The following is a 115,343-nucleotide window of genomic DNA, read 5'->3' on the forward strand; positions in this document are numbered from 1 at the left end:
GTCGTGGAGACGGTCGGCCTGTCCGGGCGCCTCAAGCACCGCCCCAGCCAGCTCTCCGGCGGCCAGCAGCAGCGCGTCGCGGTGGCCCGCGCGCTGGCCTCCCAGCCGGAGATCATCTTCGCCGACGAACCGACCGGCAACCTCGACTCCCGCTCCGGCGCCGAGGTGCTCGGCTTCCTGCGCGAGTCCGTACGGGCGATGCAGCAGACCGTCGTCATGGTCACCCACGACCCGGTCGCCGCCGCCTACGCGGACCGGGTGATCTTCCTCGCCGACGGCCGCATCGTCGAGGAGCTGTACGAGCCGACCGCCGACGCCGTCCTGGACCGGATGCGGCTGTTCGACGCCAAGAACCGTACGAGCTGACGTCCGCCGCCGACACCTCACCCCAGGACTGACACCACCACCATGTTCCGAACCGCCCTGCGCAACGTACTCGCGCACAAAGCCCGCCTGATGATGACCGCGCTCGCGGTCCTCCTCGGCGTCGCCTTCGTCTCCGGCACCCTGGTCTTCAGCGACACGGTCGGCGAGGCCGTCAAGAAGGCCTCCGCCAAGAGCTTCAAGGACGTGGCCGTCTCCGTACAGGCCACCTACGAGGGGCCGTCCGAGGACGAGAGCGGACGCCGCAGCACCCGGCTGAACGACCGGCTGGCGGACCAGGTCCGCTCGCTGCCGGGCGTGGCCGCCGTCCACACCAACGTCACCGGCCGGGCCACCGTCGCCGACAAGGACAACCAGCCGATCGGCAACGACTGGCAGAACGTGGCCACCAACTACCAGGCGGGCGACGGCGGCAAGGACAGCCGCTACCCGCTCGTCCGGGGCCGCGGCCCGGCCACGGCCGGTGAGATGGCGCTCGACGAGGCCACCGCCGAGAAGGGCGGCCTGAAGGTCGGCGACACCGTACGTTTCGCCACCGACGGGCCGGCCCTGTACAAGAAGCTCGTCGGCATCGTCCACTCCGAGGACCCGCAGGTCACCGCGGGCGGCAGCCTCGCGCTGTTCGACACCGCCACCGCGCAGAAGCTGTTCGTGCACCCCGGCCAGTACGACGAGCTGGTGGTGGCCGCGAAGCCCGGCACCGACGAGAAGGCGCTGACCGCCGCGGTCGAGAAGCTGCTGCCGAAGGGCCACGCGACGGCGACCAGCGGCACCGCGCTCGCCGCCGACCAGGCCAAGATGGTCGAGCAGAGCAACCAGGCGATGAGCAAGACGCTGCTGGTGTTCGCCGGTATCGCCCTGTTCGTCGGCATCTTCATCATCGCCAACACCTTCACCATGCTCATCTCCCAGCGCAGCCGCGAGATCGCGCTGATGCGGGCGATCGGCGCCTCCCGCCGCCAGGTGGTGCGCTCGGTGCTGGCCGAGGCGGGCCTGCTCGGCCTGGTCTCCTCCGTCGTCGGGTTCGCGCTCGGCACCGGTATCGCGATCGGCATGCGGACCGTGCTGGACGCCAACGGCGCGGGCTTCCCCGACGGCCCCCTGGTGATCAGCCCGAACGCCGTGCTGTCCGCGCTGGGCGTCGGCGTGCTGGTGACCGTACTGGCCGCCTGGCTGCCGTCCCGGAAGGCCGCGAAGATCGCCCCGGTCGAGGCGCTGAGCACCGTGGACGCGCCGCCCGCGCTGCGCGGCATGGTCCTGCGCAACGTCATCGGCGCGATCGTCACCGCCGCCGGTGTCGCGGTGATGCTCTACGTCTCCACGCTGAAGAACGCCGACGACATCACCCCCGCCATGCTGGGCTCGGCGCTCACCCTGATCGGCGTCATCATCCTCGCGCCGCTGCTGTCCCGGCCGCTGGTCGCGCTGGCCGGCCGGATCACCACCCGGCTCTTCGGGGTCAGCGGCAAGCTGGCCAAGGAGAACGCGCTGCGCAACCCGCGCCGTACCGCCGCCACCGCCTCCGCCCTGATGATCGGCCTCACCCTGATCACCGGCATGACGGTCGCCGGCGTCTCGGGGCAGCGGGCCTCGGACGAGATGTCCGCGCAGGGTCTGACCGCCGACTACCAGGTCACCACGTCCAACTTCCGCGGTCTCGACCCGAAGCTGACGAAGAAGGCCGCCGGCCTGCCCGGGGTGGAGGCCGCGGTGCCCATCCGCTCGGCCGCCTTCGAGACGGACGGCGGCTACGGCTCGCTCACCGGCACCGACCTCGCACGGATCGACAAGGTCGCCGGCCTCACGTTCCGCAGCGGGTCGCTGGAGGCCGTGCGCGCCGGCGGGGTCGCCGTCGCCCGCTCGAAGGCGGAGAAGATGGGCTGGAAGGTGGGCGACTCCCACGAGGTCGGTTTCTTCACCGGCACGGACAAGAAGGAGAAGGCCACCCTCAAGGTCGCCGGCATCTACGAGGACAACGCCGTCGTCGGCGACCTGTTCGGTGCCACCGCGCTGGTCGACCCGCACGTCAAGCCCCTCAAGGACGAGAAGGTCCTGGTCAAGACCGCGAACGGGTCCGACGCCGGGCTGGTGAAGGAGATCCGCAAGGCGCTCGGCGACAGCCCGCTGCTCAAGGTCCAGGACAAGGACGACCTGCGCAAGGAGAACGCCGGGCAGATCGACACCGTCCTGAACATGGTCTACGGGCTGCTCGGCATGGCCGTGATCATCGCGGTGGTCGGCGTGGTCAACACCCTGGCCATGTCGGTCTTCGAACGCACCCGGGAGATCGGGATGCTGCGCGCGATCGGCCTCGCCCGCAACGGCATCAAGCAGATGGTCCGCCTGGAATCCGTCGTCATCTCCCTGTTCGGCGCGATCCTCGGCATCGGCGTGGGCGTCTTCCTCGCCTGGGCCGGCGGCAAGATGGCGGCCGCCTCGATGCCGACCTACGAGATGATCCTGCCCTGGGACCGGCTCGGCATCTTCCTGGCGATCGCCCTGGTCGTCGGCGTCCTCGCCGCCGCCTGGCCGGCCCGCCGCGCCGCCCGCCTCAACATGCTGGAGTCCATCGGCTCCCAGTGACCGCCCAGGAGGCGGCCCCCGCCCGTCCGCCCCGCCCCTTCCCCCGGGGGCGGGGCGGACGTCTTTCCGGCGCGGGGCGGGCGACGGGGTTGGCTCGCCCCGAAAGGGCAACTCGCTGCGGCATGGCAGCCGAATCCTCCTCAGAGAAACCCACCGCGCTGACCGCCCACTCGTGGTGGTCCGTACTGCGGCGTACTGCCAAGGAGTTCGTGGACGACGAACTCCACGACCGCGCCGCGGCCCTCACCTACTACGGAGTGCTCTCCCTCTTCCCGGCGCTGCTGGTGCTCGTCGCGATGCTCGGGGTGATCGGGAAGTCGGCAACCGACACCGTGCTCGGCACCCTTGAGCAGATCACGCCGGCCGCCGCGCAGCAGATCCTGGGCGGCGCGGTGCGCCAGCTCCAGAACGGGCCCGGCACGGGCAGTGTGCTGGCCGTCCTGAGCCTGCTGGCCGCGCTGTGGTCGGCCTCCGGCTACATCGCGGCCTTCATCCGGACCGCCAACGCCGTCTACGACCTGCCGGAGGGGCGGCCGGCGTGGAAGACCCTGCCGCTGCGGCTCGGCGTCACGGTCGTGCTGATGGTGCTGCTGGCCGTCAGCGCGGTGATCGTGGTCTTCACCGGCTCGCTGGCCCGGCAGGCGGGCCGCGGCCTGGGCATCGGTGACACCGGCCTCGCGGTCTGGTCGATCGCCAAGTGGCCGGTCCTGGTCCTGCTCGTGGTGCTGATGATCACCATCCTGTACCGGGCCACGCCCAACGTGCGGGACCAGGGTCTGCGGTGGCTGACTCCGGGCAGCTTCCTGGCCGTCGCGCTGTGGCTGGCCGCCTCGGCGGGCTTCGCGCTGTACGTGGCGAACTTCGGCTCGTACAACAAGACGTACGGCACCCTGGCGGGCGTCATCGTCTTCCTGGTCTGGCTGTGGCTGTCGAACCTGGCGGTCCTGCTGGGCCTGGAGTTCGACGCCGAACTGGCCCGGCAGCGGGCCATCGCCGAGGGGCACCCGCCGCGGGAGGAGCCGTACGTCGAGCCGCGGGACACCCGTAAGTGGCCGGACCGCCTGCGGTGGCCGCGCAGGCGCCGCCGGACGGGGCCGCAGCCGTCGCCCGACCACTGAGCACGGGCGGGCACTGCCCCAAAAAGGTGAGCGCCTGCACTACCGCCGCCCCAGCGGGTACCCCTGTCCTTCCGGAGCCCCACCCACGGCGCGGACCCGAGCGCCTTCGAGTGCTGAAGGAAACCGAGAGCAGTGACAGACGTAGCAAGCCAGGGACCGGCACCCGGCGACGACCGCCCGGTGCTCACCAACCGGCAGGGCCATCAGGTCTACGACAACCAGAACCAGCGGACGGTCGGCGCGCGCGGACCGGCCACGCTGGAGAACTACCAGTTCCTCGAAAAGATCAGCCACTTCGACCGGGAGCGCATCCCCGAGCGGGTCGTGCACGCCCGCGGCGTGACCGCCTACGGCTACTTCGAGAGCTACGGGAAGTGGGGCGACGAGCCCGTCGGCCGCTACACCCGGGCCAAGCTGTTCCAGGAGGCCGGCAAGCGCACCGACGTCGCCGTACGGTTCTCCACCGTGATCGGCGGCCGGGACTCCTCCGAGGCGGCCCGCGACCCGCGCGGCTTCGCGGTGAAGTTCTACACCGAGGACGGCAACTGGGACCTGGTCGGCAACAACCTGGGGGTCTTCTTCATCCGGGACGCCATCAAGTTCCCCGACGTCATCCACTCCCTCAAGCCCGACCCGGTCTCGCACGAACAGAAGCCGGCCCGCATCTTCGACTTCATGTCGCAGACGCCGGAGTCGATGCACATGCTGGTCAACCTCTTCAGCCCGCGCGGCATCCCGGCCGACTACCGGCACATGCAGGGCTTCGGCGTCAACACCTACAAATGGGTGAACGAAGCGGGTGACACCGTCCTGGTCAAGTACCACTGGCTGCCCAAGCAGGGCGTGCGCAGCATGACCGCGGAGGACGCCGCCGCCGTCCAGGCCGGGGAGCTGGGCCACGCCACCAAGGACCTGTACGAGGCGGTCCGGCGCGGCGACCACCCCGAGTGGGAGCTGGTCGTCCAGATGATGGACGACCACGACCACCCCGAGCTGGACTTCGACCCGCTGGACGACACCAAGACCTGGCCGGAGCAGGACTTCCCGCCCCGGCCGGTGGGCCGGATGGTGCTCAACCGGATGCCGGACAACTACTTCGCCGAGAACGAGCAGATCTCCTTCGGCACCGGCGTCCTCGTCGACGGCCTGGACTTCTCCGACGACAAGATGCTCATCGGGCGGACCTTCTCCTACAGCGACACCCAGCGCTACCGCGTCGGCCCGAACTACCTCCAGCTCCCGGTCAACCACGCCAAGAACGCCACCGTGCACACCAACCAGCGCGACGGCCTGATGGCGTACCAGCAGGACCAGCACGGACAGAACCCGGAGGTCAACTACGAGCCGTCGATCACCGGGGGCCTGCGGGAGGGCACCTATCCGACCCACGACGAGCAGGGGCCGGAGATCCGGGGCCGGCTCACCCGCAAGCGCATCCCGCGCGCCAACGACTACCTCCAGGCCGGCCAGCGCTTCCGCCTCATGGAGGACTGGGAGCGCGACGACCTCGTCACCAACCTCACCGCCATGATCTCCCAGGCCGACCGGCCGGTGCAGGAGCGGATGGTGTGGCACTTCCTGCTGGTCGAGAACGAGCTGGGGCTGCGGGTCGGCGAGGGGCTGGGCATCGGCCCGAAGGACGTCGCCCACCTGGAGCCGCTGACGGGTCAGGACCTGACGGACGAGGACCGCAAGCGGCTGGCGCGCCTCGGTGACAACCCGCCGCGGGACGTCACCGGGCTGACCATGACCCACTGCGTACCCGACGAGCGGCACACCGTCGCCTCCTGAGGGGCACGGTGACCGCACGGACGACGACGCCATGAGGCGGCACGGCCCCGCCGGCGATCCGACGGGGACGTGCCGCGGGCGCACCAGGGTGGCCCTCCCCGCCTGCCGCGCGAGGGGCGCCACGGGAGGAGGAACGATCGGGCATGGCAGCGGCGAAGCGGTACGCGGTCGCGGCGTCGGGCCGGTGGGTGGACGACGAGGATGGGCGGCGGCTGCCCGCCGGTGAGGTGCACGCCTGGGAGCAGGGACTCAACCAGACCGTGTGCGGTCTCTCGCTCAGCCGCTCCCGGCTCGCCCGTTTTCCGCACATCGCCTGGCCCGACATCCTCCCCGAGTCCGGTGGGGCCGCGGACCGCGTCCAGCGGGTGTGCCCCCGCTGCGCGTCCGTCGCCGGACGCCGGGGCGGTGACGCCCGGCCCCGCTGGCACCGGGTGAACCCCAGGCCGTGACGGCCCGGCGCCACGGCGGACGCGCGACAGCCGCGTACCCGCCGGAACCCGGCGCGCCGACGCCGCCGTGCGGACGTACGGCACGGCGGCGCCGGGCGCCCGGGGGTGGTCAGCCGGGCCAGGTGCCGGTGGCCTTGCGGACGGCCACCGCGCCGCTGCGGTCCACGGCCGCCTTGACCACCGCGAGCGTCGCGCCCTGGAGCGCGGCGGCGGGCAGCACCTCACGCCAGCGGCGTTCCTCGTCCGTGGCCTTCGGCGCGTCCTCCGCGCCGCCGACCAGTTTCCACAGGCGCTTGAAGAGCACCCCGGCCAGCACCCCGCCGAGGGCGCCGAACACCATTCCCAGGGGCTTGTAGAGAAGTTTGATCATCAGCGGTGTCCTTTGTTCCGGCAGGCCCGCCGGGCCTTGGCCGCCGCCTTGGCGAGCGGGCGCCCGGTCTTCTTCGTACGCAGCACGTACGGACGTACGCGCGCCTTGGTGCGGCGGCGGCGCAGCACCAGCACACCGGCCAGCAGCGCGCCGCCCGCGACGGCGGCCGTCCGGACCGCGGCGGAACCGGCCATCCGGTCGGTGGCCGCCGTGGTCCGGTGCAGCGTCCGGTCCTTGATCCGGGCCGCCTTCTCCTGCGCGCGGCTCTTCACGTCGGCCTTGTCGGCCAGCGCCGCGACGGTGTCGCCCAGCTCCTGCCGAGTCTGTTCGATGCGGGCGCGCAGTTCGGCCGGGCTCGCGCCGGAACCGCCGCCGTTCCTGGAGTCGCCGCTCATCGCCGGGCCGCCTCCTTGATCTCCTCGATGTCCTTGCGCACGCTGCGCACGGCCTCCTCGGGCACCGGCGGGGTGGCGCGGCGGATCCGCTGCCGCCCCAGCAGCCCGAGCACCGCCGCCAGCACCAGCAGCGCGCCCACGACCACCAGGCCCGCGGCCCACAGCGGCAGCACCAGCCCGAGCGCGATGATCGCGGTCGCCACCAGCGCCTGGGCGGCCAGGAACGCCACCGTGCCGGCGCCGCCGAGCAGCCCGCCTCCCGCACCGAAGCGCTTGCCCTTGCGGGCCAGTTCCGCCTGCGCCAGCCGCATCTCGTCGCGCACCAGGCGGGAAAGCTGTTCCGACGCCTGGGTGACCAGTTCGTTGACCGGCCTGCTGTCCGGCCGGGCCGTCCGGTGATCCACGAAGTCGCTCATCCCGGTCACGCCTCCTTCCTCGTGCGCGCCGGGTACCTCCTCAGAGGCCGGTTAACCGGAACGTTGACCCGTACGGGTGCCGGGGGTGTCCCCGGGGGCGCGCTCCGGCCGGGTGCCGGGCAACGCGAACGGCGCGCGCTCCCCGGCAGGGGAACGCGCGCCGCGGGCCGCGGGGGCGGTGGATCAGAAGACCGACTCGGCCTCGTCCATGCGGCTCACCGGCACGGTCTTCAGTTCGGTGACCGCGTCGGCCAGCGGGCTCATCACGATGTCCGTACCGCGCAGGGCGGTCATCTGGCCGAAGTCGCCGCGGTGCGCGGCCTCGACGGCGTGCCAGCCGAAGCGGGTGGCGAGCACCCGGTCGTACGCGGTGGGCGTGCCGCCGCGCTGCACGTGGCCGAGGATGACCGGGCGGGCCTCCTTGCCGAGGCGGTGCTCCAGCTCGCGGGCGAGGGCGGTGCCGATGCCCTGGAAGCGCTCGTGGCCGTACTGGTCGATCTCGCCGTGGCCGTAGTCCATCGTGCCCTCGGCGGGGTGGGCGCCCTCGGCGACGCAGACCACGGCGAACTTCTTGCCCCGGTCGAAGCGCTCCTCGACCATCGCGCCCAGGTCGTTCACGTCGAAGGGGCGCTCCGGCAGGCAGATGCCGTGGGCGCCGCCGGCCATCCCGGACTCCAGCGCGATCCAGCCCGCGTGCCGGCCCATGACCTCGACGACCATGACCCGCTGGTGCGACTCGGCGGTCGTCTTGAGGCGGTCGATGGCCTCGGTGGCGACGCCGACGGCGGTGTCGAAGCCGAAGGTGCGGTCGGTGGCCGAGATGTCGTTGTCGATGGTCTTGGGCACACCGACGATCGGCAGGCCGGCGTCGGCGAGCATCTTCGACGCGGTGAGCGTGCCCTCGCCGCCGATGGGAATGAGCACGTCAATGCCGTACTCCCGGGCCAGGTCCTTGCCGTTCTCGCACGCCTCGCGCAGCCGGGCGCGCTCCAGGCGGGCGGAGCCGAGGATGGTGCCGCCGCGGGCCAGGATGCCGCTGACGGCGTCCAGGTCGAGCTTGCGGAACCGCCCGTCGAGCAGGCCCTTGAATCCGTCCTCGAAGCCGATGACCTCGTCGTCGTGGCCCGTGAGGGCACGGTGCACCACCGAACGGATCACAGCGTTGAGACCGGGGCAGTCGCCGCCCGCGGTGAGGACTCCGATACGCATGGTGCTGTGTCTCCTGTGCTCGCTGTTGGTTCTTGTGAGCCGGTCCGATTGTTTCACGGGCCGACAGGCGGTGCCCTCACGGCGTCGGGCACCACTGCGACCGCCCGCTGACACATGCGTAAAACTGGAGGGGCGGCCTATCCACAGCCGCAGGTATTGTCAAGAGGGGCAAGCTCACCATAACGGGAAATTTGACCTTCGAAGCGACGGAATGGATCGGAGAGCACGCGTGACGCGCAGCGTGTACGTGACCGGGATCGACCGCGGCGACGGCCGCCAGGTCGTCGAGCTGGGAGTCATGGAACTCCTGACCCGCCATGTGGACCGGGTGGGCGTCTTCCGCCCGCTGGTGCACGACGGCCCCGACCGGCTGTTCGAGCTGCTGCGGGCCCGCTACCGGCTCTCCCAGCCCGCCGAGACCGTCTTCGGCCTCGGCTACGAGGAGGCCGCCCGCCTCCAGGCCGAGCAGGGCACCGACGAGCTGGTCTCCCAGCTCGTCGAGCGTTTCCACCGGGTGGCCAGGGACCACGAGTACGTCCTGGTGCTCGGCTCCGACTACGCGGCCACCAGCCTGCCGGCCGAGCTGAACCTCAACGCCCGGCTGGCGAACGAGTTCGGCGCCGCGGTGCTGCCCGTCGTCGGCGGCCAGGGCCAGGAGGCCGAGTCGGTGCGCTCCGAGGCCCGCAACGCCTACCGCGCCTACCACTCGCTGGGCTGCGACGTCGTCGCGCTGATCGTCAACCGGGTGGCGCCCGAGCAGCGCGCGGCGGTCGCCGGGCAGCTCTCCGCCCACCTGCCCGTGCCCTGCTACGCGCTCCCCGAGGACGGCTCCCTCTCCGCGCCCACCGTCGGCCAGATCGTGCACGCGCTCGGTGCCGAGGTGCTGCTCGGCGACGACTCGGGGCTGGCCCGGGACGCCCGCGACTTCGTCTTCGGCGGCGCCATGCTGCCCACCTTCCTCAAGGCGCTGACCCCGGGCTGCCTGGTCGTGACCCCCGGCGACCGCGCCGACCTGGTCATCGGCTCGCTCGCCGCGCACAGCGCCGGCGCCCCGCCGATAGCGGGCGTGCTGCTGACCCTCGACGAGCGCCCGGGCGCCGACATCATGGCGCTGGCCAACCGGCTCGCCCCCGGCACCCCGGTGATCTCGGTCTCCGGCGGCTCCTTCCCGACCGCGGCGGAGCTGTTCGCCGTCGAGGGCAAGCTGAACGCGGCGGCGCCGCGCAAGGCGGAGACCGCGCTCGGCCTGTTCGAGCGGCATGTGGACACCGCCGAGCTGACGAACCGTATCTCCGTCGCCCGCTCCGGCCGCGTCACGCCGATGATGTTCGAGCACGAGCTGATCGAGCGCTCCCGCTCGGGCCGCCGCCGCGTCGTCCTGCCCGAGGGCACCGAGGAGCGCGTGCTGCGCGCCGCCGACGTCCTGCTGCGCCGCGACGTGTGCGACCTGACGCTGCTCGGCGAGGAGGAGGCGATCCGCAAGCGCGCCGCCGACCTCGCCATCGACCTGGCCGACGCGCAGATCACCGACCCGCAGACCTCGCCGCTGCGCGAACGCTTCGCCGAGCTGTACGCCAAGCTGCGCGCCCACAAGGGCGTCACCTACGAGCTGGCGTACGACGTGGTCGCGGACGTGTCGTACTTCGGCACCCTGATGGTCCAGGAGGGCCTGGCCGACGGCATGGTCTCCGGCGCGGTGCACTCCACCGCGGCCACCATCCGGCCCGCCTTCGAGATCATCAAGACCAGGCCGGGCGCGCAGATCGTCTCCTCGGTGTTCTTCATGTGTCTGGCCGACCGCGTCCTGGTCTACGGCGACTGCGCGGTCAACCCCGACCCGAACGCCGAGCAGCTCGCGGACATCGCCATCCAGTCGGCGGCCACCGCCGCCCAGTTCGGCGTCGAACCGCGGATCGCGATGTTGTCCTACTCGACCGGCACCTCCGGCTCCGGCGCGGACGTCGACAAGGTGCGCAAGGCCACCGAGCTGGTCCGGGAGCGCCGTCCCGACCTGCTGGTCGAGGGCCCGATCCAGTACGACGCGGCCGTGGACGCCGCGGTGGCCAAGACCAAGCTGCCGGACTCCGAGGTGGCCGGCCGGGCCACCGTGCTGGTCTTCCCCGACCTGAACACCGGCAACAACACCTACAAGGCCGTGCAGCGCTCGGCGGGCGCGGTCGCCGTCGGCCCGGTGCTCCAGGGCCTGCGCAAGCCGGTCAACGACCTCTCGCGCGGCGCGCTCGTCCAGGACATCGTCAACACCGTGGCCATCACGGCCATCCAGGCGCAGGGCGCGGCACCGGGCGGCTCGCCCGCCGCCGACGCCTGACACTCCCCCCACCACCCGCCCCCACAACCAACCGAAAGCTGCTTCATGACTGCCAACGCCACCCGTGTCCTCGTCCTCAACTCCGGTTCCTCGTCGGTGAAGTACCAGCTTCTCGACATGAACGACGGCTCCCGGCTCGCGGTGGGCCTCGTCGAGCGCATCGGTGAGCAGACCTCTCGCCTGGCCCACACCCCGCTGACCGGCGGTGGTGACAAGAGGGAGCGCGAGGCCCGGATAGCCGACCACGAGGAGGCGCTGAACGCGGTCGCCGAGGAGCTGGCCGCGGACGGGCTCGGCCTGGACTCGCCCGAGCTGGCGGCGATCGGGCACCGGGTGGTGCACGGCGGTCTGAAGTTCACCGAGCCGACCGTGATCGACGACGAGGTGCTCAAGGAGATCGAGCGGCTGGTGCCGGTGGCGCCGCTGCACAACCCGGCGAACATCACCGGCATCCGGACCGCCCAGGGGCTCCGCCCCGACCTGCCGCAGGTCGCGGTCTTCGACACCGCCTTCCACACCACGATGCCGGAGCACGCGGCGCGCTACGCCATCGACGTGGAGACGGCCGACGCGCACCGCATCCGCCGGTACGGCTTCCACGGCACCTCGCACGCGTACGTCTCGCGCCAGACCGCCGAGCTGCTCGGCAAGGCGCCCGAGGACGTCAATGTCATCGTGCTGCACCTGGGCAACGGCGCCTCCGCCTCGGCGGTGGCCGGCGGCCGCTGCGTGGACACCTCCATGGGCCTGACGCCGCTGGAGGGCCTGGTCATGGGCACCCGGTCCGGTGACATCGACCCGGCCGTGGTCTTCCACCTCAAGCGGGTGGCGGGCATGGACGCGGACGAGATCGACGAGCTGCTCAACAAGAAGAGCGGGCTGGTCGGGCTGTGCGGCGACAACGACATGCGCGAGATCCGCCGCCGTATCGACGAGGGCGACGAGCGGGCCGCGCTCGCCTTCGACATCTACATCCACCGGCTGAAGAAGTACATCGGCGCCTACAGCGCGGTGCTGGGCCGGGTGGACGCGGTGGCGTTCACCGCGGGCGTCGGCGAGAACGCCGCCCCGGTGCGCGAGGCCGCGGTCAAGGGCCTGGAGGAGCTGGGGCTGGCGGTGGACGCCGATCTGAACGCGGTGCGGTCCGACGCGGCGCGGCTGATATCGCCGGAGTACGCGCGGGTCGCGGTCGCCGTCGTCCCCACGGACGAGGAGCTGGAGATCGCCAACCAGACATACGCCCTGGTCAGCAACTGACCGGTGGCAACTGCGGCCGGGCGCCGACGGCACCGTACGGCGACCGGCCCGCACCCTGCTTCCCGGGCACCCGAGCCCCAATTATTCCGCTCCGAAACAAACGATAGGATCGCTCCATGCGCCGTTCCAAAATCGTCTGCACCCTGGGCCCCGCCGTCGACTCCTACGACCAGCTAAAGACGCTGATCGAGGCCGGCATGAACGTGGCCCGATTCAACATGAGCCACGGCACCCACGCGGAGCACGAGGAGCGCTACCACCGCGTCCGCAAGGCCGCCGAGGAGACCGGCCGCGCCATCGGCGTGCTGGCCGACCTCCAGGGTCCCAAGATCCGCCTGGAGACCTTCGCCGACGGCCCCGTTGAGCTGGTGCGCGGTGACGAGTTCGTCATCACCACCGAGGACGTGCCCGGCGACAAGACCATCTGCGGCACGACCTACAAGGGCCTGCCCGGTGACGTCTCCAAGGGCGACCCGGTCCTGATCAACGACGGCAATGTCGCGCTCCAGGTCGTCGAGGTCGACGGCCCGCGGGTGCGCTGCATCGTCATCGAGGGCGGCGTCATCTCCGACCACAAGGGCATCAACCTGCCCGGCGCGGCGGTCAACGTCCCGGCGCTGTCCGAGAAGGACGTCGAGGACCTGAAGTTCGCCCTGAACATGGGCTGCGACCTGGTCGCCCTGTCCTTCGTGCGGGACGCCAAGGACGTCAACGACGTGCACCGCGTCATGGACGAGGTCGGCCGGCGCGTCCCGGTGATCGCCAAGGTGGAGAAGCCGCAGGCGGTCGCCAACATGGAGGACGTCGTCGCGGCCTTCGACGGCGTCATGGTGGCCCGTGGCGACCTCGCCGTGGAGTACCCGCTGGAGAAGGTCCCGATGGTGCAGAAGCGCCTGGTGGAGATGTGCCGGCGCAACGCCAAGCCGGTGATCGTGGCGACCCAGATGATGGAGTCGATGATCACCAACTCGCGGCCGACCCGCGCCGAGGCGTCCGACGTCGCCAACGCCATCCTGGACGGCGCCGACGCGGTCATGCTCTCCGCGGAGTCCTCGGTCGGCCAGTACCCGATCGAGACCGTCAAGACGATGTCGAAGATCGTCGAGGCTGCCGAGGAGGAGCTGCTGGCCAAGGGCCTGCAGCCGCTGGTCCCGGGCAAGAAGCCGCGCACCCAGGGCGGCGCGGTGGCCCGCGCGGCCGCCGAGATGGCCGACTTCCTCAACGGCAAGGCGCTGGTCGCCTTCACCAAGTCCGGTGACACCGCCCGCCGTCTGTCCCGCTACCGCGCGGCCCAGCCGATCCTGGCCTTCACCACGGACGCCGCCACCCGCAACCAGCTCGCGCTGAGCTGGGGCGTGGAGACCTTCGTCGTCCCGCACGTGGAGCACACCGACGAGATGGTCGACCTGGTCGACGCCGAGCTGCTGAAGCTCCAGCGCTACAACGACGGCGACACCATGATCATCACCGCCGGCTCGCCCCCCGGCGTGCCCGGCACCACCAACATGGTCCGCGTCCACCACCTGGGCGGCGACCGCGGCTGACCCCGCCAGGACCTGAACACGGCTGTGGGCCGCATCCCTCACGGGGTGCGGCCCGCAGCCGTACACGGGTGGCGGGTTCAGCTCGTGATCGACTGATGCAGCCCCGGAACGGTCAGGTTGCCGCCGAACTGGCCCGCCTGGGTGATCTTCACCTTGGTGAAGTACGCGAAGGGCACGTTGATCGGCGGGGGGTGCTCCGGGTCGAAGACGATCGGGATCAGGCCGAAGAGGTTGCCCTGGAGGCGCTCGGTGTACATCGTGACCTTGCCGCCGCGGATCGTCGAGGTCGAGCCCTTGGCCGCCTGGACGTGGTACTTCTTCCCGGCCGGGCCGTCCACGATCTGGTGGAGGTCGCCGATGTCGATGCTGTCGGCGGTGAACTTCAGGGCCTGCTTGGTCCGTCCGTCGGCCATCGTGAGGTTGACGACGCCCTCGTAGTCCAGGCCGCGCAGGGTCAGGCCGCTCGACTCCAGGTACCAGGGCTGGTTCGGGACGGTGGCCGGGCTCTGCTCGTCCTGGCCGGCCGCCTTCTTCTCCTCGACGCAGGGGAACGGCTTCTTGCCGTCGGCGTCGGGGGCGTCCGGGGTGGCGCTCCCGCTGGGGGACGGGGACGGCGACGGGAGGGCGTCTCCCGCCTTGCCCTTGGCGTCGTCCAGCGCCTTGCCGGCCTTGCCGGTGGTGTCGTCGGCCGCCTTGTCCGGCTTGTCGGCGGTGTTCCCGAGGGGTCCGGTGGCCTGGCCGTCGGTTGTGCCGTCGGACGTGCCGGACGTACCGCCGGAGCCCTTGCCCGCGGGTGCGGAGGAGGACGGCGGCAGCGACGGCGACGGCGACGCACCCGGGGTGCCCGCCTCGTCCTCACCGGGATGGAAGACGTCGTGCAGCTTCTTGCCCACGCCCAGCGGGTCGTACCAGGGGTTCCGCTCCGAAGGCGTGGCCGAGGGGGAGGGAGTCGTGGACGTGCCGGCGGACGGGGACGGGGCGGGCTCGGGGGCCGTCCTGCCCTTGTCCGGGGCCGTGGCGGACGAGCCGGAGGAGGGCGGGGTGCCCGTAGGCGTACCGGAGGTGCCGGCGCCGGAGTCCTTGTCGGCGGCCTTGCCCTTCTCCGACGTGTCCTGGCCGGTCTTGTCCTGGCCGGTCCTGCCCTCTGCCGCCTTGTCCTTCTCGGCCTTCTCCTTGGCGGCCTTCTCCTTCTCCGCCTTCTCCTTGGCGGCCTTCTCCTGCTCGGCCTTCTCCTTCGCCTGCTGTTCCGCCGTGTCGGGGGCGCTGACGCACGGGCCCTTCCGGAACGGGCTCTCGGGCTGCGGCTTGGCCATCGCGAGTTGCGGTGTCAGGCCCATGCCCATCAGGACGGCCGAGGGCATCGCGGCGATGGCTATCGCCTTGCCGGCGGGTACGTGCAGCCGGGTCAGCAGCGGCTTGCGCGGGGCCGCGTGGCGCGGCCCGGTTCTCGCCCCGGGGGCGGCCGTCCTCGTCTCGTGCAGCTCGTCACCCGGCACTGTGCCTCCCGTTCGTCCCGTTGACCGGGGTCGCTCCTGCCAGGTCGTCCGGTGCGCCGCCCGCGGTACGGGCCGGTCCGCCGTCCTTGGGGGTGACGGGCCTGCCCGGCGCCCAGGAGACCCCCAGCGCGCCGCCGACCAGGCCCAGCACGAAGCCGATCAGGAAGGCGCCGAAGTTGGAGACCACCAGGGAGACCAGGGACAGCAGGATCGCCGCCACGCCCGCGAAGACGCGGGAGGCGGGCTGGAACCACATGGTCAGGCCGAGTACGACCAGGAGTACGCCGATGATCAGCGAGCCGGCGCCCGCGGTCGTCGCCATACGGACGGTCAGGGAGCCGATCGTGAGGTTCGCGTAGGGGATGTACATGATCGGGAATCCGGCCAGCAGCGTCAGCACCCCGCCCCAGAACGGGCGCTGACCTCGCCACTCCCTAAACGAAATGCGCTTGCGGCCGATGCTTTCGTTCAGCCGTGGTCGCGTGTCGGCGCTCATGTCGTACAGCTCCTCGGGACTGGCTAATCGGTGGTACGTGCGCTGGAGTGCCTGCCGCGCCGGTCACCGGCGTACGGGTACGGGGCGGGCGGCACGGCGGACGGTGCCGCCGTGCGGCATGCGCCCCGCACCCGTGCGCTCAGTGCGTCAGTAGCACTCGTTCTTGCCGCGGCTGACGTTCATGTGCAGACCGCTGAGCCTGAACGTGCCGGCCGTGGTGGCCCAGGCGCGCTGCTTGACCTTCTCGAAGTGCACGCTGTCGGCCTGCTGGGCGAAGGAGTTGGGGAGGTACTGTCCCCGACCGCTCTCGCCGGGCTTCGCCGGCCCCGGGCCCTTGGTGGTGTGGTCCACCGAGACACCGATGTCGACGTTGGTGAACGTCGCGTTGGTCTGCAGGTCGTCGGCGTCGATGTAGAGCTTCTTCGCGAAGACCCGCGGGCCGCCCTTGGCACCCGCCTTGAGCTGCATCGTCACATCGCCGAAAATCGGCACCGGGACGACGACCGACTGGCACAGATTGGTGATCTCCGCCGTTTCCATGCCCACCACGGCGACCGGGTGCTGCTGCCCCTTGTCGCCGCCGTCAAGGGCTCCGTACTGGACGAAGCCCGTGCCGTCCAGTTCGGACGCGGTGACCTTGAACTGCTGACCGGAGACGCTGAACGACGCCGCCAGCGCACCCTGCGCGATGGCGACTCCGATGGCCGCCGTCGCCGCGACGCTCGGCACCATGACAACGGCGAACCGCTTCCATCTGGTCCCGCCACGAGCCAGGGACTCCATGACTTTCCTCCTTCTCGGACGTACATCTCCGGTTGCGGTCCGGGTCTTGGGAAGACGGCGGCCGTACCTGGGATGGGAGAAGTGCTACGTCCTCGGGAAGGAGAGCGCCCGTATCGAAATGGCGTACAGGCGTACGGCGTTCCGAAGCACCGGCGATCACCCCCGAGCGACAACCACTGGCCACGCTCGCGCGTGGCCCTTGCCGGACAGGCCCTGCCGGGTGGGCAGGAACCCCCCTGTCCTGGACCGGTGGCGCTGCCGCCGGCCACTCGGTGGGGACCATGGACCCCGCGGCGCCGACCGGTTGCCGGGCGGCGGGAATGGACCGAGCGTGGCCGATCGTGGTGCATCGGCGGCTGTCGCACAAGAGGTTCGTTACTTGCGAGTAACGGAGAGATGACCACGCCGCGACGGCGCGAAATCGGGCGGGCACCCAGGGTTGCCGCCTCTGGGGCGAGGTCATGCGGTAAGCGGGGACAAACGCCAATAAACCCCCACTCACCTCTTACTCCAAGTAACAGCGGCCACGATTACCAAGGTTTGGTAAAACGTGGCCGCTGCCGAGTAGCGGGGCCCGCGCGTCTCAGGAGGCGCGGGCGACCGGATGCCGAGGGATCAGAACAGGACCCGCGCCAGGGCCGTACGGGCCGAGATCACCCGCGGGTCGTCACCGCCGATGACCTCGAACAGCTCCAGCAGCCGTACGCGCGCGGCCTCCCGGTCGTCGCCCGCGGTGCGCCGGACGGTGTCCACCAGCCGCCCGAACGCGTCCTCGACATGGCCGCCGACCAGGTCCAGGTCGGCCGCCTTGATCTGCGCCTGCACGTCGGCCGGACCCTCGGCCGCCGCCTTGCGCACCTCCTGCGGGTCCAGGTCCCGCACCCGGCGCAGCAGTTCGGCCTGCGCCAGGCCGAGCTTGGCCTCCGGGTTCGCCGGGTCGTCGGAGAGCACGTTCTTGTACGCCTGGACGGCACCGTCGAGGTCACCGGCGTCCAGCGCCTGGTTCGCGGCCTCCAGCAGCGCGTCGTACGGGCCGGCCGGCTCGGGGGCGGCCTCCTGGGGCGCGGCGTCGGCCGGCTCGACGGGCGCGCCGACGATCCCGAACTGCTGCTCGGCGGCCTGGACGAGCTGGTCCAGCACCTGACGGATCTGCGCCTCCGGGGCCGCGCCCTGGAACAGCGGGATGGGCTGACCCGCGACGACCGCGAAGACCGCCGGGATGCCCTGCACGCCGAACTGCTGGAACAGCATCTGGTTGGCGTCGACGTCGATCTTGGCCAGCACGAACTTGCCGGCGTACTCCCCCGCCAGCCGCTCCAGCAGCGGGCCGAGCTGCTTGCACGGCTCGCACCACTCGGCCCAGAAGTCGATGACGACCGGTACCTCGGTGGAGCGCTGGAGGACGTCCTGCTGGAACCCCGCCTCGTCGACGTCGTACACCAGACGGGCGCCACCGGTGGGCTGCCCCGTACGGGCGGCTTCGGCGCGCGCCTGCTCCGCCTTCTCCTTGGCTTCCCCGGCCGCCTTCACCGCGGCGAGGTCGACGACTCCACTCATGGACATGTTGCGTGGCTGCATGGGCCTATCCTCCCCCCTTCCGCGGACCGTTGCGAAAAGCGGTGCCGAAAATTCACGGTGCGCGAAAAACGCGCGGCGCCCGGCCCGCCCGTGCGGCCCGCCGGTGTGCCGGCGCAGGGCGGAGGTGCCGCGTCGCCACCGGCCCGGGGGCCGGTCGGTGTCACGGTGGCCCCGGGTCCCCACCCGCGGCCTGTGGTTGTCGCGTCCGGGGCGGGCCGTGCGGCCGCACCCTTTCGCTACGACCCGTAGCGTAACTGTCCGGCGCCCCGGCCCGGCAACCCCTCCCGCGAACCGCGTGAGTGATCTGCCTCACGAGGCGGGGCCCACCGGCACCTACTGGCCGGTATGGTCGCCCCCATGCACCGCTGCCCCCTGACCGGCACCAGCTCCCCCGCGGGCCGTGCGGGCTCCCGGAGCCGTACGGGCCGGCCGCGCAGCGCCGAGGCGGACCGCGCGATCCTCGACGCCACCCGTGCCGCGCTGGTCGAGCTGGGCTGGGGCAAGCTGACGATGGGCGACGTCGCCGCCCGCGCCGGGGTGGCCAAGACGACGCTCTACCGCCGCTGGGCCAACAAGAACGAACTGGTCCTGGACGCCGTGGCGGTGCTCTTCGACGAACTCGAACTCCCCGACCGGGGCTGCCTGCGGGCCGACATCGAGGGCGTCGTCCTGCAGTTCGCGTCGCTGCTGGCCCGCCCGGAGACCAAGACGGCGCTGATGGCCGTGGTCGCCGAGTCCACCACCGACGAGGCGCTGCGGGTCCGGATCCGCTCCGCCGTGGTGGAGCGGCAGAAGCGGCTGGTGGTCCTCGGGCGCGAGCGGGCCCAGGCGCGCGGGGAACTGCCGCCCGACCCGGCCGGCGAGGAGGGCGCGGCGGCCGCCGGGCGGGCGGTGGGGCTGATCTTCGACGTGATCGCGGGCGCCGTCGTGCACCGGGCACTGGTCAGCGCGGAGCCGGTGGACGACCTGTGGGCGCGGCAGTTCAGCGTGCTGCTGCTGTCGGGGCTGGGCGGGCTCGCGGATCCGGGAACGGGCCCGCCCGGAGCGTAGTGCGCCGGACGGGCCCGCCCCTTCGGCAGGTCAGACCTGGTACCGGTCCGCCGCGAACAGGTGCACGTTCTCCGCGACCCACTCCGACGTCCGCTTCAGCCCCTCCTCCAGGGACACCTGCGGCGTCCACGACGCCCACTCGCGGGCCCGCGAATTGTCCGAAAGCAGTCGCTGGACCTCACTGCCGGCGGGCCGCAGCCGCGCCCCGTCCACGACCACCTCGGCGTCCCGCCCGGACGCGGCTATCAGGGCCCGCGCCAGGTCGCCGATGGAGATCTCGCGCCCCGTACCGAGGTTGACGACCTCGCCCAGCGCCCGGTCGCAGTCGGCCATCGCCAGGAACCCGGCGGCGGTGTCGGTGACGTAGGTGAAGTCGCGGGTCGGGGCGAGCGAGCCCAGCCGGATCTCGCGGGAGCCGGCGTGCAGTTGCGCCAGGATGGTGGGGATGACGGCGCGCGCGGACTGGCGCGGGCCGTAGGTGTTGAACGGGCGGACGACCGTGACCGGCAGCTCGAAGGCGTGCCAGTGGGAGAGCGCCATCATGTCCGCGCCGATCTTCGAGGCGGAGTACGGGGACTGCGGCTGCAGCGGGTGATCCTCGCTGATCGGCGCGGTCAGGGCGGTGCCGTACACCTCGCTGGTCGAGGTGTGCACCAGGCGGCGCACGGCGTGCCGGCGGCATGCCTCGGCGATGTTCTCGGTGCCCACGACGTTGGTCTGCACATAGGCGCCGGGTGAGTCGTAGCTGTACGGGATGCCGATCAGGGCGGCGAGGTGGAAGACCGTGTCGCAGCCGGCCACCGCGTCCGCCACCCGGCCGGCGTCCCGCACATCGCCCGCGAGCATCTCCACCGGGCTGTCCGGGCCCAGGTAGCGGGCCAGGTGCCCCTTGTCGGCGTACGGCTTGTAGTGCACGAAGGCGCGCACCTTCGCGCCGTACCCGACGAGCTGGTCCACCAGCGTCGAGCCGATGAAGCCCTCGGCGCCGGTGACCAGGACGGTGCGGTCCTTCCAGCGGGCTTCCATGGTGGCGTGGTCGATGCTCATGCGGTCTCCCTCAGGTAAGTGGTGGTGGAGCGGGGATCGGGGTGGCCGGCCAGCTTCAGGACCTTGGCGGCCAGCAGGTCGGCGGCCCGGGCGTGGGTGCCGGGATCGGCGGCCTGACCCATGGCGGCCAGCCGGGCGGGGTCGTCGAGCAGCGGGGTGACCAGCGCGTCCAGGCGGTCCGCGGTGGTCTCGGCGTCCGGCAGCAGGACGGCGGCGCCCGCGTCGGACAGCACCCGCGCGTTGTGCGTCTGGTGGTCGCCGGGCGCGTGCGGGTACGGGACGAGGACGGCGGGCATCCCGATCGTCGCCAGCTCGGCGACGGTCGCCGAGCCGGCCCGGCACACCACGAGGTCGGCGGCGGCGTACGCCAGGTCCATCCGGTCCAGGTACGGGACGGCCTCGGCGACCGCCGCGCCACCGGCCGCCGCCAGCCGCTCCCGGGTCTCGTCCAGGGCGGCGGGCCCGGTCTTGATCAGCAGCCGCAGGTCCGTACGGGAGCGGTAGCGGGCCGCGAGACCGACCGCGGCCTCGGTGAGGCGGGCCGCGCCCAGGCTGCCGCCGTTGACGAGCAGCAGCCGGGCGCCCGCCGGCACGCCCAGTTCGCGGCGCGCCCGCTCCCGCAGTGCCCTGCGGTCCAGGCTCGCCAGCGGCCCGACCAGCGGCATCCCGACCGTCTCGGCGCGCTCGCCGCCCGCCAGGTGCGCGCGGCTGCGGTCGAAGGCCAGCGCGATGTGCGGGGTGAGCCGGGCGGCGAACTTGTTGGCCCGGCCGGGCACCGCGTTGGACTCGTGGACCAGGCTGGGCAGCCCGGCCATCCGCGCCCCGACGATGACCGGCGCGCTCGGGTAGCCGCCCATGCCGACCGCGGCCTGGGCTCCTTGCTGCCGCAGGATCGAGCGGCACTGGGCGCCCGATTTCAGCAGCGCGGCGGGCAGCAGGTAGCGCTTGGCGCCGAGCGACGGGTCGAAGGGGATCATGTCCACGGTGTGCAGGCGGTAGCCGGCCTGCGGAATGAGCCGCGTCTCCAGCCCGCGCTCCGTACCGACGAAGGAGACCACCGCGTCGGGCACGGCCCGGCGCAGGGCGTCCGCGAGGGCGAGTCCGGGGTAGATGTGACCGCCGGTGCCGCCCGCACCGATGACGACTGAGAGTGGTGTGCGCATGGCCGCCACGCTCGTCAAGCGCCCTAAGAAGGTTCTAAGACGGAGGTTTGGCAGCCTGTGTGCATGCCGTCCTCGCCTGCACCGCACCCCGCGCACCGGAGCGCCGCCCAGCAGCCCGCCGCCGCGTCCCCGCCGAAGATCCTCGTCGTCGACGACGAACCGGAGGTGCGGGCCGCCGTCGAGGACGGCCTCAGCGTGGAGGGGTACGCGGTGCGCGGCGCCGCCGACGGGCTGGCCGCGCTCTCCGAGGTCGCCTCCTGGCAGCCGGACGCGATCGTCCTGGACGTGATGATGCCGGTCCTGGACGGCCTGGCGGTCTGCCGGCGGCTGCGCGCGCTGGACGACCGTACGCCGATCCTGGTGCTGACCGCGCTGGACTCGGTCAGCGAGCGGGTGGACGGGCTGGACGCGGGCGCCGACGACTACCTGGTCAAACCGTTCGCGCTCGACGAGCTGGTGGCGCGCGTGCGGGCGCTGCTGCGCCGCGCGTCGGCCACCGCCGCCGACGACACCTCGCTGTCCTTCGCCGACCTGGTCGTCGACCCGGTGACCCGCACCGGCCACCGGGGCGGCCGGCCGCTGGAGTTCAGCCGTACGGAGTGGGCCCTGCTGGAACTGCTCCTGCTGCACCCCGGGCAGGTGATGCCGCGCGAGATGATCCTGGAGCGGGTCTGGGGCCGCGACTTCGGCCCGGACTCCAACTCCCTGGCCGTGTACGTCGGTTACCTGCGCCGCAAGCTGGAGGCGGGCGGCGAGTCGCGGCTGGTGCACACCGTGCACGGCGTCGGCTACCGCCTGGACCAGGCGGACCACTCCGGCGGCGGGGCCACGGCGGGGCGGGACGGCACGGGCCGCGGCGGCAAGGCGGGACGGGCGTGAGCGGCCGGCGCGGCCTGGGCGCCCGCTGGCGGCGACGCCGCCCGCTCCGGACGCGGCTGGCGGTCGCCGCGTCCGCCGCCGTGGCACTGGTGGCGGTCGGCATCTGTGTGGCGGCGTTCTTCATCACCCGCGACCAGATGACCCGCCAGCTCGAATTCCACCTGACCCAGACGGCCAACCAGTACGCGCAGCAGTACCGCGAAACGGGCCCGTCGGCCGGGGACACGGGCTGCCGCTACCTGGCCGTCCCCTGCGTCCAGGCGGTCCCTGCCGCGCCGTCCAGGGACCCGCGGGAGCCGTACGCCCTCCGGGTCGACGACACCGTCCGCGCGGTCGCCGCCGGGCGCCACGCGCCGTACTACGACCAGCAGACCGTGGCCGGCCGGCCGGTGCGGGTGTACGTCACCAAGCTGCGCGACCGGGACCTGGCGCTCCAGGTGGCGCTGCGCTCGGACACCGTACGCAGCGGCGTCCAGAAGGCCGCGAAGGCGCTGGCGGTGGTGGGCGGCGCGGGCGTCCTGCTGGCGGCCGGGCTCGGCTACTGGGTCTCGCGCACCGGCCTGGCCCCGGTCGCCCGGCTCACCGCCACCGCCGAACGCATCGCCGCCACCCGCGACGCCCGGCACCGTATCGAACTGCCCGCCGGGCCGCCCGGCCGCGAGGACGAGGTCACCCGGCTGGCCGCCAGCTTCAACACCATGCTCGGCGAGCTGGAGCAGTCGGTCGCCGCACAGCGCCGGCTGGTCGCGGACGCCTCCCACGAGCTGCGCACCCCGCTGACCGCGCTGCGCACCAACGCCGAACTGCTGGCCCGCGCCGACCGGCTGACCGCGGCCCAGCGCGACCGCGCGTCCGGCGCCCTGGGCCGCCAGTTGCGCGAGGTCACCACGCTCGTCAACGACCTGATCGAACTGGCCCGGGACGAGGAGCCGCAGCCGCTGGTGGAGCAGGTGCGCCCGGCGGCGCTGCTGGAGCACGCGGTGGAGGCGGCCCGCGGCCACTGGCCGGAGATCACGTTCACCGCCCGGACCGACGGGGCGGCGACGCGGGTGACCGTGCCCGGCGTACCGGCGCGGCTGTCCCGGCTGCTGTCCAACCTCCTGGACAACGCGGCGAAGTTCTCCCCGCCCGGCGGCCCGGTCGAGACGGAACTGACCGCCACCGGGGACGGCCTGGAGCTGACCGTCCGCGACCACGGCCCCGGCATCGCGGCCGCGGACCTGCCGCACGTCTTCGACCGCTTCTACCGCGCCGAGACGGCCCGCGCGCTGCCCGGCTCCGGCCTCGGCCTGGCCATGGCCCGTCAGATCGCCCGCGCCCACCGGGCCGAACTGACGGCCGCACAGGCGCCGGGCGGCGGGGCGCTCTTCCGGCTCCGCTTCCCGGCGGGGTAGGACGGGGAGCCGGGACGCACGGGCGCCCCGGCAGGAACGGCGTACTACCCTGGGCCGCAATCACGGCCGGACACGGGGCCGAGCGGGCGGACCGGGAGGGCGGGCGGTGAGCAGACGGGCACGCCGTACGCTGCCGGGCTTCCTGCCCCGCGCGCTGGCCGGACTGTGGACGGTCCTGCTGGTCCTGGCGGGCCCGTCCGGAACGGCGGGCGCCGCGCCCGGCCCCCCGGGCCCCGCCCCCTGGGCGACCGCGACATCCGGCCCCTTCGGCGTCGTGTCCCGGCCATCATCCGCCGCCACGCCGCAGACGCTCACGGCGCACCCCGCACCCGGCCGGCCCCGGGCCGACGCCCGCACCGCCCCGGACCGGCCGGTGGCCCGCCAGAGCGCCACCGCCCACGTCCACGCCGTCCTCCCGCACCCGCGCTCCCCCGGCCTGCCGGGCGCGCTGCCGTCCGCGGGCCCGGCCCCGCACCACAGCCCCTTCGGGTACGGCGAGACCGTCGGCCCGCGCCGGGAACGGGCGCCGCCGTGGGCCCGGTACTCCCCGCGCAGCCCGCGCGGGCCCCCCTTCGTACGGAGCCGCTGACGCCCCCGGCGTACGGCCGCCCGCAGCACCCGCACGCCCGGTGACGCCTTCGCGCGCCGCCGCGGCCCGGTGCGCGTGGCCGCCCGCGCCCCGCCTCCGTATCCCTGAAGGGGAGACCCATGCCGTCCCGCGCTCCGTCGCGGCGGCCCTGGCGTGCGCTGCTCGCGCTCGCCGTCGTCGCCGTGTCGCTGTTCTTTGCCCTGACCACCCCCGCCCGCCTCGGACTCGACCTCCGGGGCGGCACCCAGATCGTCCTGGAGACCCAGGACTCGCCCACCGCCCGCGCCGACTCCGCCGCCACCGACCGCGCTCTGGAGGTGCTGCGGCAGCGGGTCGACGCGCTCGGGGTCGCCGAACCGTCGCTGTCCCGCTCCGGCGAACGGCGCATCGTCGCCGAACTGCCCGGCGTCCAGGACCCGAAGGAGGCCGTCGAGGTCATCGGCCGTACCGCACAGCTCACCTTCCACCCCGTGCTCGGCACGACACCGGACCCGAAGGGCACACCGGAAGCGAAGGCCACGGGCGACCGCACCCGCACCCTGCCCGACCCCGACGCCCCCGGGCAGGCCCTGCGGCTCGGCGCGCCCGCGCTGACCGGCGAGGGCGTCAAGGACGCGGAGGCCGTCTTCGACGCGCAGGGCGGGCGCGGCTGGACCGTCGACCTGGCCTTCCGCGGCGCCGCCGCCGACGCCTGGGCCCGGGTCACCGGCCAGGCGGCGTGCGCCGCGGAAGGCGATCCGGCGCGGCGGGTGGCGATCGTGCTGGACGACCGGGTCATCTCCGCTCCCGGCATGCAGCGGAGCGTGCCGTGCACGACCGGCATCGCCGGCGGCGACGCCCAGATCACCGGCGGGTTCAGCGACGCCGAGGCGCGCGACCTGGCGGCCCTCGTCAAGGGCGGCGCCCTGCCGGTGCCCGTCGAGGTCGTCGAACAGCGCACCGTCGGCCCGACGCTGGGCGCCGACGCGATCAGGGCCAGCGCCACCGCGGCCGTCATCGGGCTGCTGTGCACCGGCGTGTTCGTCATCGTCGTCTACCGGCTGCTGGGCGCGCTGGCCACGGTCGCGCTCGCCGCGTACGGCCTGATCTCGTACGCCGTGCTCGTCGCCCTGGGTGCCACCCTCACCCTGCCGGGCCTCGCCGGGTTCGTGCTCGCGATCGGCATGGCGGTGGACGCCAACGTGCTGGTGTTCGAACGGGCCAGGGAGGAGTACGCGCGCCGCGCGGCCCGCTCCGGCGGTGATCTGCGGCGCCCGCTGCGCGAGGGCTTCGGCAAGGCGTGGAGCGCGATCGTCGATTCGAACGTCACCACGCTGCTCGCCGCGGGCCTGCTGTTCTTCTTCGCCACCGGCCCGGTCAAGGGCTTCGGCGTCACCCTGTCCATCGGTGTCCTGGCCTCGATGGTGTCCGCGCTGGTCATCACCCGGGTGCTGGCGGGGTGGGCGGTGCGCCGGGGCTGCGTACGGCGGCGGCCCGCGATCACCGGCATGGCGTCCGAGGGCCGGGTACGGCGGTGGCTGGCGCGCCGCGAACCGCGGCTGATGCGGCGGCGTCGCACCTGGCTGGGCGTCGGCGGCGGTCTCCTGCTGCTCGCCGTCACCGGGATCGGCGTCCGCGGCCTGGAGTTCGGCGTGGAGTTCACCGGCGGCCGGCTCGTCGAGTACAGCACAAGCCGTACGGTGGACACGGAGACGGCGCGCGAGGCGGTCTCGGAGGCGGGCTTCCCGCGCGCGGTCGTCCAGGAGTCGGGCGACGGCGGCATCGCCGTACGGACCGAGCGGCTGACCGACGCCGAGCAGCAACGCATCCGTGCCTCCCTTCAGCAGCCCGGCGGCACGGTCGAGGTCGAGCGGGACGAGCTGATCGGCCCGAGCATGGGCAGCGAGCTGCGCGGCAAGGCGCTGATCGCGCTGGGCATCGCGGTCGCCGCCCAGTTGGTCTATCTCAGCATCCGGTTCCGCTGGACGTTCGCGACGGCCGCGGTCCTGGCCATGATCCAGGACGTGGTGCTGGTGGTGGGCCTGTTCGCCTGGCTGGGCAAGCCGGTGGACAGCGTCTTCCTCGCGGCGCTGCTGACCGTCGTCGGCTACTCCGTCAACGACACGGTCGTGCTGTTCGACCGCGTACGGGAACTGCGGCGCGGCGCCAGGGGCGACCGGGCCGCGCGCGGGGCGGAGGGACTCGCCCGGATCGCCGACCGGGCGATCGTGCAGACCGTGCCCCGCACGGTGAACACCGGCATGGGTGCCCTGTTCGTCCTCGCCGCCCTCGCGGCGCTGGGCGGCGACTCGCTGGCCGACTTCTCGGTGGCGCTGCTGGCGGGCGTCCTGTTCGGCATCGCCTCGACGGTCTTCACGGCCACTCCGGCCGCCGTCGTCCTGGAGAGCCGCCACCCGGGCCCGGAGGCACCTGCCGCGCGGCCGCGCGGCAGGGCCGGGGCCGGGAGCGGGGCGGTGGTCTGACACGCCACCGGGGGCGGGGCCGCGCAGGCCCCGCCCCCGGTGCGTACTGCCGTCAGAACCCGGCCGGTTCCGTGTAGACGCCCCACTCGTCGCGCAGCGCGTCGCAGATCTCGCCGAGCGTCGCCTCGGCCCGTACGGCCGCCAGCATCGGCTCGATCATGTTGCCGCCGCCGCGCGCGGCGTCCAGCATGGCCGTCAGCGACGCGCGCACCCGCGCGTCGTCCCGGGCCGCCCTGCGGTCCGCGAGGACACGTACCTGCTCGCGCTCGACCTCGTGGCTGACCCGCAGGATCTCCAGGTCACCGGTGACCGAGCCGTGGTGGCAGTTGACGCCGACGACCCTCTTCTCGCCCTTCTCCAGCGCCTGCTGGTACCGGAAGGCGGACTCGGCGATCTCCCCGGTGAACCAGCCGTCCTCGATGCCGCGCAGGATGCCGGAGGTCATCGGGCCGATCGGGTGTTTCCCGTCCGGGACGGCGCGCGTGCCGCGCTCCTTGATCCGCTCGAAGATCTTCTCGGCGTCCGCCTCGATGCGGTCGGTCAGCGACTCGATGAACCACGAGCCGCCCAGCGGGTCCGCGACGTTGGCGACGCCGGTCTCCTCCATCAGCACCTGCTGCGTGCGCAGCGCGATCTCCGCGGCCTGCTCGCTGGGCAGGGCCAGCGTCTCGTCCAGCGCGTTGGTGTGCAGGGAGTTCGTCCCGCCGAGGACCGCGGCCAGCGCCTCCACGGCCGTGCGGACGACGTTGTTGTACGGCTGCTGGGCGGTCAGTGAGACACCGGCGGTCTGCGTGTGGAAGCGCAGCCACTGGGCCTTCTCGCTGGTCGCGCCGTACACGTCGCGCATCCAGCGGGCCCAGATCCGGCGGGCGGCCCGGAACTTCGCGATCTCCTCGAAGAAGTCCAGGTGGGCGTCGAAGAAGAAGGACAGCCCGGGTGCGAAGGTGTTGACGTCCAGGCCGCGGGAGAGGCCCAGCTCCACGTACCCGAAGCCGTCGGCGAGGGTGTACGCCAGCTCCTGCGCGGCCGTCGCGCCCGCCTCGCGGATGTGGTAGCCGGAGACCGAGAGCGGCTTGTACGCGGGGATGCCGCGCGCGCAGTGCTCCATCAGGTCGCCGATCAGACGCAGGTGGGGCTCGGGCGGGAAGAGCCACTCCTTCTGCGCGATGTACTCCTTGAAGATGTCCGTCTGTAGCGTGCCGTTCAGGACGGCCGGGTCCACGCCCTGGCGCTCGGCGGCGACCAGGTACATGCAGAAGACCGGGACGGCCGGGCCGGAGATCGTCATCGAGGTCGTGACGTCGCCGAGCGGGATGTCCTTGAACAGGACCTCCATGTCGGCGGCCGAGTCGATGGCGACACCGCAGTGGCCGACCTCGCCGAGCGAGCGTGGATCGTCGGAGTCCCGCCCCATCAGCGTCGGCATGTCGAACGCGACGGAGAGTCCGCCGCCCCCCGCCTTCAGGATCATCTTGTAGCGCTCGTTGGTCTGCTCGGCGTTGCCGAAGCCCGCGAACTGGCGGATGGTCCACGTACGGCCGCGGTAGCCGGTCGGATACAGGCCGCGGGTGAACGGATACTCGCCCGGCCAGCCGATGCGCTCGAAGCCGTCGACCGTGTCGCCCGGGCGGGGGCCGTACGCCGGCTCCACGGGGTCGCCGGAGAGCGTGGTGAAGTCCGCGTCCCGCTTGCGGGCCGAGTCGTACCGGGCCTGCCAGCGACGGCGGCCCTCTTCGATCGCGTCAGCGTCCATACCTCGAATTTACTAGGACGTCCTAGTAATTGTCGATGGCAGCAGGCCGCGAACCGCCGGACGGCACCCCTGAGGCGGTACGGGCGGGCCGCCGGGCCGGGCCCGGCGGCCGTGCGGCCTCAGACCTTGGCGGGCTGCGGCGTACCGTCCGCGACCAGCGGCCCGACCTCGCGGACGACCTTGCGCTCGACGAAGAAGGCGGCGGTCGGAATGGTGCCGGAAAGCAGCACCCACAGCAGCTTGCCGAACTTCCACTTCGCCTTGGACCCCAGGTCGAAGGCGAAGACGAGGTAGATGATGTAGAGCACGCCGTGGATCTGGGAGACCACGAGGGTGAGGTCCTTGCCCGTGCCGAAGCCGTACTTGGCCACCATGCAGGCGCACAGGACGAGGAGCATGACGGCGGTGACATAGGCCATCACCCGGTAGCGGGTCAGCACGCTTCGTTTCATGGTCCGAGCGTAACCGCCCGTTCCGGGGCGATCTTCGCCGCCCCTACCACGGATCAGCCGTCCTTGAAATCCCCGGCCGCCACGCGCAGCGGACGCAGCATCGCGAAGATCTCCGCGCACTCCTCGGCGTCGTAGGCACCCAGCCCGAAGTCCATCGCCATCAGATCGCGGGTGGCCGCGTCGCACACCTCGCGCCCCTGCTCCGTGATGGAGGCCAGCGTGCCGCGCCCGTCGTTCGGGTTCGGCCGCTTGTCCACCAGCCGGGCCTTGACCAGCCGGTCGACGGTGTTGGTCACCGAGGTCGGGTGCACCATCAGCCGCTCGCCGATCTTCGACATGGGCAGCTCGCCCGCCTTGGAGAAGGTGAGCAGCACCAGCGCCTCGTACCGCGCGAACGTCAGTCCGTACGGCTTGAGGACCGCATCCACCTCGGACAGCAGGATCTGATGGGCCCGCATGACCGAAGTGATCGCGGCCATGGACGGCACGGCTCCCCAGCGCCGCTGCCACAGTTCGTCGGCGCGGGCGATGGGATCGAAGGCAAGGCTGAGCGGCTTCGGCACGTCTTCGACCCTACCGTTCGGCCATATCGTGGTCAGCCCTGTCTCAGGTTTCGGTACCCACTCGGGAGCGGGCCCCTCGGCCGGGCCGCTGGGCAGCGCGCTCGGCGCGGGCGGCGCGCCACCCGCGCCGAACGCGTCCGCCCGGCCCTCAGTCTTCGGAGCCCGCCGCGAGGTGGCGCTCGACGGTCTCGACCTTGGAGGTCAGGCCGTCGGTGACGCCGGGCCGGATGTCGGCCTTCAGGACGAGCGAGACCCGCCCGGCGCGCGCCTCGACGGCGGCCACGGCGCGCCTGACGACGTCCATGACCTCGTCCCACTCGCCCTCGACCGAGGTGAACATCGCGTCCGTACGGTTGGGCAGCCCGGACTCGCGGACCACCCGTACGGCGTCGGCGACGTACTCCCCGACGTCCTCGCCCACGCCCAGCGGGCTCACCGAGAATGCGACGATCATGCGTTGACCACGCCTTCCCGACGGGCGCGGGCGGCGATGACGGTGGCCTCGGCCTCGCGCTTGAGCTTGCGCTCGGCGAAGAAGCCGCCGGTGGGCAGGACGGAGAGCACGAAGTAGAGCGCGGCGGTCTTCAACTGCCACCTGGTGCGGCTCCAGGCGTCCAGCCAGAACACCACGTACAGGATGAACAGGATGCCGTGCACCATGCCCATCACCATCACGCCGTCGAAGCTGGTGGTCCGCTTGAGGACCGAGCAGGCGAGCAGCAGCAGGAAGGAAACCGCCTCGGGGGCGGAGACCAGGCGGAGCCGGCGCAGGGCGGAAGCGGTCTTGATGTCCACGGGAACCTCGTTCGGGTGGCAGGTGGCGGCACGATGCGCTTGTGCGACATTTCACAAGGGCGTCCCCATTGTTGCAGGCCCGCAAAGGATCACTGTTCAGGGGTCGGTGCTCCGGATACCTTCGATTCCGTGGCTCAGTTTCGGCTCCAGGGGAGCAAAGTACTCGCCGTCGACATGACCGGCGATGCCGTGAAGGCGAAGAACGGCGCGATGGTCGCCTACGACGGCCAAATGACGTTCAAGAAGATGACCGGCGGCGGTGACGGGCTGCGCGGCATGGTCACCCGCCGGCTGACCGGCGAACAGATGGAAGTGATGGAGGTGAAAGGCCACGGCACCTGCTACTTCGCCGATCGCGCGAGCGAGATCAACCTCGTGCAGTTGCACGGCGAGAAGCTCTACGTGGAAGCCACCAATCTGCTGTGCACGGACGCGTCGCTGCGCACCGGCACCACTTTCACCGGCCTGCGCGGCGCCTCCCAGGGCAACGGCCTGTTCACCACCACCGTCGAGGGCAGCGGTCAGGCCGCGATCGTCTCCGACGGGCCCGCCGTGGTGCTGCGCGTCACCAAGCAGTATCCGCTCCAGGTCGACCCGGGCGCGTACGTCGCGCACACCGGCGACCTCAAGCAGCACTTCCAGTCCGGGGTGAACTTCCGCACCTTCATGGGGGAGGGCTCCGGCGAGTCCTTCCAGATCCGCTTCGAGGGCGAGGGCCTGGTGTACGTACAGCCCAGCGAGCGCAACACCGTCGGCGGGGAGGTCTGATGCCGTTCACCCTCGTCAACTCCCGCATGGTGCGCGCGCAGATCGGTCCGGGACAGCGGATGTACAGCCAGCGCGGCGCGATGCTCGCCTACCAGGGCGACGTCAGCTTCACCCCCAACATCCAGGGCGGCCAGGGCGGCGTCGGCTCGATGATCGGGCGGCGGATCGCGAACGAGGCGACGCCGCTGATGACCGTGGAGGTCGCCCAAGGTCTTGAGGGCCAGGGAGGTGTCCCCACCGGCACCGTCTTCTTCGGGCACGGCGGCCACCACATCCACGTCGTCGACCTGACCGGCGACACCCTGTACGTCGAGGCGGACCGGCTGCTCGCCTTCGACGGGACGCTCCAGCAGGGCACGATGTTCATGGGCTCGCAGGGCGGCGTCATGGGCATGGTGCGCGGCCAGGTCACCGGCCAGGGCCTGTTCACCACGACCCTCAAGGGCCACGGCGCGGTGGCCGTGATGGCGCACGGCGGCGTCATCGAGCTACCCATCACCCCGCAGGGGCCCGTCCACGTCGACCCGCAGGCGTACGTGGCGCACCGCGGCGACGTCCGCAACAAGCTCTCCACCGCCCTCGGCTGGCGCGACATGGTCGGCCGCGGCTCGGGAGAGGCGTTCCAGTTGGAGCTGTCCGGCCAGGGCACCGTCTACGTACAGGCGTCGGAGGAGAAACTGTGACCGGTCCCGTCGTTCTCGACCCCCACACGCTGCCCTCGGACGACAACGTCAACGAGTACACCTTCAGCGTCGACCTGAACGGCCGGTGGTTCCTCCAGAAGGGGAAGATGATCGCCTACTACGGGCGGATCGACTTCCAGGGCATCGGGCACGGCGCGCTGGACCGCCTGGTCGCCCACAGTTTCCATTCGCCTTTGCACGCGGCGGACTGGGTCGTCGCCGAGGGCCAGGGCAAGATGCTCCTCGCCGACCGGGCGTTCGATGTGAATTCCTATGATCTCGAAGACGGCAACCTGACCATTCGCTCGGGCAACCTGCTCGCCTTTCAGCCATCTCTGTCGCTGAAGCAGTCGATCATTCCGGGCTTCCTCACGCTGATCGGCACGGGCAAGTTCGTGGCCGCCTCCAATGGGCCGGTGGTCTTCATGGAGCCGCCGATCCGGGTGGACCCGCAGGCCCTGGTGGGCTGGGCCGACTGCCCCTCGCCCTGCCACCACTACGACCACCAGTACCTGCGCGGATTCCTGGGCGGCGTACGGGCGCACACGGGGCTGGGCGGGGTCTCCGGGGAGGAGCACCAGTTCGAGTTCGTCGGGGCGGGCACGGTGCTGCTCCAGTCCACCGAACAGCTCATGCCGGAGCTGGCCACGGGTGAGGTCGCGGCCGAGGCGGGGGTGCCGGGCGGGGGCGGGGCAACTCGCCAAAGTGGCTCACAACTGCCGCAGCTACCCGGTGGGCTCGGGGGCCTCCAGCGCCGCTTCGGGCTGTGAGCGGTAGTCTGCGGACGGTGACCTCGAACGCCTGAGCAAGCGCCCGACCGAGCGCCTGAGCCATGTCACAGCCATGACTAATTCGATATTCAACTTTCACGGGTAGAATTCATTCATGACGACCGACAGCGACACTCCCTGGCTGACCGAGCAGGAGCAGCGAGCCTGGCGTACCCACCTGGACGTCAGCCGGCTGCTGATGCACCAGCTTGAGCGCGACCTGCAGCCGTTCGGACTGACCAACAACGACTACGAGATCCTGGTCAACCTCTCCGAGGCCGAGGACCGGCGGCTGCGCATGAGCGACCTGGCGGCCGCCACCCTGCAGTCCAAGAGCCGCCTGTCCCACCAGATCACCCGCATGGAGAACGCCGGTCTGGTGCGCCGTGAGAGCTGCGAGTCCGACCGCCGCGGCCTGTACGCGGTGCTCACGGACGAGGGCTGGGACACCATGCGCCGGGTCGCGCCGCACCACGTCTCGTCCGTACGCCGGCACTTCATCGACCTGTTCACCTCCGAGGACCTGGAGTCGCTGCGGACCTCCCTGACCCCGGTGGCCGAACACCTCAGGGGCCGTCGCGGCAAGGTCTGACGGCCGCCCCGCCGGGCGCCCCGGGCCGGGCCGCCGCACCCGGGCAGCCGCGGCCCGGCCGCTACGCCGCCGGCAGCCGCAGCTCGAACACCGAGCCCTCCCGCACGGCCAGCGTGCCGCCGTGCCGCTCGGCGACGTCGCGGGCGATGGCGAGGCCGAGACCGGCCCCGCCGTCGTCGCGGCTGCGGGCGTCGTCGAGCCGTACGAACCGCTCGAAGATCCGCTCCCGCTCCTGCGGCGGCACCCCGGGTCCGTCGTCCTCGACCCGCAGCACGGCCCACTCCCCCTCGCGCACCACACTCGTCCGGACGCTGTCGCACGCGTGCCGCTGCGCGTTGTCCAGCAGGTTCCCCAGCACGCGCCCGAGCTGGCTCCGCGACCCGGCGACCTCCACGCCCGCCAGGTCCCCCACCCGCACGGCGACCCGGTCCCCCACCCGCTGTGAGACGTCCTCCCGGACCAGCGCCGCCAGATCGACCCGCGTGTCCGCGGGGCGCTCCCCCGCGTCCAGCCGCGCCAGCAGCAGCAGGTCGGCCGCCAGGTTCTGCAGCCGTACGGCATCCGCCACCGCGCCCTCGGCGTCCAGCAGCTCCGGATGGGCGATGCCCACCTCCAACTGCGTCCGCAGGCTCGCGATCGGGCTGCGCAGCTCGTGCGAGGCGTCCGCGACGAACCGCCGCTGCCGCTCCACCGACGCCTGCAGGGCGCCGAGCGTCTCGTTGGTCGTACGGGCCAGCCGGTCGATCTCGTCCCGCGAACCCGGCTCCGGCACCCGCCGCGACAGATCCGTACTCGCCGTGATCGCCGCCATCTCGCCGCGGATGCCCTCCACCGGCCGCAGCGCCCGCCGCGTCACCAGCCAGGTCACCCCCGCCACGACCAGCAGCAGACACGGCAGCCCGATGAGCATCGCGGTCCGCACCGAGCCCACCGCCTCGCGCTCCGCCGACAGCGGCGATCCCGCCCGCACCACGGCCTTGTCGCCCTGCGTGTCCTTGGCCTCCACCGTGGCGAAGCGGTAGTCCGCGGTCCGGTCCCCGACCGTCGCCGTACCGCCGCTGTGCCGGGCCCGGTCCTCGACCTCGCCCGGCTTGATCTCCCGGTCGTCGTCGTCATCGTCGTCCGAGCCGCCCGGCTGCCGCGCGGCCGGCGGATGCCGGTCCGTCACGGCCTTCCCGTCCACCGCCCGGACGTCCTCGCCCGCCGCCAGCACCCGCCCGTCCTCGGCCAGCACCACCACCGGACGGTCCGCGCCGTCGGGCAGGTCCAGCTTCTCGTACGGCTTGCCCGTGGCGATCTGGGTCGCGACCTCCCGGGCGGCGTTCTCCGCCTGGAGATCCGCCTGGCCCACGAGATTGTTCTTCAGCACCAGCAGCAGCGCCGTGCCCGCCGCGACCAGCGCCACCGCCACCACGAGCGAGGCGCCCACCGCGGCCCGGACCCGTACCTTCCCGAAGACCCTACGCACCGGACACCAGCCGGTACCCGGCGCCGCGCACCGTCCGGATCGCCGCTGCGCCCAGCTTCCGGCGCAGCGCGCTCACATACACCTCGACGATGTTGTCGTCGCCCTCGTACGCGAAGTCCCACACGTGCTCCAGGATCTCCGCCTTCGACACCACGTCCCCCGCGCGGAGCGCCAGTTGCTCCAGCACCGCGAACTCCTTGGCCGTCAGGACCACTTCCACGCCGTCCCGCTCCACCCGGTGGGCGCCCTGGTCGATGCTCAGCTCCCCCACCCGCAGCACGGGCAGCGCCGTCCGCCCACGGCGGCGCAGCAGCGCCTTCACGCGGGCCACCAGCACCACGTACGAGAACGGCTTGGTCAGGTAGTCGTCCGCACCGGTGTCCAGCCCCTCGGCCTCGTCGTACTCCCCGTCCTTGGCCGTCAGCATGAGGATCGGTACGTCGTTCCCCGCGGCGCGCAGGGTGCCGCACACGCGGTAGCCGTTCATTCCCGGCAGCATGATGTCCAGCACGACCAGGTCGTACGCGCCCTCACCCGCCCGGTGCAGGCCCTCCAGGCCGTCGTGCACCACGTCGACCGCGTACCCCTCGGCCCGCAGGCCCTTGGCCAGCGACAGGGCCAGCCGCTTCTCGTCCTCCACGATCAACAGACGCATACGCACACGATGCCATCGCCCACCTGAAGAACCCTTCAGGTGACTTCAGCCTGGCTTCAGCTCGCCCCGGCCACTGTGGAACACGTCATCGAGCAACACCTCACCAACCGGGGAGAACGAACCGAGATGAAGCGCAACATCGTCATCGCCACCGTGGCTGCGGCCGCCATCGTCGGCGGCGGCACCGCGACCGCCGTCGCCTTCAGCGGCGACTCGGCGGCGCCGTCCGCGCCGTCCGCATCCGCCGCGTCGTCCGCGTCGTCCGCGCCGCGCTCCAGCGTCAGCGTGCCCGACGACGACGTGAACGAGGACGCACGGGAGGCCAAGGCGGCGTCCGTCTCCGCCCCGCAGGCCGCGGCCGCCGCCCTCAAGGCCACCCCGGGCACCGTCACCGGCGTCGACCTCGACGAGGACCGCCCCGGCCTGGTCTGGGAGGTCGACGTCCTCGGCAAGGACAACAAGTGGCACGAGGTCACCCTCGACGCCGGCACCGCGAAGGTCCTGAACCAGCGCGTCGAGCACGAGGATGACGACGACCACGGCGTCGCCCACGCCCGCGCCGAACTCAAGGGCATCACCGTCGACGCCACCCGGGCGGCGGAGCGGGCCTCCGCGTCCCACGGCACCGTCACCTCCGTCGACCTGGACGACGACCACCGCTCCAGCGCCACCTGGGAGGTCGAAACCGTCACCAAGGACGGCAAGGAGCACAAGCTCCACGTCGACCCGAACTCGGCCAAGGTGACGGTCGCTCCGCGGGACGCGGATGACGACGACAATGGTGGGCGCGACGACTGAGTCGCTCTCTCCCCCCCCCCGCGGCTGGGCGCTTTTCGCGCTTCGCGCGGGGGGGGGTGTGTGCACTGACGCGCGGCTCGCATTGATTGCGTTGTGGGGACGGGGGCGGGAAGGAACGATCACCCTGGTGTGCGCCCACCTGGTGGAGAGGCTCACTGGAGGGGCGCGGAAAGTGCCGGTGGTGCGGAATGCGCGCCTCGAAGGGGCTTTCAGTCCTCCGTGTCCTCCCCCGTGACCCCCGCCACCAGCTCGTCCGCCGCCGCGTACGGGTCCAGTTCCCCGGCGACGATGCGCTCGGCGAGCACGGAGAGGCGGCGGTCGCCGCGCAGGTCGCCGATCCGTTCGCGCAGGCGGGTGACGGCGATCGTCTCGACCTCGCGGGCCGCTCGGGTGCGGCGGCGTTCCGTCAGGGTGCCGTGCTCTTCCGACCAGGCGCGGTGCTTCTCCAGGGCCTCGACGACCTCGTCGGTGCCCTCGCCCCGGGCGGCGACCGTCTTGACGATGGGCGGGCGCCAGTCGCCGGGGGCGCGGGCCTCGCCGAGGCCGAGCATGTGGTTGAGCTCGCGGGCCGTCGCGTCGGCGCCGTCGCGGTCGGCCTTGTTGACGACGTAGACGTCGCCGATCTCCAGGATTCCGGCCTTGGCCGCCTGGATGCCGTCGCCCATGCCGGGGGCCAGCAGGACCATCGTGGTGTCGGCCTGGCCGGCGATGTCGACCTCGGACTGGCCGACGCCCACCGTCTCGACGAGGATCACGTCGCAGCCGGCCGCGTCCAGTACCCGGATGGCCTGCGGCGCGGCCCAGGCGAGGCCGCCCAGGTGGCCGCGGGTGGCCATGGAGCGGATGTAGACGCCGGGGTCGGACGCGTGGTCCGACATCCGGACGCGGTCGCCGAGGAGGGCACCGCCGGAGAACGGGGAGGACGGGTCGACGGCGAGCACGCCGACCCGTTTTCCGGCCCGGCGGTACGCGCTGACCAGGGCGGACGTGGATGTCGACTTGCCGACACCGGGCGAACCGGTCAGCCCGACCACGTACGCCTGCCCGGCCAGCGGAGCCAGCGCCGCCATCACCTCGCGCAGTTGCGGGGAGGCCCCCTCGACCAGCGAGATCAGCCGGGCCACGGCCCGCGGCCGGCCCTGCCGCGCCTGTTCCACCAGCTCGGGGACGTCCACCATCGGCCAGTTCCTCCCACTTCGGTTCCTACGGACGCGTACGCGGCTGACGCTCCCGGCTCACTTGCCCGGTACGCGGATGATCAGCGCGTCGCCCTGGCCACCGCCGCCGCACAGCGCCGCCGCCCCCACACCGCCGCCGCGCCGCCGCAGCTCCAGCGCCAGGTGGAGCACGATGCGGGCGCCGGACATGCCGATCGGGTGGCCGAGCGCGATCGCCCCGCCGTTGACGTTCACCTTTTCCGGCGACACCCCGAGGTCCTTCATTGACTGCACGGCCACCGCGGCGAACGCCTCGTTGATCTCGATCAGGTCAAGATCCTCGACGCCGAGGCCCGCCTTGCCCAGTGCGTGCCGGATCGCGTTGCTCGGCTGGGACTGGAGGGAATTGTCCGGGCCCGCCACGTTGCCGTGCGCGCCGATCTCGGCGATCCACTCCAGACCGAGTTCCTCGGCCTTGGCCTTGCTCATGACGACCACCGCGGCAGCGCCGTCGGAGATCTGGGAGGAGGTGCCGGCGGTGATGGTGCCGTCCTTGGCGAAGGCGGGACGGAGTTTGGCGAGGGTTTCGGTGGTGGTCTCCCCGCGGATGCCCTCGTCCTTGCTGAAGACGACCGGCTCGCCCTTGCGCTGCGGGATCTCCACGGGGGTGATCTCGGCCTCGAAGAGGCCGTTCTTCTGGGCGGCGGCGGCCCGCTGGTGGGAGCGGGCGGCGATCTCGTCCTGCTCGGCGCGGCCGATGCCCAGGCGGGTGTTGTGCTTCTCGGTCGACTCGCCCATCGCGACGTTCTCGTACGCGTCGGTGAGGCCGTCGTGGGCCATCGAGTCGAGCATCCCGACGGCGCCGTACTTGAAGCCCTCGCGGGACTTGGGCAGCAGGTGCGGCGCGTTGGTCATGGACTCCTGGCCGCCGGCGACGACCACGTCGAACTCGCCGACGCGGATCAACTGGTCGGCGAGGGCGATGGCGTCCAGGCCGGAGAGACAGACCTTGTTGACGGTCAGCGCCGGCACGCTCATGGGGATGCCGGCCTTGACGGCGGCCTGGCGGGCGGGGATCTGGCCGGCGCCGGCCTGGAGGACCTGGCCCATGATCACGTACTGCACCTGGTCACCGCCGATGCCCGCCCGGTCCAGCGCCGCCTTGATGGCCGCGCCCCCCAGGTCGGCGCCGGAGAAGCTGCGCAGGGACCCCAGCAGGCGGCCCATGGGGGTACGGGCGCCCGCGACGATCACGGAGGTGGTGCTGGACGTACCGTTCGCTGTCGACATCAGCGCGGCCCTTCCTGTACAGGGAGGTTAACGAGGGTTCCCGTCAATGTACTGAGCGGTAGACGCCGGGTCACCGGGCTGCGGGTGTGATCGCGCGCACGTTGCGTAACCACGCGTGCGAGCGGTGCACTGGAGCCATGCTGACGCGAATCGACCACATCGGGATCGCTTGCGAGAACCTCGACACGACCGTCGAGTTCTACCGCGCCACGTACGGCTTCGAGGTGTTCCACACCGAGGTCAACGAGGAGCAGGGCGTCCGCGAGGCCATGCTGAAGATCAACGATACGTCGGACGGCGGCGCCTCGTACCTCCAGCTCCTGGAACCCACCCGGGCGGACTCCGCGGTGGGCAAATGGCTCGCCAAGAACGGCGAGGGAGTCCACCACGTCGCCTTCGGTACGGCGGATGTGGACGGGGCGGCCGGGGCCATCCGGGACAAGGGTGTGCGGGTGCTCTACGACGAGCCGCGCATCGGTTCCATGGGGTCGCGGATCACCTTTCTGCACCCCAAGGACTGCCACGGCGTACTGACCGAACTGGTCACCGCGGCCCCCCACGAGGGAACCGCCGCCCCCGCTTCCTCGTCCACCTCCACGACAGAGCACTGACCTTTCCCTTCCCCGGCCGGTAGAGTGCACCTTCGGCCGGGGGCCGGGTCGGGGCCCGGTCCACACTCCGCCGATGATCTGACACCATTTCTTCGGAAGGGTCAGCTCCAGCACGCGCCCGGCACGAGGCATTTCGGGCTGCGGACGAGCAGATGGGAGCCGGCCGCCACCATGACCAGGGGACGGATGGGACCGCGCAGTGCGGGGCAACGACCGCTACGAGGCTGACGACCACCTCTCGCAGTTCGAGGCCGAGATGGAGCGGCTGAAGACGGAGCGGGACAAGGCGGTCCAGCACGCCGACGACCTCGGTTACCAGGTCGAGGTGTTGCGAGCCAAGCTCCACGAGGCGCGGCGCACGATCGCGGCCCGCCCCGCCTACGACAACGTCAGCCACCAGGCCGAGCAGCTACTGCGCAACGCCCAGATCCAGGCCGACCAGTTGCGCACGGACGCCGAGCGCGAGGTGCGCGAGGCCCGCGCCCAGACGCAGCGGCTGCTCCAGGAGCAGGCCGAGCGCCAGGCGCGCATGGAGGCCGACCTGCACGCCGAGGCGGTCGAGCGGCGCCGTCGGCTGGACGAGGAGCTCAACGAGCGCCGCCAGACCGTCGAGTCGCACGTCAACGAGAACGTGGCGTGGGCGGAGCAGTTGCGCTCCCGTACGGAGGCGCAGGCGCGCCGTCTCATGGACGAGTCGCGGGCCGAGGCCGAGCAGGCGCTGACCGCCGCCCGCGCCGAGGCGCAGCGGCTGGCCGAGCAGACCCGCGCCCGGCTGGGCAGCGAGGCCGAGCAGGCGCGCGCCGAGGCCGAGGCGCTCCTGCGCCGCGCCCGTACGGACGCCGAGCGGCTGCTGAACGCCGCCTCCAGTCAGGCCCAGGAGGCCACGGACCAGGCCGAGCAGCTCCGTACCAGCGTCGGCACGGAGTCCGAGGAGGCACGGCGGCAGGCCGCGGAGCTGACGCGGACCGCCGAGGCCCGGATGCAGGAGGCCGACCGCGCGCTGCGCGAGGCCCGCGCCGAGGCCGAGAAGCTGGTCACCGAGGCGCAGGAGAGCGCCGCCAAGCGGCTGTCGGCCGCCGAGTCGGACCAGGAGCAGCGCCTGCGGACGGCCAAGGCGGAGATCGCCCGGCTGGTCGGCGAGGCCACGAAGGAGGCCGACGCCCTCAAGGCGGAGGCCGAGCAGTTGCGCGCGGACGCCCGTACGGAGGCGGAGCGGCTGGTCGCCGAGGCGCAGGAGGCCGCCCGCTCCAAGGCGGCGGAGGACTCCGCGGCGCAGCTCGCCAAGGCCGCGCGGTCCGCCGAGGAGGTGCTGACCAAGGCGTCCGAGGACGCCAAGGCCATCACGAAGGCCGCCGCCGAGGAGGCCGAGCGGGTCCGCCGGGAGGCCGAGGCCGAGGCGGACCGGCTGCGCGGCGAGGCGCACGACACCGCCGAGCAGCTCAAGGGCGCCGCCAAGGACGACACGAAGGAGTACCGCGCCAAGACCGTCGAGCTCCAGGAGGAGGCACGGCGGCTGCGCGGCGAGGCCGAGCAGCTCCGGGCCGAGGCGGTCGACGAGGGCGACCGGATCCGGGCCGAGGCGCGCCGCGAGGCGGTCCAGCAGATCGAGGAGGCGGCCGCCACCGCCGAGGAGCTGCTGGCCAAGGCGAAGTCGGACGCCGAGGAGACGCGTTCGGGCGCGAGCGCGGAGAGCGAGCGGGTACGGACCGAGGCCATCGAGCGGGCCACGGCCCTGCGCAAGCAGGCCGAGGAAGCGCTCGAACGCGCCCGCGAGGAGGCCGAGGAGCTGCGCGGCGAGGGCGAGGAGGCCGCCGCCGCGCTGCGGTCGGAGGCCGAGGAGGCCGCACGGCACCTGCGTACGGAGGCCGAGGAGGCCGCCGCCGGGCGCCGCACCGAGGTACAGGAGGAACTGGACCGGCTCCGGGCGGAGGCGGCCGAGAAGGTCGCCACGGCCGAGGAGGCGCTGCACGCCGCCCGTGGCGAGGCCGAGCAACTGCGCCGGGAGGCGCAGGAGGAGGCCGCCAGGCTCAAGGCGGAGTCGGCGGAGCGGCTGCGGGTGCTCCAGCAGCAGGCCGAGGACGAGGCCGAGCGGCTGCGTTCGGAGGCGGCGACCGACGCGTCCGCCGCCCGTGCCGAGGGCGAGTCCGTCGCCGTACGCCTGCGCAGCGACGCCGCCGCCGAGGCGGAGCGCCTGAAGACCGAGGCCCAGGAGACCGCGGACCGGCTGCGCGCGGAGGCCGCGGCCGCCGCGGAGCGCACGGGCACGGAGGCCGCCGAGGCGCTGGCCGCCGCCCAGGAGGAGGCGGCCCGCCGCCGCCGGGAGGCCGAGGAACTGCTCGGCGAGGCCCGCGAGGAGGCCCACCAGGAGCGCACGGCCGCGCGCGAGCAGAGCGAGGAGCTGCTCGCCTCGGCCCGCAAGCGGGTCGCCGAGGCGCAGGAGGAGGCGGAGCGGCTGGTCGAGGAGGCGGACCGGCGCGCCGCCGAGCTGGTCGCCGCGGCCGAGCAGACCGCCCAGCAGGTGCGGGACGCGGTCGCCGGGCTGCACGAGCAGGCCGAGGAGGAGGTCGCCGGGCTGCGTTCGGCGGCCGAGCACGCCGCGGAGCGTACGCGTACCGAGGCGCAGGAGGAGGCCGACCGGGTACGGGCCGACGCCTACGCGGAGCGCGAGCGCGCCGCCGAGGACGCGGGCCGCACCCGGCGCGAGGCCCAGGACGAGGCCGAGGCCGCCAAGGCGCTGGCGGAGCGCACGGTCGCGGAGGCCATCGCGGAGGCCGACCGGCTGCGCGCGGAGGCCGACAGCACGCTCGACGAGGCGCGCGAGGCGGCCGGCAAGGCCCGTACGGACGCCGCCGAGCAGGCCGACAGCCTCATCTCGGAGGCCACCGCGCAGGCCGAGAAGATGGTGGCGGACGCCTCCGCCAAGGCGCAGCACCTGCGTACGGAGGCGTCCGACGCGCTCGCCTCGGCCGAGCAGGACGCCAACCGCGCCCGCGCGGAGGCCCGCAACGACGCCAACCGGATGCGTTCGGACGCCGCCGAACAGGTGGACCGGCTCCTCACCGAGGCCCGCGCCGAGGCAGAACGGATCGTCACCGAGGCGACCGAGCTGACCTCTTCGGCGCAGGACGACGCGGACCGCACGGTCCGCGAGGCCCAGGAGGCCGCCGAGCGGCTGCGGGCCGAGGGCGAGCAGCGGGCGGCGGAACTGGTCGCGGAGGCGACCGGCGAGGCGGACCGGCTGCGGGCCGAGGCCGCCGAGGCGCTGGAGACCGCGCGCCGGGAGGCGGAGCGCATCGGCGACGAGGCGCGCGAGGCGGCGAACAAGACCCGTTCGGACGCCGCCGAGCAGGCCGACGAGCTGATGACCGAGGCCGGCAGCGAGGCGGAGAAGCTGCGCGCGGACGCGGCGGAGACCGTCGCGGGCGCCGAGCGGGACGCGGACCGCACCCGGGCGGACGCCCGCGAGCAGGCGGACCGGATGATCGCCGAGGCCACCGCGGAGGCGGACCGGCTGCGCGCGGAGGCGGCGGACACCGTCACCTCGGCGCAGGAGCACGCCACCCGTACGCGTGCCGAGTCCGAGCGGGTCAAGGAAGCGGCGGAGGCCGAGGCCGACCGGCTGCGCACCGAGGCGCTGGAGGAGTCGGAGCAGACCGTCGACGCGGCGCGCAAGGACGCGGCGCAGCGCCGCGCGGACGCCGCCGAGCAGGCCGACCAGCTCGTGGCCAAGGCCCAGGAGGAGGCGCTGAAGTCGGCGACCGCCGCCGAGGAGCAGGCCGACCGGATGGTGGGCGCGGCCCGCAAGGAGGCCGACCGGATCGTCAAGGAGGCCACCGCCGAGGGCAACGCGATGGTCGAGAAGTCCCGCCGGGACGCGGACACGCTGCTGAGCGAGGCCCGCGGGGACGCCACCGCGATAAGGGAGCGCGCCGAGGAGCTGCGCACCCGCATCGAGAGCGAGGTCGAGGAGCTGCACGAGCGGGCCCGTCGCGAGTCCTCGGAGACGATGAAGAACGCCGGGGAGCGGGTCGACAAGCTGATCGCGCAGGCCACGCAGCAGCAGGCGGAGGCCGAGGAGAAGGCCAAGCGGATGGTGTCGGACGCCGGCAGCGAGGCCAGCAAGGTCCGCATCGCGGCGGTGAAGAAGGCGGAGGGGCTGCTCAAGGAGGCCGAGCAGAAGAAGGCCGAGGCCGTACGGGAGTCGGAGCGGCTGCGCACCGAGGCCCGCGCGGAGGCGGAGCGGATCGTGGAGGAGGGCAAGCGCGAGCTGGAGGTGCTGGTGCGGCGCCGCAAGGACATCAACGCGGAGATCTCCCGTGTCCAGGACGTGCTGGAAGCGTTGGAGTCTTTCGAGGCCCCGGCCAATGGTGGTGGCAAGGACGGGGCGAAGGCCGCGGCGGGGGCGGGCGCAACTCGTTCGAGTGGCAAGCAGTCTGAGGGGTAGCCACCCGAATGAGGGGCCATTCTCCACTTCAAACGCGCAATGACTCGATGACACGCCGTTGCGGCCCCTAGGATTCCCTTTATCACCTCACCGGTCTCTTTCGACAGGAACCCCATGAGCGACACTTCCTCCCCCTACGGCTTCGAGCTCGTGCGGCGTGGGTACGACCGCGGTCAGGTGGACGACCGCATCTCGAAGCTGGTCGCCGACCGCGACAGCGCCCTGGCCCGTATCACCTCGCTGGAGAAGCGGATCGAGGAGCTGCACCTCGAAACGCAGAACGCCCAGGCCCAGGTCAATGACGCCGAACCGTCCTACGCGGGCCTCGGCGCGCGCGTGGAGAAGATCCTCCGGCTCGCGGAGGAAGAGGCGAAGGACCTGCGCGAGGAGGCCCGGCGGGCCGCCGAGCAGCACCGTGAGCTGGCCGAGTCGGCCGCCCAGCAGGTCCGTAACGACGCCGAGCAGTTCGCGTCGGAGCGCAAGGCCAAGGCCGAGGACGAGGGCGCCCGCATCGTCGCGAAGGCGCAGGGTGAGGCGACCGCGCTGCGCGCCGAGGCGCAGAAGGACGCGCAGTCCAAGCGGGAGGAGGCGGACTCCCTCTTCGAGGAGACCCGCGCCAAGGCCGCGCAGGCCGCCGCGGACTTCGAGACCAATCTCGCCAAGCGCCGCGAGCAGTCCGAGCGGGACCTGGCCTCCCGTCAGGCCAAGGCTGAGAAGCGGCTGGCGGAGATCGAGCACCGGGCCGAGCAGCTTCGGCTGGAGGCGGAGAAGCTGCGCACGGACGCGGAGCGCCGGGCCCGCCAGACGGTGGAGACGGCGCAGCGCCAGGCCGAGGACATCGTGGCCGACGCGAACGCCAAGGCGGACCGGATCCGCAGCGAGTCCGAGCGGGAGCTGGCGGCCCTGACCAACCGCCGCGACTCGATCAACGCCCAGCTCACGAACGTCCGCGAGATGCTCGCCACGCTGACCGGAGCGGCGGTCGCCGCGGCCGGCACCCCGGTGGACGAGGAGCCGATCTCCCGCGGCGTCCCGGCGCAGCAGTCGCGCTGAGGCGCCGTTCGTCGTTGTGACGCCGGTGCGGCCGGTGGGTCCCCCCGGCCCGTCTCCGTGACGGCCGGTACCGCGCGGCACAGCACACGTGTTCTCCGCCCGCCCCGCCTCTTTCCGGAGGCCGGGCGGGCGGAATGCTTTCAGCAGACAGTACGAGTGGCCGCGGGGCCCGGCGGCCCCGCCCGCGATGTCCGGTACGCCCGAGATGCGGGGCCTCCGGCCCCCGCTTAGCGTGCTGTACATGATCGAGATCGAGGGGCTGACCAAGCATTACGGTGCCAAGCTCGCCGTGGACGGGCTGACCTTCACCGTGCGGCCCGGGCTCGTCACCGGCTTCCTCGGCCCCAACGGCGCCGGCAAGTCCACGACCATGCGGATGATGCTCGACCTGGACCACCCGACGTCGGGAGAGGTCCGTATCGACGGACGGCACTACCGGCAGTTGTCCGACCCCTTGAAGCACATCGGCGCCCTGCTGGACGCCAAGGCCGTGCACGGCGGCCGAAGCGCCTTCAACCACCTGCTGTGCCTGGCGCAGAGCAACGGCATCCCGCGCGCCCGGGTGCACGAGGTACTGGACACCGTCGGGCTGACCGCAGTGGCCGGGAAGCGCTCGAAGGGCTTCTCCCTGGGCATGGGCCAGCGCCTGGGCATCGCGGGCGCGCTGCTCGGCGACCCCGAGATCCTGATGTTCGACGAGCCGGTCAACGGCCTCGACCCCGAGGGCATCCACTGGATCCGCAATCTGATGCAGGGTCTGGCGGCGCAGGGCCGTACGGTCTTCGTCTCCTCGCACCTGATGAGCGAGATGGCCCTCACCGCCGAACACCTCATCGTCATCGGCCAGGGGCGGCTGCTGGCGGACACCTCGATGGCGGAGTTCATCCGGGGGAACTCGCGCGCGTACGTACGGATGCGGTCACCGGAGCGCGAGCGGCTGCTCGATGTCCTCGGGGACGCCGGGTACGAGGCGGTGGCGTCCGGCCCGGCGGTGGAGATCGACGGGGCGAGCGCGGCCGACCTCGGGGAGCTGGCCGCGCGGCACCGGATCGTCCTGCACGAACTCAGCCCGCAGCAGGCGTCCCTGGAGGAGGCGTTCATGCGACTGACCGCCGGGTCGGTGGAGTACCACGCGCATACGGAGGAGCCGCGGCCCGCGGCGCCGGACGAGGGCCTGCCGGGCACGCCCCCTCCCCCGGCCGTTCCGGGCGCGCCGCCCCCGGGCCCACCGCCCGGCGGCGGCTGGGGCGCCGACTGGCGGAACAAGAAGCGGAGGTCATGACGATGGCGGCGGTCTCCCAGGTGCTGAGGTCGGAGTGGACCAAGATCCGGTCGGTGCGGTCCACGGTGTGGACGCTGGGCATCGCGCTGGTCGTCACGGTCGCGCTGGGCGCGCTGATCTGCCTGCTGGCCTCGAACGACTTCGGCACCATGTCCCCCCGCGACCGGCTCACCTTCGACCCCACGAACATCAGCTTCGCCGGGATGGGGCTCGGCCAGCTCGCGATGATCGTGTTCGGGGTGCTGGTGGTCTCCAACGAGTACAGCACCGGCATGATCCGTACCTCGCTCGCCGCCGTACCGCAGCGCGGCACCTTCCTCTTCAGCAAGGTCCTCGTCGCCGCCCTGCTCGCCCTCGTCGTCTCCTTCGTGACGGCTTTCCTCTCGTTCTTCATCGGGCAGGCGCTGCTCGGCGCGCACGCCGCGTCCCTCGGCGACCCGGGCGTCCTGCGGGCCGTGGTGGGCGGCGGGCTGTACATGACGGTGATCGCGGTGTTCGCGATGGGTGTGGCGACGATGCTGCGCAGTCCGATGCTGGCGCTGGGCATCCTGATGCCGTTCTTCTTCCTGATCTCCAGCATCCTGGGGAACGTCTCGGCCACCAGGAAGATCGGCTGGTATCTGCCCGACCAGGCCGGCGCGAAGATCATGCAGGTGGTGCCGCCGGCCGGCCGGGAGGTGCCGTACGGGCCGTGGGGCGGGTTCGCCATCATGCTGGCGTGGACGGCGGCCGTACTGCTGTGCGGGTACGCCCTGTTGAAACGGCGCGACGCGTGAAGTAGTGCTCCGGCGGCCCGGCGTGGGGACTCCCGAGGCCCTCCGCGTCCCGCCGGCCCGCGTTTTGACGGGAACCGTCAACGTGCGGATAACCTCCTAACCCTCACGGGGGTACGAGAGCACCTCTGCCCCGAACCATTTCTGAGGGGCGGAGAATGATCGAGGCAGTCGGCCTGACGAAGCGCTACGGCGCCAAGACGGCCGTGCACAACCTGTCGTTCCAGGTGCGGCCGGGCACCGTCACCGGCTTCCTGGGGCCCAACGGCTCCGGCAAGTCCACGACGATGCGCATGATCCTGGGGCTGGACACCCCGACGACCGGGCACGTCACGATCGGCGGCATCCCGTTCCGCAAGGTGCCCAACGCCCCGCGGCACGTCGGCGCCCTGCTCGACGCCAAGGCGGTGCACGGCGGCCGCAGCGCGCGCCAGCACCTGCTCTGCCTCGCACAGCTCTCCGGCATTCCGGCGCGCCGGGTCGACGAGGTGCTCGGCGTGGTCGGCCTCCAGGACGTCGCCCGCAAGCGCTCCAACGGCTTCTCGCTCGGCATGGGCCAGCGGCTGGGCATCGCGGCGGCGCTGCTCGGCGACCCGCAGGTGCTGCTCTTCGACGAGCCGGTCAACGGCCTGGACCCGGAAGGCATCCTGTGGGTCCGCAACCTGATGAAGCAGCTCGCCGCCGAGGGCCGTACGGTCTTCGTCTCCTCGCACCTGATGAGCGAGATGGCCCTCACCGCCGAGCACCTCATCGTCATCGGCCGCGGCCAGTTGCTCGCCGACATGTCGGTCAAAAACTTCATCTCGGCCAACTCGGCCGACTTCGCCCGGGTCCGTACGCCGGACACCGAGCCGGAGCTGCGCGAGAAGCTGGGCACGCTGCTCGGTGAGGCAGGCGCCCGGGTCGTGCCGGAGCAGGACGGCGCGCTGCGGGTCAGCGGGCTGCCGCTGCCCCGCATCAGCGACCTCGCGCACGGCGCGGACATCCGCCTGTGGGAGCTGTCGCCGCACCAGGCGTCCCTGGAAGAGGCGTACATGCAGCTCACGCAGGGTGCCGTGGACTACCGCTCGACGGTCGACCAGCGGGCCGGGCTCCAGCCGCAGGCGCCCGGCCACGCGCCGCAGGGCCCGGGTGCGCCGGGGCAGCCGCCGCAGGGGTACGCGCCCGGAATGCCGCAGCCGGGCCCGTACGGGCAGCCCGGCCACCCGGGGCAGCCGCACCCCGGGGCCCAGGGGCAGCCGAACCCGTACGCGCAGGGCCCCGGCGGCGCGCCGGGCCAGGGCTACCCGCCGCCGGCCGGCCAGGGCTCGCCGTACGGGCAGCCGAACCCGTACGGACAGCCGCAGCCGGGCCCGCAGGCCGGCGCCCCGGCGCCGATGCCGCCCGCCGCCCCCGCCGACATCTCCAAGCCGCACACCGAGGACGCCCGATGACCAGCCCTCAGCAGCCGCAGCCGCAGCCTGAGCCGCACGACACCGACGCACCCGGCGCCGGCCCGACGCCACCGGCCGGGGTCCCCCAGCCGCCCGCGCACCCACCCGCCGCACAGCCGCCCGCCGGGCAGCCGGAGCCCCGGCCGCTGGCCGCGCACCCGCAGCCGGAGCAGCAGCCGTCGGCGCGGCAGCAGCCTCCGGCCCACGCGCCGCTGCCGCCGCAGGCGGGCCAGGCACCACGGGAGGGCGCTCCGGCCCGTGAGCCCGGCACGATGACGCTCCAGGCCCAGCAGCCGCCCGCCGTGCCCGGCAAGGAGGCCGGGACGATGATGCTCCAGGCCCAGGCCGCGCCGCAGGCCCAGCCCGCGCCGCACGCCCCGCAGGGCGCGCCCAGGGACGCGGGCACGATGACGCTCCAGGCGCAGCAGCAGCCCGCCGGTCCCCCGCCGCAGCAGGCACCCCAGCAGCCCTACCAGCCTGCACCGCAGCAGGCGCAGCAGCCGCCCCAGCAGCAGCAGATTCCGGCCGCCTGGCAGGCCGCCGGCCCCGGCGGCACCGCCCCGGCGTATGTCTCGCCGATCCCGGTGCGCCGTACGAACCTCGGCCACGCCCTCGTCTCCGAGTGGACGAAGATCCGCTCGGTGCGCTCCACGATGTGGACGCTGGGCGTGATGATCCTGCTGATCGTCGGTATCGGGCTGCTGACCTCGGTGGCGCTGGCGGGACCGGAGCGGGAGGTCCGGCCGGTGCTCGGCTTCGCCTGGTTCGGTCTGCTGCTCGGGACGCTGTGCGTGATCCCGCTCGGTGTGCTGGTGATCTCCTCGGAGTACGGCACCGGCATGATCCGTACGACGTTCACGGCCTGCCCCAGCCGGGGCCGGGTGCTGACCGCCAAGGCCGTCGTCCTGTTCGCGCTCACGTTCGTGACCACCACGGTCTCCACCACCCTGGTCGCGCTGCTGCACGCCGGGATGCTCAACGGCCCGGCGCCGACCGGCGGCCAGTGGTTGCGGGCCACGGTCGGCGCGGGCCTGTACGTGGCCGTGCTGAGCCTGCTGGCCCTGGGGGCGGGCACGCTGCTGCGGCACTCGGCCGGCGCGATCAGCGCGATGACGGGCCTGGTCCTGTTGCCCATGCTGATGGCCGTGTTCATGATCGGTTCGGAGAGCCTGCGCCCGTTCGCGACCAAGCTGATCGAGTACTCGATCCCGAACAGCCTCGGCGCGCTCTACGACCAGCCGTTCCTGCCCGACGGCCCGGCCGGCTGGCAGCCGCTGCTCATCCTCATGGCCGTCACCGTCGTCGTCCTCGGCGGCGCGTACGCGGCGCTGGAGAAGCGGGACGTCTAGAAGCACTCAGCAGTTCGGCACGAGGGCTCGATACGCTCAGTACCTCGGCGCGTTACGGGACCGCTGGAGCCGCGCGCTCCGGCGGTCCCGTGCGTTCCAGCACGCCTTGTGCCAGTGTCTGCGCTCGTCCACGTCACCCTCCCGCGGCCAGGCGACGACGTGCGGCACTCCCGGCGGGATCTCCTGGTCGCACCCCGGGCAGCGGTAGTGCTTGGCCGTGCCGCCGCCCCCCAGGTGCCGTACGACCCACTCCTCGCCGCGCCACTCCTCGGTGCGTTCGAGTCCGTAGCGGCCCCCGCCCGCGTGGTCGGCTGGCTTCTCACCGCCGCGGGGACGGTTTCGACGCGGAGACACTGGGCACCTCGGGAAATCTGCGGGGTCACGGGCCGTCACCACCCTACGCGGCTCCGTCATGGGGCGTTGTCGGCCGCCACAATCCTGCGATCATCAGGAAACCGCGCCCGAGGCCGTGCCTTTGGCACGTGTCACCCGTTGTTGCCTGTTAGGGGGATGTCGCGTCGGCTGCGAGGAGGCAGAAGAGCGATGCGTGTTGGGGCTTTCATTCTGGCCGCTCAGTTTCCCGGTCAGGGGCAGGGGGAGGCACTCCACCGGGCGGTGCGGACCGCGGATGTCGCGGAGGAGGCCGGGCTGGACGCGGTCTGGCTGGCGGAGCACCACTTCGTGCCGTACGGGGTCTGCCCGTCGGCGACGACACTGGCCGCGCTGCTGCTGGGCCGTACCCGCCGGATCGGCGTCGGCACATCCGTCAGCGTGCTGCCGACCCAGCACCCGGTCGCCCTGGGGGAGCAGGCGGCGCTGCTGCACCTGACGTCCGGCGGGCGGTTCACCCTCGGTGTCGGCCGCGGCGGCCCCTGGGTGGACCTGGAGGTCTTCGGCTCGGGGCTGGCCGCCTACGAGCAGCACTTCCCCGAGTCGCTGGACCTGCTGCTGCGCTGGCTGCGCGAGCCGCGGGTCGGCGCCGCGGGGCAGCGTCACTCCTTCCGGGAGGTCGCCGTCGTACCGCGGCCCGACGAGTCGCTGGAGATGCCGTCCGGCCCGCCCGTCGTCCTCGCGTGCACCTCGCCCGGGTCGGTGCGGCTGGCCGCCGAGCGCGGGCTGCCCATGCTGCTGGGGATGCACTGCGGTGACGAGGACAAGGCGGAGATGGTGGCGCTGTGGCGGCGGGCCGCGCTGGCGGCCGGGCGGGACCCGGCGCTGGTCGCGGCGGCGGAGCACGTCTCGGCCGGTGTGGTGCAGGTCGGCGACACCCGCCAGGGCGCGGCCGAGGTCCTCACCAAGGCCATGCCGGGCTGGCTGCGGCGCGGACTGGCGGCCCATGAGACGGTCGACGGCCGCTACCGCGCCATGCGCGACCCGCTGACGTACACCGAACTCCTCTGCGACCTGCATCCGGTCGGGCCGCCGAAGCTGTGCGCCGACCGGCTCGCGGCCTCGGCGGAGCGGACGGGCATCCGGCGCTTCGCGCTGCTGGTGGAAGGCTCCGGCGATCTGGCCGCCACCGAGGAGAACGTACGACGGCTGGGTGCCGAGGTGCTGCCGCGGCTCGGCTGAGCCGGTCCCGGGGCGGGGCGCGGCGGCCCGCGCGGGCCGGTGGGGTGTGCCGGCCGCGGTCCGTCGCCTGGCGCGATAGTGCCGGTCCCGGTCCGGTGAACGGAAGACGCCGTTCACGTCGCGCCGACTCTGCGTGACCGGCGCCGTCCTGACCGATGCTGCCGCCGGCGCGCCTTCGCCGTACGGCTTCCCGCGCGTGCGCAGCGGCAGCCTCTACGGTCAGCAGTCGCGCAGCTCGGGCGACTGGTTCAGTAGCTGGCCCCGGACGGAGGTGAACTTGGCCAGCCGGTCGTCCGCCGACGGGTCGAGCGGGAAGACCGCGACCCGGTGGCAGTTCTGAAATGCCAGCCGTACACCGAAGTGCCGTTCCAGTGACCCGCGTATCGCGTCACTCGCCAGCGCTCGCAGTAGCTGACCGCGTGCCCGCTCGTCCGGCGGCGGCGTCCGGTTGTCGGCGAACTCGCCGCCGTCCACCTTGAGCTGGGCCACCAGAGAGCTGATCATCCCCCATGCGTAGGGCAAGGAGGTCCGGACGCAGTCGACAAATTCCGCTTCGTCGACCTCGCCTCGCTCGGCCTGTTCGAGGAGGGCCGGTGAGACGTCGAGCGACATGAGGTTCTCCTCTCGCGGCCCCGCCGGGACGGGGCCTCAGGGATGGGACGGGGGCTTCGCGACGGAGCGTGTCCGTACCACGACCCCCCGCTTCAACGGTATGCCGCGCACCCGGCCCGCACCAGGAGATTGCGGAGACAACCGGCCACCGGCCGACCGGGCGGTTCAGGGGCGAATCGCGTCCGCGGCCTCCGGTCGAGTAGCGTGACGCACCATGCGTCTCGTCATTGCCCGTTGCTCCGTGGACTACGCGGGCCGGCTCAGTGCCCACCTTCCGTCGGCCCCTCGCCTGATCCTCGTGAAGGCGGACGGTTCGGTCTCCATCCACGCGGACGACCGGGCCTACAAGCCCCTCAACTGGATGTCCCCGCCGTGCACCCTCAAGGAGGGCGACGGCAGCGTGTGGACGGTGGAGAACAAGGGTGGCGAGAAGCTCATCATCACCCTGGAAGAGGTGATGCACGACTCGGCCCACGAGCTGGGCGTGGACCCCGGCCTCATCAAGGACGGGGTGGAAGCACACCTTCAGGAGCTGCTCGCCGACCGGATCGAGACACTCGGCGAGGGCTACTCGCTCATTCGGCGTGAATACCCCACCGCCATCGGCCCGGTGGACATCCTGTGCCGGGACGCGGACGGCGGGACGGTCGCGGTGGAGATCAAGCGGCGCGGCGAGATCGACGGTGTCGAGCAGCTCACCCGCTATCTCGAACTCCTCAACCGCGACCCGCGCTTGGCGCCGGTCAAGGGCGTCTTCGCGGCCCAGGAGATCAAGCCGCAGGCACGGGTGCTGGCCACGGACCGCGGCATCGGCTGCGTCGTCCTGGACTACAACGCGCTGCGCGGCATCGAGGACGACAAGCTGCGGCTGTTCTGAGCGGCCCGGTCCGCTCCGGGCGGGGCCGCACGGCCCGCCGCCACGGATGACGACGGCCCGGTACGGAGCGCCCGCCATGGTGGCGGACGGCCGGTACCGGGCCGTCGTGCCGGGCTCAGGCGCTGTCCGTGCCGCCGGTCGTGCCGCCGCCCGCGACACCGCCGGAGGTGGCGGACGCCGACGTGTTGCCGTTGCCGGGCGCCGGGTTGCCCGTCGTCCCGGTCGGGTCCTGGCTGCCGGTCGGCTTGTCGGTGGGCTTGTCGGTCGGTTTGTCCGTCGGCTTGTCGGTGGGCTCGTCCGTCGGTTTGTCGGTCGGCTTGTCCGTGGGCTCGGCGGTGGTGCTCGGATCGGTGGGCCGGGTGGTCGGGTCGGTCGGGCGCGTCGTCGGGTCGGTCGGGCGGGTGGTCCCGTCCGTGGGCGTGCCGGTCGTCGGGTCCGTCGCGCCGGTGCTCGGGGCGGCCGTGCCGGTGCCCGGCTGTCCGCTGGTACCCGGCGTGCCCGGCGCCGTCGAGCCGGGGCCCGTACCGGGGCGGCTGCCCTGGCCGGTGCGGGTGCTGCCGGTGCCCGGCTGGTCGGCGGGCAGGCCGTCGCCGTCCTGGCCCGGTTCGGCGGACTGCTCGGTCTTGACCTTCTCGCCCGTGCCCTCGTCGGGCCCGGAAACCGCGCCCAGGGTGACGACCGTGCCCAGTACGGCGACGAGCAGCGCGCCCGCGCCCGCGGCGACCAGGTTGCGACGGGCGCCCGATACCAGTGCCTTGCGCCCGCCGGTCCTGCCGCCGCCCGCGACACCGCCCGTACGGCTGCCCGCGGTGGCGGTGCGGGTGACCACGGTGGGCGCGGTCGCGTCGACGGCCGGGGCCGACGCGAGCCCGGCGGGCACCCCGCCGGGCGGTGAGGCGGACTCCTCCGTCCGCGCGTCCGGGACCTCCTCGCCTGCCTGCGTGGCCGTACCGGCGGGCGGGGTGAGCGTGCCGGAGCGGTCGGCGACCAGGGCCAGCGCGCGCCGTCCCGCGACCGCGCCGCGCCGGTCGGAGAGCACACCGCGCAGCCCTATCGACGCCTCCAGCTCGGCCCGGGCCCGGTCGAGGTTGCCGGTGCACAGCGCGAGTACGCCCAGCTCGTGGTGGAAGTACGCCTCCTCGGCCACCTCCCCGGCGACCCGGGCGGCCTCCGCGCCGTGCCGCAGGCTGCGCTCCCAGGCGCTCCAGTGCAGGGCGGCGGCGAAGGCCGGGGCGGCCGTACGGGCCAGCAGGACGGCGGCGCTGGGGTGGCCGCTGTCCCGGCTGCCGGTCAGCACGGCCATCGCGGCCAGGATCGCGTCGGACTCGGCGGCGGCCCGCTCGGGCGTGACCGAGGGGTGGCCGGCCCACCAGGCGTAGTGCTGGGCGGCGGTCAGCGCCCGCTCACCCGCGCCGTCGTCGTACCCGGCGGCGGCGAGCTGGTCCCGTACCGTCGCCGCGAGCCGGTAGTGGCCCCCGGCCGGGGTGATCAGCCCGCAGTCCAGCAGTTCGCCGAGGGCGGCGTCCGCGTGGGTGTCCTGGGCGAGCGCGGGCAGGTGCGCCTGGTGCGGCAGCTCGCCGCCCAGCGCGACCGCGAAGCGCAGCGTCTCGCGCGCCGCGTCGCTCAGCCGGGCGGCGATCAGCGGCGCGGGCGAGGCGGCCTCGGTGACGGTCGGCAGGGGTACGTCCCGGCCGTCGCCGACCGCTGCGTCGCCGGACCGCTCCCCGTACCCGTCGTGGGTGTCCTGGTCGGTACGGAGCCGCTGCCGCAGCAGGGCGCCCGCCTGCACGAAGCGCAGGGGCAGCCCCTCGGACTCGAACCACAGGTCCGCGGCCCACGCCGCCTCTTCGTCGGTGAGCGGCCGGCCGACGACGCCCGCCAGCAGGTCCCGGCAGGCGTCGCGGCCGATGCCGCCGAGGAAGACCTCTTCGAGGTGCGAGCCGGACGAGGGGGCGGCGACGTCGGGGGTGGCGGCGAGCAGGAAGGCGCACTCGGGGGTGGCGCCCAGCAGCTCGTCCAGTGCGGCGCCGCCGAACTCCAGGTCGTCCAGGACGACGATCGCGCCGATCTCGCCGAGCAGGCGCAGCAGCTCGCCGCGGTCGGGGCGGTGCAGCGGGGCCCGGTGGACGGCGGCGAACAGCTCGTACAGCACGTCGGTGGGCGTGCGGCGGTAACCGGAGAGCCGCACCACGCCGTCGGGGGCCAGGCCGTCGCAGGCGGTGGCGACCGCGTCGAGCAGGCGCGTACGGCCCGATCCGGCGGGGCCGGTGACGCGTACGGACCGGCCGCGGGACAGCAGCCGCACCAGCCGGTCGGTCTCCTCGGCGCGCTCCAGGAGGGTGCCCTGGCGGCCGGCGGAGACGGGTATGGCGGGCGGGGCGGCGGCGCGGGCGAGTTCGGCGCGCTCCTCGGGGCCGTGCTTGCCGGGGACGGCGGGCTGCTCGCCGGGCGGGCAGGGTTCGATCTCGCTGCCGTCGACCGGGTTGACGGTGAGCAGGTAGGGGCCGGACACGAGCTGTACGGTGCGCGCGAGCCCACCGGGGGCGGCTGTGGAGCCGCTGAGCGCGGGCGTCGGCGTCGTGGCAGGGGCGTCCTGCTCGCCGTACTCCTCAGGTCCCCGGTTCGTGTTCGGGTCCATGGTGAAAAGCCCCCAGATGCGCTTGGCGTGCCGACCGGCCGTTCGCGTCCCGGCCGTCCGCACTCCCCCAGCCCTCGGCCGGGGTGCTCCCCGGCCGCCGCTTCTGGTCCGGTGCCCGCCGTGCGGTGTACCGGACGGCGGAAAACCGAACCTTAGACCTTCGCCCAGTATCTACGATGCGCCGGGGCCCGTTCCTGCCCGGAACGTCACAGTGTTGTGAGAATCCTTCGGGTATGCGGCTTTGATCTTGCGGTGGGCGCCGGCCCGCCGCCTTCAGACGCGCGGCAGGGTCTCGGCCGCGAGGCCGCCCTCGATGGCGAGGATGCGGTGCAGGCGGGTGGCGACCAGCAGCCGCTGCATCTGGGGCGGTACGCCGCGCAGCACGAGCCGGCGGTTGGCCCGCCCGGCGCGGCGGTGCGCGCCCATGATCACGCCGAGGCCGGTGGCGTCCCACGAGTCGAGTCCGGTCAGGTCCAGCACGAGGTCGCCCTGCCCCGAGTCGACGGCGGTGTGCAGGACGGTTCGGGCGTCCGCCGCGCTGCGGACGTCGAGGCGGCCCCCGACGACCAGCTCGGCGTGGTCGCCCCTGATGTGCATATGCGCTCCCCGGGTGATGAATGCTCGATCGTTACGTCTACAGAACTGACTGCCTCTCATGCGGCGAAGTTGCCGCCTGTAAGCGAACCGATACCGAATTCACCCTGGAGGGTGACGGGGCCGGCCCCGTGCGCCTGACGCGTCGGCCGCCTCGGGGGCGTGCCGCCGGCGGCCGGGGTCCCGGCCGCCGCGCCCACGGCCGTGCCGGGGCGGCGCCTGACGCTGCGACAGCGCGGTGCGGGGTCCGGGCCCGTCCGACGCGGAATCAGTGCTCGTAGAAGCCTTGCCCACTCTTGCGACCGATATCGCCGGCATCGACCATCCGCCGCATGATCTCCGGCGGCGCGAACTTCTCGTCCTGCGACTCGGTGTAGATGTTGTCGGTGGCGTGCAGCAGGATGTCCACACCGGTCAGGTCGGCGGTGGCCAGCGGCCCCATGGCGTGCCCGAAGCCCAGCTTGCAGGCGGTGTCGATGTCCTCGGCGCTGGCCACCCCGGCCTCGTACAGCTTCGCCGCCTCCACGACCAGCGCCGAGATCAGACGGGTGGTCACGAAGCCGGCCACGTCGCGGTTGACCACGACGCAGGTCTTGCCGACGGACTCGGCGAACGCACGGGCGGTGGCGAGGGTTTCGTCGCTGGTCTTGTAGCCGCGCACCAGTTCGCACAACTGCATCATCGGCACCGGCGAGAAGAAGTGCGTGCCCACCACCCGCTCGGGCCGCCCGGTGGCCGCCGCGATCTTGGTGATCGGGATGGCCGAGGTGTTCGAGGCGAGCACCGCCTCGTCCTTGACCAGCTTGTCCAGGGTCTGGAAGATCTCGCGCTTGACGTCGATCCGCTCGAATACGGCCTCGACGACGATGTCCGCGTCGGCCGCCGCGTCCAGGTCGGTCGTGGTGGTGATCCTGCCCAGCGCCTGCTCGGCGTCCTCGGCGGCCAGCTTGCCCTTGCCGACGAACTTCTCGTACGAGGCCTCGATGCCGCCCTTGCCGCGGGCCAGCGCGCCTTCCGTCACATCGCGGAGGACGACCTCCCAGCCCGCCTGGGCCGAGACCTGCGCGATGCCGGACCCCATGAGTCCGGCTCCGATGACGGCGAGCTTCTTTGCCACTTGCTGTCCCCTAACACGCTGTACACCTGACGGCTCTCGGCAGTGACGTTAGCGCCCGGCGGCGATCGATAGGAGGGTTAGAGATGCGCGTCACGTCTCAGATGACGGACATCACACCGCGCGGGCTCATCCGCCGCCGCGCACGGCGTAGTTGAGGACCTTCGCGCTGAGCGCGTCCTCCAGGTCGTCGAGCAGGACGAGCGCTTCGCGTGACACCTCGTCGGGTGCCCGCCCGGCCATCATGGCGCGGGCGATGTGGGTGGTGAGCGTGGCGTGCACCCAGGTGAGCTGACCCGCCACCAGGAGCGGCAGCCAGTCGTCCGCCGCGGCGCCGGCCTCCTGGCGCAGGGTCTCCTCCAGTCGGTTGAGCTGTTCCTGCTGGAGGTGCCAGAGACGGGCCTTGAGGGCGGCGGCGCCCTCGATGACGCGCAGGAAGCGGTCATAGCCCGCGACCAGCCCGACGGCCGGCGAGACCGCCTCGACCTGTTCGCGCAGTTCACGCAGGACGGCGGCGGCCGCCGACTCCCCCGCGTCCCGGCCGCGTACGGAGCGCGCGAGGCGGTCCACCAGCCCGGCGCCGCGGTCCATGAAGAGGTCTTCCTTGGCCGGGAAGTAGTTGTAGACGGTATTGATCGAGACCTCGCAGACCTCCGCGATCTCCGCGATGGTCACCGCGTCGAAGCCGCGCTCCAGGAACAGGCCGGTGGCCACGTCGGAGATGTGCTGGCGCGTCTGCCGCTTCTTGCGCTCCCTGAGTCCCTCTGCCATGCCCGCATCGTACGCCTTCTTGGTGGGCATGAAAATTTGGGGGCATTGCAAATTTTCAGTGCCTCTGTTTTTCTGTCGGCATGGCAGTCATCACCGCGTCCGGCCTGACCCGGACCTTCACCACCCGACGCGGCACCGTCGAAGCCGTACGCGGCATCGACCTCACCGTCGAACGCGGCGAGATCCTCGGCCTGCTCGGCCCGAACGGCGCCGGCAAGACCACCACTCTGCGGATGCTCACCACGCTCCTCGCCCCCACCGGCGGCAGCGCCACGGTGGCCGGCTGCGACCTCGCCCGCGACCCGGCCGGCGTGCGGCGCGGCACCGGCTACGTCGCCCAGTCCGGCGGCGTCGACCCGCACATCCGCGTACGGGAGGAACTGGTGACCCAGGGGCGCCTGTACCGCCTGCCGAAGGCGCGGGCCGCGGCCCGCGCCGCGGAACTGGCGCACGACCTCGGCCTCGACGATCTGCTGGACCGCACGTGCGCGGCGCTGTCCGGCGGCCAGCGGCGGCGGCTGGACATCGCGCTGGGCCTGCTGCACCGGCCCGCGGTGCTCTTCCTGGACGAGCCGACGACCGGGCTCGATCCCGGCAGCCGGGCCGGCCTGTGGGAGCTGGTCCGCCGGCTGCGTACGGATGCCGGCACGACCGTCGTCCTGACCACCCACCACCTCGACGAGGCGGACGCGCTCGCCGACCGGCTCGTGGTCGTGGACCGCGGTGTGGTCGCCGCCGAGGGCACCCCGCGCGCCCTCAAGACCGAGTACGCCGGCACGCCCGACGCGTCGCTCCAGGACGCCTTCCTCGCGATCACCGGGCGCGGCCCCGCCCCGGCGGACGCCACACCCGTAGCCGTCTGACCGCCCCGCCCCTCAGGAGCCTCGCATGTCCTCCGTCCTGTCCGACACCGCCCTGATCTTCGGGCGCTACGCCCGGCAGACCCTGCGCTCCAAGGCGCAGATGCTCTTCGGCGTCCTGACGCCGCTGCTCTACCTGCTCTTCTACGGCCCGCTGCTGACGAAGCTGCCGCTGGCCTCCGAAGGCAGCTCCTGGCAGGTCCTGGTGCCCGGCCTGCTGCTGCAACTCGCGCTCTTCGGCGCGTCGTTCTGCGGCTTCGGCATCATCGTCGAAAAGCAGTACGGCGTGGTGGAGCGGATGCGGGTGACGCCCGTCAGCCGGCTCGCGCTGCTGCTGGGGCGGGTGCTGCGGGACAGCGCGCTGCTCACGTTCCAGGCGGTGCTGCTGGTACTGGCGGCATCGGTGATGGGGCTGCGGGCGCCGCTCGGCGGCATCCTCATCGGCTTCGCGTTCGTCGCCGCGACGGCCGTCGCCCTGGCCTCGCTGTCGTACGCGCTGGCCATGAAAGCCGCCTCGCCGCAGGAGTTCGGCCCCGTCGTCAACGCCGCCACCATGCCCACGATGCTGCTGTCCGGCCTGATGCTGCCGATGGCCCTGGCACCCGGCTGGCTGGACGTCCTCTCCCGGTGCACGCCGCTGCGCCACCTCGTGGACGGCATCCGCGCGGCGTACGTGGGCGACTACACCGGTACGCCGGTGCTGTACGGCGCCCTGGTCGCCGCCGGGCTCGCCGTGGTGGCCGCGGCGGTCTGCGCCCGTGCCTCCCACCGGGCGGCGTAGGCTCGCCCGTATGGTCAATCTGACGCGCATCTACACCCGTACCGGCGACAAGGGCACCACCGCCCTCGGCGACATGAGCCGTACCGCCAAGACCGATACGCGGATCGCGGCCTACGCGGACGCCAACGAGGCCAACGCGGCGATCGGCGTGGCCATCGCCCTCGGCTCCCTGCCGGAGGACGTCGTCAAGGTGCTCGTCCGGGTGCAGAACGACCTCTTCGACGTGGGCGCCGACCTGTCGACACCGGTGGTGGAGAACCCGGAGTTCCCGCCGCTGCGCGTCGAGCAGGGCTACATCGACAAGCTGGAGGCGGACTGCGACCACTACCTGGAGAGCCTGGAGAAGCTCCGCAGCTTCATCCTGCCCGGCGGCACGGCGGGCGCCGCGCTGCTGCACCAGGCGTGCACGGTGGTACGCCGTGCCGAGCGCTCCACGTGGGCGGCGCTGGAGACGCACGGCGACACCATGAACCACCTCACCGCCACCTACCTCAACCGCCTCTCCGACCTCCTGTTCATCCTGGCCCGCACGGCCAACAAGGAGCAGGGCGACGTGCTGTGGGTGCCGGGCGGCGAGCGGTAGGCGCGGCGGCCCACCGTCTCTCACCCGGTGGGCCCGTCCCCGGGCCCCCGGCCCGCCCCGACGTGCTCGCGGTCGTCCGCGCCGCCCGGGGGCAGGTGCCCCTCCGGCGCCTTCTTCGGCCAGACCGTGTAGCTCACCGCGATCACCAGGCTGATGCCGATGACGAAGAGCATCTTGGTCTGCCAGTCGCGCAGCGAGCCGGTCTGCGCGGGGTCGCCCACGTACCGGGCGGCGGCCTCCAGCAGGCCCGTCGCGATCAGCGCGGCGAGGATCCAGCGGCCCGCCGACTGCCATTCGAAGACCGTGCGCTCCCGGCCGTACTTCGGTGCCGGTGCCGGCGGCGGGCCGCCCGCGAAGCGATGGGCGAAGCGGGCGTCCGCCCACTTGATCATGCGATGTCCCATCGTGACCGAGAAGCCGATGTAGACGGCGGCGAGCCCGTGCTTCCAGTCCGCCTCCGCGCCGTTCTTCAGGTCGACGGCGGTGGCGATCAGCAGGACGAGCTCCAACAGCGGCTCCAGCAGCAGGACGGCGATGCCGGCACGCGGCATCTTCGCCAGATAGCGCAGGGCCAGCCCGCCGGCCAGCAGCACCCAGAAGCCGACCTCACAGGTGATGATCAGCGCAAGAATCACGGGACACTCCTTCTTTCCGTTCCCCTCCAGGCTCGCCCCGGAATCCGGCCCGCACCTCGTCGCCCGCGATGATCCGGCACTGCATCTTTCGATGTAGCGCGCGGCGGAACGGGTTCGGCCGGGGCGTGGAGGCGACGGGCCGCGCCGCCGTGTTTGATGGAGGGGTGAGCGCGAGACGTTTTGCCGCCCTGGCGCGCCCGCACCGTGACGACGTGCGCATCGCGGTCTGCGGGCTGCTCGGCGGTCTGCTGCTGTGGGGGCTGGGGCTGCGCAGCAGTCCGCCGCTGCTGTCCGGGCTGCCGTCCTGGTCGGTCCTGGTGACGCTGACCGTCATGTCCGGCACCGAGCTGCTGCGCCGGACCGCTCCGCGGGCCGCGCTGGGCCTGGCGACCGTCGCGATCACGCTGGATGTGTGCGCCGGCGGGCTGATCGCCACCATCGTGATGTTCACCGACATCGTCTACGCCGCGGTGCTGTACGGCCCCCCGGCCACCGCCCGGCGCGTACCGGTCGTCAGCGTCCTGCTCACCGTGGTCGCCACCCTCGTCCCGGTGTCGGTCCTGCACGACCCGCAGGCCCTGCTGATCGGTATCGGCGTCGGCGTGATCACGATCGGTCCGGCCTGGACCGGTGTGATCATCCGCGAACACCGCAACGCCGCCCGCGCCGCGCGCCTGGAGGCCGAACAGACCGCGCTGCTGGCCGAGATGGACCGTACCCAGGCCATCACCGCCGAACGCACCCGGATGGCCCGCGAACTGCACGACATGGTCGCCAACCACCTGTCGGCCATCGCCATCCACTCCACGGCCGCGCAGGCGATAGACGACCCCGCGGCCACCCGCGAGGCACTGGGCGTCATCCGCGAGAACAGCGTCCAGGGCCTCGCCGAGATGCGGCGCCTGATCGGGCTGCTACGGGACGCGAAGGACCCCGGCGGCGCGGCGGAGGCCCAGGCCACGCCCTCCCTGGACGGACTGGACGCGCTCCTGGCGCAGGCCCGCGTCAACGGGGCGGGCAGCGGACTGACGTTCACCCTGACGGACGACCGGGCGGACGGCAGCGGCGCCCGGCTGCCCGCGCCGGTCGAGCTGGCCGCGTACCGCATCGTGCAGGAGTCCCTGACCAACGCCCTCAAGCACGCCGCGCCCGGCGAGGTCGCGGTCCGCATCGCCCACGGCCCCGGCGACCCGCTCACCCTCCGCGTCACCAGCCCCTTCGGCGACCGGCCCGGCCCGCGCGCGCCCGGCTCCGGCGCGGGGCTGATCGGCATGCGGGAGCGGGTCGCGCTGCTCGGCGGCCGGTTCGAGGCCGGGCCCGAGGACGGCGGCGGGCCCGGCGACGGAAAAGTGTGGCGGGTACGGGCCACGCTCCCGGCCCGCGAGGAGGAAGAGGAACGATGACCGCTGTCACCGGCCGCCCGGTCCGGGTACTGATCGCCGAGGACCAGTCCGCCGTACGGGCCGGGCTGGCGCTGATCCTGCGCTCCGCCCCCGACATCGAAGTGGCCGGGGAGGCCGCGGACGGCGAGGAGGCGGTGCGGCTGGCCCGCGCACTGCGCCCCGACCTGGTCCTGATGGACATACAGATGCCCAGGCTGGACGGCGTCTCGGCCACCCGGGCGATCGTCGCCGAGGAACTGGCCGACGTCCTGGTGCTGACCACCTTCGACCTGGACGAGTACGTCTTCGGGGCGCTGCGGGCGGGCGCCGCCGGCTTCCTGCTCAAGGACAGCGAGGCGGCGGCGCTGCTGGACGCGGTGCGCACGGTGGCCGCCGGCGAGGGGATGATCGCCCCGGCCGTGACCCGGCGGCTGATCGCGGAGTTCGCCAACCCCCGTACGGTACGGCGCCCCGCCGACGCCTCGGCACCGGACCCGGCCGTGCTGGACGTGCTGACCCGGCGCGAACGCGAGGTCCTGGGCTGCCTGGGCCGGGGCCTGTCGAACGCCGACATCGCGGGGCACCTGGAGATGGCGGAGGCCACGGTCAAGACGCACGTCAGCCGTCTGCTGGGGAAGCTGGAGCTGCGCAGCCGGGTGCAAGCGGCGGTGCTGGCGCAGGAGCTGGGTGTCAACGGTGGCTGAGACGGGCGCCGGCCGCCGTGTCCCCGAGGGGCGCGGCGGAGGGTGTCACCCACTTTGGTCCAGACCTCTTGACCGTAGGTCTGGACCTTTTTACGCTCCCTTCACATCTTCGCGGTGAGCGCGCCCCACAGCGCTCACCGGGCGGCGCAGGTTCCCCCCACCTTCCACCCCCCTTACCTGGGAGCATCCGTGACACCCGGAACCCTGACACGCACCACCCACGCCCGACGAAGAGCCCTCGCGGCCCTCACCGCACTCCTCCTGCCCGTCGCCGCGCTGATCGGCCTGGCCGGCGCCACCCCCGCGCACGCCGCCGAGTCGGCGACCGCCACGTACACCAAGGTTTCCGACTGGGGTACCGGCTTCCAGGGGCAGTGGACGGTGAAGAACACCGGCACCACCACCCTCGACGGCTGGACCGTCGAGTGGGACTTCCCCTCCGGCACCACCGTCGGCTCCGCCTGGGACGCCCAGGTCAGCGGCTCGAACGGGCACTACACCGCCAAGAACGTCAACTGGAACGGCACCGTCGCCCCCGGCGCCTCCGTCACCTTCGGCTTCACCGGCGCCGGCTCCGGCGGCAGCGACATGAGCGGCTGCAAGCTCAACGGCGGCCCCTGCGACGGGGCACAGCCCGGTGACACCCCGCCCGCCGCCCCCGGCAAGCCCGTCGCCGGCGACATCACCGACACCTCCGTACGGCTGACCTGGACCGCCGCCACCGACGACAAAGGCGTCAAGAACTACGACATCGTCCGCGACGGCACCAGGATCGCCACCGTCGAGAAGCTCGCCTACACCGACACCGGGCTGACCAAAGGCACCGACTACAGCTACACCGTCGTCGCCCGCGACACCGCCGACCAGACCGGCCCCGCCAGCGCCGCCACGACCGTGCGGACCACCGGTGGCGGCGGGCAGCCCGTGGACGCCGTCAAGCTGGGCTACTTCACCGAGTGGGGCGTCTACGACCGCAACTACCACGTGAAGAACCTGGTCACCTCCGGCTCCGCGAGCAAGCTGACGCACATCAACTACGCCTTCGGCAACGTCCAGGGCGGCCGGTGCACCATCGGCGACGCCTACGCGGCCACCGACAAGGCGTACACCGCCGACCAGAGCGTGGACGGCGTCGCCGACACCTGGGACCAGCCGCTGCGCGGCAACTTCAACCAGCTCAAGAAGCTCAAGGCGAAGTACCCGAACATCAAGCTGCTGTGGTCCTTCGGCGGCTGGACCTGGTCCGGCGGCTTCCCCGACGCGGTCAAGAACCCGGCGGCCTTCGCCGACTCCTGCTACCAGCTCGTCAACGACCCGCGCTGGGCCGGTCTCTTCGACGGCATCGACCTGGACTGGGAGTACCCCAACGCCTGCGGCCTGACCTGCGACACCAGCGGTCCGGCGGCGTTCGCCGAGATGATGCGGGCGATGCGCGCCAAGTTCGGCAAGCAGCTCGTCACCGCCGCGATCACCGCCGACGGCTCGGACGGCGGCAAGATCGACGCGGCCGACTACGGCGGCGGCTCGCAGTACGCCGACTGGTACAACGTCATGACGTACGACTTCTTCGGCGCCTGGGACAAGACCGGCCCCACCGCCCCCCACTCACCCCTGACGTCCTATCCCGGCATCCCGAAGCAGGGCTTCAACACCGACGCGGCCCTGCAGAAGCTCAAGGCCAAGGGCGTCCCCGCGAAGAAGCTGCTGATCGGCATCGGCTTCTACGGACGCGGCTGGACCGGCGTCACCCAGGACGCCCCCGGCGGCACCGCCACCGGCCCGGCCCCCGGCAAGTACGAGGCGGGCATCGAGGACTACAAGAACCTCAAGACGAGCTGCCCGTCCACCGGCACCGTCGCCGGCACCGCCTACGCCCGCTGCGGCGGCAACTGGTGGAGCTACGACACCCCGGCGACGATCACCGGGAAGATGACCTACGCCAAGCAGCAGGGACTGGGCGGCGCGTTCTTCTGGGAATTCAGCGGTGACACGGCCAACGGCGAACTGATGACCGCCATCGACAGCGGCCTGCGGTAGCCCGTCCCCCACACCCCCGGACCGGCCGGGGAGGCGGCGTCGCCCCCGCCTTCCCGGCCTTCCGGCCGTTCAGCCGACGGACGGCCGCGCCTCGGGGACCTAGGCCACATTCACTCTCTGACCGGGAGGCGCCGCCTCCAGCCAGGCCAGGAAGCCTGTCAGGGCGTCTTCGCTCATCGCCAGCTCCAGCTTCGTACCGCGGTGGCGGCAGGCGAGGACGACGGAGTCGGAGAGGAGGGCCAGCTCCTCCTCGCCCTGGGGGGTGCGGCGCTCCAGCACCTCGATGGCGAAGCGTTCCAGGACGCGGCGCGGGCGGGGCGCGTAGGAGAAGACGCGGAACCACTCCACCCGGTCGCCGTTGTAGCGGGCGACGCCGTAGATCCATCCTTTGCCGCTGGGCTCGGCCTCCCCGTCGGGCACGTTCCAGCGCAGGCTGCAGTCGAACGTGCCGCCGGAGCGCTGGATGAGCCGTCGCCGTAGTCCGAAGACGAAGAGCCCCAGCAGCACCAGTACGACGACCGCGCCGCTCACGAGCAGAGCGAGGACCATCCGAACCGACCTCCTCGCCTCGATGGGGGTACCCGCGCGCCGGTTCGGGCGCGAGGGGGAAAACGCACCTGCATTGCCTCAGCCGCGGACCGCCCTGGAGAATTCCAGCGCAGCCCGCGGCTGAGGGACGAACTCGTCGGTGGTGGGCTTCAGTGCACGCCCGCCACCGCACGCAGCCGGACATCGGCGCGGCGCTCGGCGGCCGCGTCGGCCTCCGACTTCGCCCGCTCCAAGGCCCGCTCCGCGCGCTGGACATCGATCTCGTCCGACAGCTCGGCGATCTCCGCGAGCAGAGACAGCTTGTTGTCGGCGAACGAGATGAAGCCGCCGTGCACGGCGGCGACGACGGTGCCGTCCCCGTCCTCGCCGGTCGTACGAATCGTCACCGGTCCGGACTCCAGCACGCCGAGCAGCGGCTGGTGCCCCGGCATGACGCCGATGTCGCCCGACGAGGTGCGCGCGACGACCAGGCTGGCCTCGCCCGACCAGACCTGACGGTCGGCGGCGACCAACTCGACGTGCAGCTCAGCCACGATGGCTCCTCGGGTCTCCACCTGCCGGGGGCGGCAGGTGTTGGGTCAAATACTAGTGGTCGTACGGACCGGGGGCGGCCAGGGCCGCCCCCGGAACACGGCCGGGCCTCAGGAGACGCCCAGCTCCTTGGCGTTCGCCTTCAGGTCCTCAAGGCCACCGCACATGAAGAACGCCTGCTCGGGGAAGTGGTCGTACTCACCGTCGGCGATCGCGTTGAACGCCGCGATGGACTCGTCCAGCGACACGTCCGAGCCGTCCACACCGGTGAACTGCTTCGCCACGTGGGTGTTCTGCGACAGGAAGCGCTCGATGCGGCGGGCGCGGTGGACGGTGAGCTTGTCCTCCTCGCCCAGCTCGTCGATGCCGAGGATCGCGATGATGTCCTGCAGGTCCTTGTACTTCTGCAGGATCGTCTTGACCCGCGAGGCACAGGAGTAGTGGTCCTGCGAGATGTAGCGCGGGTCCAGGATGCGGGACGTCGAGTCCAGCGGGTCCACCGCCGGGTAGATGCCCTTCTCCGAGATCGGACGCGACAGAACGGTGGTCGCGTCCAGGTGGGCGAAGGTGGTGGCCGGCGCCGGGTCGGTCAGGTCGTCCGCGGGGACGTAGATCGCCTGCATCGAGGTGATCGAGTGACCACGGGTCGAGGTGATGCGCTCCTGGAGGAGGCCCATCTCGTCCGCCAGGTTCGGCTGGTAACCCACCGCGGACGGCATGCGGCCGAGCAGGGTGGACACCTCGGAACCCGCCTGGGTGTACCGGAAGATGTTGTCGATGAAGAAGAGGACGTCCTGCTTCTGGACGTCACGGAAGTACTCCGCCATCGTCAGACCGGCCAGCGCGACCCGCAGACGGGTGCCCGGGGGCTCGTCCATCTGGCCGAAGACCAGCGCGGTCTTGTCGATGACGCCGGAGTCCGTCATCTCCTCGATCAGGTCGTTGCCCTCACGGGTGCGCTCGCCGACACCGGCGAACACCGACACACCGTCGTGGTTGTTGGCCACGCGGTAGATCATTTCCTGAATGAGGACGGTCTTGCCGACGCCCGCGCCGCCGAACAGACCGATCTTGCCGCCCTTGACGTACGGGGTCAGCAGGTCGATGACCTTGACGCCGGTCTCGAACATCTCGGTCTTCGACTCAAGCTGGTCGAAGCTGGGGGCCTTGCGGTGGATCGGCCAGCGCTCGTTGACCTCGACCGTGGACGGGTCCACGTTCAGGATCTCGCCGAGGGTGTTGAACACCTTGCCCTTGGTGACGTCGCCGACGGGCACGGTGATGCCCTCGCCGGTGTTGGTCACCGCGGCCTGGCGGACCAGACCGTCGGTGGGCTGCATCGAGATCGCGCGGACCACACCGTCACCCAGGTGCTGGGCGACCTCCAGGGTCAGCGTCTTCTTCTTGCCGGCCTCGGCCGGGTCGAGGACCTCGACGGTCAGCGCGTTGTAGATGTCCGGCATCGCGTCGACGGGGAACTCCACGTCGACGACCGGGCCGATGACCCGCGCGACGCGGCCCGTCGCCGTGGCCGTCTCAACAGTGGTGGTCATAGTTGTCAGTCACTCCCCGCGGTCGCGTCGGCCAGGGCGCTCGCGCCACCGACGATCTCGCTGATTTCCTGGGTGATTTCGGCCTGGCGGGCCGCGTTGGCAAGCCGCGAGAGCGACTTGATGAGTTCTTCCGCGTTGTCGGTCGCCGACTTCATCGCACGCCGCGTGGCGGCGTGCTTGGAGGCGGCGGCCTGCAGCAGCGCGTTGTAGATGCGCGACTCGACGTACCGCGGCAGCAGGGCGTCCAGGACGTCCTCGGCCGACGGCTCGAAGTCGAACAGCGGCAGGATCTCGCCCTTGGACGACGCCTGCGCCTCCTCGGCCGTCTTTTCGAGGCTGAGCGGCAGCAGCCGGTTGTCGACCGGCGTCTGCGTCATCATCGAGACGAACTCGGTGTAGACGATGTGCAGCTCGTCCACGCCGCCCTCGGCCGTGTCCTGCTGGACGGCGGCGATCAGCGGCCCGGCGACCGCCTTGGCGTCCGCGTACGTCGGGCTGTCGGTGAAACCGGTCCACGACTCCGTGACCTTGCGCTCACGGAAGGCGTAGTACGAGACACCCTTGCGGCCGACGATGTAGGTGTCGACCTCCTTGCCCTCGCCCTTGAGCCGCTCGGTGAGCTGCTCGGCGGCCTTGATGGCGTTGGAGGAGTAGCCGCCGGCCAGACCGCGGTCGCTCGTGATGAGCAGCACCGCGGCCCGGGTGGGGTTCTCCACCTCGGTCGTCAGGGCGTGCTTGGTGTTCGATCCGGTGGCAACCGCCGTCACCGCGCGGGTCAGCTCACTCGCGTACGGCGTCGATGCCGCCACCTGGCGCTGCGCCTTGACGATGCGCGAGGCGGCGATCATCTCCATCGCCTTGGTGATCTTCTTGGTCGCGGTGACGGAGCGGATGCGACGCTTGTAGACCCGGAGCTTGGCTCCCATTGGTCAGGTCCCTTCCGTCGTCACTTGCTGGTGCTGACCGGAGCGTCCTCACCGAGAAGCTTGCCGTCCGAGGTCTCGAACTGCTGCTTGAAGGTGGCGACGGTGTCGGCGAGTGCCTGGATGGTGTCGTCGGACATCTTGGCGCCCTCGGCGATGCTGGTGAGCAGCTCCTTCTTCTCGCGGCCCATCCAATCCAGCAGCTCGCGCTCGAAGCGGCGGATGTCCTCGACCGGGACGTCGTCCATCTTGCCGGTGGTGCCGGCCCAGATGGAGACGACCTGCTCCTCGACGGGCATCGGCTGGTACTGGCCCTGCTTGAGCAGCTCGGTCATGCGCTGACCACGGGCGAGCTGGGCCTTGGAGGCCGCGTCCAGGTCGGAACCGAAGGCGGCGAACGCCTCCAGCTCACGGAACTGGGCGAGGTCCACGCGGAGCCGGCCGGACACCTGGCGCATGGCCTTGTGCTGGGCGGAGCCACCGACACGGGAGACCGAGATACCGACGTTCAGCGCCGGGCGCTGGCCCGCGTTGAACAGGTCGGACTCCAGGAAGCACTGGCCGTCGGTGATGGAGATGACGTTGGTCGGAATGAACGCCGACACGTCGTTCGCCTTGGTCTCGACGATCGGCAGGCCCGTCATCGAACCGGCACCGAGGTCGTCGGAGAGCTTCGCGCAGCGCTCCAGCAGGCGGGAGTGCAGGTAGAAGACGTCACCCGGGTAGGCCTCACGGCCCGGCGGGCGGCGCAGCAGCAGCGACACGGCGCGGTAGGCGTCGGCCTGCTTGGAGAGGTCGTCGAAGATGATCAGGACGTGCTTGCCCTGGTACATCCAGTGCTGGCCGATGGCCGAGCCGGTGTAGGGCGCCAGGTACTTGAAGCCCGCCGGGTCGGACGCCGGGGCGGCGACGATGGTGGTGTACTCCAGGGCACCGGCCTCCTCCAGCGCGCCGCGCACGGACGCGATGGTGGAGCCCTTCTGGCCGATGGCGACGTAGATGCAGCGGACCTGCTTCTTCGGGTCGCCGGAACGCCAGTTGTCGCGCTGGTTGATGATCGTGTCGACGGCCAGGGCGGTCTTGCCCGTCTGGCGGTCGCCGATGATGAGCTGACGCTGGCCACGGCCGATCGGCACCATCGAGTCGACGGCCTTGTAGCCGGTCTGCATCGGCTCGTGGACCGACTTGCGGACCATGACGCCCGGAGCCTGGAGCTCCAGGGCGCGACGGCCCTCGGACTCGATCTCGCCGAGACCGTCGACCGGGTTGCCCAGCGGGTCGACGACGCGGCCGAGGTAGCCCTCGCCCACGGCGACCGAGAGCACCTCACCGGTGCGGCGCACCGGCTGGCCCTCCTCGATACCGCTGAACTCACCGAGGACAACCGCGCCGATCTCGCGCTCTTCCAGGTTCAGCGCAAGACCGAGCGTGCCGTCCTCGAACTTCAGCAGCTCGTTCGCCATCGCCGAGGGAAGACCCTCGACCTTCGCGATGCCGTCACCGGCCTCGCTGACCGTCCCGACCTCCTCGCGCGAGGCCGCGTCCGGCTTGTACGCCTGGACGAAGTTCTCCAGCGCGTCCCGGATCTCCTCCGGCCGGATCGTGAGCTCCGCCATCTGGGTTCCCTGCTCTCCTTGTTGGGCCCGTCGTCGTTTACGGGGGACGTGCGTGTCCCCCGCCGCAGGCAGGGGCGGTTGCCCCCGAGATGTCTCTGCGTCCACGGCCCAACTCGGGCCGCCGTACTACTTCTTGAGTTGGTGGGTGGGTCAGCCGGCCATCCGCCGGGACGCCTCTTCGAGGCGCGCCGCGATGCTGCCATTGATGACCTCGTCGCCGATCCGGACCTGGACTCCGCCGAGGACCTCGGGGTCCACGTCGAGGTTCAGGTGGACCTGCCGTCCGTACACCGACGCCAGGGCCGCGCCGAGGCGCTGCCGCTGGGTGTCGCTGAGCGGAACCGCGGAGGTGACGACCGCGACCATCCGGCCGCGGCGCGCCGCGGCCAGCTTGGACAGGGCGTCCAGCCCTGCTTCCAGGCTACGGCCCCGCGGCTGTGCGACAAGCCGGACCACGATGCGCTCGGTGACCGGGTTGGCCCGGCCGCCCAGCAGCGAGCGCAGCAGCTCGGCCTTGGCCGGGCCCTGCGTGGCGCGGTCGGTCAGTGCCGCGCGCAGCTCGTGCGACGAGGCGACGATCCGGGCGAACCGGAACAGCTCGTCCTCGACGTCGTCGAGGGCGCCCGCCCGCTGCGCCGCGATGAGGTCGGCGCCGTACGCCAGCTCCTCGGTCGCGTCCGCCAGGTCGCGCGAGCGCGACCAGCGGGAGCGGACCATGCCGGAGAGCAGGTCGACGGCCTCGCCGCCGACCTGGCCGCCGAGCAGGCGCCCGGCCAGCTCGGCCTTGGCCTCGCCGGCCTGCGCCGGGTCGGTGAGGACCCGACGCAGCGACACCTCGCGGTCGAGCAGAGCGGTGACGGCAGCCAGCTCCTCGGCGAGCTTCGTGGCGTCGACGGTCGTATTGTCCGTCAGCGCGTCGAGCTGCTCGCGTGCGGAGGCGAGTGCCTCGCGGCTCGCTCCATTCATCGGCCGGCCTCTGCCTTCGTCGGGTCCGACGCCGCCTTGGCCTCGAGCTCGTCGAGGAAGCGGTCGATGGTCCGGCTCTGGCGGGCGTGGTCCTCCAGGGACTCACCGACCAGCTTGCCCGCCAGCTCCGTGGCGAGCTTGCCCACGTCCTGGCGCAGCGACTGTGCGGCCTGCTTGCGGTCCGCCTCGATCTGCGCGTGGCCGGCCGCGATGATCTCCTCGCGCTGCCGCTGACCCTCGGCACGCATCTCGGCGATCAGGGTGGCTCCCTGCTCCTGCGCCTCCTGGCGCAGCCGGGCGGCCTCGTGGCGCGCGTCGGCGAGCTGGGACCGGTAGTCCTCCAGGACCTGCTGGGCTTCGGCCTGGGCGGCCTCCGCCTTCTCGATACCGCCTTCGATCTTCGCGCGGCGCTCGTCCAGAACCTTGTTGATGTTCGGGAGGAGCTTCTTCGCGAGGAAGCCGAAGACGATGAAGAAAGCGATCAGGCCGATGACCAGCTCTGGAATCGGCGGGACGAGGGGGTTCTCAGGAACCTCCGCCGCCATGTTCACCAGGGCGCTCACATCAATGCCTTCCGTCTAAGTGGCGTCGTCGGTGCGTTCCGTGATTAGGACGGGTACGCGTAGCCCATGACGATGCCGATGAGGGCGAGCGCCTCGCAGAAGGCGAAGCCCATGATCTGGTTGGTACGGATCAGGCCGGCCGCCTCGGGCTGACGGGCCAGGGCCTGGGTGCCGTTACCGAAGATGATGCCGACGCCGACGCCGGGGCCGATGGCGGCGAGGCCGTAGCCGATCGAAGCGACGTTGCCCTTGAGGCCGGCGGCGAGTTCGAGAGTCGCGGACATGCCGTGTCTTCCTTCTCTTTCATGGACCGGTGGGGGTTGGCCACCGGACGTCTGGTGGGGACTGCTGGGGTACCTGGGGGCTCAGTGGTGCTCGGCGAGCGCGCCCTGGATGTAGTTACAGGCCAGGAGCACGAAGATGTACGCCTGAATGGCCTGGATGAACAGCTCGAAGGCCGTCATCACGATGGTCATGAGGAACGAGACGCCCGCGTAGGCGATGCCGATGCCGTTCAGCAGGTACCAGCTAGCGACCGTGAACATCAGGATGAGCATGTGGCCCGCGAACATGTTCGCGAACAGCCGGACCGCGTGCGTGAAGGGCCGGATGATCAGGTGCTGCAGCAGTTCCAGGAACATGATCAGCGGGAGGACCCAGCCGAGCGACTTGTCGTAGCCGGTGAGGTTCTTCAGACCGCCGACGAAGCCCTGCCTCTTGAACGTCAGCACGAGCCAGGTGATGTAGACCACCAGGGCCAGACCCATGGGGAACGCGATGACCGACGTCACCGGGAACTGGGCGACCGGGATGATCGACCACAAGTTCATGATCCACACGAAGAAGAAGAGCGCGACCATGAAGGGGACGAACTTCTCGCCCTCCTTCTTGCCGAGCGCGTCGTAGACGAGCCCGCGGCGCACGAAGTCGTAACCCGCCTCACCGATCATCTGCAGCTTGCCGGGCACCACCTTGGCGCGGCCGAAGGCGGCCCAGAAGAACGCCACGATGATCACCGTGCTGACCAGGGCCAGCAGCATCGGCTTGTTGAACTCGTAGCCACCGATGGTGAAAAGGGGCTCGAAGACGAACGAATGAAGGCCCGGGGCCTCGAAGCCACACCCCGGGATGAAGAGGTGGCACTCCGTGTCGAGGGCGAGCATCGTTTCAGCACTCACCGCGAGCTCCTTCAGCGTGGCGCATGGGTACGGCAACCTCGTTGTGTCGGCGCGGCTTTGAGCCACGGTGCGGCACTGGACTGGTCTTACGGATTGGGGGGCGGCTGATCGGCGCGGGGCCGGATCGGGTCACAGGCATCGGCCGGACGCGCCACCGGTTTCCTGACTCGGAACCTGGAAGCTCAGCCGCCTGCGCCGACTGCGCCGCAGTTGGCACCGGACGATAGCAGGCTCTCGGGTGGGCTTTTATTCCGGCCCTACGGCTCACGTCCGCGACCCCGTGGTTTCCGCCTTCTTGGACTCGGCGGATTCGGGATTCACGTAGAGAATCCTTGCCTTCATATAGCTGCGGGCCTGGAAGGCGATCCACACCAGGACCGTGGCGAGCAGGGTGAAGGCGAACGCCCTGACGTTGAAGAGCGTGGTGTCCTTGAAGGCGATCATGAAGATCGCGACCGCCAGGATCTGCACCGCGTACAGCAGCAGTCCCATCATCTGGAACAGATCCGGGAGGCGCTTCGCGGTCTGCTGGAGGATCACCAGGCCCGACCCCATCAGGAGCAACACCAGCACCGTTCCGATGAGCGCGCCGACCGCCCCCTGCCCGCCCGCGACCACAGCACTGATCACGACGCCGATGGCGCCGGTGGCAAGCGAGGGTACGGAGACATTGGCAAGTAGGCGGGCGTCAGTGGACTGCATGGCGGCGCTCCGGCAAGAAAAAGGGGGTGGTGTCGTCAAGGACGAGCGTAGCCCCGGCCTGAGGGAGTACCCGAGGCCGAAAGACCGTCGCACTACGGCCCTTCGGCTCTGTCGCCGGGTTTCGTGAACGGTATCACAAACTATTTGATGAGGTCTTTACCTGCATGGTGTGCTACCCGTCACACGTGAGCAGTAATCCGCGCGTTGGAGCGCGACACGGCGGCATTCTGTCTGCTATGTGACCCATTTGGGGGCATTTTCGAGCCTCGCTCGTACGAGCGAAATCGGCCTCAGCGAGGGCTTCCGGCCTTACGCCGGTCCGTGAACCGCGACCGGTCACCGATCGCCGTGGCCCCGTGGATACCCGCCGGCACCGGCTGCCGCTCCCGGTCCGGAGCCCCGTCCAGATTCCCGGCCTCGTCGACCGCCGCGCTCTCCGTCGCGGCCGCCGCGACGGCCGCGGCCTGCATACTGCGCCGGTACCGCGGCGGCACCATCCACTCCATCCAGCGCGGCGCCCGCGGCGTGAACCGCGGCAGCAGCAGCAGGACGAGTCCGATCGCGCTCAGCAGCACGATGCCCATCACGACCCACACGCTCGCGTTGTTCACCGAGTACGCCACGGCGCCGAAGGCGATCAGCGCGGACCAGAAGTACATGATCAGGACGGCTCGGCTGTGCGAGTGACCGATCTCCAGCAGGCGGTGGTGCAGGTGGCCGCGGTCGGCGGCGAACGGCGACTGGCCCTTCCACGTACGGCGCACGATGGCCAGCACCAGGTCGGCGACCGGCACCGCGATGATCGTCAGCGGCAGCAGCAGCGGGATGTAGACCGGGACCATCGCGTGGGTGGCCTCGCGGACGCTGCCCGCCTTCAGGTTGAGCAGGTCCGGGTCGACCTGGCCGGTCACCGAGACCGCGCCGGCCGCCATGACCAGCCCGATCAGCATCGACCCCGAGTCGCCCATGAAGATCCGCGCCGGGTGCATGTTGTGCGGCAGGAAGCCCAGGCACATGCCCATCAGGACGACCGAGAACAGCGTCGCGGGCGCGGCGGCCTCGATGCCGTACCCGAACCACATCCGGTACGCGTACATGAAGAAGGCCGCGGCGGCGATGCACACCATGCCGGAGGCCAACCCGTCCAGGCCGTCCACGAAGTTGACGGCGTTGATGGTGATGACGACCAGAGCCACCGTCAGGAGCGTGCCCTGCCAGGGGCTGAGCGAGACCGTGCCGATGCCCGGCACCGGGATCCACAGGATCGTCAGGCCCTGAAGGACCATCACACCGGCGGCGATCATCTGCCCGCCGAGCTTGACGAGCGCGTCCACGCCCCACTTGTCGTCCAGCACGCCCAGCACCCAGATCAGCGCGGCGCCCGACAGCAGCGCGCGTGGCTCGTTGGAATGCTCGAAGACGGATTTGAGGTTGCTGAGGTGGGACGCGACCAGCAGGCCCGCGCACAGCCCGCCGAACATGGCGATGCCGCCGAGGCGCGGGGTGGGTTCGCGGTGCACGTCGCGCGCGCGGATCTCCGGCATCGCGCCGGCCGCGATGGCGAATTTCCTTACCGGCCCGGTCAGCAGGTAAGTGACCGCGGCCGTGACGCACAGCGTCAGCAGGTATTCACGCACGGGCTGCCCCATTGGTATCGCTGGCCATCACAGCCACACACCATATGCGTGTCCGCCCCCTATCCGTGAACGTAAGGGAAGACAACCCCGGCCCGTGAATGGTTCCCGGGCTCAGCGCGGATCGGGATATGGGGGAAAGCGCCGGACCAATGCCGCGGTCGCCGCGCGGGCCTGCGGGTCCTCCCGTACGGCCGCCGCGATCAGCGCGCCGACCCGCACCGCCTCCTCCTCGCGCATGCCCTGGGTGGTCAGCGCGGCGGCCCCCAGCCGCAGCCCGGGGCGGCGCCCGGACGGGTCCTCGGCACACGGCAGGGCGCAGGTGTCCAGCACGATGCCCGCCGCCGCGCAACGCCCCCTGGCCGTACGGGCGTCCGCACCCAGCGGCGCCGGGTCCGCGGTGATCAGGTGGGTGTCCGTACCGCCGGTGGTGACCGGCAGGCCCTCCTCGGCCAGCGCCCCGGCCAGCGCCCGGGCGTTGGCGACGACCTGCCGGGCGTAGCCGGCGAAGGCGTCGGTGGCGGCCTCGCCGAAGGCGACGGCCTTGGCGGCGACCGCGTTCATCTGGGCGCCGCCCTGGGTGAAGGGGAAGACCGCCCGGTCGATGCGCTCGGCCAGCTCGGCCCCGCACAGGATCATGCCGCCGCGGGGGCCGCGCAGCACCTTGTGGGTGGTCGCGCACACCACGTCCGCGTACGGAACTGGGCTGGGCGCCAGGCCCGCGGCGACCAGCCCGATCGGGTGCGCGGCGTCCGCGATCAGGTAGGCGCCCACCTCGTCGGCGATCTCGCGGAAGGCGGCGTAGTCGATATGCCGCGGGTAGCAGATGGAGCCGCAGACGATGGCCTTGGGCCGATGGCGGCGGGCCAGCGCGCGCACCTCGTCGTAGTCCAGCAGGCCGGTGTGCGGGTCGACGCCGTACCCGGCGAAGTCGAACCAGCGGCCCGAGAAGTTGGCCGGGGAACCGTGGGTGAGGTGGCCGCCGTGCGGCAGCGCCATGGCCAGGACGGTGTCGCCGGGGCGCAGCAGGGCGGCGTAGGCGGCCAGCACGGCCGAGGAACCGGAGTGCGGCTGGACGTTGGCGTGCTCCGCGCCGAACAGGGCTTTGGCACGTTCCACCGCGAGCCGCTCGGCGAGGTCCACGACCTCGCACCCGCCGTGGTGCCGGGCGCCCGGGTACCCCTCGGCGTACTTGTTGGCGAGCGGGGAGCCGAGGGCGGCCAGTACGGCCCGGGAGGCGAAGTTCTCGGCGGCGACGAGCTGCAGCCCGTCGCCCTGCCGGGCCGCCTCGGCGAGCAGCACCCCGGCGATCTCGGGGTCCTGGTCCAGCAGCCGGGCGAAGTCGGGGCTCCAGACGGGCGGCGGGTACCCGCCCTGTCCCGCCGCCGGCCCGGCCGCCTCCTTCCGGGCAGCCGCGGTGTCGCTCCGTGATGACGTGGTGGTGGCGGGCATGGCAAGCTCCAGGCCTCGTACGGGGACGTGGTCCCAATGTAGGCGCGAAGCCGCATTCGAGCGCGACAGATGGTGCCGCCCGGGGGGCATGCGGGGGCGGGGGCCGGGGTGGGGCTCGGTTCGGGGTGGCTTCGAGGGGGGTGGGGGGTTGAGGTGGGGCGCGGGTCAGGCGGTCCCGCGTGGGGCGGGGCTGAGGCGGGGCAGAGCCCGGACGGGGCAGAGCCCGGATGGGGCAAGGCTCGGGGCGGGGCCCGCGCGGGACAGGGCTCGGGGCGGGGGGCCGACGCAGGGTTCGGGGTGGGGCCGGGGCGGAGCAGAGCTCGGGCCGGGATCTGCGGGACAGGGCACGAGGCGGGCGGGCCGGAGCTGGGGCTCGGGCCTGGCCGGGGCCACGGCTCGGGCCGGCACCCGGACGAGGCCGGGGCTCGGGCCAAGCCGGCACTCGGGCCGGGCAGGGCCCACGGCACCCGCGCGCCTACGGGGCGAATCGAACGTGATCGTCCCCCCGGTGGGGGCTTACCCAGGGGTGGCGGGGCCGAAGCTCCCGGGCCGACGGCACGACGGGCCTCCGCGGCCCGCCAGAGCGGCTTTCGCGGGCCCGCCGCCCAGTCGGGTCAGGCGCGGGCCGGAACCCCCGTCAGCGCGGTCACGACGGGGTCCAGCGCCTCGTTGATCTCGTCGCCGATGGAGCGGAAGAACGTGATGGGCGCGCCGTACGGGTCGTAGACCTCGTCCGCCTCCGGGTTCGGCGCCAGCAGCCAGCCGCGCAGCGCCGCGGCGGCGCCGACCAGGGCGCGGGCGCGCTCGACCAGTCCGCCGCCGGGCAGCGCCGGGTCGGGCTCGGGCAGCGTCGCCGGGTCTATGGCCCGGACCAGCCGGTTGAACTCCTTCAGCGTGAAGGTGCGCAGTCCCGCCGAGTGGCCCATGGAGATGACCTGGGCACGGTGGTCGCGGGTGGCGGTCAGGACGAGGTCGGCCCGGATGACGTGCTCGTCCAGCAGCTCACGGCCGGTGAAGTCGGCGGGATCCGCTCCGTAGTCGGCCAGAACCGTGGCGGCGTGGGTCTCCATGGGCGCGCCTTCGTGGCCCCAGGTGCCGGCGCTCTCCACCACCAGGCCGCCGCGGTCCGCGCCCAGCCGCAGGTCGAGGGCGTGCCGGTGCAGCCGCTCGGTGATGGGCGAGCGGCAGACGTTGCCGGTGCTGACGTGGAGGATGCGGAACGTGCGGTAGTTGTCCTCGCCGGGTCCCGCTATGCCACGCCCGAGGGGCGCAATCAATTCGCCACCTCAAGACCGGGGGCCACCTTGCGCAGCTCCTCCGCGCTGATCGCGCCCTCGCGCAGCAGCAGCGGCGTCGGCCCGGTGACGTCCACGATCGAGGACGGTACGGCGGCGGGGGTGGGGCCGCCGTCCAGGTAGACGGAGACGGAGTCGCCGAGCATCTCCTGGGCCGCGTCGCAGTCCTGCGGCGACGGGTGCCCGGTGAGGTTGGCGCTGGAGACGGCCATCGGCCCGAACTCGGTCAGCAGCTCGATGGCGACCGGGTGCAGTGGCATGCGGACCGCGACCGTGCCGCGGGTCTCCCCCAGGTCCCAGGTCAGCGACGGCTGGTGGGTGGCGACCAGGGTCAGCGCGCCGGGCCAGAAGGCGTCGACCAGCTCCCAGGCCTGCTCGGAGAAGTCCGTGACGAGCCCGTGGAGGGTGTTCGGGGAGCCGACGAGCACCGGGGAGGGCATCCCGCGCCCGCGCCCCTTGGCCTCCAGCAGGTCGCCGACGGCCTCGGCGCTGAACGCGTCCGCGCCGATGCCGTAGACGGTGTCGGTCGGCAGCACGACCAGCTCGCCGCGACGGACGGCCGATGCGGCCTCGCGCAGACCGGTCGCGCGGTCGGTCGCGTCGCTGCAGTCGTAACGCCGTGCCATTTAACGGACCTCCTCGTGCGGAACGTACAGATGACTCGTGGGGGCCGGGCTCGTCATGGCGTCGCCCTGCGTGCGGTGGCGAAACGGGGCCGGTTGTTCAGGTCGGGGTGGTCGGCCGCGTCGGCCCAGCCCCGTTCCTCTGTGAAGATCCACGGAACCTGGCCGCCCTGGGTGTCGGCGTGCTCGATGACCACGACGCCGCCGGGCCGCAGCAGGCGGTGCGCGGTCCGCTCGATGCCGCGGATCGTGTCCAGGCCGTCCTGGCCCGAGAACAGCGCGAGCTCGGGGTCGTGGTCGCGTGCCTCGGGTGCGACGTACTCCCACTCGGTCAGCGGGATGTACGGCGGGTTGGAGATGACCAGGTCGACCTGGCCGTCCAGCTCGGGAAGCGCGGTCAGCGCGTCGCCCTGCTGGAGAACGACGCGGGACCCCTCGACGTTCTTGCGGGCCCACTGCATGGCCTCGTCGGACAGCTCCACGGCGTGCACGCGCGAGCGCGGCACTTCCTGCGCGAGGGCGAGCGCGATGGCTCCGGAGCCCGTGCACAGGTCCACGATGAGCGGCTCGACGACGTCCATGGCCCGTACGGCGTCTATCGCCCAGCCGACGACCGACTCGGTCTCCGGGCGGGGCACGAAGACGCCGGGGCCGACGTGCAGCTCCAGGTAGCGGAAGAAGGCCCGCCCGGTGATGTGCTGGAGCGGCTCACGGGCCTCGCGGCGGGCGACGGCCTCCCAGTACCGGGCGTCGAAGTCCGCGTCGGGGACGCGGTGCAGTTCACCGCGTTTGACGCCGTGCACATGCGCGGCGAGCTCCTCCGCGTCGAAGCGCGGTGAGGGTACGCCGGCGTCGGCCAGCCGCTGGGTGGCCTGGGCCACCTCGGCGAGCAGCACGGTGCGGGGGTTGGGCCCGCGGCGGGGCCGCTGGGGGTCGTGACCCCCGGAAGGCGACGGCACGCTGTTCCTCCGGCTCTTCTACGGGCTTACTGGGCGGCTGCCAGTTTGGCGGCCGAGTCGGCGTCCACGCACGCCTGGATGACCGGGTCGAGCTCACCGTCGAGCACCTGGTCCAGGTTGTACGCCTTGAAGCCGACGCGGTGGTCCGAGATGCGGTTCTCCGGGAAGTTGTACGTCCGGATGCGCTCGGAGCGGTCGACGGTGCGGACCTGGCTGCGCCGGGCGTCCGACGCCTCCTTCTCGGCCTCCTCCTGGGCGGCGGCCAGCAGCCGCGAGCGCAGGATGCGCAGGGCCTGCTCCTTGTTCTGGAGCTGGCTCTTCTCGTTCTGGCAGGAGACGACGATGCCGGTGGGCAGGTGGGTGATGCGCACGGCGGAGTCGGTGGTGTTGACCGACTGGCCGCCGGGGCCCGACGAGCGGTAGACGTCGATGCGCAGGTCGTTCGGGCCGATCTCGACCTCGACCTCCTCGGCCTCGGGCGTGACGAGCACACCGGCCGCGGAGGTGTGGATACGGCCCTGGGACTCGGTGGCGGGCACCCGCTGGACGCGGTGCACGCCGCCCTCGTACTTCAGGCGGGCCCACACGCCCTGGCCGGGCTCGGTGGCGCCGTTGCCGCCCTTGGTCTTCACGGCGACCTGGACGTCCTTGTAGCCGCCGAGGTCGGACTCGTTGGCGTCGAGGATCTCGGTCTTCCAGCCGACGCGCTCGGCGTAGCGCAGGTACATGCGCAGCAGGTCGCCGGCGAACAGCGCGGACTCCTCGCCGCCCTCGCCCGCCTTGACCTCCAGGATGACGTCCTTGTCGTCGCTGGGATCGCGCGGGACGAGCAGCAGCCGCAGTTTCTCGGTCAGCTCCTCGCGGCGCGCTTCGAGGTCCTTGACCTCGTCGGCGAAGTCCGGGTCGTCGGCGGCCAGTTCACGGGCCGTGCCGATGTCGTCGCCGGTCTGCTTCCAGGCGCGGTACGCCGCGATGATCGGGGTCAGTTCGAAATAGCGCTTGTTGAGCCGCTTGGCCTCGCGCTGGTCGGCGTGGACCGCGGGGTCGGCCAGTCGCTTCTCAAGGTCGGCGTGCTCGCCGATCAGTTCCTCGACCGCCTCGAACATCGTGGGGGTTCCTCACCTGGCTGTGTTTCCCGGTTGCCGGCAGTGTGCGGCGGGGGCCGCGGGCCCCGGGACCTCCGGCGGGGTCCGTGGCCTGGACGACAAAACGCCGGTCCGCCGCCCCTTCGCGGGGCGGGACGGAACCGGCGCCTTGCTGGTCGCTACTTCTTGGCGGAGCCGGCGGCCTTGCCGAAGCGGGCCTCGAAGCGGGCCACGCGGCCACCGGTGTCGAGGATCTTCTGCTTGCCCGTGTAGAACGGGTGGCACTCGGAGCAGATGTCGGCACGGATGGTGCCGCCGGCCACGGTGCTACGGGTGGTGAACGACGCGCCACAGGTGCAGCTGACCTGGGTCTCGACGTACTCCGGGTGGATGTCGCGCTTCAAGGGATTCTCCTAGGTTCGGGAGGGCTCCGGGTCGTTCCGCGGATTGCGTCACGTGAACCGGGGCCGACGGTCCAGTCTGCCAGGACTGGCCTCATCTCCCAAAACCGGGGTGCTCCGGGATCTATTCCCCGGGGTTCCGCGGCGCCGGGAGACGGGCTGGAGGAACGGTTCGGCTACTTGACGTAGCTGCCGGTGCCGCCCTTGTCACCTTCGGAATCCTTGATCGCTTCCTTGGGGATGTCCCGGTCCTGGCGCAGCGCGTCCCAGACCTGTCCGGACTGCTTGCCGAGCGGCAGCACGCGGGAAGTATTCTTCGGATCGTACGTGACCGGCAGCGTCACCATGTCGATGTTCTCCGACCCGATGCCGCCCAGCTCCTTGGCGAAGCCCATCAGCGCGTTGACCGAGTTCAGGTCGGTGTCGGTGGTGACGGCCTTGGTGGCGGTGTCGGCGATGCCGTAGAGCTTCGTCGGGTTCGACAGCAGCCCGATGCTCTTGACCTGCTTCATCAGTGCCTTGATGAACGTCTGCTGGAGCTGGATGCGGCCCAGGTCGCTGCCGTCGCCGCCGGGCACGCCGTGCCGGGTCCGTACGAGGCCGAGGGCGTCCTCACCGTTGAGGGTGTGCTTGCCGGGCTCCAGGTTCAGGTGGCTCTTGTTGTCGTGGATGGGCTTGGTGGTGGTGATGTCCACGCCACCGAGGGCGTCGATGAGCTTCTTGAAGCCGGTGAAGTCGACCTCGACGAAGTGGTCCATGCGGATGCCGCTCATCGCCTCGACGGTCTTGACCGCGCAGGCCGGCCCGCCGGCCTCGAAGGCGGTGTTGAACATCGCCTTGCGCCGGCCCGGTACGTTCTTGCCGTCCTTGGTGCAGTCCGGGCGCTCGACCATGGTGTCGCGCGGGATGCTGACGACGCTGGCCTTCTGGTGGCCCTTGTAGACGTGCACGATCATCGCGGTGTCCGAACGGGCGCCGCCCTCGTCGGTGCCGTACTCGCCGTTCTTGCCCGCCCGGGAGTCGGAGCCCATGACGAGGATGTCCATCGACCCGTCGTCGTTGTCCTTGGGCCGGTTCTTGCCCAGGGCGGCGTTGATGTCGACGCCCTTCAGGTTGCCGTTGAGCTTGAAGTAGACGTAGCCGAGTCCGGCGCCACCGAGCAGTACGCAGCTCACCAGCGCGCACACGGTGATCGTCAGGGCGCGGCGGCGCCGGGTCGGGCCCTTGCGCCGGCGGCCCGTGGCACGTATGCCGCGGGAACGGCTCTTGGCCGCGTTCGCGGCCCTGCTGTCGTCCGCCATCTGCTCCTCAGTCCTCGTTCTCTCGGCTGCCCCTCGCCGAACCGTTCAGCCACGGTTTGTTGCTCCTTGAAAGACGGGGGGCTGACCGGAAGGGTTGCACAACGGGGTTGAGAGCCATTCTTAGAACCGGACCCGCCGCGGCTCCGGCCAAAAGTCGACTTTTGGCCGGTGACCAGGGCTTTCGCCCGGGGCCGGAAAGCGGAGTGAGGGCCTCCGTGGACGGTACGCGTGTGCGCAAGGCAACAATGCGCGGGTTTCCGCGGACAGCACGAAGCCCTCCCGGCCACCGAAGTGACCAGGAGGGCTGTGCCGTACGGCTACGGCCGGGCCCGGCGCCCGTACGGGTGCCGGTGGGCCGTTCGCGGGAGAGCGGCGTCAGTCGTTGCCGTTGCCGTTGCCCATGCCGGGGGTCGTCTTCTGGATCTGGAGCAGGAACTCCGCGTTGGACTTCGTCTGCTTCATCTTGTCCAGCAGCAGCTCGATGGCCTGCTGCTGGTCCAGGGCGTGCAGCACCCGGCGCAGCTTCCAGACGACGGCCAGCTCGTCGCTGCCCATCAGGATCTCTTCCTTGCGGGTGCTGGACGCGTCCACGTCCACCGCCGGGAAGATGCGCTTGTCCGAGAGCTTCCGGTCGAGCTTGAGCTCCATGTTGCCGGTGCCCTTGAACTCCTCGAAGATCACCTCGTCCATCCGCGAGCCGGTCTCGACCAGCGCGGTGGCCAGGATGGTCAGCGAGCCGCCGTCCTCGATGTTGCGCGCGGCACCGAAGAACTTCTTCGGCGGGTACAGCGCGGTCGAGTCGACACCACCGGACAGGATGCGGCCCGACGCCGGGGCGGCGAGGTTGTACGCACGGCCCAGACGGGTGATGGAGTCCAGCAGGACGACCACGTCGTGGCCCAGCTCCACCAGCCGCTTGGCGCGCTCGATGGCCAGCTCGGCGACGGTGGTGTGGTCCTCCGCCGGGCGGTCGAAGGTCGAGGAGATGACCTCGCCCTTGACCGACCGCTGCATGTCGGTGACCTCTTCCGGACGCTCGTCGACCAGGACGACCATCAGGTGGCACTCGGGGCTGTTGCGGGTGATCGAGTTGGCGATCGCCTGCATGATCATGGTCTTGCCGGTCTTCGGCGGCGCCACGATCAGACCGCGCTGGCCCTTGCCGATCGGCGCGACCAGGTCGATGATGCGCGGCGTCAGCGCGCCGGGCTCACCTTCCAGGCGCAGCCGCTCCTGCGGGTAAAGGGGCGTCAGCTTGCCGAACTCCGGGCGGCCGCGGCCCTGTTCGGGCGAGACGCTGTTGACGGTGTCCAGGCGCACCAGCGCGTTGAACTTCTCGCGGCGCTCGCCCTCGCGGGGCTGGCGGACCGCGCCGGTGACGTGGTCACCCTTGCGCAGACCGTTCTTGCGGACCTGGGCGAGCGAGACGTACACGTCGTTCGGGCCGGGCAGGTAGCCGGAGGTCCGGATGAACGCGTAGTTGTCGAGGATGTCGAGGATGCCCGCGACGGGGATCAGCACGTCGTCCTCGGACACCTGCGGCTCGTTGCCGAAGCCCTCGTCGCGGCCACGGCGGCCACGGCGGTCCCGGTACCGGCCGCGGCGCCCGCGGCGCCCGCCCTCGAAGTCGTCGCCGTCCTCGTCGGCCCGGCGATTGTCGCGGTTGTCGCGCTGGCGGTTGCCGCCCTGCTGGTTGCCGCCGTCACCGTCGTTGTTCTTGCTGCGGCGGTCGCGCTGGCCGCGCTCGCCCCGCTCGCCGCGGTTCTGGCGGTCGCCCTTCTGGCCGCGGTCCTGACGGTCCCCGCGGTCCTGGCGCTCGCCCTTGCCCTGGCGGCCCTCGGCGTTGTCCGCCGCGGCCTCGGCCCTGGCGTCCTCGCGCACTGCCGTACGGGTGTCGGCCTTCGCCTCGGTCTTGCCCTCGGCCTTCGCCTCACCGGCGCTGTCGGGGCTGCCCGCGGCGGCGGTGGCGCGGCGCCGGCGGCGCTCGCCGGCCGGCTGCTCGTCGCTCGGCTGGCCCGGGATGTCGATCTGCTGCTGACCCGCGCCCTTGTCGGCGGCGGCCTTGCCGTCCGCCTTGCCCGTGGCCTTGGCGTCGCCGTCCTCACCCGTACGGGCCTTGGAGGTCGCCCGGCGCTTCGGCTTGGTCTCGGCCTCTGCGGGCGCGTCGTTCTTGGCCGCGGCGCCGGAACCGGAGCCGGCGGCCTGCTTCTCCTTGATGACCTCGATCAGTTGGCTCTTGCGCATCCGCGCGGTGCCCTTGATACCGAGGCTGGAGGCGACCTGCTGCAGCTCTGCCAGGACCATGCCGTCCAGGCCGGTGCCGGAACGGCGGCGCCGCGCAGGCGCGGCGGGAGCGTCCGTGGCGGGCGCGGTGGCACTGCCATCGGTGCGTACGCCCATCAGATCGGTGGTGTCGCTCACGAAGGGTCCTTCCCTGGAGCGGGCGTCGGCCTGTCTGGCTCGGCGACCGGTTGTGCTGTCCGGCTGCGGTCCCGTACTTGCGGACCTGGCCGGGGCGGTGGTCCCGCCGGAAATGGCGGAGAGATCAGTTCATGGTTCCGGCGCGAAGAGATGTCTGTGACTCATGTCCGTCACGCCGATTCCGGAGCGTGCTCGCTTCTGCTCAGGCAACTGCTCCAAGCAGTTTGGGAGGCTCCCGGAAGAAAGGTGGTCCCGATGGGGGACACGGAGTACCGCGCCGCAGAGGCGTCACGTACTCACTTGAGGTTAACACTACCGGATCCAACAAACATTCCCCCTCTCGAAGACCGGCAATCGTCGATCACCCGGCGAGCGGCAGCACCGAGGTGCCCGCCGCGTCGAGGGCCAGCCGGTTGGCCGCCCACCCCTCGCCCGCGAGGCCGGCGACCTTGTCGGCCGCGTCCTCCTGGACCAGCGCGAGGACCGTGGGGCCCGCGCCGGAGACGACCGCGGGGACGCCGTCCGCCCGCAGTCGGTTCACCAGGGCCACGCTCTCGGGCATCGCGGGAGCACGGTACTCCTGGTGAAGTCGGTCCTCGGTCGCGGCCAGCAGCAGCTCGGGGCGCCTGGTCAGGGCCTCGACGAGCAGTGCGGCGCGGCCGGCGTTGGCCGCGGCGTCCACATGCGGGACGGTCCGCGGCAGCAGGCCCCGCGCGGTCTCGGTGAGCACCGGCTTGCCCGGCACGAAGACCACCGGAACGATGGAATCGGCGGGATCCATCCTGATCGCCCGCGCGGCTCCGGTATCGGTCCAGGCCAGGGTGAAGCCGCCGAGCAGACAGGCGGCGACGTTGTCCGGGTGCCCCTCGATCTCGGTGGCCAGTTCGAGCAGCGCCGTGTCGTCCAGTTTCTGTTCGGCCCCTATGGTCACCGCGCGGGCGGCGACGATGCCGGCGCAGATCGCGGCGGAGGAGGAGCCCAGGCCGCGTCCGTGCGGGATGCGGTTGGCGCACACGATCTCCAGGCCGCGCGGCTGCCCGCCGAGCAGGTCGAAGGCGGCGCGCAGGGACCGTACGAGCAGGTGGCTCTCGTCGCGCGGCAGGGTCTCGGCGCCCTCGCCCGCGATGTCGACGTGCAGGCCGGAATCGGCCACCCGCACCACGACGTCGTCGTACAGGCCCAGGGACAGCCCGAGGGCGTCGAAGCCGGGGCCGAGATTGGCGCTGGTCGCGGGGGTGCGCACCCGGACGGCGGCGGCGCGGAACGCTGGACCGGCCATCGCTCGATGACTCTCCTTGATGTGATGCTGCGGCACTGCCCCGGAGCGCCGCGGCACCTGGGTGCCCGGCCGGCTCGTGGGGGCCGTTCTGACCTGCCCTGCACACCACTGCGACATGCCGTGGGGAGGGGAGTTGGCTGCCAGCCTATCGAAGGAAGGTTCTGTGGCGACATAGGGCGCACAGGAGGCGCACGATGCGTGTCGCGCGCCGCCCGCGGCAGCCAGCCGCCTTTGCAGCCTTTGCAGGGTTTGCTCCATCCGAGGTTACGGGGTTCCTGCGGGCTCCGTAACCCTTTTTCGCGCCCCGCCGCCCGTCCGGTTCCCGCGCCCCGCCGCCCGTCCGGTTCCCGCGCGCGCTGCCGCACGTCCGGGGCGGGCACCCGGCCGCGGGGACGGCCGGGTGCGTCGCGCTTGCGGAGAGGCGCCTTACGCCAGGCCGAGGCGCTCGGCCGCGGCGTCCGCGTCGACCGGGACCGTGACCGGCTGCGGGGCGCCCGCGACGGCCCAGTCCGGGTCCTTGAGGCCGTTGCCGGTGACCGTGCAGACGATGCGCTGGCCCGGGTCGACCTTGCCCTCGTCGGCCGCCTTGAGCAGGCCGGCCACCGAGGCGGCCGAGGCGGGCTCCACGAAGACGCCCTCCTGGGAGGCCAGCAGCCGGTAGGCGGCCAGGATCTGACGGTCCGTCACCTCGTCGATGGCGCCGCCGGACTCGTCCCGGGCGCGCTCGGCAAACTCCCAGGAGGCGGGGTTGCCGATACGGATGGCCGTCGCGATCGTGTGCGGATCCTTGACGACTTCGCCACGTACGATCGGCGCACTGCCGGACGCCTGGAAGCCCCACATGCGCGGGGCGCGCGAGGCGATGCCGTCGGCGGCGTACTCCTGGTACCCCTTCCAGTACGCGGTGATGTTGCCCGCGTTGCCGACCGGCAGCACATGGATGTCCGGCGCGTCGCCCAGCATGTCGACGATCTCGAAGGCAGCGGTCTTCTGGCCCTCGATCCGTACCGGGTTGACGGAGTTCACAAGTGCGACGGGGTACCTCTCGGACAGGCCACGGGCCAGCGTCAGACAGTCGTCGAAATTCCCGTCGACCTGGAGGATCTTGGCACCGTGCACCAGCGCCTGGCCCATCTTGCCCAGCGCGATCTTGCCCTGCGGGACGAGGACGGCACAGACCATCCCGGCCCGTACGGCGTACGCGGCGGCCGAGGCGGAGGTGTTGCCGGTCGAGGCGCAGATGACCGCCTTGGCACCCTCCTCCTTGGCCCGGGTGATGGCCATGGTCATCCCGCGGTCCTTGAAGGATCCGGTGGGGTTGGCGCCCTCTACCTTGAGATGCACCTCACAGCCCGTGCGCTCGGAGAGCACCTGGGCGGGCACCAGCGGCGTACCGCCCTCACGGAGCGTGACGACCTCGGTCGACGCGCCGACCGGCAGCCGGTCCCGGTACTCCTCGATGATTCCGCGCCACTGACGGCTCGCGGTGGAAATGGCAGACATGGGTTCCTTTACTCCCCTTCGACCCGCATGATGCTGGCGACGCCCCGGACGGTGTCCAGGTCGCGCAGCGCGCCGACGGTCGACGACAGGGCGGCGTCCGCCGCCCGGTGCGTGACGACGACGAGGGACGCCTCTCCCCCGTTCGCGGTCTCACCGGAGCGGGCGGCACCCCCGTCCTTGCTCTGCTGGCGGACCGTGTCGATGGACACGCCGTGCTCGGCGAAGACCGTGGCGACCTGGGCGAGGACACCGGGCTTGTCGGCCACGTCCAGGCTGATGTGATAGCGGGTGACCACGTCACCCATGGGGCCGACCGGCAGTCGCGTGTACGCGGACTCGCCCGGCCCGGTGGTCTCGGCGAGCTTGTTGCGGCAGACCGCCACGAGGTCGCCGAGGACCGCGGAGGCGGTCGGCGAGCCGCCCGCGCCGGGGCCGTAGAACATGAGCTGGCCGGCGGCCTCGGCCTCGACGAAGACCGCGTTGTACGCCTCGCGCACGGAGGCCAGCGGATGCGTCAGCGGAATCATCGCCGGATGCACGCGGGCCGTCACCGAGGCACCGTCGGCGGCCCGCTCGCAGATCGCGAGCAGCTTGACCGTGCACCCCATGCGCTTGGCGGAGGCGATGTCGGAGGCGGTGACCTCGGTCAGTCCCTCGCGGTGCACGTCGTCGATGGTCACCCGGGTGTGGAAGGCGATACCGGCCAGGATGGCGGCCTTGGCGGCGGCGTCGAAGCCCTCGACGTCGGCGGTCGGGTCGGCCTCCGCGTATCCGAGCGCCGTGGCCTCGTCCAGCGCCTCGGAGTACCCGGCGCCGGTGCTGTCCATCTTGTCCAGGATGAAGTTCGTCGTTCCGTTGACGATGCCCAGCACCCGGTTGACCTTGTCGCCGGCCAGCGACTCACGCAGCGGCCGGACCAGCGGGATCGCGCCGGCCACGGCGGCCTCGTAGTACAGGTCGGCACCGTTGGCCTCGGCGGCGGCGTGCAGCGCGGCACCGTCCGCGGCGACGAGCGCCTTGTTGGCCGAAACGACGCTGGCGCCGTGCTCGAACGCGGTGGTGATGAGGCTCCGCGCGGGCTCGATGCCGCCGATCACCTCGACGACCACGTCGATGTCACCGCGTTTGACCAGCTCTTTCGCATCGGTGGTGACCAGCTCGGCCGGTACCCCCGCGCGCACCCGGTCCGGCCGCCGCACCGCGATCCCGGCCAGCTCGACGGGCGCGCCGATGCGTGCCGCGAGGTCGTCGGCGTGCGTCGTCATGATGCGCGCCACCTCTGAGCCGACCACTCCACAGCCCAGCAGCGCCACCTTCAGCGGACGCGTACGCATCATTCGACCTCTTTCGCTTTCCCTGCTCGGTCTGCACCAGTCTCACGCACCGGCCCGGGAATTCCGGCCCCGGTCCGGATGCCGAGACATCTGTTCCACCATTGTCGGTCACCCGACGGGCGCACCTGCCACCGGCCGCCCGGACCGGTGCTCCGCTTGCGGCGGACGGGCGGGGTTCACGGTGCCGGCGGACCTGCCGGTGCTCCGCGGCCGGCGTACGGGCCGGTTCTCCGCGGCCGCCCGACGCCCGATCCGGTGCTCCGCCTGCGACCGCCGGGCCGGTTCCACGCTCCCGGCGTACGGGGCGATGCTCCGCTCCCGGCGTACGGGCCGATCTTGCTGCCGCCCGCTGCCGGACCGGCCCTCCGCTTGCGACGTGCAGAAAGGTTCCATGCTGCCATCCGGCGGCCGGACCGGCCTTCCGCTTGCGGCGCCCGGGCGGGGCGGGGCCGGGCCCGCCCCGCCGCCGCGCCCGTCGTCATCCGACGTCGAGACGCAGCAGGTCCTCCTCCGTCTCCCGCCGGACGATGACCCGCCCCTCGCCCGCACGGACCGCCACCACCGGCGGCCGCAGCGCGTGGTTGTAGTTGTTCGCCATCGACCGGCAGTACGCGCCGGTCGCGGGCACGGCGAGCAGGTCACCGGGGGCCACATCGGCGGGCAGGAACGCGTCCCGTACGACGATGTCGCCGCTCTCGCAGTGCTTGCCGACCACCCGCGAGAGCATCGGCGGGGCGTCCGAGGCGCGCGAGACCAGCGCCACGCTGTACTCGGCGTCGTACAGCGCCGTACGGATGTTGTCCGACATGCCGCCGTCGACGGAGACGTACGTCCGCAGCCCGTCCAGCTCCTTGACGGTGCCGACCTCGTACAGGGTGAAGGCGGTCGGCCCGACGATGGCGCGGCCCGGCTCGACGGAGAGCCGCGGCACGGCGAGCCCGGCCGCCGCGCACTCCCGCGTCACGATGTCCCCGAGCGCCGCGGCGATCTCGTGGGGCTCCCGCGGGTCGTCGTCCGAGGTGTACGCGATACCGAGCCCGCCCCCCAGATCGATCTCCGGCAGCTCGACACCGTGCTCGTCCCGTACCTCCGTCAGCAACTGCACCACGCGCCGCGCCGACACCTCGAATCCGGCCATGTCGAAGATCTGCGAGCCGATGTGCGAGTGGATTCCGGTCAGCTCCAGGCCGTCCAGCTTCAGCACCCGCCGTACGGCCTCGGCGGCCTGCCCCCCGGCCAGCGAGAACCCGAACTTCTGGTCCTCGTGCGCGGTGGCGATGAACTCGTGCGTATGGGCCTCCACGCCCACCGTCACCCGGATCTGCACCCGCTGCCGCTTGCCCAGCCGGTCCGCGATGTGCGCCACCCGCACGATCTCCTGGAAGGAGTCGAGCACGATCCGCCCGACCCCGGCCTCCACGGCCCGGGTGATCTCGTCGGCGCTCTTGTTGTTCCCGTGCAGCGCGATCCGCTCGGCCGGCATCCCCGCCGCGAGCGCGGTGGCCAGCTCGCCCCCGCTGCACACGTCGAGGTTCATGCCTTCCTCCGCCAGCCACCGCACCACGGCACGCGAAAGGAAAGCCTTCCCGGCGTAGAAAACATCCGCGCCCTCCCCGAACGCGTCCTTCCAGGCCCGGCACCGGCCCCGGAAGTCGTCCTCGTCCAGGAAGTACGCGGGCGTCCCGAACTCCTCGGCGAGCGCGGCGACATCGACCCCGCCGACGGTGACCACCCCGTCCTCGTTCCGGCGGACCGTACGGGACCACACCCGCGGGTCGAGACTGTTCAGGTCGGCGGGCGGAGCGGTGTAGTGCCCCTCGGGCAGCACGTCACCGTGACGGGGGCCTGCGGGGTGTGCGGAACGGCTCATGGCGTGGAGGTTCCCCTCAAGTACGGGTACGACGTCGCCGCGCGTACGGCGCCGCCGGATGGATCACAGACGTTCGGGCGAGCGCGGACGGTCGCGCTCACAGACGTTCGGGCGTGGAGATGCCGAGCAGGTGCAGGCCGTTGGCGAGCACCGTTCCGGCGGCTTCGGCGAGTGCCAGCCGGGCACGGTGCACGGCCGAGGGTTTCTCCTCACCGACCGGCAGCGGCGGACACCCGTCATGACAGCGCAGCCAGGCATCGGCGGTCACTTCCAGATGCCGCGCGACCCGGTCGGGCGCCCGATGCCGCGCGGCGGCCTCGACCACCCCGGGGTACTCGGCGACCGCAGCCCAGACCTCCCGCGCCGCACGCCCGTCCCCCGTGTCCCCCGGTTCGGCCGTGAATCCCAGCTCCCGGGCGTTCCGCGTCATCGCACACGTTCGCGCATACGCGTACTGCACCCGGAACCGCCCGTTGCTCTCCCGCTGCACAGGCCGCTCGGGAAGCCGTACGGCATCCTGCTGAGCGGCCCTGAGCAGCACCCAGCGAGCTTCGTCGGCGCCCAGGCGGGCGGTCAGGACGCGCCACTCGTGCGCGGCGACGTCACCGGGGTGCTCACCTCTCGGGCTCGGCCCCGCCGGCTGCGGTGCGCCCTGCCCGAAACGCATCTCCACCCCGCGAGGACGAATCGCCTCGCCCCGGGCCGCCCCTTCATCCCCCGTTCCAGCCGCTCCGCCCATCCCCCCCGCGGGCAGAATCCGCTCCAACGCCTCCACCACGACCGCGGCCCGCACCCCGGCCGCAGCCCGGAGCGCCACCGAGGCGCCCCCGCGCCCCTGCCCCGCCGTCCCCGGCTCCCCGGCGCACCCGTACTCCCGCCCCTGCGCCAGCACATCCCGTACGAGCTCGGCGCGGGCGGTACCCGTCAACGTCACATTCAAGAAACCGGCCCCGGCGATCTCGACAGCGGCGATCCCGGGCAACCCCGCCAGCCGTCGGCGCAGCGGCTCCGCCACCTCACGCGGCGGTCGCCCGGCCTCCTTGGCGACCTGCAACGCGACGGTGCACGCGAGGTCGGCCTCGCCCCCTCCGCCCCCGCCTTCGCCCGGCGTCGGCGCACGGACCACGACCCGCTCCGGAACGGTCACGGAGAGTTCCCCGTCCGCGACGGCGCCACGCACGGAACGCAGGACGGCGCGGGAGAGCTCAGCGGGGGTCACACCCCCAGCGTATGGGAGGCGGAGCACCCCACCGCCACCAGGTTTCACCCACTGGACACCGGCAGCCCCTCACCCTCCGCGACCAGGCGACCCCGCACCCCGTAGGGCGTCCGAGACCAGCCCACTCCTCACCAGGCAGGGCGGACGGCGGGCTCCGAATCCCCCTCCGCGTCGACACCCGCGTCGACACCCGCGTCGGCGTCGGCATCGGCGTCCGTATCGGCCGCCCCTTCGCCGCCCGGATCCCCGCCGCGGCTCATCAGCCGCCGCACCGTACGCACGAGATCCATGGGCTCGAACGGCTTCGCCAGGAACGCGTCCACCCCCACCGCCTGCCCGCTCTCCACCTCCGCCGGCGTACAGGCGGAGACGACGGCGAGCGGAATCCCCCGCGTCCGCGGATCGGCCCGCAGCCGAGCCGCGGTCTGCAGCCCGTCGAGCCGGGGCATCACCACGTCGAGCGTCACCACATCTGGAGCGACCCGGTGCACGATGTCCAGACACTCGGCACCATCAGCCGCGGTCACGACCTCGAAGCCCTCAAGCTCAAGGTTGACCCTGATCAACTGCCGGATGACCTTGTTGTCGTCGACCACAAGGACCCGGCCGGACAAGCCAGGCACACCTTGAGACTAGGCGCGCGTCTCCGGCTGCGTCCGGGTTTTCCCCACTTCCGCCCCGTGCGAGGGACCTTTCCCCGACCACCCACACCCCCACTCCCCCATGCGATACGCCGCCCTCCCCCAACCCGTTCATGAACACCCCATCAGAGCTGGTAGTGTTCTACCCGTCGCCGCGAGAGCAGCCGACACGCCCCCGTAGCTCAGGGGATAGAGCAACGGCCTCCGGAGCCGTGTGCGCAGGTTCGAATCCTGCCGGGGGCACTTCGGTGTCAGGCCCTGACCAGCAGAAATGCGGGTCAGGGCCTTTTGCGTGCATGCCAAAAGACACACGGTTCTTTGACCGTTGCACTTTCGCAGCCCCGGAGAGGGCAGCGGCTGCCCCAGTCCCCTTCATCGCTGGTCAGGGGTCTGTGGGGCTGTCGTCGTTGCTCGACAAAGGTCGCTGGCCGCTAAGGAAGGCTTGCCGCGTCTGCTCGGCCCGACCTGGTGTGATGCCGTGCCAAGCGGCAAATTGAGAACGGATTCGCGGGACGTTCCCCTGGCGGAAAGCGTGACTATCTCTCGTCCTGGACGGGTGAGTCGTACGCGGTCAGCAGGTGCTCGATCCGGTTGTTGGTGATGGACTGCCGGTCGTAGAGACACTTGGCATAGCGAGTGAGGAGAACCTCGACGCTGTTGCCCGCGCGCTGGGCGACTTCCGCGGGGTCAGCACCGGAGCACAGCCAAGTGGACAGTGCCGAATGGCGTAGGTCGTACGGGCGGGCGGCGAGCGGGGTAGGAATCCACTGCGGCGGCAGGGCGAGAGTGCGGGCTTCTTCCCAGACGCGGTAGTAGGTGGTGGAGCCGACGATGCCGCCGCGTTCGTTGAAGAACAGTCGGCCGTCCTCGGCGACGCCGAAGGTGCCGATGCCCTCACGCCAGATCGCCACCAGGTGCGGCGGCAGCGGCACTACCCGGGTGTCGCCGGGCGGACGGTTCTTCAGCCCGCGGTCGTCGTGCCGACGACCGCTGTCGGTCCACCTCTTGCCCACCTGCGGCAGCGCGCGGTTGACGACCAAGCGTCCCCAGCCGGTGGTGGGCAACGTGCAGTCGGTTACCGCTACGGCTGCCGCCTCCTCCGGACGCAGTCCGGCGTAATACATGCCGGCGAAGAAGCCGACCAGACGTCGGCCCTTGGCGCGGTGATAGCTACCGACATAGGAGACCGCGCTAAGGAGGTTGCGGGCCTGTAGTGGGTTGATGACCACGCGCGGGTCCACTGCTTTGACCTGCCGAGGGATGCTCCAGCGGATCTGCTTGAGCGGGTGACTGGTCAGCTCGCCACGCTCGATGGCGTAGTGCAGCACGCTGGAGAAAACCTTGCGCTTGCGTCGCCAGGTCTCCACCGCGGCGGCGGTGCCGTCGCGCTTGCGGCGCAACGAATCCAACACGGCACGGACCAAGGTGGGGTCATGAAGGTCTACCAGTGGACGCGATGCGCGTGCCACCCAGTCGAGCACCTGGCGGGCGGTGGCCGGGATCTCTTCTGCCTGCGGTCCTCGCTCGGTGAACGCCCAACTCTGCAGGGAGCGGTGCAGCAGAGTCTCGTTCGGTCGCCGCGGCACCGGATACAGCATCGCCCGGGTGATCGCAGCCAGTGCCTCGCTCGTTTCCCGCCGGGTATGCGCGGAGCGGCCGATCCAGCGGGCCTGTGCATAATCCACGGCGAACGCGTACCAGCTGACATCGGATGGCATCCGGGGCCCGAGGACTGCCTCGGGGCCGGAAGCCAACCCTGTCCGCAAGGCCCGTACCAACTCCGAACCGAACTGCTCCGCCAGCTGCCCGGCCGATCCCGCGCTCTCGCCGTGCGTAGTTCTCCGCGCTGGCGCACGACACCGGCCAGCAGCGCCGCCGAGATGTCCAGCGTCTGGATGACGGTGCCCGAAATGGTTCATGCACGCTCCTCATGTAGCAGATGCTGTAGATCGTGATCCTGTCTTCCCGATCCGGCGGGCAGAGTGCGTACGGAACAAGGTGGGCTCCGACGGGTGTAAGTCGACTGCAGTTGATTGACAGGGTGGTCGGGAAGAAGGCTTCAGCTGCGCAATAAGTGGCGCATGAAGGTTTCGTTCGGTCGACGCAAGTAGCAATCCCTGCACGTTCACTGTCTTCCTGGCATGCCGCCTCTTGCGAGGACCGCTCAGAGTGGGGCATTCCGCCGACGGCTGACAGTGACGACCACAGCGCGGGCATCACTGCACCCGAGAACCGACGCAGGCAGGGCCCATCAGCCGAGCATTGCGGCTGTTGAAGTTGGTGCGAGAGCGGGGCGGAAACGGCACGATGATGGGCCGACCATGGAGCCTGCCGCTGGCCGAGCGGTTGTTGATGCTCGCGGTGTACTGAAGCACGAGTCTCACGATGCAGCTGGCGCCGTTGCTCGGGGTTCCGTCCTCCACGGTATGCCGCGTGGTCCGCCTCGGGCCGCTGCTTGCGCTCGATCCCATTACCAGCCCGGCCGATGCCGCCGACAGTCTATGGATCATCGACGGCACTTTGGGCCCGGTCCATGACCGCCGTGTAGACACGTCCAGCCGCAACTATCGTTTTTCCGCGAACGTGCAGGTCATCATTGATGCAGATACCCGTCTGGTGATCGCGACAACCCGCCCGGTACCGGGCACCACCGCGGACGCGCATGCCTGTCGCTCCTCCGGTTCGAGCCGACACTGTCAGGGCGTTACCGTGCTCGGTGAGGGCGCTTACCTCAACTGCGGGATGGTGGTGTCGCACCGTAAACGCCCCGGCGGGCCCTCTTCTCCAGGGCGGAGAAGAGGACAACACCGAGCACCGTAGAGTGCGTGCCCGGGTGGTGGTGGAACGTGTCACCGGCCGGATGAAGAACTACAAGATCCTCCGAGGCTACCGGCAACGCGTGATGGCCTCCACCACGCTGTCCAGGCCGTCGCTCGCATGCATAACCTCGCTCTCGCCGCATGACCGCGTGCGTCAGCAACCCACTTCAGGCTGCCTGATTACGGCCTTCTGCAACGCGCTTTAGCGAGTTGGTGCGTGATAGCGGGCGGGCAAGCTCTGGTCGTGAGGAGCATGGTCGATCGGGCGGTCCTGGCGCATCCGTTGTTCACGGGCGTCTCGGCGGGGCATCCGGCGGGTTTGGTTGAGGCGCTGGCCCGGCCGTGGACGGCGTCACATGAGGGCGACGGTTTTAGGCACGGGGTGGGTTGAGGAAGCGTGCACCGGGTGTGGGCGCCCGGTGCCGGCTGGTGCTCGTGGACTGGCTGGTGGCCACGCTGATCCGTCTGCGACACGATCTGCCACACGTCGTCTTGGGGATCCTGTTCCGTATTGATCGCTCGGCGGTCAGCTGGGCTGTCGGTGAGGGGCGCTGGCTGCTGGCCAGACGGCGCTTTGCCGTTCCCGGCCCGTCCGAACCTGCGGCTTCGGACGCTGGAGGACGTGTTCGCCTACGCCCAGGCCGAACTCAGGCTGTACGGCACCGAGGTCCGTCGGCCCGCTGCCGGCCGCGGGAGCAGGGGGGCGTTCGTGTCAGGCAAGAAGAAGCAGAACACGATGAAAGCTACCGTCATCGCCGACGGCAAAGGGCGCCACCTGTGCGCCGACAAGCTGCGGCCGGGACGGATGCACAACGCCACCGCCGCTCGCGCGGCGGGTGCCAGCAGCTGCTTCGACCAAGTCGAGGTCCTCCTCGACAACGGCTATCTGGACCTGCGCTGCGCGCCCCCGGTCGGGCCACCCCACCGCGGAGAAAACCCCGCCCCGAAGTCCTTCCGGGGCGCTTCAAACAGTGGAAACCTGACCGTCACGGCCACTCGTCCGACCGCATTACCGTCGAACACGCCCCGGCTGACCACGAACGCTGGAAGCAACCTCATCCGCTGGATCCACCGCCGCGACCAGCTAGAGAACGTCTGAGAAACCCCGTTCAGGGCAGCGACCTTCCGACGCGGTGCAGCAGGAGCATCACGGTCGCCAGATAGACCGCGTTCTCCTGGCTGGCGGCCAGGTACTCGGAGTCCTTCGAAAGCCGCCGGTAGCGGCCCAGCCAGGCGAAACTCCGCTCGATCACCCAACGGCGGGGAACCACCGCGAACATCGGCACCACCCGTGGTGGAGCGTCGGCCCTGGCCCAGGTACTGCGGAAGCCGCCGTCCTTGCGCTGGACGATCTGGATGGTGATCCCGGTCTCCTCACGGACCCAGTCCAGGCAGCCCTGGCCGCGGTAGCCCTGGTCGGCCGACAGGTGCCGCAGCCGTGGATACTTGCCCGCGCAGCGGGCCAGCAGCACGGCGGCGCCGTCCCAGTCGCTGACGTGGGCCGGCTGACGCAGACTGCGAGCACCAGGCCAGGATGTCGACCAGGAGGTGGCGTTTGATGCCCGGCACCTTCTTGCCGCCGGCGTGCCCGTGCCAGCCACCGCGCTCGGTGGCCCTGACACTCTGACTGTCCAACACCCCCGCTCGGCGTCGGCTCCCGCCCCTGACCGGTACGTCTCCGAGTTCTGAGGGTCGCGAGGACCTCTTCCCAACGGTCCTCGATTCACCACTGCCGCCGGTAGTGGTAGACGCTCTGGTAGGGCGGGAAGTCGTGCGGCAGCAGCCGCCGGGCGCAGCCGACCCGCACCCAGTAGGCGAGGGCGTTGACGATCTCGCGACGAGGGTGCTTCGGCGGCCGCCCGCCCGGCTTCGGCGGTGCCACCAGCGGCTCAAGCACCGTCCATTCCGCGTTAGACAGCTCCGTTAGGTACGCGCGACGCTGCCCGGCCATCGTGGCCTCCACCAGCGCAGGGACTACCACCGCACCTGCCCTGAACGGGGCTTCTCAGACGCCCTCCCTAATAGGCGTCCCGCCGTGAATGTCCGCGCCGCAGCACCGTTCTCCATGGAGTGACATCCTTGTAGCTCTATGCCGAAAGGCGAACTCCGCCAGCGACCAGCCGTGGGTTACTCTGACCCGGATTCAGGCTTCCTCAGGGAAGAGCTGAGCCCACCGCTCCATCTCGCTGTCCCGTACCTCAATCTCCATCATTCGCCGATACATTCTCTCAGGAAAGGTCGAGAGGATCGAGTGAGTGTCGCGGGACGACCACGCAAATACATCACGCAGGAAGCTCGACACACTCTCATTTACCTTAACGATACAATCGTACTTCCGCTCAAGATCGCTGGCCAAATCGGCGGCTGACATGAGCGACACATGTGAAGCCGCGTCGACCATGAGCGCGACTCGACGGAAGCCTGCATCCGCCGCCCTGCTGACGAACTGCTCAAGCTCCTCTCCCGAGACGCTTTTCCCGCGCACTTCCACCGTCAGCAATGGATTGCTGCCCAAAATTATCTGGACGTCACCAGGAAGATCACGGGAAGGGTCGTTAATCCTTCGCGAGGTGACTTTGCTGTAGACCATATCAAGGCCAGCCGCAACACAGGCTTGTAGCTTTCGCGGAACGTCGTAACCACTTACGACGAAACTCTGCGTCTCTGCAATCATACTTGCTTCGACGGTGGCGCCACCGACGGCAACATGACGTTTTTTATTCGCCACAGCGATGCACACTGCCAGGACAGCAACGAGCGCCTGGAACGACTCTTCGGTGGAGAAGCACTCTTCCTCAACCCAAGCAAGCGCATTACTTACTCGGTTCAGGTAGGGACGTGCCCTCTTTGTAACCCTGGCAATCTCACTGTAATGATCGTAACGAAAAAATGGCTGATTATTGATGGGCTCACGCCCCGTCGCGCCCAGATCAAAGCCAAGCTTCACAGACATCGGAACCACTACGCCATGACAAAGAGTGCGCAGAGAGAAGGCATTGTCGCCATACTTCTCTTTGATGGAGCGAGGGTCAACTCTGTCATTACACGCACGGGCAAGCAACGCTGTCACAAGCGCAGCTGTGTAAGTCTTTGGAGCATCTACCTCGCGTAGCGAACTAGCCAGGGCTGTCCAGTCTTCGACGAAGTCATCACCCGAAGCGGCTGCCTCATATGCCTTCCGCAGAACCTGCTCAGCTACGCTCTTTTCAATTTTTAGTCCCACTGCCCCCCCATATGGATCTAGATTAGCTCAAGCTGTTCGTGGTCAACTTGACCAGGAATATGGCTATCCCGAGAATCGAGGTACCCAAGTTGTTCCATCAAAGCCCGGACGACAACCTTCCCAAGCTCAACCGGAACGGCGTTACCGATTTGCCGCTGCACCTCGCGCTTACCTCCGGTGAACACGAACCCATTAGGGAAAGTCATAATCCGCTTCATTTCGGCAACGCGGAACCGACGGGCCCGCTCTTCCCCGCTGGCATTCTTCACATTCTCCCAGTGGAATGGTCCGACCCAGGGGCCCGGTTGAGCCTGCAGCGTTGTCGAAGGGCGATCAGGATGCGCTTTCAGCAGAAACGTCCAGTAACGGCTACGCCATTTAAACTGGTTGCGACCACCATATCGATCAGTGTGCCACAGGTAGTTTTGCCCGGGAGGCACTTCCGCAGCGAGTTCGGCGTAAGTTCCCTCGACAATCTCTCCGACGTCGGGAGCGTCAGGGAGTCCGGCAAGCGCCTCGCGAAGGCTCACGAATGGAATTTTGGTGTGATCAATCACCCGATCCCGCTCCGACTCGCCAGAGTGTGTGGCCTCGGGGAAGCGGAAAGGCTTACCATCACGACGCCCCACGACGAATACTCGCCTGCGAAGCTGCGGAACTCCATACTCAGCCGCAAGGAGCACACTGAAAGTCGGATTATAGCCTGCTTCCTTAAGGCTCGCAATGAGCCGATCGAACTGAGCCTGATGAGTTTTGTACGTCAGGCCCTGCACATTTTCCAGAATGAAGGCTTCAGGCTTGCTCTCGCGGACCACACGGACGTACTCGTCGAGGAGAGAAGCATTAGGGTCGGCGCTGTTACGCTTCTCCTCAATCCAGAATCCGGACTTGCTAAACGGCGTACAGGGAGGACCACCGATGACCAGGGTCGGATCGCCGGGCTTCAGCCCTCCGGCTTCCAGCAACTCTGCGGTCGGGATTGTTTGGATATCCCCGCACAGCGTCTTGGTGTTCGGGAAGTTGGCCGACAACGTGTCCAAAGCCGTCTGCTCATAGTCGGTGGCAACCGCAACGCGCAGCGGAGACCCGGAGCCGTCCTGGACCAACGGTGGCTCAGCACAGCTCTCGACGGCGCAGTCGAGGCCACCGGCCCCGGAGAACAAACTGATCACAGGAAGCTCACGGTTCACCGCGCCACCCTAACGTATCGCGACCTCCTGGGGCCGCGGCCGCTACCGTGATACCTGTTACCTCGCCACTGTCCCACCGGTTGCCATGCGGAGATGGCTGCTAGGTGTATTGACCCGTAGCGTTGTTTACGCGGTTGATGGGTGGCTGGCCTTTGAGTGCGGTGTGGCATCGGTGGTGGTTGTAGGTGTGGAGGAAGTCTGCCAGGACCGTGGTGCGCTCGTCGTTGCTGGCGTAGGGCCGTAGGTAGGCCCATTCGTCCAGGAGGGTGCGGTTGAAGCGTTCGACCTTGCCGTTGGTCTGCGGCCGGTAGGCGCGGGGGCGTTTGCCGGTCGCGCCGAGTTCGGCCAGGGCTTGCTGCCAGGCGGTGGCTTTGCGGTAGGACCAGGCGTTGTCGGTCAGGACCCGCTCGATGTGGCGGATGCCGTGGTGGGCGAAGTGGGCGGCTGCCCGGCGCAGGAAGCGGGCGCAGGTGGCGCCCTTCTCGTCGGGGTGGACTTCGCTGTAGGCCAGGCGGCTGTGGTCATCGACGGCGGAGTGGATGAAGTCGAAGCCGACGCCGTTCTTGGTCAGCCGGCTGTCGGCTCGGCCGTGGACGCGCCAGCCCGCCGGCGGGGATGCGGCCGAGCTTCTTGACGTCAACGTGGATCAGTTCGCCGGGGCGCTCGCGTTCATAACGGCGGATGACGGTACCGGTGGGCCGGTCGATCCAGGCCAGGCGGTTGAGCCGGTGGCGGGTCAGGATTCGGTGCACGGTCGAGGCGGGCAGGCCCGGGATCGGGCCGATGCGGGCGGGCCCCAGCTTGCGGTCGGTCCGCAGCCGGCAGACCTGGTCCTCGATGCGGGGCGGGGTGCGGTGCGGTGTCGTGTGCGGGCGGCTGGGACGGTCGTGCAGACCTGCTTCGCCCTCGAACCGCCAGCGGCGGGCCCACTTGTGGGCCGTGGCCCGTGAGATGCCCATCTCGGCTGCTACATGCGCGGTGGGACGCCGGAGTGGACACGTTCGACCAGCAGCCGCCTGCCGTGGACGGTCAGCCGGGCATTACGGTGGGACACGAAGACCTCCGTGTGGTGAAGCGTAGACACCTCCACCACACCGGAGGTCTTCGCCATGATCAAGCCCCGCCAGTGTCAACAACGCTCGTGATCAATACAGCTAGGGCCTGGCCGATGGATGGCTGACAAGCCGAGCCATCGATCGTTCAGAGCACTGTGGGGGCGGGGAAATCTAACCGGGGCCGAACCGGATGGAGCCGCGCTTGCCAGTGAACACCGGTCGCGGCGAGCGCTGGAAAGGGCACCGGCAGGTCATCAACGGGATCTTGTTCCGCAGGCGGAGCGATGTCCCGTGGCAGGGCCGCCCAGACATGTTCGGGAACCGGCAGACCTGCTATGAACGGCGCCGTCGCCGGCCCGTGGGTGGCACCTGAGAGAAGATCCTTCGGGCCGTTCAGGCTGATGCCGATGTGACGACCAGCAGCCCCGCCGATTCAGACCGGCTCGTGTTCTCCATGCTCACATGGTGGGCGCCGGGCTGCTGGACCCAGTTCTCGCCTTGGCGGTACGTACGCGTCGGCTCGCCCTCAAGCTCGCTGCGCACAGTGCCGTTAAGCACGTACGCGTAGACGAAACCTGATGCCGGAACGGCACCTGCGGCGGATGGGAATTCACGAACCTTGAGGCGAGCGGCTTGTCCTTGACATTCGGAAGTGGTGTTCGAACAGGGACGGCGGCGTCTTGGTGGGACGAGTCGACGCTACCCCGCCGTGAACGAGGCCACGGTCTCCAACCCGACGAGGTCGTTGCCAATGCTGCGGTGTTCGCCGCCTACGGCGCGGACGTCGGAGGAAAGAGTCACCGACGATGCAGATTGCCCTGGGCCCGCTCTGCAGGGACTCGTCGGCGGCCGGCGCCACGAGCCGATCGCGAACCCGGCCCTTGAAGGCACTCCTGCGTGTGATCAGCCAGGCCATGTAGTATAGGCCCTCTTTGATCGCACCGGCGCCTGTGCCCCGCTTATAGTCAACGAACACGGGTGTTTTCTCATCGATCCCGAGCGAGTCGATTCGTCCTCCGCGAACGCAATCGATGAGGTACTCGCTCGCGAGGAACGTGCCAGCCAGCAGCGTCTCCATGGGCACCTCAATAAGGCCCTGAACATCCACTTCGACCTCGGCAAGACGCTGCGTGGCCTCGGTTACGCCACCTTTCGCACTGTAGAGCGAAACCGCCTCTTCCGCGTGCCCAGCGTGGCCAGAACTCCGCAGTGGAAGTAGTCGGATTTATTTCCGAACGATCCAAAGCTTGAGTCCAGGGCCACGCGGGACCCGCGGGAGCATACAATCTAGTCAATGATACCAAAAAGGGCATTTCCAGACCGCGGGACATGCACGGGACCGTTCGGCTAACGTGCCGTCAGGTAACGCGCTGACCGGCTAAAACGCTTGGGAACGTTCCGGCCTCCGGAGCCGTGTGCGCAGGTTCGAATCCTGCCGGGGGCACCTTGTAGTAGGTGCCTGAAGACCCCGTCACCAGCGGAAACGCTGAGGGCGGGGTCTTTTGCGTGTGGGGGCGTGCGGGCCGGTACCCCCCCGAAGGCTGGTGCGGCTGTGTCTCGCGAGGCCCGCATGTTGACTCTGGGGTGAAAGAGGGGGCGGGATGCGGGTGGGTGGGGTGTTGTGGCGGTCGGGGTGGGCTGGTTTCCGGGGAGTGCGGTGTGCGTGGCCGTGCGGTGGGTGGCCTGCCGGGTTCTGGTGGTTGCCACTTTGGAGGACTTGTGGATTCCGGACCGGTTATTTCGCTGATCGCGCCCCGTTTCAATGAGGCGGGGAATGTCGAGGCGTTGCTGGACGCGGTGAGCGGGGCGATTCCCCTGGCGATGGGGATCGAGGTGTTGTTCGTGGATGATCCGACGGATGGCACGGCGGAGATCGTCGAGAAAGTCGCTCCTCGGTATGCGAAGACGGTTTCGGTTCATCATCGCGCGGAGCCGGTGGGGGGCCTCGGCGGCGCGGTGGTCGAGGGGATCGCGCAGACCGGCGCCCTTTGGGTGATGGTGATGGACGCCGATCTGGAGCATCCGGCCGCGTTGATACCGGAGTTGATGGCGGCGGGTGAGCGGGCGGCAGCCGAGATGGTGGTGGCCAGCCGGTATGCCGCGGGCGGGAGTCGTCGCGGGCTGGCCGGTGGGTACCGGGTGGTGGTTTCCGGGGGTTCGACCACGTTGGCCAAGGGGCTGTTTCCTCGGTTGCCGCGGAGGGTCTCGGACCCCATGAGCGGGTTCTTCGGCTGAGCGGAGGAAGGTGGTCGAGCGGGCGTACGAGGGTGGCGGCGCGCTCCGACCGGTGGGGTACGAGATTTTGCTGGAGTTGATGGTGCGGTGCCGGCCGCGGAAGGTGGTGGAGGTTCCGTACGAATTCGGGGAGAGGTTCGCCGGGGAGTCGAAATCGACGCTGCGGGAAGGGTTCCGGTTCTTGCGGCACCTGGCTGATCTGCGGGCCAGTGACACGCGGGCCCGGATGGTGGTGTTCGGGCTGTCGGGGTTCGCACCGAATTTGGTCGCATTGAAGGCGTTGACCGGCGCGACTGACGTGCATTACACGTGGGCCGAAATCTTGGCCAATCAGTTGGGGGTCGTCCGGAATTCGTATGGGTGGACGGATTTCTTTATCACCGGGCGCGGTCCGGGCGGGTCGGGACACGGCTGGTGGGGTTCGCGGTCGTGAGCAACGCGGATCTGCCGGCGCGTATCCCGTTGACGGTGTTCTTCGTGGAGAAGGCGGGGGTGCCGCCGGTCGCCGCGACGGCGGCCCGGCTGGTGGCTGTCTTCGCGGCTCGGTTCCCGGTGGTGGACAGGCTGATCCACCGGGGTGGGGGACGTCGCGGGAAAGGGCTCGGGGTGAGGGCAGGGGCGGAGGAGGCGGGGATTGTCGCGAGGGGCGCGAAGTGAGCGTGATCGTGCTGTTCAGCTGACGAGGCAAACGTATGGATGCGCCGGTGGCGGCGCAGAACACTCCGTGCGGTGACCGCGTGAGCATCCGCGGGTCTCCGTCGGCGGGCGTTCGGTTCCGGGCCCGGCGGCGTCGTGCGCCGGCCACTGGCCGAGGGATCGAGGCGGAGTGAGTTGCTGACGGCTCCCGTTGCCGTGGGGACGGCATCGCGCTGGTCGTCGGCGCCCCGAACCTGGTGTACCTGCGTCTTCCTGCCCGCCGTGGGCGAGGAAGCCATGCCCGCCCTGGCGTTCCCCGTGCAGGCCTCGCTGAAGACGGCGTTCTGGCCGAGCTGGGAGCCCGACGAGCGGGCGCTCGGCGCGCCGGTCGGCCACACCCGCGCGGCCGCGCTCAAGGCCCTCACCGAGGGCTGCTCCACCGGTGAACTCGTCGGTCAGCTGGGCATCTCGCTGGCCGGCGCCAGCAAGCACGCGGCGGTGCTGCGCCGGTCCGGTCTGGTCACCACCTCCCGCAACCGCAACACCGCGCTGCACGCTCTGACCCGCTCGGCGCGGCCCTGCTGCGCAGCCGCGAGCCGGGCCCGACACCCTGCGCGGGCCGAGCGCCGTACGGCAGTGTCCGCCCAGACCAGGACGAGCGGCCCACGGCGTCGGCGCGCGGGCAGTTCTGTGGCGGGTATCCGGCGAGCCGGGCCGGGTGGCCGCGGTGCCGAAGGCCCCGTACCGGGGCGAATGGACAGTGGGGGCGCGGCTTCCGGGCGGAAGCAACGGTCCCGTACGGCAGAATGTCTGCTCGTGACCATTCGCTTGCTGATCGCCGACGACCAGGAGATGGTCCGCCGCGGAATGCGGCTCATCGTGGAGAGCCAGCCGGACATGGAGGTGGTCGGCGAGGCGGCGAACGGGGTGGACGCCGTGGAGCTGGCGCAGACCCTGAAGCCGGATGTGGCGCTGGTGGACATCCGGATGCCGCGGATGGACGGCCTGGAGGTGACCCGCCTGCTCGCCGACTCCGCGTCGGCGCACCCCACGAAGGTGGTCGTGGTGACCACCTTCGACCTGGACGAGTACGTCTATCCGGCGCTGCGGTACGGCGCTTCGGGCTTCCTCCTCAAGCGGTCGGGCCCGACGCTGCTGGTCGAAGCGGTACGGGCGGCGGTGTCCGGGGACAGCCTGATCAGCCCGGAGATCACCGTGCGACTGCTCCAGCACGTCAGGGGAGCCGACACCCGCCGCAAGAAGGGGAATTCACCGCTCACCGAGCGGGAGATCGAGGTGGCCGCGCTGGTCGCCGAGGGGAAGACCAATGCCGACATCGCCGACGAGCTGTTCATCTCGGCCGGCACGGTCAAGACGCATGTGGCCAGCATTCAGCGGAAGTTCGACGTGCGCAATCGCGTCGGAGTGGCCGTACGCGCCTGGGAGCTGGGCTACGCGGACGGCCGCGGCACGCGCTGAACCGCACCGGAAATCTGCCGTACGGCGGATGCCGGAAACCGGCAAGTGTGCTGCCCATGCCGCCCGGTGGCCGGCTGCGTAGCCTCGGGCGCGTGGACGACAACGTGAAGCCCGCGGGACGCAAGCGCCGCACCTGGTGCGCGGTGCTCGTGGCGATGATCCTGTTCCCCGCCCTGGGCACCTCGCCCGGCGCTCTTCCTTTGGCGCTCTGCGCGGCCGCCGCGGTGGCGGCCGCGATGCTGAACTGGCCCCTGCGGCGGGTCTCGCTCGCCCACGTCGCGGGCTGCACGGGCGGCCTGTCCCTCGTGCTGGACTTCGCCTATTTCGGCGATCCGAAGCCGATCGCCTTCTGGCTCCCCTTCGAGGGCGTCGCCCTGCTGGTCCTCCTCTACCGGGTGACGCGGAGGGAGCCCGCCCCCCGGGTCGTCCGGACCGGCGGCCTGGTGGGCGCCGCGACGATCTGTCTGCTGTTGCGGATCACGCTGCACATACCGGAGCAGGGGTGGCGCGAGTCGGTCTTCGTGATGTTCCTGGCGTTCTTCCCCGCCGCCTGTGTGACGGGCGTCGGCCTCTACCTCAGGTCGCTGGACGGCCGGCGGGCCCGCGCGGTCACCCAGGCGCTGCGCGACCAGCGCCTGGAAGTCGCCCGTGACCTGCACGACTTCGTCGCCCACGAGGTGACCGGCATCGTTTTGGAGGCGCAGGCGGCCCAGCTGGACCAGGGCGCGCCGCAGCAGACGCGGGAGCTGTTCGAGCGCGTCGAGAAGGCCGGTCTGCGGGCCCTGGACTCCATGGACCAGACGGTGCGGGCGCTGCGACAGGCGGACGGCAGGAAGTGGGAGGAGGCGCCCTCCACCCGGGTGTACGGCCTGGCCGACCTCGCCGAGCTGCTCGGCAGGTTCTCCTCGATGACCAGCGCGCAGACGCACCTGTCGCAGGAGGAGGAGCTGGCCGGCGTCCTGTCGCGGGAGGCCGAGGACACCGCGTACCGCACGGTCCTGGAGTCGCTGACCAACGTCCGGCGGCACGCCCCGCACGCCACCCGGGTCGTGGTGACGGCCCGCCGTACCGCCGACGGCTCGGTCGAGGTGACCGTCGCCGACAACGGCGGCGGGGCGCCCGGGAACACCCGGCAGGGCGGCGGCACGGGCCTGGCCGCGCTGTCCGGGCGGGTCGACGCGCTGGGCGGGGCGCTGCGCGCGGGCCCGCACGACGATGGCTGGCAGGTGGGCTGTGTCCTGCCCGCCCTCAGGGTCCGCTGAGGGCGCTGACCGGTCCGCGGATATCTGCCGTTCGGGAGATGTGCCCGCTGTACACCGCTGGAAAGCTCAGGGGCAGTCAGGACTCGTGGATGTGGAGGGGCAGATGCTCAACGGTGTGATGTCGAAGCGGTACGGTACCCGGGCGGTGGCGGCCCTGGCGGCCGTCGCGGCGCTGGGACTGACCGGCTGCTCGGTGGACGCCTCGAAGGCGACTCCCGAGTCGAAGACCTTCCCCTTCCAGGGCAGGACCCTCGACGTCAAGACCCATGAGATCGCGACCGACCTGGTCGCGGTGGACCGCAAGGACGTCAAGGTCACCCGCTGGTTCGACGCGGCGGCCGGCAGCGAACACCTCTCGTGGGAGCTCAAGGGCAACGTCCTGGACATCGACGCCGGGTGCAGCGGCTTCGCGATCTGCGACTCCAAGTTCAAGGTCGAGGTCCCCAAGGGCGTCACCGTGCTGCGCGACGGCGAGAAGACCGACCTGCGGGGCAAGAGCTGATCATGCTCCACCTCTCCGGAATCACCAAGGTCTACAAGGGCGGCAAGCGCGCCGTCGACGACATGACCCTGCACATGGAGCCGGGCATGCTGGGCCTGCTGGGCCCCAACGGCGCCGGCAAGTCCTCCCTGATGCGGATCGCCTCCACCGTCACCCGCCCCACCGGCGGCAAGGTCCTCTTCCACGGTGAGGACGTGGTGGCCAGGCCGAACGTCCTGCGCAAGGCTCTCGGGTACCTGCCCCAGGACTTCGGTGTCTACCCGAACCTCACCTCCCGTGAGTTCCTGATGTACCTGGCCGCCGCCAAGGGCGTGTCGGCCCGGTCGGCCAAGGCGCGGATCGACGAGCTGTTGGAGCTGGTCAACCTCACCGAGGCCGTCAAGCGGCCCCTGGGCAGGTACTCCGGCGGGATGCTGCGCCGGGTGGGCATCGCCCAGGTCCTGCTCGGCGACCCGCAGGTCGTCATCGTGGACGAGCCGACGGCCGGCCTCGACCCCGAGGAGCGGGTGCGGTTCCGCAACCTGCTCAGCGACCTGGCCTCGGACAAGGTCGTGATGCTCTCCACCCACATCGTCTCCGACGTGGAGTCGGTGGCCTCCGACATCGCGGTGGTGGCGAACGGCCGACTACAGCGCCGCGGCACACCGGAGGCGCTGCTGAACGAGGTGGACGGGCAGGTGTGGGAGGCCCTGGTCGACCCCGCCGCCGTCCCGCAGGTGCAGGCGCGGTTCGTCGTCAGCCGTATGGTGCGCACGGCCCAGGGCGTGAAGATACGCCTGCTGTCCCCCGTCCAGCCGTACGAGGGCGCGGTCCAGCTCACCCCCGACCTGGAGGACGCCTACCTCCACGTCATCAACGGCGCCGCCGGCCACGGTGGTTCCGGCGCCCCGGGGCGGGAGCCGATGCAGGCACGGGCGGTGTGATCCGATGATGCGCGTGCTCTCCGGCCTGGCGGTGGCCGACTTCAAGGACCGGGTACGGCGGCCCGCCTACGTGGTGACGCTGGCCGCGGCCGTGGCCCTGGGATATATGGCGGTGCCGGACTCGGGCGCCAAGTGGGTCATCATGCAGCTCGGTGACTACCGCGGTGTCCACAACAGCGCGTACGTGGGCACGGCGACCGCGCTGGCCTGCGGCCTGTGGATCTCGCTCGGCGGCTTCTACGTCGTACGCAACTCCATCGAACGCGATCGCCGCACCCGGGTGGGGCAGTTGCTCGCCGCGACCCCCATGCGGACCTCGTCCTACATGGCGGGGAAGTTCCTGAGCAACCTCATGGTGCTCACCTCCATGGTCGGTGTGCTCGCCCTGACCGCGCTGGTGATGCAGCTCGTGCGCGGCGAGTCCACGAGCGTCGACCTGATCGAGCTGTGGCAGCCGTTCCTGCTGCTCGCGGTGCCGCTGGTGGCGCTGGCCGCCGCCTTCGCGCTGCTCTTCGAGGCACTGCCGCTGCTGCGCGGCGGGCTGGGCAACATCCTCTGGTTCTGCATCTGGGTGGTGCTGGCCATCGGCGGCCAGGGCCCCAACCTGCCACTGGGCGGCATCGGCGTGAACAGTGTCGCCATGTCGATGTACCAGGACATGCCGGCCCAGAAGGTCAAGGTGGGCGGCTCGTTCAGCCTGGGGCTGACCTACCTCGACAAGCCCTTACAGGTGTTCGACTGGCACGGCTTCACACCGTCCGGCGGATACGTCCTGGCCCGGCTGGCGTTCATCGGCATCGCGGTGGTCGTGGCCCTGCTGCCCGCGCTGTGGTTCCGCCGCTTCGACCCGGGCCGCGCCAGGCAGCCGGCCGAGCGCCCCCAGCAGGACCAGACGGCCGGCGTCATCCCCTCGGTGTACGTGGACGAGGTGCCGCGTTCCGCGGCCGACCGGCGTGCCTCCGCCGTGGCCCTGCCGAGGACGCCGCCGCAACCGGGCCGCGTCCTGCTGCGCCTGTGGACCGGTGAGCTGCGCATCCTGCTCCAGGGCGTGTCCAGATGGTGGTGGTGGGGTGCCGGGTTCTGGCTGTTCCTCGGCGTCTGCTCGCCGATGCCGGGCGCCACGCGGCTGATGCTGCCGGTGTCCTGGCTCTGGCCGGTGCTGATCTGGTCCCGGCTGGGCACCCAGCGATACGAGCACAACGTCGAGGGCATCCTCGGCGCCTTCCCCTCGACGCACCGCCGGGTGGTCGCCGAGTGGGCGGCGGGCGCCACGCTCACCGCTGTGGTAGGGCTCGGGCCCCTGATCCGGCTGGTCATCGCCGGGGACGTCACCGGAGTCGCGTGCTGGGCCGCCGGCGCGCTGTTCGTCCCGTCGCTGGCGCTGGCCCTGGGCACCCTCAGCCGTACCCACCGCCTGTTCCAGGCCATCTACCTGCCCTTGTGGTACACGGTCGCCAACGGTCTGCCGCTGTTCGACTTCATGGGCGCCATCCGGATCGAGGGCCGGCAGGCGGGCCTGCCCCCGGCCGTGGTGCTCACCGTGTCGGCGCTGCTGGTCGCGGTGGTCTTCATGACCGGATCGATGCGGCGGCTCAGCCGCGACTAGGGAGAGGAAGCTTCCGTGGAACAGGGTGGCGAGCACACCGGCGGCGCGGCGGCCGCCGACCGGCGCCGGATCGCCGAACTGGAGGCGGAGCCGGCGGAACGGGGGAGCGCCAACGAAATCCTGGTGGCGTTGGCCGAACACCTCTCCGGTGTCCGGCGGCGCTCCGGGCCGGTCCAGCCCGCCGCCTCCACCGCACAACGTCCGGAGTCGGCCGGTCACCCGGCCGACTCCGGACGGCCCGGCAGCTGCGGCCGCCGGTTCTTACCCGCCGGGCAGCACACCGGGCCCGGTCACAGCAGACGGGGGTCCCGACCCCGCACCGGCCGCGCACGGCGGTCGACGGCGACGACGGCGCGAGCCGCCGTCGGCCGGAGTGAAGCCGTGGTCCCGGTGCCGGGTGAAGCGCAGTTCGCTGAGGAGTGAGTCATGCGGCCGAAGTGCCGAACGTCCATCGCGGGTCTGGTCACGGTGGCGGCGATCGTCGCGACCGGGGGCTGCGCCACCACCACGTCCCCCACCCTCCAGTCGGAGCGGGCCGGTCACGCGGTCGAGGCCCCGCGCTGGACGGCGACCTGGGGAGCGTCGATGCAACAGGCGGTCCCGAACACGCCGGACGAGGATCCCAACTGGTCCGAGGAGGGCTTCGAGAACCAGACCGTACGGCAGGTGGTGCGCGTCAGCACCGGAGGGGACAAGCTGCGCATCCGACTGTCGAACGCGTACGGAGGCAAGCCGCTGAAGATCGCCGGGGCGTCCGTCGCCCGGTCCGACGGCGGCGCCAAGACCAAGCCCGGCAGCCAACGCCCGCTGACCTTCGGCGGCTCCCTCGGCACCACGATCCCCGCCGGCAAGGACACCGTGAGCGACACGGTGCCCCTGGAGGTCGCGCATCTGGAGAAGCTGGCGGTCTCCCTGCGGTTCACCGGGCCCACGGGCCGGGCCACCTTCCACCGCTTCACCACGGACCGGTCCTACCGTGCGGACGGCGACCGGCTCACCGAAGTGGGCAGCGGCGCGTTCACCGAGTCCACCAACTCCTGGTACTACCTGAGCGCCGTCGACGTGCAGGGGGAAGCCGCCCGGCCCCGCGACGCCGTGCTGGTCTTCGGCGATTCCCTGATCGACGGTGTCGGGTCGACCCCCGGTGCCGACAACCGGTTCTCCGACAAGCTCGCCGAACGCCTGGTCGCCGCCCACCGTCCGCTGGGGCTGGCCAACGCCGGGCTCGCCGGCGCCCGGCTGCTGGAGGACTCGCCCTGCTTCGGGGAGAAGGCCGCCGTCCGCTTCGAGCGGGAGCTGGAGCAGCGGTCCGGGCTGCGGACGGCCATCGTCCACCTGGGCGCCAACGACCTCTCCGTCACGATGCCCGGCACTCCCTGTGCGAACGACGGCCCCCGGCCCACCCTCCGGCAGCTGATCGACGGCCACCGCGAACTCATCAAGATCGCCCACGCCAAGGGTGTCAAGGCCGTGGGGATGACCCTCGTGCCCATCAGGGGCGCGGTCTTCCCCTTCGCGGACCGTGCCGGTGACCGTCTCCGCCGGCAGCTGAACGACTGGATACGGGACTCCGGCGCGTACGACTCGGTGCTCGACACCGACCGGATTCTGGCGGACGCCTCCCAGCGCACCCGCCCGAGCCCGGCCTATGTGTCGGAGGACGGGCTGCACCCCAACGACACCGGCTACTTCGCGGTCGCCGCGGCGGTGGATCTCGATCTGCTCTGACGCGGGGACGGTGCGAACGGCGGACCGGCGCTGACCGCCCCCTTGACACCCCGCGCCCGGTGACCACCCCGGCCAGGAGTCCCCCGTCCCTGGCCGGCGTCCCTCCCGGCGGCCCCGCGTCCCCCGGGCGGGGCCGTCGGGTCAGCCGCACTGGGTGCCGAGCCGCCGCACGAGCCGGCCGGTTCCTCCCTCGGGGCAGAGCGGAAGGGTCTGTCCCGCCAGAATGCGCTTGCCGCCCTGGTGGGGAAATGCCTGTACGACGCTGCGCGGGCCTTCAGTTTTCCAGGGGGCGCGCGGTGTCCGGGGAGGCCAGGGTCATGCGGGGCAGTCTGCCGCCCAGCTCAGCGGCCGGGGGCCGAGCCCGTGGGGCGGGCTCAGTCCCTCCGGGCCGCCCGGTCCGACGACGGCCACACGTACGGCAGGCCTTCCGGGACGTCGGGGAAAAGTGCCCGGTAGTGCTCGGGGAATTTGGTCACCAGGGCCGACTGGTGGCTGCGGTGGAAGGCCGGGTCGCCCAGCCAGTTCGGGAGGTCGCCGGCTTCGGAGAGTTCGGCGTAGGAGCGTACGGGGGTCCGGGGGCGGTGGGCGGTGAAGTCCTGGGTGAGGGTCGTGGCGCAGGTGTCCTGGCGGCCGGCGTCGGTCCACACGCGGCACATTTCGAGGCCGTACCGGACAAGGGCTTCCTCGTAGCCCGCCCACATGTGTACGGCCGGGTGGTGTCGCCAGCCGTAGCCGGGGACGGTGAGGCCGCGCAGGACCTGGAGGGTCTCCACCCGCTGCTTTCCGAGCCGGCGCGCGTCGAGGGCCGCGGCGGAGGCCGCGAAGTCGGGGTAGGGGAGGAAGGTCTGCATGGGACAGGTGTAGCCCGTGTGCGGGGGTGGTGCGGGGGTGGTTGCTTCGTATGGCCCAGCGGCCGGAGGTACGTCCGGCGGTCGGGCGGGAGGGCCCTGAAGGGTGTGGCCAGGGCCCTCCCGCGGTGTCCGGCGGGTTACGGCAGCAGCTTGGACAGCGGGGTGTCCGGGGTGGTCACGGCCGTGGTCAGCAGCCCGATCAACGACTCCGCCACCCCCTCCACCGTCCCCCTGTCGAATACGTCCGTGTTGAACTCGACAAAGCCCTCCAGGCCCTGCGGCTCCCCCGTTCCCGAACGGTGTTCCGTGAGGCCGAAGGACAGGTCGAAGTGGGCGACGTGGAGGTCGACCGGTTCGGGGCGGGCGTGGTTGCCGCCGAGGGTGAAGTGGCGTTCGGGGGCGTTGTCGAGGGTGAGGAGGGTTTGGAAGAGGGGGTGCCGGGAGGTGGAGCGGGCCGGGTTGAGGGCTTCCACGAGTTGTTCGAAGGGGAGGTCCTGGTGGGCCCAGGCCGCGAGGTCGGTGTCGCGGACGCGGGCGAGGAGGTCGCGGAAGGTGGGGTCGCCCGAGGTGTCGGTGCGCAGGACGAGGGTGTTGACGAAGAAGCCGACGAGGTCGTCCAGGGCCTGGTCGGTGCGGCCGGCGATGGGGCTGCCGACCGGGATGTCGGTGCCGCCGCCGAGGTGGGTGAGGAGGGCCGCCAGGCCGGCCTGGACGACCATGTAGAGGCTGGTGCCGGTGTCGCCGGCCAGGGCGTGCAGGCCCTGGTGGAGGTCGGCGGGGAGGTGGATCGGGAACATGTCGCCGCGGTAGGTGGTGACCTCCGGGCGGGGGCGGTCGAGGGGGAGGGGGATTTCGGCGGGGAGGTCGGCGAGTTGGCGGCGCCAGTAGGCGAGTTGGCGGGAGTAGACGCTGTCGGGGTCGTCGGGGTCGCCGAGGAAGTCCTGCTGCCAGAGGGTGTGGTCGGCGTACTGGACGGGCAGTGGGGACCACTGCGGGTCCTCGCCCGCGCTGCGCGCGTCGTAGGCGGCGGCCAGGTCGCGGGAGAGCGGCGCCATGGACCAGCCGTCGCCCGCGATGTGGTGCAGGAGCAGGAGGAGGACGTGCTCGTCCGGGCCCTGGGGGAAGAGGGTGGCCTTCAGGGGGTGTTCGGTGGTGATGTCGAAGGAGTGCCGGGCGGCTTCGTGGAGGGCCGGCGCCAGGTCGTCGGGGCCCACCTCGACGACGGTCAGCAGGTCGCGGCCGGAGTCCGGCGGCAGGATGATCTGCTGCGCGGCCCGGGCCCTGCGGGGGAAGACCGTGCGCAGGCTCTCGTGCCGGGCGACGAGGTCGCCGAGGGCGGCCCGTAGCGCCGCGTGGTCGAGTTTGCCGGTGAAGCGCAGGGCGAGCGGGATGTTGTAGGTGGGGCTGGGGCCTTCGAGGCGGTGCAGGAACCAGAGCCGGCGCTGGGCGTAGGAGAGGGGGACGGCGGCCGGGCGGATCGCGGGCCTGACCGGCGGGCGGGTCTGGGCGGTGGCGGAGTCGATGCGCCGGACCAGGGCCGCGACGGTGGGGGCCTCGAAGAGGGCGCCGATGGGCAGTTCGACGTCGAGGGCGGTGCGGATGCGGCTGATCAGGCGGGTCGCCATGAGGGAGTGGCCGCCGAGGACGAAGAAGCTGTCGTCGATGCCGACGCGGGGGACGCGCAGCACGTCGGCGTACAGCTCGCAGAGGATCTCTTCCTTCGGGGACCGGGGGCCGCGGCCGCCGAGTTCGGAGCGGGGGTCGGGGGCGGGCAGGGCCTTGCGGTCCACCTTGCCGTTCGGGGTGAGCGGCATGGTGTCGAGGGCCACGATGGCGGACGGCACCATGTAGGCGGGCAGCCGGTCGCGCAGGTGGCGGCGGAGGGCCGTCGAGTCGAAGGCCTCCTTGGAGACGGGGACGAGGTGGGCGACCAGGCGTTCGTCGCCCGGGGTGATCTCGCGCAGGTTGACGGTGGCCTGGGCGACCGCGGGGTGGGAGTCCAGGACGGTCTCGATCTCGCCGAGTTCGATGCGGAAGCCGCGCATCTTGACCTGGGAGTCGGCGCGGCCGACGTACTCCAGTTGGCCTTCCGGGCTCCAGCGGACCAGGTCGCCGGTGCGGTACATCCGGGCGCCGGGGGCGCCGAAGGGGTCGGCGACGAAGCGTTCGGAGGTCAGGGCGGGGCGGCCCAGGTAGCCGCGGGCGGGGCCGGTGCCGCCGACGTACAGTTCGCCGGTCACCGAGGGGGCGACGGGGCGCAGGGCGCTGTCGAGGACGTAGACGCGCATGTTGTCCATGGGGCGGCCGATGGGGACCGTGCCGGCGATCCGCCGCGGCGCCCGCATGGCGTGGTACGTCGCGGACATGGTGACCTCGGTGGGTCCGTAGATGTTGCCGACGCGGGTCTCGGGGCAGGCGTCGAGGATCTTCTGTACGGCGGACGGGGAGGCCGCCTCGCCGCCCGTCCAGACCTGCCGTACGCCCGCGAGCGCGCCGGGGCGCTCCTCGGCGAGCAGGTTGAACAGGGCGGTGGTGAGCAGGACCGCGGTGATGCGGTGCTCGGTGAGCAGGCGGCTGTAGTCGTCGGGGGTGAGGTCGCCGGGCGGGGCCATGACCAGGTGGCCGCCGTTGAGGAGCGGGATCCACAGGTCGAAGGTGGCGGCGTCGAACGCGGGGGAGGCGTGGCCGAGCACGGTGTGCCGGGCGCCGTCCGGTGCGTCCTGGCGCCAGCAGTGGTCGGCGGCCAGGGCCACCACGTCGCCCTGGGTGACGGCGATGCCCTTGGGCGTGCCGGTCGATCCGGATGTGTACATGACGTACGCGACGGAGTCGGCGTACGCGGCCGGTGCCGGGAGGTCCGTGCCGGGCAGCTCGGCCAGCTCCTGCGCGCAGGCGTCGACGGCCAGGGCCGGGACGCCGGGGAGGTAGGCGTCGGCCGGCAGGCCCCGCTGGGTCAGGACGACGACGGCTTCGGTCTCGGCCGCGATCAGCCGCATCCGGGCGGCCGGGTAGCGCTTGTCGAGCGGTACGTACACACCGCCCGCCTTGAGGATCGCGAGGATCGCGACGACCAGGTCGGCGGAGCGGTCCAGCAGAACGGCGACGCGGCTCTCGGCGCCGACGCCGTGCTCGGCCAGGTGCCGGGCGAGGCGGTTGGCGCGGGCGTTCAGCGCGGCGTAGGTGAGGGTTTCGCCGGCGAAGGTGAGGGCGGGCGCGTCCGGCGTCTCGGCCACCCTGGCCTGGAACGCCTCGGCGAGGCAGGTGCGGCGGAGCGGCCGGTCGGTGGCGTTGACCTCGCCGAGCAGCAGGGCCCGCTCGTCGGCGGTCAGCACGTCGAGGTGGGCGAGCGACCGGTCGGGGTCGGCGGTCACCGCGTCGAGCAGGGCGACGAACCGGGCGGCCAGCGCCTGGACCGTACGCCGGTCGAAGAGGTCGGTGCTGTACTCGATCGCGCCGTCCATGCCGGGCCGTTCGCCGTGCGCGCCGCGCCGTTCGGTCAGGAAGACGGACATGTCGAAGCGGGAGGCGTCGACGTGCACGGGTTCGGTGTGGGCGGCGTGGCCGCCGAGGGTGAACTCCCCTTCGGGCGCGTTGTCGAGGGTGAG

100 protein-coding genes, 1 tRNA gene and 5 pseudogenes (1 of these 106 running past the window's edge) are annotated in these 115,343 nt (G+C 71.4%); 46 read left to right on the top strand and 60 right to left on the bottom strand.

What is annotated here, in order from left to right:
* The 5 genes from ACH4EB_RS27890 to ACH4EB_RS27910 all read left to right on the top strand — a co-directional run.
* The coding region (locus ACH4EB_RS27890; RefSeq protein ID WP_398350594.1) for an ABC transporter ATP-binding protein at nt 1-366 on the top strand (366 nt) is incomplete at its 5' end.
* A gap of 42 nt (nt 367-408) precedes the next feature.
* Nucleotides 409-2,967, top strand: a complete 2,559-nt coding sequence (locus ACH4EB_RS27895) for an ABC transporter permease (RefSeq protein ID WP_398350596.1) — start codon at nt 409-411, stop codon at nt 2,965-2,967.
* Nucleotides 2,968-3,089: 122 nt separating this feature from the next.
* Nucleotides 3,090-4,085 (top strand): YihY/virulence factor BrkB family protein, encoded by a 996-nt coding sequence (locus ACH4EB_RS27900; RefSeq protein ID WP_398350597.1) that lies wholly within the window; start codon nt 3,090-3,092, stop codon nt 4,083-4,085.
* A 132-nt stretch (nt 4,086-4,217) separates the two neighbouring features.
* Nucleotides 4,218-5,876, top strand: a complete 1,659-nt coding sequence (locus tag ACH4EB_RS27905; RefSeq protein WP_398350599.1) for a catalase — start codon at nt 4,218-4,220, stop codon at nt 5,874-5,876.
* A 143-nt stretch (nt 5,877-6,019) separates the two neighbouring features.
* A complete protein-coding gene (locus ACH4EB_RS27910) occupies nt 6,020-6,325 on the top strand; it encodes a hypothetical protein (protein ID WP_398350600.1) in 306 nt (101 codons plus the stop codon).
* Between the two features lie 109 nt (nt 6,326-6,434).
* Here the strand turns inward: ACH4EB_RS27910 and ACH4EB_RS27915 are convergent, their stop codons facing one another.
* From ACH4EB_RS27915 to ACH4EB_RS27930, 4 genes are all read right to left on the bottom strand, one after another.
* Nucleotides 6,435-6,695 (bottom strand): DUF4235 domain-containing protein, encoded by a 261-nt coding sequence (locus tag ACH4EB_RS27915; RefSeq protein ID WP_398350601.1) that lies wholly within the window; start codon nt 6,693-6,695, stop codon nt 6,435-6,437.
* Entirely contained in the window at nt 6,695-7,090 is a 396-nt protein-coding gene (locus ACH4EB_RS27920; protein ID WP_398350602.1) for a DUF3618 domain-containing protein, read from the bottom strand. The genes ACH4EB_RS27915 and ACH4EB_RS27920 overlap by 1 nt, the downstream gene beginning before the upstream one ends.
* Nucleotides 7,087-7,506 carry a phage holin family protein gene (locus ACH4EB_RS27925; RefSeq protein ID WP_398350604.1) on the bottom strand — a complete coding sequence of 140 codons (420 nt, stop codon included), beginning with the start codon at nt 7,504-7,506 and terminating at the stop codon, nt 7,087-7,089. Before ACH4EB_RS27925 ends, ACH4EB_RS27920 begins: the two co-directional genes overlap by 4 nt.
* Nucleotides 7,507-7,689: 183 nt before the next feature.
* A complete protein-coding gene (locus ACH4EB_RS27930; RefSeq protein WP_398350605.1) occupies nt 7,690-8,715 on the bottom strand; it encodes an ATP-dependent 6-phosphofructokinase in 1,026 nt (341 codons plus the stop codon).
* Nucleotides 8,716-8,944: 229 nt separating this feature from the next.
* Here ACH4EB_RS27930 and pta point away from each other — a divergent pair, with 229 nt between their 5' ends.
* The 3 genes from pta to pyk all read left to right on the top strand — a co-directional run bounded on the left by pta (nt 8,945) and on the right by pyk (nt 13,845).
* Nucleotides 8,945-11,044 (top strand): phosphate acetyltransferase, encoded by a 2,100-nt coding sequence (gene pta, locus ACH4EB_RS27935; RefSeq protein ID WP_398350607.1) that lies wholly within the window; start codon nt 8,945-8,947, stop codon nt 11,042-11,044.
* Between the two features lie 45 nt (nt 11,045-11,089).
* Complete coding sequence (locus ACH4EB_RS27940; protein ID WP_398350608.1) at nt 11,090-12,301, top strand: acetate kinase; 1,212 nt, start codon at nt 11,090-11,092, stop codon at nt 12,299-12,301.
* A gap of 116 nt (nt 12,302-12,417) precedes the next feature.
* Nucleotides 12,418-13,845, top strand: a complete 1,428-nt coding sequence (gene pyk / locus ACH4EB_RS27945; protein ID WP_398350610.1) for a pyruvate kinase — start codon at nt 12,418-12,420, stop codon at nt 13,843-13,845.
* 77 nt (nt 13,846-13,922) lie between these two features.
* Here the strand turns inward: pyk and ACH4EB_RS27950 are convergent, their stop codons facing one another.
* The 4 genes from ACH4EB_RS27950 to ACH4EB_RS27965 all read right to left on the bottom strand — a co-directional run bounded on the left by ACH4EB_RS27950 (nt 13,923) and on the right by ACH4EB_RS27965 (nt 18,198).
* Complete coding sequence (locus tag ACH4EB_RS27950; protein WP_398350611.1) at nt 13,923-15,341, bottom strand: hypothetical protein; 1,419 nt, start codon at nt 15,339-15,341, stop codon at nt 13,923-13,925.
* A complete protein-coding gene (locus ACH4EB_RS27955) occupies nt 15,331-15,837 on the bottom strand; it encodes a DUF6114 domain-containing protein (RefSeq protein WP_398350613.1) in 507 nt (168 codons plus the stop codon). Before ACH4EB_RS27955 ends, ACH4EB_RS27950 begins: the two co-directional genes overlap by 11 nt.
* 147 nt (nt 15,838-15,984) lie before the next feature.
* Nucleotides 15,985-16,620 (bottom strand): DUF6230 family protein, encoded by a 636-nt coding sequence (locus tag ACH4EB_RS27960; protein ID WP_398350614.1) that lies wholly within the window; start codon nt 16,618-16,620, stop codon nt 15,985-15,987.
* A gap of 615 nt (nt 16,621-17,235) precedes the next feature.
* Entirely contained in the window at nt 17,236-18,198 is a 963-nt protein-coding gene (locus ACH4EB_RS27965; RefSeq protein ID WP_398350616.1) for a tetratricopeptide repeat protein, read from the bottom strand.
* Between the two features lie 357 nt (nt 18,199-18,555).
* Between ACH4EB_RS27965 and ACH4EB_RS27970 the strand changes: the two genes are divergently transcribed.
* A complete protein-coding gene (locus ACH4EB_RS27970; protein WP_398350617.1) occupies nt 18,556-19,248 on the top strand; it encodes a TetR/AcrR family transcriptional regulator in 693 nt (230 codons plus the stop codon).
* Between the two features lie 30 nt (nt 19,249-19,278).
* Here ACH4EB_RS27970 and ACH4EB_RS27975 read toward each other — a convergent pair whose 3' ends face one another.
* Nucleotides 19,279-20,295, bottom strand: coding sequence for a GDP-mannose 4,6-dehydratase (locus ACH4EB_RS27975; RefSeq protein WP_398350619.1), 1,017 nt, complete (start codon nt 20,293-20,295; stop codon nt 19,279-19,281).
* Entirely contained in the window at nt 20,292-21,458 is a 1,167-nt protein-coding gene (locus tag ACH4EB_RS27980; RefSeq protein WP_398350620.1) for a UDP-N-acetylglucosamine--N-acetylmuramyl-(pentapeptide) pyrophosphoryl-undecaprenol N-acetylglucosamine transferase, read from the bottom strand. Before ACH4EB_RS27980 ends, ACH4EB_RS27975 begins: the two co-directional genes overlap by 4 nt.
* A 63-nt stretch (nt 21,459-21,521) precedes the next feature.
* Here ACH4EB_RS27980 and ACH4EB_RS27985 point away from each other — a divergent pair, with 63 nt between their 5' ends.
* From ACH4EB_RS27985 to secD, 4 genes are all read left to right on the top strand, one after another.
* Entirely contained in the window at nt 21,522-22,337 is an 816-nt protein-coding gene (locus ACH4EB_RS27985; RefSeq protein ID WP_398350621.1) for a response regulator transcription factor, read from the top strand.
* Entirely contained in the window at nt 22,334-23,731 is a 1,398-nt protein-coding gene (locus ACH4EB_RS27990; RefSeq protein WP_398350622.1) for a sensor histidine kinase, read from the top strand. Before ACH4EB_RS27985 ends, ACH4EB_RS27990 begins: the two co-directional genes overlap by 4 nt.
* A gap of 106 nt (nt 23,732-23,837) precedes the next feature.
* Nucleotides 23,838-24,320, top strand: a complete 483-nt coding sequence (locus ACH4EB_RS27995; RefSeq protein WP_398350623.1) for a hypothetical protein — start codon at nt 23,838-23,840, stop codon at nt 24,318-24,320.
* 119 nt (nt 24,321-24,439) lie between these two features.
* Nucleotides 24,440-26,782, top strand: a complete 2,343-nt coding sequence (gene secD / locus ACH4EB_RS28000; RefSeq protein WP_398350624.1) for a protein translocase subunit SecD — start codon at nt 24,440-24,442, stop codon at nt 26,780-26,782.
* Nucleotides 26,783-26,834: 52 nt separating this feature from the next.
* Here secD and ACH4EB_RS28005 read toward each other — a convergent pair whose 3' ends face one another.
* The 5 genes from ACH4EB_RS28005 to ACH4EB_RS28025 form a co-directional block, all read right to left on the bottom strand.
* On the bottom strand, nt 26,835-28,535 hold the full coding sequence (locus tag ACH4EB_RS28005) for a methylmalonyl-CoA mutase (protein WP_398350625.1): 1,701 nt from the start codon (nt 28,533-28,535) through the stop codon (nt 26,835-26,837).
* Nucleotides 28,536-28,654: 119 nt separating this feature from the next.
* Nucleotides 28,655-28,987 (bottom strand): DUF3817 domain-containing protein, encoded by a 333-nt coding sequence (locus ACH4EB_RS28010; RefSeq protein WP_398350627.1) that lies wholly within the window; start codon nt 28,985-28,987, stop codon nt 28,655-28,657.
* 53 nt (nt 28,988-29,040) lie between these two features.
* Complete coding sequence (locus ACH4EB_RS28015; protein WP_398350628.1) at nt 29,041-29,550, bottom strand: MarR family winged helix-turn-helix transcriptional regulator; 510 nt, start codon at nt 29,548-29,550, stop codon at nt 29,041-29,043.
* Between the two features lie 148 nt (nt 29,551-29,698).
* Nucleotides 29,699-30,004, bottom strand: a complete 306-nt coding sequence (locus ACH4EB_RS28020) for an MTH1187 family thiamine-binding protein (protein ID WP_398350629.1) — start codon at nt 30,002-30,004, stop codon at nt 29,699-29,701.
* Nucleotides 30,001-30,345, bottom strand: coding sequence for a DUF3817 domain-containing protein (locus ACH4EB_RS28025; RefSeq protein WP_398350630.1), 345 nt, complete (start codon nt 30,343-30,345; stop codon nt 30,001-30,003). The genes ACH4EB_RS28020 and ACH4EB_RS28025 overlap by 4 nt, the downstream gene beginning before the upstream one ends.
* A 174-nt stretch (nt 30,346-30,519) precedes the next feature.
* On the opposite strand from ACH4EB_RS28025, the gene ACH4EB_RS28030 reads away from it, so the two are divergent.
* The 4 genes from ACH4EB_RS28030 (at nt 30,520) to ACH4EB_RS28045 (ending at nt 33,158) form a co-directional block, all read left to right on the top strand.
* Nucleotides 30,520-31,113 carry an AIM24 family protein gene (locus ACH4EB_RS28030; protein WP_398350746.1) on the top strand — a complete coding sequence of 198 codons (594 nt, stop codon included), beginning with the start codon at nt 30,520-30,522 and terminating at the stop codon, nt 31,111-31,113.
* Nucleotides 31,113-31,796, top strand: coding sequence for an AIM24 family protein (locus tag ACH4EB_RS28035; protein WP_398350631.1), 684 nt, complete (start codon nt 31,113-31,115; stop codon nt 31,794-31,796). The genes ACH4EB_RS28030 and ACH4EB_RS28035 overlap by 1 nt, the downstream gene beginning before the upstream one ends.
* Nucleotides 31,793-32,566 (top strand): AIM24 family protein, encoded by a 774-nt coding sequence (locus ACH4EB_RS28040; protein ID WP_398350633.1) that lies wholly within the window; start codon nt 31,793-31,795, stop codon nt 32,564-32,566. Before ACH4EB_RS28035 ends, ACH4EB_RS28040 begins: the two co-directional genes overlap by 4 nt.
* Nucleotides 32,567-32,681: 115 nt before the next feature.
* On the top strand, nt 32,682-33,158 hold the full coding sequence (locus ACH4EB_RS28045; protein WP_398350635.1) for a MarR family winged helix-turn-helix transcriptional regulator: 477 nt from the start codon (nt 32,682-32,684) through the stop codon (nt 33,156-33,158).
* Between the two features lie 61 nt (nt 33,159-33,219).
* Here ACH4EB_RS28045 and ACH4EB_RS28050 read toward each other — a convergent pair whose 3' ends face one another.
* The gene (locus tag ACH4EB_RS28050) at nt 33,220-34,626 is read right to left on the bottom strand and encodes an ATP-binding protein (RefSeq protein WP_398350636.1); all 1,407 of its coding nucleotides are present in this window, start codon (nt 34,624-34,626) and stop codon (nt 33,220-33,222) included.
* Nucleotides 34,619-35,281, bottom strand: a complete 663-nt coding sequence (locus ACH4EB_RS28055; protein WP_398350638.1) for a response regulator transcription factor — start codon at nt 35,279-35,281, stop codon at nt 34,619-34,621. The genes ACH4EB_RS28050 and ACH4EB_RS28055 overlap by 8 nt, the downstream gene beginning before the upstream one ends.
* A gap of 39 nt (nt 35,282-35,320) precedes the next feature.
* Here ACH4EB_RS28055 and ACH4EB_RS28060 point away from each other — a divergent pair, with 39 nt between their 5' ends.
* Complete coding sequence (locus tag ACH4EB_RS28060) at nt 35,321-36,079, top strand: PepSY domain-containing protein (RefSeq protein WP_398350639.1); 759 nt, start codon at nt 35,321-35,323, stop codon at nt 36,077-36,079.
* A 209-nt stretch (nt 36,080-36,288) separates the two neighbouring features.
* Here the strand turns inward: ACH4EB_RS28060 and meaB are convergent, their stop codons facing one another.
* On the bottom strand, nt 36,289-37,257 hold the full coding sequence (gene meaB, locus ACH4EB_RS28065; RefSeq protein WP_398350641.1) for a methylmalonyl Co-A mutase-associated GTPase MeaB: 969 nt from the start codon (nt 37,255-37,257) through the stop codon (nt 36,289-36,291).
* Between the two features lie 57 nt (nt 37,258-37,314).
* Nucleotides 37,315-38,490, bottom strand: a complete 1,176-nt coding sequence (locus tag ACH4EB_RS28070; RefSeq protein WP_398350748.1) for an acetyl-CoA C-acetyltransferase — start codon at nt 38,488-38,490, stop codon at nt 37,315-37,317.
* Between the two features lie 173 nt (nt 38,491-38,663).
* Between ACH4EB_RS28070 and mce the strand changes: the two genes are divergently transcribed.
* The 7 genes from mce to ACH4EB_RS28105 all read left to right on the top strand — a co-directional run bounded on the left by mce (nt 38,664) and on the right by ACH4EB_RS28105 (nt 49,471).
* Nucleotides 38,664-39,137: a methylmalonyl-CoA epimerase gene (gene mce, locus ACH4EB_RS28075; protein WP_398350642.1), complete on the top strand. Its 474-nt coding sequence runs from the start codon at nt 38,664-38,666 to the stop codon at nt 39,135-39,137.
* Between the two features lie 199 nt (nt 39,138-39,336).
* Nucleotides 39,337-43,581 carry a polarized growth protein Scy gene (gene scy, locus ACH4EB_RS28080; protein WP_398350644.1) on the top strand — a complete coding sequence of 1,415 codons (4,245 nt, stop codon included), beginning with the start codon at nt 39,337-39,339 and terminating at the stop codon, nt 43,579-43,581.
* A gap of 114 nt (nt 43,582-43,695) precedes the next feature.
* Nucleotides 43,696-44,634 (top strand): cellulose-binding protein, encoded by a 939-nt coding sequence (locus ACH4EB_RS28085; RefSeq protein ID WP_398350645.1) that lies wholly within the window; start codon nt 43,696-43,698, stop codon nt 44,632-44,634.
* A 241-nt stretch (nt 44,635-44,875) separates the two neighbouring features.
* The gene (locus ACH4EB_RS28090; RefSeq protein WP_398350646.1) at nt 44,876-45,916 is read left to right on the top strand and encodes an ATP-binding cassette domain-containing protein; all 1,041 of its coding nucleotides are present in this window, start codon (nt 44,876-44,878) and stop codon (nt 45,914-45,916) included.
* A 2-nt stretch (nt 45,917-45,918) separates the two neighbouring features.
* Nucleotides 45,919-46,692, top strand: a complete 774-nt coding sequence (locus ACH4EB_RS28095) for an ABC transporter permease (RefSeq protein WP_398350750.1) — start codon at nt 45,919-45,921, stop codon at nt 46,690-46,692.
* Between the two features lie 155 nt (nt 46,693-46,847).
* Nucleotides 46,848-48,122 carry an ATP-binding cassette domain-containing protein gene (locus ACH4EB_RS28100; protein WP_398350648.1) on the top strand — a complete coding sequence of 425 codons (1,275 nt, stop codon included), beginning with the start codon at nt 46,848-46,850 and terminating at the stop codon, nt 48,120-48,122.
* The gene (locus tag ACH4EB_RS28105; protein ID WP_398350650.1) at nt 48,119-49,471 is read left to right on the top strand and encodes an ABC transporter permease subunit; all 1,353 of its coding nucleotides are present in this window, start codon (nt 48,119-48,121) and stop codon (nt 49,469-49,471) included. The genes ACH4EB_RS28100 and ACH4EB_RS28105 overlap by 4 nt, the downstream gene beginning before the upstream one ends.
* Nucleotides 49,472-49,507: 36 nt before the next feature.
* Here ACH4EB_RS28105 and ACH4EB_RS28110 read toward each other — a convergent pair whose 3' ends face one another.
* Entirely contained in the window at nt 49,508-49,825 is a 318-nt protein-coding gene (locus ACH4EB_RS28110) for an ATP/GTP-binding protein (RefSeq protein ID WP_398350651.1), read from the bottom strand.
* A gap of 189 nt (nt 49,826-50,014) precedes the next feature.
* On the opposite strand from ACH4EB_RS28110, the gene ACH4EB_RS28115 reads away from it, so the two are divergent.
* Nucleotides 50,015-51,043, top strand: a complete 1,029-nt coding sequence (locus ACH4EB_RS28115) for an LLM class flavin-dependent oxidoreductase (RefSeq protein ID WP_398350653.1) — start codon at nt 50,015-50,017, stop codon at nt 51,041-51,043.
* A gap of 219 nt (nt 51,044-51,262) precedes the next feature.
* Here ACH4EB_RS28115 and ACH4EB_RS28120 read toward each other — a convergent pair whose 3' ends face one another.
* The gene (locus ACH4EB_RS28120; protein WP_398350655.1) at nt 51,263-51,655 is read right to left on the bottom strand and encodes an SCO5389 family protein; all 393 of its coding nucleotides are present in this window, start codon (nt 51,653-51,655) and stop codon (nt 51,263-51,265) included.
* Between the two features lie 214 nt (nt 51,656-51,869).
* On the opposite strand from ACH4EB_RS28120, the gene nucS reads away from it, so the two are divergent.
* Nucleotides 51,870-52,532 carry an endonuclease NucS gene (nucS, locus tag ACH4EB_RS28125; RefSeq protein ID WP_385239537.1) on the top strand — a complete coding sequence of 221 codons (663 nt, stop codon included), beginning with the start codon at nt 51,870-51,872 and terminating at the stop codon, nt 52,530-52,532.
* Nucleotides 52,533-52,647: 115 nt separating this feature from the next.
* On the opposite strand, the gene ACH4EB_RS28130 is transcribed toward nucS, so the two are convergent.
* The 4 genes from ACH4EB_RS28130 to ACH4EB_RS28145 form a co-directional block, all read right to left on the bottom strand.
* On the bottom strand, nt 52,648-55,170 hold the full coding sequence (locus ACH4EB_RS28130; RefSeq protein WP_398350656.1) for a PT domain-containing protein: 2,523 nt from the start codon (nt 55,168-55,170) through the stop codon (nt 52,648-52,650).
* 273 nt (nt 55,171-55,443) lie between these two features.
* Entirely contained in the window at nt 55,444-55,767 is a 324-nt protein-coding gene (locus tag ACH4EB_RS28135) for an STAS domain-containing protein (RefSeq protein WP_365839898.1), read from the bottom strand.
* Between the two features lie 265 nt (nt 55,768-56,032).
* Entirely contained in the window at nt 56,033-56,881 is an 849-nt protein-coding gene (locus ACH4EB_RS28140; protein WP_398350657.1) for a 3-hydroxyacyl-CoA dehydrogenase family protein, read from the bottom strand.
* A gap of 126 nt (nt 56,882-57,007) precedes the next feature.
* A complete protein-coding gene (locus tag ACH4EB_RS28145) occupies nt 57,008-57,649 on the bottom strand; it encodes a TetR/AcrR family transcriptional regulator (RefSeq protein ID WP_398350658.1) in 642 nt (213 codons plus the stop codon).
* A gap of 80 nt (nt 57,650-57,729) precedes the next feature.
* On the opposite strand from ACH4EB_RS28145, the gene ACH4EB_RS28150 reads away from it, so the two are divergent.
* Genes ACH4EB_RS28150 through ACH4EB_RS28160 form a run of 3 tightly spaced genes read left to right on the top strand, consistent with a single transcriptional unit; the run spans nt 57,730 to nt 59,873 of the window.
* Nucleotides 57,730-58,512 carry an ABC transporter ATP-binding protein gene (locus ACH4EB_RS28150; protein WP_398350660.1) on the top strand — a complete coding sequence of 261 codons (783 nt, stop codon included), beginning with the start codon at nt 57,730-57,732 and terminating at the stop codon, nt 58,510-58,512.
* A gap of 25 nt (nt 58,513-58,537) precedes the next feature.
* Entirely contained in the window at nt 58,538-59,290 is a 753-nt protein-coding gene (locus tag ACH4EB_RS28155) for an ABC transporter permease (RefSeq protein ID WP_398350661.1), read from the top strand.
* Nucleotides 59,291-59,300: 10 nt separating this feature from the next.
* Complete coding sequence (locus ACH4EB_RS28160; RefSeq protein WP_398350663.1) at nt 59,301-59,873, top strand: cob(I)yrinic acid a,c-diamide adenosyltransferase; 573 nt, start codon at nt 59,301-59,303, stop codon at nt 59,871-59,873.
* Nucleotides 59,874-59,893: 20 nt separating this feature from the next.
* On the opposite strand, the gene ACH4EB_RS28165 is transcribed toward ACH4EB_RS28160, so the two are convergent.
* Nucleotides 59,894-60,508, bottom strand: a complete 615-nt coding sequence (locus ACH4EB_RS28165) for a hypothetical protein (protein WP_398350665.1) — start codon at nt 60,506-60,508, stop codon at nt 59,894-59,896.
* A gap of 164 nt (nt 60,509-60,672) precedes the next feature.
* On the opposite strand from ACH4EB_RS28165, the gene ACH4EB_RS28170 reads away from it, so the two are divergent.
* The 3 genes from ACH4EB_RS28170 to ACH4EB_RS28180 all read left to right on the top strand — a co-directional run bounded on the left by ACH4EB_RS28170 (nt 60,673) and on the right by ACH4EB_RS28180 (nt 64,631).
* Nucleotides 60,673-61,911, top strand: coding sequence for a sensor histidine kinase (locus ACH4EB_RS28170; RefSeq protein ID WP_398350666.1), 1,239 nt, complete (start codon nt 60,673-60,675; stop codon nt 61,909-61,911).
* Complete coding sequence (locus tag ACH4EB_RS28175; protein WP_398350668.1) at nt 61,908-62,594, top strand: response regulator; 687 nt, start codon at nt 61,908-61,910, stop codon at nt 62,592-62,594. Before ACH4EB_RS28170 ends, ACH4EB_RS28175 begins: the two co-directional genes overlap by 4 nt.
* 189 nt (nt 62,595-62,783) lie before the next feature.
* On the top strand, nt 62,784-64,631 hold the full coding sequence (locus ACH4EB_RS28180) for a glycosyl hydrolase family 18 protein (protein ID WP_398350669.1): 1,848 nt from the start codon (nt 62,784-62,786) through the stop codon (nt 64,629-64,631).
* A gap of 99 nt (nt 64,632-64,730) precedes the next feature.
* Here the strand turns inward: ACH4EB_RS28180 and ACH4EB_RS28185 are convergent, their stop codons facing one another.
* The 25 genes from ACH4EB_RS28185 to ACH4EB_RS28305 form a co-directional block, all read right to left on the bottom strand.
* On the bottom strand, nt 64,731-65,180 hold the full coding sequence (locus tag ACH4EB_RS28185; protein WP_398350670.1) for a DUF2550 domain-containing protein: 450 nt from the start codon (nt 65,178-65,180) through the stop codon (nt 64,731-64,733).
* 149 nt (nt 65,181-65,329) lie between these two features.
* Entirely contained in the window at nt 65,330-65,713 is a 384-nt protein-coding gene (locus ACH4EB_RS28190) for a F0F1 ATP synthase subunit epsilon (protein ID WP_003981308.1), read from the bottom strand.
* A 108-nt stretch (nt 65,714-65,821) separates the two neighbouring features.
* Nucleotides 65,822-67,264, bottom strand: coding sequence for a F0F1 ATP synthase subunit beta (gene atpD, locus ACH4EB_RS28195; RefSeq protein ID WP_398350671.1), 1,443 nt, complete (start codon nt 67,262-67,264; stop codon nt 65,822-65,824).
* Between the two features lie 5 nt (nt 67,265-67,269).
* Nucleotides 67,270-68,190, bottom strand: coding sequence for a F0F1 ATP synthase subunit gamma (locus tag ACH4EB_RS28200; RefSeq protein WP_398350673.1), 921 nt, complete (start codon nt 68,188-68,190; stop codon nt 67,270-67,272).
* A 20-nt stretch (nt 68,191-68,210) separates the two neighbouring features.
* Nucleotides 68,211-69,803 carry a F0F1 ATP synthase subunit alpha gene (gene atpA / locus ACH4EB_RS28205; protein WP_398350675.1) on the bottom strand — a complete coding sequence of 531 codons (1,593 nt, stop codon included), beginning with the start codon at nt 69,801-69,803 and terminating at the stop codon, nt 68,211-68,213.
* Nucleotides 69,804-69,953: 150 nt separating this feature from the next.
* Nucleotides 69,954-70,769, bottom strand: a complete 816-nt coding sequence (locus tag ACH4EB_RS28210) for a F0F1 ATP synthase subunit delta (protein ID WP_398350676.1) — start codon at nt 70,767-70,769, stop codon at nt 69,954-69,956.
* Complete coding sequence (locus ACH4EB_RS28215) at nt 70,766-71,314, bottom strand: F0F1 ATP synthase subunit B (protein WP_398350751.1); 549 nt, start codon at nt 71,312-71,314, stop codon at nt 70,766-70,768. Before ACH4EB_RS28215 ends, ACH4EB_RS28210 begins: the two co-directional genes overlap by 4 nt.
* Nucleotides 71,315-71,376: 62 nt before the next feature.
* A complete protein-coding gene (gene atpE / locus ACH4EB_RS28220; protein WP_003981314.1) occupies nt 71,377-71,616 on the bottom strand; it encodes an ATP synthase F0 subunit C in 240 nt (79 codons plus the stop codon).
* Between the two features lie 81 nt (nt 71,617-71,697).
* Entirely contained in the window at nt 71,698-72,495 is a 798-nt protein-coding gene (gene atpB, locus ACH4EB_RS28225; protein ID WP_053696258.1) for a F0F1 ATP synthase subunit A, read from the bottom strand.
* 279 nt (nt 72,496-72,774) lie between these two features.
* Nucleotides 72,775-73,212, bottom strand: a complete 438-nt coding sequence (locus ACH4EB_RS28230; RefSeq protein ID WP_398350678.1) for a hypothetical protein — start codon at nt 73,210-73,212, stop codon at nt 72,775-72,777.
* 290 nt (nt 73,213-73,502) lie between these two features.
* Nucleotides 73,503-74,861 (bottom strand): MraY family glycosyltransferase, encoded by a 1,359-nt coding sequence (locus ACH4EB_RS28235; RefSeq protein WP_398350680.1) that lies wholly within the window; start codon nt 74,859-74,861, stop codon nt 73,503-73,505.
* A 99-nt stretch (nt 74,862-74,960) separates the two neighbouring features.
* Nucleotides 74,961-76,298: a serine hydroxymethyltransferase gene (gene glyA / locus ACH4EB_RS28240; RefSeq protein ID WP_398350681.1), complete on the bottom strand. Its 1,338-nt coding sequence runs from the start codon at nt 76,296-76,298 to the stop codon at nt 74,961-74,963.
* 614 nt (nt 76,299-76,912) lie between these two features.
* Nucleotides 76,913-77,575 (bottom strand): protein-tyrosine-phosphatase, encoded by a 663-nt coding sequence (locus tag ACH4EB_RS28245; protein ID WP_398350683.1) that lies wholly within the window; start codon nt 77,573-77,575, stop codon nt 76,913-76,915.
* The gene (locus ACH4EB_RS28250; RefSeq protein WP_030017733.1) at nt 77,572-78,219 is read right to left on the bottom strand and encodes an L-threonylcarbamoyladenylate synthase; all 648 of its coding nucleotides are present in this window, start codon (nt 78,217-78,219) and stop codon (nt 77,572-77,574) included. Before ACH4EB_RS28250 ends, ACH4EB_RS28245 begins: the two co-directional genes overlap by 4 nt.
* A 53-nt stretch (nt 78,220-78,272) precedes the next feature.
* Entirely contained in the window at nt 78,273-79,112 is an 840-nt protein-coding gene (gene prmC / locus ACH4EB_RS28255; protein WP_030017734.1) for a peptide chain release factor N(5)-glutamine methyltransferase, read from the bottom strand.
* 89 nt (nt 79,113-79,201) lie between these two features.
* Nucleotides 79,202-80,281 (bottom strand): peptide chain release factor 1, encoded by a 1,080-nt coding sequence (prfA, locus tag ACH4EB_RS28260; RefSeq protein ID WP_398350685.1) that lies wholly within the window; start codon nt 80,279-80,281, stop codon nt 79,202-79,204.
* 158 nt (nt 80,282-80,439) lie between these two features.
* Nucleotides 80,440-80,664 (bottom strand): 50S ribosomal protein L31, encoded by a 225-nt coding sequence (gene rpmE / locus ACH4EB_RS28265; RefSeq protein WP_003981327.1) that lies wholly within the window; start codon nt 80,662-80,664, stop codon nt 80,440-80,442.
* A 173-nt stretch (nt 80,665-80,837) separates the two neighbouring features.
* Complete coding sequence (locus tag ACH4EB_RS28270) at nt 80,838-81,962, bottom strand: LCP family protein (protein WP_398350686.1); 1,125 nt, start codon at nt 81,960-81,962, stop codon at nt 80,838-80,840.
* Between the two features lie 375 nt (nt 81,963-82,337).
* The gene (gene rho / locus ACH4EB_RS28275; protein ID WP_398350688.1) at nt 82,338-84,383 is read right to left on the bottom strand and encodes a transcription termination factor Rho; all 2,046 of its coding nucleotides are present in this window, start codon (nt 84,381-84,383) and stop codon (nt 82,338-82,340) included.
* 361 nt (nt 84,384-84,744) lie between these two features.
* Nucleotides 84,745-85,662 carry a homoserine kinase gene (gene thrB, locus ACH4EB_RS28280; protein ID WP_398350689.1) on the bottom strand — a complete coding sequence of 306 codons (918 nt, stop codon included), beginning with the start codon at nt 85,660-85,662 and terminating at the stop codon, nt 84,745-84,747.
* A gap of 426 nt (nt 85,663-86,088) precedes the next feature.
* The gene (gene thrC / locus ACH4EB_RS28285; RefSeq protein WP_398350690.1) at nt 86,089-87,165 is read right to left on the bottom strand and encodes a threonine synthase; all 1,077 of its coding nucleotides are present in this window, start codon (nt 87,163-87,165) and stop codon (nt 86,089-86,091) included.
* An 8-nt stretch (nt 87,166-87,173) separates the two neighbouring features.
* Nucleotides 87,174-88,502, bottom strand: a complete 1,329-nt coding sequence (locus tag ACH4EB_RS28290; RefSeq protein WP_398350691.1) for a homoserine dehydrogenase — start codon at nt 88,500-88,502, stop codon at nt 87,174-87,176.
* Between the two features lie 475 nt (nt 88,503-88,977).
* Nucleotides 88,978-90,369, bottom strand: coding sequence for a diaminopimelate decarboxylase (lysA, locus tag ACH4EB_RS28295; protein ID WP_398350692.1), 1,392 nt, complete (start codon nt 90,367-90,369; stop codon nt 88,978-88,980).
* 97 nt (nt 90,370-90,466) lie between these two features.
* Nucleotides 90,467-91,588: an ArgS-related anticodon-binding protein NrtL gene (gene nrtL, locus ACH4EB_RS28300; RefSeq protein WP_398350693.1), complete on the bottom strand. Its 1,122-nt coding sequence runs from the start codon at nt 91,586-91,588 to the stop codon at nt 90,467-90,469.
* 128 nt (nt 91,589-91,716) lie between these two features.
* On the bottom strand, nt 91,717-92,211 hold the full coding sequence (locus ACH4EB_RS28305) for a response regulator (protein ID WP_398350694.1): 495 nt from the start codon (nt 92,209-92,211) through the stop codon (nt 91,717-91,719).
* 189 nt (nt 92,212-92,400) lie between these two features.
* Between ACH4EB_RS28305 and ACH4EB_RS28310 the strand changes: the two genes are divergently transcribed.
* Nucleotides 92,401-92,472, top strand: a tRNA-Arg gene (locus ACH4EB_RS28310).
* A 293-nt stretch (nt 92,473-92,765) separates the two neighbouring features.
* Here the strand turns inward: ACH4EB_RS28310 and ACH4EB_RS28315 are convergent.
* Nucleotides 92,766-93,914, bottom strand: coding sequence for a tyrosine-type recombinase/integrase (locus tag ACH4EB_RS28315; RefSeq protein ID WP_398350696.1), 1,149 nt, complete (start codon nt 93,912-93,914; stop codon nt 92,766-92,768).
* Between the two features lie 565 nt (nt 93,915-94,479).
* Between ACH4EB_RS28315 and ACH4EB_RS28320 the strand changes: the two are divergent.
* A pseudogene (locus ACH4EB_RS28320) lies at nt 94,480-95,193 on the top strand (transposase family protein).
* Between the two features lie 108 nt (nt 95,194-95,301).
* Nucleotides 95,302-96,147, top strand: a pseudogene (locus ACH4EB_RS28325) (transposase family protein).
* Nucleotides 96,148-96,157: 10 nt separating this feature from the next.
* Here the strand turns inward: ACH4EB_RS28325 and ACH4EB_RS28330 are convergent.
* From ACH4EB_RS28330 to ACH4EB_RS28355, 6 genes and pseudogenes are all read right to left on the bottom strand, one after another.
* Entirely contained in the window at nt 96,158-96,562 is a 405-nt protein-coding gene (locus ACH4EB_RS28330; RefSeq protein WP_398350752.1) for a transposase, read from the bottom strand.
* Nucleotides 96,563-96,596: 34 nt separating this feature from the next.
* Nucleotides 96,597-96,689, bottom strand: a pseudogene (locus ACH4EB_RS28335) (IS5/IS1182 family transposase); the annotation flags it as partial.
* Nucleotides 96,690-96,771: 82 nt separating this feature from the next.
* Entirely contained in the window at nt 96,772-96,999 is a 228-nt protein-coding gene (locus ACH4EB_RS28340; RefSeq protein WP_398350698.1) for a transposase, read from the bottom strand.
* 192 nt (nt 97,000-97,191) lie between these two features.
* Nucleotides 97,192-98,271 (bottom strand): restriction endonuclease, SacI family, encoded by a 1,080-nt coding sequence (locus ACH4EB_RS28345; protein WP_398350699.1) that lies wholly within the window; start codon nt 98,269-98,271, stop codon nt 97,192-97,194.
* A gap of 17 nt (nt 98,272-98,288) precedes the next feature.
* Nucleotides 98,289-99,461, bottom strand: coding sequence for a DNA cytosine methyltransferase (locus tag ACH4EB_RS28350; protein WP_398350701.1), 1,173 nt, complete (start codon nt 99,459-99,461; stop codon nt 98,289-98,291).
* 100 nt (nt 99,462-99,561) lie between these two features.
* Nucleotides 99,562-100,515, bottom strand: a pseudogene (locus ACH4EB_RS28355) (IS481 family transposase).
* Between the two features lie 191 nt (nt 100,516-100,706).
* Here ACH4EB_RS28355 and ACH4EB_RS28360 point away from each other — a divergent pair.
* The 10 genes and pseudogenes from ACH4EB_RS28360 to ACH4EB_RS28405 all read left to right on the top strand — a co-directional run.
* Nucleotides 100,707-100,886: pseudogene (locus tag ACH4EB_RS28360) on the top strand (transposase); the annotation flags it as partial.
* Nucleotides 100,887-102,235: 1,349 nt separating this feature from the next.
* The gene (locus ACH4EB_RS28365; RefSeq protein WP_398350702.1) at nt 102,236-102,751 is read left to right on the top strand and encodes a glycosyltransferase; all 516 of its coding nucleotides are present in this window, start codon (nt 102,236-102,238) and stop codon (nt 102,749-102,751) included.
* Between the two features lie 10 nt (nt 102,752-102,761).
* Complete coding sequence (locus ACH4EB_RS28370; RefSeq protein WP_398350704.1) at nt 102,762-103,184, top strand: hypothetical protein; 423 nt, start codon at nt 102,762-102,764, stop codon at nt 103,182-103,184.
* Entirely contained in the window at nt 103,181-103,408 is a 228-nt protein-coding gene (locus tag ACH4EB_RS28375) for a hypothetical protein (protein WP_398350705.1), read from the top strand. The genes ACH4EB_RS28370 and ACH4EB_RS28375 overlap by 4 nt, the downstream gene beginning before the upstream one ends.
* Before the next feature lie 795 nt (nt 103,409-104,203).
* A complete protein-coding gene (locus tag ACH4EB_RS28380; protein ID WP_398350753.1) occupies nt 104,204-104,866 on the top strand; it encodes a response regulator in 663 nt (220 codons plus the stop codon).
* A 92-nt stretch (nt 104,867-104,958) separates the two neighbouring features.
* Nucleotides 104,959-106,128, top strand: a complete 1,170-nt coding sequence (locus ACH4EB_RS28385) for a sensor histidine kinase (RefSeq protein ID WP_398350707.1) — start codon at nt 104,959-104,961, stop codon at nt 106,126-106,128.
* A gap of 103 nt (nt 106,129-106,231) precedes the next feature.
* Nucleotides 106,232-106,630 (top strand): hypothetical protein, encoded by a 399-nt coding sequence (locus ACH4EB_RS28390; RefSeq protein WP_398350708.1) that lies wholly within the window; start codon nt 106,232-106,234, stop codon nt 106,628-106,630.
* A gap of 2 nt (nt 106,631-106,632) precedes the next feature.
* A complete protein-coding gene (locus ACH4EB_RS28395; protein ID WP_398350710.1) occupies nt 106,633-107,553 on the top strand; it encodes an ABC transporter ATP-binding protein in 921 nt (306 codons plus the stop codon).
* 4 nt (nt 107,554-107,557) lie between these two features.
* Nucleotides 107,558-109,159, top strand: coding sequence for a hypothetical protein (locus ACH4EB_RS28400; RefSeq protein ID WP_398350712.1), 1,602 nt, complete (start codon nt 107,558-107,560; stop codon nt 109,157-109,159).
* 426 nt (nt 109,160-109,585) lie between these two features.
* Complete coding sequence (locus ACH4EB_RS28405) at nt 109,586-110,887, top strand: GDSL-type esterase/lipase family protein (protein ID WP_398350714.1); 1,302 nt, start codon at nt 109,586-109,588, stop codon at nt 110,885-110,887.
* Between the two features lie 374 nt (nt 110,888-111,261).
* Here ACH4EB_RS28405 and ACH4EB_RS28410 read toward each other — a convergent pair whose 3' ends face one another.
* Nucleotides 111,262-111,738 (bottom strand): MSMEG_6728 family protein, encoded by a 477-nt coding sequence (locus ACH4EB_RS28410; protein ID WP_398350715.1) that lies wholly within the window; start codon nt 111,736-111,738, stop codon nt 111,262-111,264.
* Nucleotides 111,739-111,875: 137 nt separating this feature from the next.
* Nucleotides 111,876-115,343, bottom strand: the final stretch of a protein-coding gene (locus ACH4EB_RS28415) for an amino acid adenylation domain-containing protein (protein WP_398350754.1). 7,200 nt of this gene lie beyond the right edge of the window; only the last 3,468 of its 10,668 coding nucleotides appear in the window; the start codon falls outside the window, past its right edge — the gene reads right to left on this strand; it ends in the stop codon at nt 111,876-111,878.

The organism is Streptomyces sp. NPDC018045 (assembly GCF_044327445.1).
Taxonomy (GTDB): Bacteria; Actinomycetota; Actinomycetes; order Streptomycetales; family Streptomycetaceae; genus Streptomyces.

Coding starts and splice junctions, on each gene's coding strand:
- glyA (WP_398350681.1), bottom strand. CDS start 76,298: ATGCCCGCCACCACCACGTCATCACGGAGCGACACCGCGGCTGCCCGG.
- pyk (WP_398350610.1), top strand. CDS start 12,418: ATGCGCCGTTCCAAAATCGTCTGCACCCTGGGCCCCGCCGTCGACTCC.
- ACH4EB_RS27925 (WP_398350604.1), bottom strand. CDS start 7,506: ATGAGCGACTTCGTGGATCACCGGACGGCCCGGCCGGACAGCAGGCCG.
- ACH4EB_RS27900 (WP_398350597.1), top strand. CDS start 3,090: ATGGCAGCCGAATCCTCCTCAGAGAAACCCACCGCGCTGACCGCCCAC.
- ACH4EB_RS28215 (WP_398350751.1), bottom strand. CDS start 71,314: ATGGCGGCGGAGGTTCCTGAGAACCCCCTCGTCCCGCCGATTCCAGAG.
- ACH4EB_RS28105 (WP_398350650.1), top strand. CDS start 48,119: ATGACCAGCCCTCAGCAGCCGCAGCCGCAGCCTGAGCCGCACGACACC.
- ACH4EB_RS27965 (WP_398350616.1), bottom strand. CDS start 18,198: ATGCAGCCACGCAACATGTCCATGAGTGGAGTCGTCGACCTCGCCGCG.
- ACH4EB_RS27910 (WP_398350600.1), top strand. CDS start 6,020: ATGGCAGCGGCGAAGCGGTACGCGGTCGCGGCGTCGGGCCGGTGGGTG.
- ACH4EB_RS28045 (WP_398350635.1), top strand. CDS start 32,682: ATGACGACCGACAGCGACACTCCCTGGCTGACCGAGCAGGAGCAGCGA.
- ACH4EB_RS28410 (WP_398350715.1), bottom strand. CDS start 111,738: ATGCAGACCTTCCTCCCCTACCCCGACTTCGCGGCCTCCGCCGCGGCC.
- ACH4EB_RS28145 (WP_398350658.1), bottom strand. CDS start 57,649: ATGGCAGAGGGACTCAGGGAGCGCAAGAAGCGGCAGACGCGCCAGCAC.
- secD (WP_398350624.1), top strand. CDS start 24,440: ATGCCGTCCCGCGCTCCGTCGCGGCGGCCCTGGCGTGCGCTGCTCGCG.
- ACH4EB_RS28055 (WP_398350638.1), bottom strand. CDS start 35,281: ATGCGTCTGTTGATCGTGGAGGACGAGAAGCGGCTGGCCCTGTCGCTG.
- ACH4EB_RS27920 (WP_398350602.1), bottom strand. CDS start 7,090: ATGAGCGGCGACTCCAGGAACGGCGGCGGTTCCGGCGCGAGCCCGGCC.
- ACH4EB_RS27980 (WP_398350620.1), bottom strand. CDS start 21,458: ATGCGCACACCACTCTCAGTCGTCATCGGTGCGGGCGGCACCGGCGGT.
- atpA (WP_398350675.1), bottom strand. CDS start 69,803: ATGGCGGAGCTCACGATCCGGCCGGAGGAGATCCGGGACGCGCTGGAG.
- ACH4EB_RS28100 (WP_398350648.1), top strand. CDS start 46,848: ATGATCGAGGCAGTCGGCCTGACGAAGCGCTACGGCGCCAAGACGGCC.
- meaB (WP_398350641.1), bottom strand. CDS start 37,257: ATGGTGGACGTCCCCGAGCTGGTGGAACAGGCGCGGCAGGGCCGGCCG.
- ACH4EB_RS28290 (WP_398350691.1), bottom strand. CDS start 88,502: ATGATGCGTACGCGTCCGCTGAAGGTGGCGCTGCTGGGCTGTGGAGTG.
- prfA (WP_398350685.1), bottom strand. CDS start 80,281: ATGTTCGAGGCGGTCGAGGAACTGATCGGCGAGCACGCCGACCTTGAG.
- atpE (WP_003981314.1), bottom strand. CDS start 71,616: ATGTCCGCGACTCTCGAACTCGCCGCCGGCCTCAAGGGCAACGTCGCT.
- ACH4EB_RS28175 (WP_398350668.1), top strand. CDS start 61,908: ATGACCGCTGTCACCGGCCGCCCGGTCCGGGTACTGATCGCCGAGGAC.
- ACH4EB_RS28390 (WP_398350708.1), top strand. CDS start 106,232: ATGCTCAACGGTGTGATGTCGAAGCGGTACGGTACCCGGGCGGTGGCG.
- atpB (WP_053696258.1), bottom strand. CDS start 72,495: ATGCTCGCCCTCGACACGGAGTGCCACCTCTTCATCCCGGGGTGTGGC.
- ACH4EB_RS28160 (WP_398350663.1), top strand. CDS start 59,301: ATGGTCAATCTGACGCGCATCTACACCCGTACCGGCGACAAGGGCACC.
- ACH4EB_RS28405 (WP_398350714.1), top strand. CDS start 109,586: ATGCGGCCGAAGTGCCGAACGTCCATCGCGGGTCTGGTCACGGTGGCG.
- ACH4EB_RS27930 (WP_398350605.1), bottom strand. CDS start 8,715: ATGCGTATCGGAGTCCTCACCGCGGGCGGCGACTGCCCCGGTCTCAAC.
- ACH4EB_RS27960 (WP_398350614.1), bottom strand. CDS start 16,620: ATGGAGTCCCTGGCTCGTGGCGGGACCAGATGGAAGCGGTTCGCCGTT.
- ACH4EB_RS28005 (WP_398350625.1), bottom strand. CDS start 28,535: ATGGACGCTGACGCGATCGAAGAGGGCCGCCGTCGCTGGCAGGCCCGG.
- ACH4EB_RS27955 (WP_398350613.1), bottom strand. CDS start 15,837: ATGAGCGCCGACACGCGACCACGGCTGAACGAAAGCATCGGCCGCAAG.
- ACH4EB_RS27985 (WP_398350621.1), top strand. CDS start 21,522: ATGCCGTCCTCGCCTGCACCGCACCCCGCGCACCGGAGCGCCGCCCAG.
- thrC (WP_398350690.1), bottom strand. CDS start 87,165: ATGTCTGCCATTTCCACCGCGAGCCGTCAGTGGCGCGGAATCATCGAG.
- ACH4EB_RS27975 (WP_398350619.1), bottom strand. CDS start 20,295: ATGAGCATCGACCACGCCACCATGGAAGCCCGCTGGAAGGACCGCACC.
- ACH4EB_RS28020 (WP_398350629.1), bottom strand. CDS start 30,004: ATGATCGTCGCATTCTCGGTGAGCCCGCTGGGCGTGGGCGAGGACGTC.
- ACH4EB_RS27970 (WP_398350617.1), top strand. CDS start 18,556: ATGCACCGCTGCCCCCTGACCGGCACCAGCTCCCCCGCGGGCCGTGCG.
- ACH4EB_RS28035 (WP_398350631.1), top strand. CDS start 31,113: ATGCCGTTCACCCTCGTCAACTCCCGCATGGTGCGCGCGCAGATCGGT.
- ACH4EB_RS28115 (WP_398350653.1), top strand. CDS start 50,015: ATGCGTGTTGGGGCTTTCATTCTGGCCGCTCAGTTTCCCGGTCAGGGG.
- ACH4EB_RS28395 (WP_398350710.1), top strand. CDS start 106,633: ATGCTCCACCTCTCCGGAATCACCAAGGTCTACAAGGGCGGCAAGCGC.
- ACH4EB_RS28150 (WP_398350660.1), top strand. CDS start 57,730: ATGGCAGTCATCACCGCGTCCGGCCTGACCCGGACCTTCACCACCCGA.
- ACH4EB_RS28230 (WP_398350678.1), bottom strand. CDS start 73,212: ATGCAGTCCACTGACGCCCGCCTACTTGCCAATGTCTCCGTACCCTCG.
- ACH4EB_RS28400 (WP_398350712.1), top strand. CDS start 107,558: ATGATGCGCGTGCTCTCCGGCCTGGCGGTGGCCGACTTCAAGGACCGG.
- nucS (WP_385239537.1), top strand. CDS start 51,870: ATGCGTCTCGTCATTGCCCGTTGCTCCGTGGACTACGCGGGCCGGCTC.
- ACH4EB_RS28250 (WP_030017733.1), bottom strand. CDS start 78,219: ATGGCACGGCGTTACGACTGCAGCGACGCGACCGACCGCGCGACCGGT.
- ACH4EB_RS28090 (WP_398350646.1), top strand. CDS start 44,876: ATGATCGAGATCGAGGGGCTGACCAAGCATTACGGTGCCAAGCTCGCC.
- ACH4EB_RS28095 (WP_398350750.1), top strand. CDS start 45,919: ATGGCGGCGGTCTCCCAGGTGCTGAGGTCGGAGTGGACCAAGATCCGG.
- ACH4EB_RS28135 (WP_365839898.1), bottom strand. CDS start 55,767: ATGCACATCAGGGGCGACCACGCCGAGCTGGTCGTCGGGGGCCGCCTC.
- ACH4EB_RS27915 (WP_398350601.1), bottom strand. CDS start 6,695: ATGATCAAACTTCTCTACAAGCCCCTGGGAATGGTGTTCGGCGCCCTC.
- ACH4EB_RS27940 (WP_398350608.1), top strand. CDS start 11,090: ATGACTGCCAACGCCACCCGTGTCCTCGTCCTCAACTCCGGTTCCTCG.
- mce (WP_398350642.1), top strand. CDS start 38,664: ATGCTGACGCGAATCGACCACATCGGGATCGCTTGCGAGAACCTCGAC.
- ACH4EB_RS28185 (WP_398350670.1), bottom strand. CDS start 65,180: ATGGTCCTCGCTCTGCTCGTGAGCGGCGCGGTCGTCGTACTGGTGCTG.
- ACH4EB_RS28030 (WP_398350746.1), top strand. CDS start 30,520: ATGACCGGCGATGCCGTGAAGGCGAAGAACGGCGCGATGGTCGCCTAC.
- ACH4EB_RS28085 (WP_398350645.1), top strand. CDS start 43,696: ATGAGCGACACTTCCTCCCCCTACGGCTTCGAGCTCGTGCGGCGTGGG.
- ACH4EB_RS28155 (WP_398350661.1), top strand. CDS start 58,538: ATGTCCTCCGTCCTGTCCGACACCGCCCTGATCTTCGGGCGCTACGCC.
- ACH4EB_RS27895 (WP_398350596.1), top strand. CDS start 409: ATGTTCCGAACCGCCCTGCGCAACGTACTCGCGCACAAAGCCCGCCTG.
- ACH4EB_RS28200 (WP_398350673.1), bottom strand. CDS start 68,190: ATGGGAGCCAAGCTCCGGGTCTACAAGCGTCGCATCCGCTCCGTCACC.
- ACH4EB_RS28130 (WP_398350656.1), bottom strand. CDS start 55,170: ATGGACCCGAACACGAACCGGGGACCTGAGGAGTACGGCGAGCAGGAC.
- thrB (WP_398350689.1), bottom strand. CDS start 85,662: ATGGCCGGTCCAGCGTTCCGCGCCGCCGCCGTCCGGGTGCGCACCCCC.
- ACH4EB_RS28120 (WP_398350655.1), bottom strand. CDS start 51,655: ATGTCGCTCGACGTCTCACCGGCCCTCCTCGAACAGGCCGAGCGAGGC.
- lysA (WP_398350692.1), bottom strand. CDS start 90,369: ATGAGCCGTTCCGCACACCCCGCAGGCCCCCGTCACGGTGACGTGCTG.
- ACH4EB_RS28210 (WP_398350676.1), bottom strand. CDS start 70,769: ATGAATGGAGCGAGCCGCGAGGCACTCGCCTCCGCACGCGAGCAGCTC.
- ACH4EB_RS28340 (WP_398350698.1), bottom strand. CDS start 96,999: ATGGCCGGGCAGCGTCGCGCGTACCTAACGGAGCTGTCTAACGCGGAA.
- atpD (WP_398350671.1), bottom strand. CDS start 67,264: ATGACCACCACTGTTGAGACGGCCACGGCGACGGGCCGCGTCGCGCGG.
- ACH4EB_RS28235 (WP_398350680.1), bottom strand. CDS start 74,861: ATGGGGCAGCCCGTGCGTGAATACCTGCTGACGCTGTGCGTCACGGCC.
- ACH4EB_RS28010 (WP_398350627.1), bottom strand. CDS start 28,987: ATGAAACGAAGCGTGCTGACCCGCTACCGGGTGATGGCCTATGTCACC.
- ACH4EB_RS28270 (WP_398350686.1), bottom strand. CDS start 81,962: ATGGCGGACGACAGCAGGGCCGCGAACGCGGCCAAGAGCCGTTCCCGC.